Source organism: Adhaeretor mobilis, assembly GCF_007741515.1.
GTDB lineage: Bacteria > Planctomycetota > Planctomycetia > Pirellulales > Lacipirellulaceae > Adhaeretor > Adhaeretor mobilis.
Window position 1 is genome coordinate 4700386 of sequence record NZ_CP036263.1, and the last position, 115343, is coordinate 4815728.

Annotated in this window: 87 protein-coding genes, 1 tRNA gene and 3 pseudogenes (2 of these 91 only partly in view); 47 read left to right on the forward strand and 44 right to left on the reverse strand. The window is 55.2% G+C overall.

Annotated elements, in window-relative coordinates:
• Positions 1-1552: the 3' portion of a hypothetical protein gene (locus tag HG15A2_RS18590; RefSeq protein ID WP_145062161.1), read on the forward strand. Its footprint begins 383 nt before the window's first position; the window shows 1552 of its 1935 coding nt (coding positions 384-1935); its start codon lies beyond the left edge, outside the window; the stop codon is at positions 1550-1552.
• Between the two features lie 78 nt (positions 1553-1630).
• Here the strand turns inward: HG15A2_RS18590 and HG15A2_RS18595 are convergent, their stop codons facing one another.
• Positions 1631-4927, reverse strand: coding sequence for a beta strand repeat-containing protein (locus tag HG15A2_RS18595; RefSeq protein WP_145062163.1), 3297 nt, complete (start codon positions 4925-4927; stop codon positions 1631-1633).
• 227 nt (positions 4928-5154) lie between these two features.
• On the opposite strand from HG15A2_RS18595, the gene holA reads away from it, so the two are divergent.
• Entirely contained in the window at positions 5155-6222 is a 1068-nt protein-coding gene (holA, locus tag HG15A2_RS18600) for a DNA polymerase III subunit delta (RefSeq protein WP_218932083.1), read from the forward strand.
• Positions 6223-6399: 177 nt separating this feature from the next.
• Positions 6400-7806, forward strand: coding sequence for a hypothetical protein (locus HG15A2_RS18605; RefSeq protein ID WP_145062167.1), 1407 nt, complete (start codon positions 6400-6402; stop codon positions 7804-7806).
• Between the two features lie 83 nt (positions 7807-7889).
• Here HG15A2_RS18605 and HG15A2_RS18610 read toward each other — a convergent pair whose 3' ends face one another.
• A complete protein-coding gene (locus HG15A2_RS18610; protein WP_145062169.1) occupies positions 7890-8780 on the reverse strand; it encodes a PEP-CTERM sorting domain-containing protein in 891 nt (296 codons plus the stop codon).
• 252 nt (positions 8781-9032) lie between these two features.
• Between HG15A2_RS18610 and HG15A2_RS18615 the strand changes: the two genes are divergently transcribed.
• The 6 genes from HG15A2_RS18615 (at position 9033) to HG15A2_RS18640 (ending at position 16996) form a co-directional block, all read left to right on the forward strand.
• Positions 9033-9106 (forward strand) — tRNA-Thr (locus HG15A2_RS18615).
• 62 nt (positions 9107-9168) lie between these two features.
• The gene (locus tag HG15A2_RS18620) at positions 9169-10494 is read left to right on the forward strand and encodes a DNA-directed RNA polymerase subunit alpha C-terminal domain-containing protein (RefSeq protein WP_145062171.1); all 1326 of its coding nucleotides are present in this window, start codon (positions 9169-9171) and stop codon (positions 10492-10494) included.
• A 148-nt stretch (positions 10495-10642) separates the two neighbouring features.
• Positions 10643-11758 (forward strand): tRNA guanosine(34) transglycosylase Tgt, encoded by a 1116-nt coding sequence (tgt, locus tag HG15A2_RS18625; protein WP_145062173.1) that lies wholly within the window; start codon positions 10643-10645, stop codon positions 11756-11758.
• A gap of 255 nt (positions 11759-12013) precedes the next feature.
• Complete coding sequence (gene yajC / locus HG15A2_RS24210) at positions 12014-12415, forward strand: preprotein translocase subunit YajC (protein WP_218932084.1); 402 nt, start codon at positions 12014-12016, stop codon at positions 12413-12415.
• A 121-nt stretch (positions 12416-12536) separates the two neighbouring features.
• Positions 12537-15947: a protein translocase subunit SecD gene (gene secD, locus HG15A2_RS18635; RefSeq protein WP_145062175.1), complete on the forward strand. Its 3411-nt coding sequence runs from the start codon at positions 12537-12539 to the stop codon at positions 15945-15947.
• A gap of 251 nt (positions 15948-16198) precedes the next feature.
• Positions 16199-16996, forward strand: coding sequence for a LysM peptidoglycan-binding domain-containing protein (locus tag HG15A2_RS18640; protein ID WP_145062177.1), 798 nt, complete (start codon positions 16199-16201; stop codon positions 16994-16996).
• A 38-nt stretch (positions 16997-17034) separates the two neighbouring features.
• Here the strand turns inward: HG15A2_RS18640 and HG15A2_RS18645 are convergent.
• A pseudogene (locus tag HG15A2_RS18645) lies at positions 17035-17265 on the reverse strand (transposase); the annotation flags it as partial.
• A gap of 398 nt (positions 17266-17663) precedes the next feature.
• On the opposite strand from HG15A2_RS18645, the gene HG15A2_RS18650 reads away from it, so the two are divergent.
• The gene (locus tag HG15A2_RS18650) at positions 17664-19130 is read left to right on the forward strand and encodes a hypothetical protein (protein WP_145062181.1); all 1467 of its coding nucleotides are present in this window, start codon (positions 17664-17666) and stop codon (positions 19128-19130) included.
• 48 nt (positions 19131-19178) lie between these two features.
• On the opposite strand, the gene HG15A2_RS18655 is transcribed toward HG15A2_RS18650, so the two are convergent.
• On the reverse strand, positions 19179-19985 hold the full coding sequence (locus HG15A2_RS18655) for an IS630 family transposase (RefSeq protein WP_218932085.1): 807 nt from the start codon (positions 19983-19985) through the stop codon (positions 19179-19181).
• A 72-nt stretch (positions 19986-20057) separates the two neighbouring features.
• Here HG15A2_RS18655 and HG15A2_RS24215 point away from each other — a divergent pair, with 72 nt between their 5' ends.
• Positions 20058-20258 (forward strand): hypothetical protein, encoded by a 201-nt coding sequence (locus tag HG15A2_RS24215; RefSeq protein WP_218932086.1) that lies wholly within the window; start codon positions 20058-20060, stop codon positions 20256-20258.
• Positions 20259-20600: 342 nt separating this feature from the next.
• Here the strand turns inward: HG15A2_RS24215 and HG15A2_RS18660 are convergent, their stop codons facing one another.
• From HG15A2_RS18660 to HG15A2_RS18685, 6 genes are all read right to left on the reverse strand, one after another.
• Positions 20601-21392, reverse strand: coding sequence for an ankyrin repeat domain-containing protein (locus HG15A2_RS18660; protein ID WP_145062185.1), 792 nt, complete (start codon positions 21390-21392; stop codon positions 20601-20603).
• 54 nt (positions 21393-21446) lie between these two features.
• The gene (locus tag HG15A2_RS18665; protein ID WP_145062187.1) at positions 21447-22130 is read right to left on the reverse strand and encodes a transposase; all 684 of its coding nucleotides are present in this window, start codon (positions 22128-22130) and stop codon (positions 21447-21449) included.
• A 93-nt stretch (positions 22131-22223) separates the two neighbouring features.
• Positions 22224-22754, reverse strand: coding sequence for a hypothetical protein (locus tag HG15A2_RS18670; protein ID WP_145062189.1), 531 nt, complete (start codon positions 22752-22754; stop codon positions 22224-22226).
• 124 nt (positions 22755-22878) lie between these two features.
• Positions 22879-23193 (reverse strand): DUF5076 domain-containing protein, encoded by a 315-nt coding sequence (locus HG15A2_RS18675; RefSeq protein ID WP_145062190.1) that lies wholly within the window; start codon positions 23191-23193, stop codon positions 22879-22881.
• 39 nt (positions 23194-23232) lie between these two features.
• Positions 23233-24885, reverse strand: a complete 1653-nt coding sequence (locus HG15A2_RS18680) for a Hint domain-containing protein (RefSeq protein ID WP_145062192.1) — start codon at positions 24883-24885, stop codon at positions 23233-23235.
• A 137-nt stretch (positions 24886-25022) separates the two neighbouring features.
• Positions 25023-25292 (reverse strand): DUF202 domain-containing protein, encoded by a 270-nt coding sequence (locus HG15A2_RS18685; RefSeq protein WP_315851206.1) that lies wholly within the window; start codon positions 25290-25292, stop codon positions 25023-25025.
• Positions 25293-25448: 156 nt separating this feature from the next.
• Here HG15A2_RS18685 and HG15A2_RS18690 point away from each other — a divergent pair, with 156 nt between their 5' ends.
• Both HG15A2_RS18690 and HG15A2_RS18695 read left to right on the forward strand, forming a co-directional pair.
• Positions 25449-26087, forward strand: coding sequence for a hypothetical protein (locus HG15A2_RS18690; protein ID WP_145062196.1), 639 nt, complete (start codon positions 25449-25451; stop codon positions 26085-26087).
• A gap of 529 nt (positions 26088-26616) precedes the next feature.
• Entirely contained in the window at positions 26617-26955 is a 339-nt protein-coding gene (locus HG15A2_RS18695; protein ID WP_145062198.1) for a hypothetical protein, read from the forward strand.
• Between the two features lie 21 nt (positions 26956-26976).
• Here HG15A2_RS18695 and HG15A2_RS18700 read toward each other — a convergent pair whose 3' ends face one another.
• A complete protein-coding gene (locus tag HG15A2_RS18700; RefSeq protein ID WP_145062200.1) occupies positions 26977-28305 on the reverse strand; it encodes a hypothetical protein in 1329 nt (442 codons plus the stop codon).
• An 824-nt stretch (positions 28306-29129) separates the two neighbouring features.
• On the opposite strand from HG15A2_RS18700, the gene HG15A2_RS18705 reads away from it, so the two are divergent.
• Complete coding sequence (locus HG15A2_RS18705; RefSeq protein ID WP_145062202.1) at positions 29130-30776, forward strand: alpha/beta hydrolase; 1647 nt, start codon at positions 29130-29132, stop codon at positions 30774-30776.
• Positions 30777-31013: 237 nt separating this feature from the next.
• Here the strand turns inward: HG15A2_RS18705 and HG15A2_RS18710 are convergent, their stop codons facing one another.
• Both HG15A2_RS18710 and HG15A2_RS18715 read right to left on the reverse strand, forming a co-directional pair.
• The gene (locus HG15A2_RS18710) at positions 31014-32579 is read right to left on the reverse strand and encodes a flagellar basal body rod protein FlgC (RefSeq protein ID WP_145062204.1); all 1566 of its coding nucleotides are present in this window, start codon (positions 32577-32579) and stop codon (positions 31014-31016) included.
• 65 nt (positions 32580-32644) lie between these two features.
• Positions 32645-33322, reverse strand: coding sequence for a hypothetical protein (locus HG15A2_RS18715; protein WP_145062206.1), 678 nt, complete (start codon positions 33320-33322; stop codon positions 32645-32647).
• Positions 33323-34266: 944 nt separating this feature from the next.
• Between HG15A2_RS18715 and HG15A2_RS18720 the strand changes: the two genes are divergently transcribed.
• The 4 genes from HG15A2_RS18720 to HG15A2_RS18735 all read left to right on the forward strand — a co-directional run bounded on the left by HG15A2_RS18720 (position 34267) and on the right by HG15A2_RS18735 (position 40820).
• Complete coding sequence (locus tag HG15A2_RS18720; RefSeq protein WP_218932087.1) at positions 34267-37254, forward strand: sulfatase-like hydrolase/transferase; 2988 nt, start codon at positions 34267-34269, stop codon at positions 37252-37254.
• Between the two features lie 167 nt (positions 37255-37421).
• A complete protein-coding gene (locus HG15A2_RS18725) occupies positions 37422-38069 on the forward strand; it encodes a 3-keto-disaccharide hydrolase (protein ID WP_145062210.1) in 648 nt (215 codons plus the stop codon).
• 309 nt (positions 38070-38378) lie between these two features.
• Positions 38379-39860 (forward strand): sulfatase-like hydrolase/transferase, encoded by a 1482-nt coding sequence (locus HG15A2_RS18730; RefSeq protein WP_246117786.1) that lies wholly within the window; start codon positions 38379-38381, stop codon positions 39858-39860.
• A gap of 102 nt (positions 39861-39962) precedes the next feature.
• Entirely contained in the window at positions 39963-40820 is an 858-nt protein-coding gene (locus tag HG15A2_RS18735; protein WP_145062214.1) for an NAD(P)H-binding protein, read from the forward strand.
• A gap of 159 nt (positions 40821-40979) precedes the next feature.
• Here HG15A2_RS18735 and HG15A2_RS18740 read toward each other — a convergent pair whose 3' ends face one another.
• A complete protein-coding gene (locus tag HG15A2_RS18740; RefSeq protein ID WP_246117980.1) occupies positions 40980-41378 on the reverse strand; it encodes a TetR family transcriptional regulator C-terminal domain-containing protein in 399 nt (132 codons plus the stop codon).
• 27 nt (positions 41379-41405) lie between these two features.
• On the opposite strand from HG15A2_RS18740, the gene HG15A2_RS24220 reads away from it, so the two are divergent.
• The 5 genes from HG15A2_RS24220 to HG15A2_RS18765 all read left to right on the forward strand — a co-directional run bounded on the left by HG15A2_RS24220 (position 41406) and on the right by HG15A2_RS18765 (position 46202).
• Positions 41406-42179: an SDR family NAD(P)-dependent oxidoreductase gene (locus tag HG15A2_RS24220; protein WP_261342173.1), complete on the forward strand. Its 774-nt coding sequence runs from the start codon at positions 41406-41408 to the stop codon at positions 42177-42179.
• 153 nt (positions 42180-42332) lie between these two features.
• Positions 42333-42692, forward strand: coding sequence for a SpoIIAA family protein (locus tag HG15A2_RS18750; RefSeq protein WP_145062218.1), 360 nt, complete (start codon positions 42333-42335; stop codon positions 42690-42692).
• A gap of 466 nt (positions 42693-43158) precedes the next feature.
• A complete protein-coding gene (locus HG15A2_RS18755) occupies positions 43159-43815 on the forward strand; it encodes a DUF3124 domain-containing protein (RefSeq protein WP_246117787.1) in 657 nt (218 codons plus the stop codon).
• Positions 43816-43888: 73 nt separating this feature from the next.
• Positions 43889-45685 carry a translation elongation factor 4 gene (lepA, locus tag HG15A2_RS18760; protein ID WP_145062220.1) on the forward strand — a complete coding sequence of 599 codons (1797 nt, stop codon included), beginning with the start codon at positions 43889-43891 and terminating at the stop codon, positions 45683-45685.
• Between the two features lie 178 nt (positions 45686-45863).
• A complete protein-coding gene (locus tag HG15A2_RS18765) occupies positions 45864-46202 on the forward strand; it encodes a hypothetical protein (RefSeq protein WP_145062222.1) in 339 nt (112 codons plus the stop codon).
• A gap of 237 nt (positions 46203-46439) precedes the next feature.
• Here HG15A2_RS18765 and HG15A2_RS18770 read toward each other — a convergent pair whose 3' ends face one another.
• Entirely contained in the window at positions 46440-49895 is a 3456-nt protein-coding gene (locus tag HG15A2_RS18770) for a serine hydrolase domain-containing protein (RefSeq protein WP_218932089.1), read from the reverse strand.
• A 289-nt stretch (positions 49896-50184) separates the two neighbouring features.
• Between HG15A2_RS18770 and HG15A2_RS18775 the strand changes: the two genes are divergently transcribed.
• From HG15A2_RS18775 to HG15A2_RS18815, 10 genes and pseudogenes are all read left to right on the forward strand, one after another.
• The gene (locus HG15A2_RS18775) at positions 50185-51138 is read left to right on the forward strand and encodes a DMT family transporter (RefSeq protein WP_145062226.1); all 954 of its coding nucleotides are present in this window, start codon (positions 50185-50187) and stop codon (positions 51136-51138) included.
• 23 nt (positions 51139-51161) lie between these two features.
• Complete coding sequence (locus HG15A2_RS25185; protein ID WP_218932090.1) at positions 51162-51815, forward strand: RHS repeat-associated core domain-containing protein; 654 nt, start codon at positions 51162-51164, stop codon at positions 51813-51815.
• A 658-nt stretch (positions 51816-52473) separates the two neighbouring features.
• Entirely contained in the window at positions 52474-53187 is a 714-nt protein-coding gene (locus tag HG15A2_RS25190) for an RHS repeat-associated core domain-containing protein (RefSeq protein ID WP_218932575.1), read from the forward strand.
• A gap of 519 nt (positions 53188-53706) precedes the next feature.
• Complete coding sequence (locus HG15A2_RS25195) at positions 53707-54504, forward strand: RHS repeat domain-containing protein (protein ID WP_391483902.1); 798 nt, start codon at positions 53707-53709, stop codon at positions 54502-54504.
• A 159-nt stretch (positions 54505-54663) separates the two neighbouring features.
• On the forward strand, positions 54664-55524 hold the full coding sequence (locus HG15A2_RS18795; RefSeq protein ID WP_145062230.1) for a hypothetical protein: 861 nt from the start codon (positions 54664-54666) through the stop codon (positions 55522-55524).
• A gap of 121 nt (positions 55525-55645) precedes the next feature.
• A pseudogene (locus tag HG15A2_RS25200) lies at positions 55646-55867 on the forward strand (RHS repeat-associated core domain-containing protein); the annotation flags it as partial.
• A gap of 196 nt (positions 55868-56063) precedes the next feature.
• Positions 56064-56429, forward strand: coding sequence for a hypothetical protein (locus HG15A2_RS24670; protein ID WP_246117788.1), 366 nt, complete (start codon positions 56064-56066; stop codon positions 56427-56429).
• Positions 56430-56705: 276 nt separating this feature from the next.
• A pseudogene (locus HG15A2_RS25205) lies at positions 56706-57449 on the forward strand (RHS repeat-associated core domain-containing protein); the annotation flags it as partial.
• Positions 57450-57880: 431 nt separating this feature from the next.
• Positions 57881-58666 carry an RHS repeat-associated core domain-containing protein gene (locus HG15A2_RS18810; RefSeq protein ID WP_218932092.1) on the forward strand — a complete coding sequence of 262 codons (786 nt, stop codon included), beginning with the start codon at positions 57881-57883 and terminating at the stop codon, positions 58664-58666.
• Positions 58667-58668: 2 nt separating this feature from the next.
• Positions 58669-59331, forward strand: coding sequence for a hypothetical protein (locus HG15A2_RS18815; protein ID WP_145062236.1), 663 nt, complete (start codon positions 58669-58671; stop codon positions 59329-59331).
• Positions 59332-59684: 353 nt separating this feature from the next.
• Here the strand turns inward: HG15A2_RS18815 and HG15A2_RS18820 are convergent, their stop codons facing one another.
• Together HG15A2_RS18820 and HG15A2_RS18825 are read right to left on the reverse strand one after the other, a co-directional pair.
• A complete protein-coding gene (locus HG15A2_RS18820; protein WP_145062238.1) occupies positions 59685-60953 on the reverse strand; it encodes an endonuclease/exonuclease/phosphatase family protein in 1269 nt (422 codons plus the stop codon).
• Positions 60954-61293: 340 nt separating this feature from the next.
• Positions 61294-61512, reverse strand: a complete 219-nt coding sequence (locus tag HG15A2_RS18825; protein ID WP_145062239.1) for a hypothetical protein — start codon at positions 61510-61512, stop codon at positions 61294-61296.
• A gap of 186 nt (positions 61513-61698) precedes the next feature.
• Between HG15A2_RS18825 and HG15A2_RS18830 the strand changes: the two genes are divergently transcribed.
• Entirely contained in the window at positions 61699-64275 is a 2577-nt protein-coding gene (locus HG15A2_RS18830) for a multiheme c-type cytochrome (RefSeq protein WP_145062240.1), read from the forward strand.
• A 43-nt stretch (positions 64276-64318) separates the two neighbouring features.
• Complete coding sequence (locus tag HG15A2_RS18835) at positions 64319-66214, forward strand: hypothetical protein (protein ID WP_145062241.1); 1896 nt, start codon at positions 64319-64321, stop codon at positions 66212-66214.
• Positions 66215-66323: 109 nt separating this feature from the next.
• Here the strand turns inward: HG15A2_RS18835 and HG15A2_RS18840 are convergent, their stop codons facing one another.
• From HG15A2_RS18840 to HG15A2_RS18885, 10 genes are all read right to left on the reverse strand, one after another.
• A complete protein-coding gene (locus tag HG15A2_RS18840; protein WP_145062242.1) occupies positions 66324-67061 on the reverse strand; it encodes a DUF4252 domain-containing protein in 738 nt (245 codons plus the stop codon).
• A gap of 104 nt (positions 67062-67165) precedes the next feature.
• Complete coding sequence (locus tag HG15A2_RS18845; protein WP_145062243.1) at positions 67166-69163, reverse strand: cytochrome c3 family protein; 1998 nt, start codon at positions 69161-69163, stop codon at positions 67166-67168.
• The gene (locus HG15A2_RS18850) at positions 69160-69984 is read right to left on the reverse strand and encodes a hypothetical protein (protein ID WP_145062244.1); all 825 of its coding nucleotides are present in this window, start codon (positions 69982-69984) and stop codon (positions 69160-69162) included. The genes HG15A2_RS18845 and HG15A2_RS18850 overlap by 4 nt, the downstream gene beginning before the upstream one ends.
• A 138-nt stretch (positions 69985-70122) precedes the next feature.
• Complete coding sequence (locus tag HG15A2_RS18855; RefSeq protein WP_145062245.1) at positions 70123-71898, reverse strand: cyclic nucleotide-binding domain-containing protein; 1776 nt, start codon at positions 71896-71898, stop codon at positions 70123-70125.
• Between the two features lie 118 nt (positions 71899-72016).
• Positions 72017-73039 carry a cytochrome c family protein gene (locus HG15A2_RS18860; protein ID WP_145062246.1) on the reverse strand — a complete coding sequence of 341 codons (1023 nt, stop codon included), beginning with the start codon at positions 73037-73039 and terminating at the stop codon, positions 72017-72019.
• Positions 73040-73154: 115 nt separating this feature from the next.
• Positions 73155-74399 carry a 2Fe-2S iron-sulfur cluster-binding protein gene (locus HG15A2_RS18865; RefSeq protein ID WP_145062247.1) on the reverse strand — a complete coding sequence of 415 codons (1245 nt, stop codon included), beginning with the start codon at positions 74397-74399 and terminating at the stop codon, positions 73155-73157.
• Positions 74400-74467: 68 nt separating this feature from the next.
• Complete coding sequence (locus tag HG15A2_RS18870) at positions 74468-75790, reverse strand: hypothetical protein (protein WP_145062248.1); 1323 nt, start codon at positions 75788-75790, stop codon at positions 74468-74470.
• Positions 75791-75900: 110 nt separating this feature from the next.
• Positions 75901-76374 (reverse strand): hypothetical protein, encoded by a 474-nt coding sequence (locus tag HG15A2_RS18875; protein WP_145062249.1) that lies wholly within the window; start codon positions 76372-76374, stop codon positions 75901-75903.
• A 100-nt stretch (positions 76375-76474) separates the two neighbouring features.
• A complete protein-coding gene (gene aroC, locus HG15A2_RS18880) occupies positions 76475-77614 on the reverse strand; it encodes a chorismate synthase (protein ID WP_145062250.1) in 1140 nt (379 codons plus the stop codon).
• Between the two features lie 857 nt (positions 77615-78471).
• Complete coding sequence (locus tag HG15A2_RS18885) at positions 78472-79377, reverse strand: phosphoribosylaminoimidazolesuccinocarboxamide synthase (protein ID WP_145062251.1); 906 nt, start codon at positions 79375-79377, stop codon at positions 78472-78474.
• A 271-nt stretch (positions 79378-79648) separates the two neighbouring features.
• Between HG15A2_RS18885 and HG15A2_RS18890 the strand changes: the two genes are divergently transcribed.
• Positions 79649-81130 carry an endo-1,4-beta-xylanase gene (locus HG15A2_RS18890; RefSeq protein WP_145062253.1) on the forward strand — a complete coding sequence of 494 codons (1482 nt, stop codon included), beginning with the start codon at positions 79649-79651 and terminating at the stop codon, positions 81128-81130.
• Between the two features lie 92 nt (positions 81131-81222).
• The gene (locus tag HG15A2_RS18895) at positions 81223-81768 is read left to right on the forward strand and encodes a pyridoxamine 5'-phosphate oxidase family protein (protein ID WP_145062254.1); all 546 of its coding nucleotides are present in this window, start codon (positions 81223-81225) and stop codon (positions 81766-81768) included.
• A gap of 660 nt (positions 81769-82428) precedes the next feature.
• On the opposite strand, the gene HG15A2_RS18905 is transcribed toward HG15A2_RS18895, so the two are convergent.
• The 7 genes from HG15A2_RS18905 to HG15A2_RS18935 form a co-directional block, all read right to left on the reverse strand.
• Complete coding sequence (locus HG15A2_RS18905; RefSeq protein ID WP_145062258.1) at positions 82429-82629, reverse strand: hypothetical protein; 201 nt, start codon at positions 82627-82629, stop codon at positions 82429-82431.
• The gene (locus tag HG15A2_RS18910) at positions 82604-83071 is read right to left on the reverse strand and encodes a type II toxin-antitoxin system VapC family toxin (protein ID WP_145062260.1); all 468 of its coding nucleotides are present in this window, start codon (positions 83069-83071) and stop codon (positions 82604-82606) included. The genes HG15A2_RS18905 and HG15A2_RS18910 overlap by 26 nt, the downstream gene beginning before the upstream one ends.
• Before the next feature lie 193 nt (positions 83072-83264).
• On the reverse strand, positions 83265-83648 hold the full coding sequence (locus HG15A2_RS18915; RefSeq protein ID WP_145062262.1) for an STAS domain-containing protein: 384 nt from the start codon (positions 83646-83648) through the stop codon (positions 83265-83267).
• A gap of 364 nt (positions 83649-84012) precedes the next feature.
• The gene (alaS, locus tag HG15A2_RS18920) at positions 84013-86874 is read right to left on the reverse strand and encodes an alanine--tRNA ligase (RefSeq protein WP_145062264.1); all 2862 of its coding nucleotides are present in this window, start codon (positions 86872-86874) and stop codon (positions 84013-84015) included.
• A gap of 160 nt (positions 86875-87034) precedes the next feature.
• The gene (locus tag HG15A2_RS18925) at positions 87035-88966 is read right to left on the reverse strand and encodes a sensor histidine kinase (protein WP_145062265.1); all 1932 of its coding nucleotides are present in this window, start codon (positions 88964-88966) and stop codon (positions 87035-87037) included.
• Between the two features lie 87 nt (positions 88967-89053).
• Positions 89054-89725, reverse strand: coding sequence for a response regulator transcription factor (locus HG15A2_RS18930; RefSeq protein ID WP_246117789.1), 672 nt, complete (start codon positions 89723-89725; stop codon positions 89054-89056).
• Positions 89726-89891: 166 nt separating this feature from the next.
• Positions 89892-91409, reverse strand: coding sequence for a thioredoxin domain-containing protein (locus HG15A2_RS18935; RefSeq protein ID WP_145062269.1), 1518 nt, complete (start codon positions 91407-91409; stop codon positions 89892-89894).
• 279 nt (positions 91410-91688) lie between these two features.
• On the opposite strand from HG15A2_RS18935, the gene HG15A2_RS18940 reads away from it, so the two are divergent.
• From HG15A2_RS18940 to HG15A2_RS18955, 4 genes are all read left to right on the forward strand, one after another.
• Positions 91689-92450 (forward strand): NAD(P)H-hydrate epimerase, encoded by a 762-nt coding sequence (locus tag HG15A2_RS18940; RefSeq protein WP_145062271.1) that lies wholly within the window; start codon positions 91689-91691, stop codon positions 92448-92450.
• Positions 92451-92698: 248 nt separating this feature from the next.
• Positions 92699-93691, forward strand: coding sequence for an HD-GYP domain-containing protein (locus HG15A2_RS18945; protein WP_145062273.1), 993 nt, complete (start codon positions 92699-92701; stop codon positions 93689-93691).
• Positions 93661-94098, forward strand: coding sequence for a PilZ domain-containing protein (locus tag HG15A2_RS18950; protein WP_145062274.1), 438 nt, complete (start codon positions 93661-93663; stop codon positions 94096-94098). Before HG15A2_RS18945 ends, HG15A2_RS18950 begins: the two co-directional genes overlap by 31 nt.
• A 311-nt stretch (positions 94099-94409) precedes the next feature.
• Entirely contained in the window at positions 94410-94688 is a 279-nt protein-coding gene (locus tag HG15A2_RS18955; protein ID WP_145062276.1) for a DUF4404 family protein, read from the forward strand.
• Positions 94689-94707: 19 nt separating this feature from the next.
• On the opposite strand, the gene pdxH is transcribed toward HG15A2_RS18955, so the two are convergent.
• Positions 94708-95412: a pyridoxamine 5'-phosphate oxidase gene (pdxH, locus tag HG15A2_RS18960; protein ID WP_145062278.1), complete on the reverse strand. Its 705-nt coding sequence runs from the start codon at positions 95410-95412 to the stop codon at positions 94708-94710.
• A 326-nt stretch (positions 95413-95738) separates the two neighbouring features.
• Here pdxH and HG15A2_RS18965 point away from each other — a divergent pair, with 326 nt between their 5' ends.
• Both HG15A2_RS18965 and HG15A2_RS18970 read left to right on the forward strand, forming a co-directional pair.
• The gene (locus HG15A2_RS18965; protein WP_145062280.1) at positions 95739-96053 is read left to right on the forward strand and encodes a hypothetical protein; all 315 of its coding nucleotides are present in this window, start codon (positions 95739-95741) and stop codon (positions 96051-96053) included.
• Positions 96054-96142: 89 nt separating this feature from the next.
• Positions 96143-98839, forward strand: a complete 2697-nt coding sequence (locus tag HG15A2_RS18970; protein ID WP_145062282.1) for a protein kinase domain-containing protein — start codon at positions 96143-96145, stop codon at positions 98837-98839.
• A 92-nt stretch (positions 98840-98931) separates the two neighbouring features.
• Here HG15A2_RS18970 and HG15A2_RS18975 read toward each other — a convergent pair whose 3' ends face one another.
• The gene (locus HG15A2_RS18975) at positions 98932-100095 is read right to left on the reverse strand and encodes a bile acid:sodium symporter family protein (protein ID WP_218932093.1); all 1164 of its coding nucleotides are present in this window, start codon (positions 100093-100095) and stop codon (positions 98932-98934) included.
• Between the two features lie 258 nt (positions 100096-100353).
• Between HG15A2_RS18975 and HG15A2_RS18980 the strand changes: the two genes are divergently transcribed.
• A complete protein-coding gene (locus HG15A2_RS18980; RefSeq protein ID WP_218932094.1) occupies positions 100354-101754 on the forward strand; it encodes an MFS transporter in 1401 nt (466 codons plus the stop codon).
• A 50-nt stretch (positions 101755-101804) separates the two neighbouring features.
• Here the strand turns inward: HG15A2_RS18980 and HG15A2_RS18985 are convergent, their stop codons facing one another.
• From HG15A2_RS18985 to HG15A2_RS19000, 4 genes are all read right to left on the reverse strand, one after another.
• On the reverse strand, positions 101805-103205 hold the full coding sequence (locus tag HG15A2_RS18985; RefSeq protein ID WP_145064160.1) for a sigma-54-dependent transcriptional regulator: 1401 nt from the start codon (positions 103203-103205) through the stop codon (positions 101805-101807).
• A 19-nt stretch (positions 103206-103224) separates the two neighbouring features.
• Positions 103225-104919, reverse strand: a complete 1695-nt coding sequence (locus HG15A2_RS18990) for a sensor histidine kinase (protein ID WP_218932095.1) — start codon at positions 104917-104919, stop codon at positions 103225-103227.
• 274 nt (positions 104920-105193) lie between these two features.
• Positions 105194-106378 carry an LptF/LptG family permease gene (locus HG15A2_RS18995; RefSeq protein WP_145062290.1) on the reverse strand — a complete coding sequence of 395 codons (1185 nt, stop codon included), beginning with the start codon at positions 106376-106378 and terminating at the stop codon, positions 105194-105196.
• 236 nt (positions 106379-106614) lie between these two features.
• Entirely contained in the window at positions 106615-107940 is a 1326-nt protein-coding gene (locus HG15A2_RS19000; RefSeq protein ID WP_218932096.1) for a PP2C family protein-serine/threonine phosphatase, read from the reverse strand.
• Positions 107941-108134: 194 nt separating this feature from the next.
• On the opposite strand from HG15A2_RS19000, the gene HG15A2_RS19005 reads away from it, so the two are divergent.
• The gene (locus tag HG15A2_RS19005) at positions 108135-108839 is read left to right on the forward strand and encodes a PEGA domain-containing protein (RefSeq protein ID WP_246117791.1); all 705 of its coding nucleotides are present in this window, start codon (positions 108135-108137) and stop codon (positions 108837-108839) included.
• A 51-nt stretch (positions 108840-108890) separates the two neighbouring features.
• On the opposite strand, the gene HG15A2_RS19010 is transcribed toward HG15A2_RS19005, so the two are convergent.
• The 4 genes from HG15A2_RS19010 to HG15A2_RS19025 all read right to left on the reverse strand — a co-directional run bounded on the left by HG15A2_RS19010 (position 108891) and on the right by HG15A2_RS19025 (position 113346).
• The gene (locus HG15A2_RS19010; RefSeq protein ID WP_145062294.1) at positions 108891-110066 is read right to left on the reverse strand and encodes an MlaD family protein; all 1176 of its coding nucleotides are present in this window, start codon (positions 110064-110066) and stop codon (positions 108891-108893) included.
• Entirely contained in the window at positions 110063-110908 is an 846-nt protein-coding gene (locus HG15A2_RS19015) for an ABC transporter ATP-binding protein (protein WP_145062297.1), read from the reverse strand. Before HG15A2_RS19015 ends, HG15A2_RS19010 begins: the two co-directional genes overlap by 4 nt.
• 6 nt (positions 110909-110914) lie before the next feature.
• The gene (locus tag HG15A2_RS19020) at positions 110915-111805 is read right to left on the reverse strand and encodes an MlaE family ABC transporter permease (protein WP_145062299.1); all 891 of its coding nucleotides are present in this window, start codon (positions 111803-111805) and stop codon (positions 110915-110917) included.
• Between the two features lie 311 nt (positions 111806-112116).
• Positions 112117-113346, reverse strand: coding sequence for a cell surface protein (locus tag HG15A2_RS19025; RefSeq protein ID WP_145062301.1), 1230 nt, complete (start codon positions 113344-113346; stop codon positions 112117-112119).
• A gap of 229 nt (positions 113347-113575) precedes the next feature.
• Here HG15A2_RS19025 and HG15A2_RS19030 point away from each other — a divergent pair, with 229 nt between their 5' ends.
• Together HG15A2_RS19030 and HG15A2_RS19035 are read left to right on the forward strand one after the other, a co-directional pair.
• Positions 113576-114607 carry a DUF6384 family protein gene (locus HG15A2_RS19030; protein ID WP_145062303.1) on the forward strand — a complete coding sequence of 344 codons (1032 nt, stop codon included), beginning with the start codon at positions 113576-113578 and terminating at the stop codon, positions 114605-114607.
• A 10-nt stretch (positions 114608-114617) separates the two neighbouring features.
• Positions 114618-115343 carry the beginning of a coiled-coil domain-containing protein gene (locus HG15A2_RS19035; RefSeq protein ID WP_145062305.1) on the forward strand. Its footprint extends 786 nt past the window's final position, so only the first 726 of its 1512 coding nucleotides appear in the window; its start codon is at positions 114618-114620; its stop codon lies beyond the right edge, outside the window.

Genomic DNA, 115343 nt, shown 5'->3' on the forward strand with positions numbered 1-115343 from the left:
GCAGATACGGCTTGTCGTGGATACCGAGAATCCGCAATTAAAACTCGCAGTAGCTTCCGACGGACAGAACGCGACGATTCGATACGCTGCCCGCGATAAGAATCTGAAAAGCGAAACCTTGCGAGTTGAAGTTCGTGCCGATAATGGCGTGTGGCGCCCCGTGCGTTTGCCGGACGCCGATGTAACGCAGGACGATCGGCTCATGGGTCGGGCTCGATTTGCAATCGAGTCACGCGACATTCAAGTTCGCGCTAGCATTGCCGATCACGCTGGGAACACAGTACAGTCACGAGCAGGCGATTCGGCGCGAGCGGGTGATCCTTTTGGGTTTCAACCGTCGGATGAAGATGTCGATAATGGCCCTTCGCTGGGGGAAGCACAATCGGGTGACACGATCGCTCGGGGCAGCGGTGCTCGCGTTGACGATCTTGAATGGCCGGCACTCAACGCTGCCCGCCGTCATCGTCCGCTGCCTACGGTGCGTGTTCCTGCCGACCAGCGTGAGGTTGATAAACTGACCGGTGTTCCGCCCTACAAAAACACCTACACCGAAAATTCCGTCACGGGCCGATCCTATCCTGAAAACAGCAACTCCCAAGGCTTCGGGAAGGACTTAGTGCAACAAAACCCGTTTGTCGCCAACGAGCGAACAGATTCGCCAACGCGATTTGTAAACGATCGTTTCAATCGCGACACAATCAACTCTAAGGACTATGACGCCAGCGAGCTGACCCCCGCGCCGTACCGAGCGCCCACAGAATCCACCGAAACGGACAGCCGCTGGAGATCGGCTGCCGATCCTAGCGGCCTACCGGCAATGCTCGTGAGCAGTCGTACGTTTGATGTGGAGTACGACCTAGAAACGGTGGGACGCTGGGGGGTTGCTCGCGTAGAAATTTGGGGCACGCAAGATGGCGGCCAGACGTGGGCCAGCTATGCTGTGGACACGGATAATCGTAGCCCAATTCGCGTGACCGTGCCGGGCTCAGGGACGTTTGGTTTGAAGATACTCGTCGATGGCGCCAACGGCGCGGCTGCACCGACCCCCCAAGCAGGCGACCAGCCGGAGATGACCGTGCGAGTTGACTTGCACGCACCGACCGCAGAGCTAATTTCCGCAGAGATTGGTAGGGGGCCTCTAGCCGATAACTTACTCATCCAATGGGCGGCTGCGGATACGAATCTGGAAGAACGCCCCATCGGTTTGTTTTACAGTTCCCACGAAAACGGCCCCTGGTCAACCGTCGCAACGGACTTAGAGAACACGGGGCAATACGCCTGGCGGATTGAACGACACGTGCCGGACCGCTTCTATCTAAAAGTGGAAGCGCGAGATACGGCCGGCAATGTGACGGCAGCGCAGACGCCGTCGCCCGTGGTGCTTAGTCGCCCAAAACCGGCCGGTCGGTTGCGCGGCGTGAGACCCATCTCGAACTCGAACGCCAAGCAACGCGTGCCAGTGGTACGACCGTTGCCACCGCGAGATCGCCGCTCGCCAGACCACCATTCGCCGGATCAAACGGCAATGGAACACGAGCGCGGGCAACGGTAGGGCTCTAGGCTTGAGGGCGGATTTAGTAGATTACTATGCGCTAGTCGCAGGGCAATGAGTACACCTGCTTCGTTCGCTCTAGAGGGGCGAGCATTTCTTCCGTGAGGCTAAGCCTAGAGTCAAAAGACCTAGTGCGAGTACTAAGGTTGAAGGCTCGGGTACGGTCACGTTGGCCGCTGTACTTGGCGTGCTGCCCGTGTGGAAGCGTTGCCACAGGATGAAGTCGAAGCCGTCGACATCGGTGTCTTTATCGGCATCGCCATCGGAGAAATCTGCGCCGGTTTGCGTGCCATAGTTGCTGTTCCACGTGGCCAGATCATCCCCATCGACATCCGCATCGAAATCGAAGTCGGCTGGGAAGGTGCGCGCGATGGTGCCGCCGCTAAAGGCTGCGACGTTACTGCCCACGGAGAACAGTGAATTCAAGTGAGTCATCACCCCATTGACCAGCGCATAAGCATTGATGTCGCCCAGCACGAGCATCGAGCCGTCAATCAGTTCCAACCCGTCCGGTCCACCAAATCCTGGCAAGTAGAGTGCTTCCTTGCCGGAGGTGCGATTGCCGTTATCGATCAGGTCGGTCAGGAATGTCATGGTGGGCGTGCCCGTTTCGCCAACAATCAACCGGCCGATGCCAAAGTTGTTGGTCGCCGTACCGCCAACGCCGAGATCGTCACCGCCCGCTTCCAGGAAGGTAGCTTGCACGCTGATAACTTCCACAATACCTGCGTCGAGATTCACTTGGGCTTCATTCGTCGTGGCGTAGAGTAGATCTTTACCGACTTCGAGTTTGGCTCCGTCGGTGAGAGTGAGTGAGCTTTGCGGCGAGAGGTTTATGTTGCCAGAAACGGCCAGCGTGGACTGCGGACCGTCGGCTGAGATGGAGACTACGCCCGCAGTGTTGAGATTGGCTAAGTCGATGCGACCCCCTGACTCAACTTGGATCCCGATGCCTCCACTAGCAGTCTTGGTGATGGTCCCGACGTTGGAGAGATCGATCACTCCGTTGTTGCTGGCAATGATCGAGCGCGTGCCGTTGGAGTTTCTGGAATCGGCATACGATTGCAGAGACGACAGGTCGAGCAGCGTGCCGGTACCATCAGCAGAGAATTGCGTTGTGTTGCCGGTGAAGTATTCGTTGTTGAATGTCGTGGCCGTGATTTGCGTTGCGCCGTATTGCTTCCCGCCACGCAGCAGGAAGCGAGACCCGTTGATCGTGGTCAGTCCGCCAGCTGCAACGTTCAGGTTTTGTCCCGCGGTCATGCTGGCCGTGCTATTGGTAAAGTTGGTGAGCGATGTCGCGGTGAAGGTACCTGCGTCATCACCTTCAAAGGTGACGGCACCTTCGGTGTAATCCAGCGCGTCGTTAGCGGTGAACGAGCTACCGTTGGCTAGATCGACAGTCAGTCCACTCGCCGTGGTCAGACTGGGGAGTGCGTAGGTCGGGTTATCAACATCAATACGGGTCGCTCCGGTGACGGTTGTCAGTCCGTCGAGATTCACGTTCCCGCCGCTGGCAACTTGAATACCGATGACTCCACTAGCAGTCTTGGTGATGGTCCCGACGTTGGAGAGATCGATCACTCCGTTGTTGCTGGCACTGATCGATCGTGTGCCGTTGGAGTTTCTGGAATCGGCATACGATTGCAGAGACGACAGGTCGAGCAGCGTGCCGGTACCATCAGCAGAGAATTGTGTCGTGTTGCCGGTGAAGTATTCGTTGTTGAATGTCGTGGCCGTGATTTGCGTTGCGCCGTATTGCTTCCCGCCACGCAGCAGGAAGCGAGAGCCGTTGATCGTGGTCAGTCCGCCAGCTGCAACGTTCAGGTCTTGTCCCGCGGTCATGCTGGCCGTGCTATTGGTAAAGTTGGTGAGCGATGTCGCGGTGAAGGTACCTGCGTCATCACCTTCAAAGGTGACGGCACCTTCGGTGTAATCCAGCGCGTCGTTAGCGGTGAACGAGCTACCGTTGGCTAGATCGACAGTCAGTCCACTCGCCGTGGTCAGACTGGGGAGTGCGTAGGTCGGGTTATCAACATCAATACGGGTCGCTCCGGTGACGGTTGTCAGTCCGTCGAGATTCACGTTCCCGCCGCTGGCAACTTGAATACCGATGACTCCACTAGCAGTCTTGGTGATGGTCCCGACGTTGGAGAGATCGATCACTCCGTTGTTGCTGGCACTGATCGATCGTGTGCCGTTGGAGTTTCTGGAATCGGCATACGATTGCAGAGACGACAGGTCGAGCAGCGTGCCGGTACCATCAGCAGAGAATTGTGTCGTGTTGCCGGTGAAGTATTCGTTGTTGAATGTCGTGGCCGTGATTTGCGTTGCGCCGTATTGCTTCCCGCCACGCAGCAGGAAGCGAGAGCCGTTGATCGTGGTCAGTCCGCCAGCTGCAACGTTCAGGTCTTGTCCCGCGGTCATGCTGGCCGTGCTATTGGTAAAGTTGGTGAGCGATGTCGCGGTGAAGGTACCTGCGTCATCACCTTCAAAGGTGACGGCACCTTCGGTGTAATCCAGCGCGTCGTTAGCGGTGAACGAGCTACCGTTGGCTAGATCGACAGTCAGTCCACTCGCCGTGGTCAGACTGGGGAGTGCGTAGGTCGGGTTATCAACATCAATACGGGTCGCTCCGGTGACGGTTGTCAGTCCGTCGAGATTCACGTTCCCGCCGCTGGCAACTTGAATACCGATGACTCCACTTCCGGTCTTAGCAATCGTCCCCAGATTGGAGAGATCAATCACACCGTTGTTGCTGGCACTGATCGATCGTGTGCCGTTGGAGTTTCTGGAATCGGCGTAGCTAAGCAACGACGTGAGGTCCAGTAGAGAGCCGGCACCACTTGAAGAGAACTGAGTAGCGTTGCCGCTAAGGGCAGTATTGGTAAACATCGTTGCGGCAACACGGACGGTTCCACCATTGGTTGCGAACAGTTGAGCCCCTTCCGGAGCGAATGCTGCTCCTGCTCCCGTTGCTTGAAACAATGCCGTAGTCGAGTCGGCGGTGATCCCTCCACCTATGAGCGCATCGTCTAGCACGGTCAGGCTGTGACCACCTGGGACTGTTAGAGTTGAACCGCTTGCTAGTGTGAAGTCGTTGATCTGCGAAGCGGGGTCGACATCGAACAGCACGCCATGGCCCGTGGGGATTTCGACGTTGAACTGGTCTGTCACATTGTTCAGCGGCGCTTGGTTGATATCCCAATTGCCCGCAGCCTTGTAACTGGATGGATCACCTAGTTCGTCACCCTCATAGACTGCTGTGAGTTCCGCTGATTGAGCATTGCCAAGCAGGCAAGACAAAACTAGGCAAACCGCCAAAGACAGAGCGACAGAAACGCGAATACCTGCGGACCATGCTAGAGATTTCATGATTGTTCTCCGAAGCCGAATCATTTAAGGCAACTGAAATGAGATGAGCAAGACGAGACTGGTAGGACCAGGCCGCTGGCAAGAGCCCGTGGCAAACCGCAGGTGCATCTTATCGTCCGCTGCGAGAAGATGCGAAGAAAAATGCACCTTCCCTGAGAATAGGCGAATTATCACCTGAACTCTGGCCCTAAACGCTTGGTCAGGCTGGCGTTACAATGGCACGCAGCATGGCCAAGAAAAACTCAAACACGCTTTCCGCACTCCAACTGTTCGTTGATCAAGAGCCGGCGGTCAAGGCGCCGGTGTGTGTACTGGCTGGGGACGACGGCTTCTTGCAGCACGAGGCGAAGTTGGCGTTGTTGCGAGCGCTCGAGGCGGAGGATTCCGTCGAGACGTTCAACGGACGGCATTGCGAGTTGCGTGATGTGCTTGACGCGTTACGTGAGAAGTCGCTGTTCGGTGGTGATCAACGAGTCGTGGTTGTTGAAGATGCCGACCAGTTTGTGAAACAGTACCGTGGTGAACTTGAAGACTACGTGGCCAAGCCGAGCGATTCCGCGGTGCTAATTCTGGAATGTACGAGCTGGCCTGGAAACACACGGCTTGCCAAAGCGGTAGCCGACTCAGGCCTGGCGGTGCGTTGCCAAACACCCGACAAGGGGCGGGAGCTTGCTGAGTTCACTTCGCAGCTAAAAACTTGGCTGGAATATTGTGCGAAGCAGCAGTTCGATTGCACATTGGAGCGTGGCGGATCCGATGCGTTACTCGAGCAGTTGGAGCCTACCGCGGGAGTGCTCTATCAGGAAGTCGCTCGACTGTCTCTCTTGGCAGGCGCTGGGGGTGTGATCGATGGGAAACTCGTGCGCGAGCATGTGGGCGGTTGGCGAACTCGCAAGACGTGGGACATGATCGACGCGGCTGCCGACGGTAATGCGTCCAGTGCTCTGCAGCAACTCGACCGATTACTCGCCGCGGGCGAGGAACCGCATGCGCTGCTTCCCCAAATGGCCTCGACGCTGCGGCGCTTTGCTATGGCGGTGCGAATTTTTGAGCAGGCTGAGCAGCAAGGTAAACGGGGTTCCTTGCGTAGCGCCCTCGAACGGGCGGGCGCTCCGAAGTTCAAACTTAATGATATGGAACGCCAGATGCGCCAGATCGGTCGCGATCGTGCGCGCCTAATTTACGACTGGCTGCTAGCAGCGGACCTTGGCCTTAAGGGCTATAACTCGACCAAAGATCGAGCCCGGCGAGTGATCGAGACGCTTATTGTGCGTTTGGCGCAGAAGCGTAACTAGCCTATTTCGCTGCCCAGCTTGCGCCGTGGCTAAATGTATGCAGTTCGAATGCTAGCATCAACGCTGCTTCCGTCCCCAGTGAACTTGCTGGCACGCCAAGTTTGAACTACTCTTCGCGGCCCTAAGGTTGCGCCTGTTCTCGGGCTGCCCTGCCCTATCCTGTTGTCAGCGACGTTCATGCACCGCAAAATTTCTGCCACAACTTGTTTGCTTGCTGCAGCGTGCCTATGCGCTGTTGGCTGTGCAACGCCGTGGTCGAAGGCGGACAAGATTGATGATATTTCCTATTCGCACCCGGCAGAGCGAATGGGGACTTCACAACCATCTACAACAGCTACCGAATTTGATGACAAAGGAGAGCTTTCCAACGAGGAAGCCCTCGCTGGTGTGTTGGACGAGCTTCAAGAAATCGGCGGCATCGACCCGGAAGCACAGCAGCAATTGATGGCCGACTTGCGTGAGACCAAGCCGGAACATTATGCACTGGTGGTCGATCAATTCCGCACGGCTCTCGCCTATCGTCAGCAACTGGAAAAACGCGACGAACTCGCTGAGCAAGAACGCGAGTTGGCGATGCAATCCAACTCAGGTAATGGTTCATCGCGTGCTGCCAAGCAAACAGCTGAACAAGTGGTGCGCGACCAAATACAAGCCGTTGCGTCAAGTGAGCCCTTGCAGGTGACAACGCACTCTCTGCATGCGATTCGATCGTTGCCAGTCCCCCCAAAATCCCATTCTCAATCGATGCCGCAAGCGAAAAGCTTGGCGCCTATTGTCAGTGATCAGCAGACGACCGAATTAACCAACAAGGGGCTGCCGCCCGTCAATGCACAGGTGCAGTCGGCTTCCTACACGGCGTTGGGTTCGCCACCAACGGCGAACGCACACGGCTGGGAAGCACAGTTAAAGAGTGCGATCGCGCAACTCGAGAGCGAAGTATCGCCAGAACCCCGCTCGGTGGAGGAAGTTCACGAGCATCTTCGCCTGCGTACGCTGCAACTGCTTGCAGGCGATCAGGAAGCGGCGCTGCAGTCGATTCCAGGAGCAAGCCCAGCTCAGCAGGACTATTGGGCAAAGCAGTTATTCGCGATATCGACATTCCTCGATCAAGAAACGCACAAGGATGGCAAGGCACGAGCCGCCGCGGCGCTCGTCCACTTGGATGCAGCTCGCGGGCAACTGGCCGAACTGGCCACTTTGCAGGTGCGCAACATGACGTTTGCCGAGCGGGTTGATGGTTTCGGCGAATACAAGACGGCTGAGAGCACGCTCTTCAAGCCGGGCGGATCGGTCACGCTCTATGCAGAGGTAGCCAACTATCGTAGCGATTCGACCGAGGAAGGTTATCGCACGGTCCTCACCACGAGCTACCAAGTCGTGGACAAAGCGGGCCAACGCGTTGACGGCGGGCAATTCCCCGACGTCGAGGACATTTGCCAGAATCGCCGGCGCGACTTCCACATGCAATACACGATCCCTCTACCCATGCGTATCTACGCGGGTCACTACGAAATGCAGCTGATCATCACAGATGGACTGAGCAACAAAATCGGGCAAGCGAGCATACCGTTTGAGATCGAGTAGTTTTGGACCGGATTATGAGACGGGATTTACAGGATCTACAGGATGAAATTCCATTCCTATCCTGTACATCCTGTTGATCCTGTCTAGTTTTCTTTACGACTTCGACCGAACCCTGCGGCGAAACCGGCAAGCGAGAGGAGAACCGCGCTGGCCGGTTCTGGCACGGCTTGAGCGCCTATGATGAGCGGGGCGAAATTCTGTTGCCAGATCAAGTAATCCGCGCCGTTGGATTCGGTGTCGTCGTTGGCATCGGCATCGTCGTTCATGCCGTAGGCGGTTTGCCAGACGCCTAGGTCTGCACCATCAACGAATGTGTCTTCATTGAAGTCTGCCGGATCGAAGGCGGTGATGCCGAGGGCTAGGATGTTGTCGAAGCCAGCAGTCGCTGAAACCGGTTGGCCAACCCAAGCTGGATTAGGATTGTGCAGCAAGCGAATTTCGCTAACGCCGGCAAGCGTAGCAGTGATGTCCATCCCCATCGATCCCGAGTTGCCGGAGACAGGAGTAAAGTTCGACGAATCGAACGAGAGACTTCCGCTCTGCCATTGACTGCTCGACGCAATGGTAGCGCTGCTCGTGGTTGAAAATAGACCGCCTGGGCCGTTGATAGCAAATCTGATGTCGAGTGTCGCGCCAGAGTTGTTCAAGATGTCGAATTCCAACTGAGTGATGCCAGCCGCAGTGTAGTCTCCTGTCCACTCGCTACTCGTATTGAAGGCAACTAGCCGCCCCAGCGAACCGCCACCTCCGCCGGCTTGGATCGAGAGAAAATCGTCCGTCGGGCCGTCTTGTCCACCCGAAAGAACTGGCCACGGGCCTAATCCATTACGCCAGCCATCGTCGCCAGATTCAAAATCAGCAAGTTGGCCGACGGCGATTGCGTGTGCGGTGCTGGTGACTACGGCAAAGATGCAAGCGAGCGCAATCGCGGCAAGGTGCTGCACGTAGTCGTACCGATAGCGTCGAAAATTCATCAGGGCCTCTGGTTGAGGGGTCTAGCTCTGGTTCCAAACTCCGGCCGCCGGTGCCTAGCTGGCGGTCGTCGATGTTCAACCTAGTATAGTCAGCCGGGAACATGCCTGTCATGCGTTTGGCAAGTGGACTTCCCCTTAGCCGCGGCTTTTTGAGAGAGCTTGGGGGGGCGTCGCGATTCCTCCCAGGCATTGTCGGGGAAAGACCGATGGGCTAAGCTGTGGGATTCGCCTGTTTCGCGTGGGCGTACCCTAGCCAGCGTAGCTTCAATTGGCAGAGCACCGCATTCGTAATGCGGGGGTTGCGAGTTCGATTCTCGCCGCTGGCTCTCGATACATTGTAGGTCATACGCAATCCATTGATTCCCTGCCAGGAGCGTTGAGTTCGATCATGTCGCAAGTTCTCGAAACAGATATCAAGCAAATCGTCGTTTCCCCCAGCACGTTCGGCCCGAACGAGATTAAAGACATTTCAGCTGCCATTTCGGCCGACTATGCAAATTTCCGCACGCTCCGCGAAGCGACTGCCGAGTTACGCGACCAGGAAAGCCGCACGCCAGCTGCCTCGGCTCGCCTGGGTGTTTGCCAGTATCTGGTTGGCAAGTACAGCGCCGCCATCGAAACGCTAACCACTGCCGATGGAGGTGCCTTGACGCACTTCTTCCTGGGTCGGGCGAACTTGGCGCTCGATAATTACGACGAAGCGCTCACGGCCTACGAGTCTGCCGAGCGAGCTGGTTACAACAAAGACGAGGTCTCCCTGGCCAAGGCGGAAGCATTGCGTTACATCGGCAGGCCCGAAGAGGCGCTAGCCATTTTGAATGAACTTTCTGGTGCCGTCGAGCAAACCGCAGAGTACCTCTATCAACGTTCGGCTACCGTTTCCGCATTGGGTGGTAACCCTTCGGAATCGATCGCTCTTTTAGAGCGTGCCGTCGAGAGCGACGATAGCCACGCAGGCGCCCTGTTCGGACTCGCGCTAGTCAACGATCGCCATGGCAACGATGAGTATGCCTTGCAGCTTTACGAGAAAGCCTCCGGCCAGTTCCCCACACACATTGGCACGCTGCTCAATCTTGGCTTGCTCTACGAAGACAACGGCCACTTCGAGCGTGCGAAACAATGTTACCAACGCATCCTCGAAGTGTATCCAGCCCACGAACGTGCTCGCCTCTTCTTCAAGGACTCCGATGCTTCGCGTGACATGTTTTACGACGAGGAGGCTCGTCGCCGACAAGATCGATTGGCGCAGATACTGAGCGTTCCCGTGACGGACTTCGAACTTTCAGTGCGAAGTCGCAATTGCTTGGAGAAGATGGGTGTCATGACGCTCGGCGATCTCACCGAGACGAGCGAGCAGGACCTGCTTTCCAGCAAGAACTTCGGCGAGACTTCGCTGGTAGAAATCCGCGAAATGCTCCTCTCCAAAGGCCTCGAACTGGGCCAATTTGCTGCGACCAAGTGGCAAGAAGAGCCTGTCTACCAAAACGACGCCCTTAGCGACGACGAACGAGCACTGCTCGATCGGCCGATCGCGGAGTTAAACCTTTCCGTACGTGCCCGCAAGTGCATGGTGCGTCTGGGGCTCACCACGATTGGCGAGTTGGTACGTCGCACAGGCGATGACTTGTTGGAATGTAAGAACTTCGGCGTGACGAGCCTGAACGAAGTGCGCGAGAAGCTTACCATCGCCAACTTGAAGCTGCGGGGCGAGTGAGCTCCGAGTTTTGGTTCATTCGAAGCGGTTAGCCGTCATCGTCACGATGTCGCTTCTCCTTTCGTTTCTCGCATCGGATTCTCAACACTGACGACGCCGGGACGGCGTGGGCTAACTTCGCTTGCGGGAAGAGGCGTGCGCCAAATCAATGAGCAACATGCCGTTCCACTTCGACTTGCTGCACAGTGACCGCGACGCGCGCCGGGGCTGTTTGCACACACCGCATGGCACCGTGGAGACCCCGGCTTTCATGCCGGTCGGTACGCAGGGCACGATTAAGGGCGTGGACATTGGCCGCGTTGCGGAGACGGGCGCGCAGATGGTGCTCGCCAACACGTACCACTTGCATCTGCGTCCTGGCGATGAAGTCGTCGCTCAGTTGGGCGATCTGCACGGATTCATGAATTGGTCGAAGCCGATTCTCACCGATAGCGGCGGCTTTCAGGTATTTAGCTTGGCTGATCGCTCAAAGGTTGACGAGCAAGGCGTAAAGTTTCGCTCGCACATCGATGGCTCACTCGTGGATCTTACGCCCGAGCGATCAATGGCGATCCAGGAGAATTTGGGCGCGGACCTCATTATGGCGTTCGACCATGTGATCGCGCTGCCCAATACGCCTGAGGCCGTGGCCGATGCGACTTGGCGAAGCGTGCGCTGGGCGGAGCGCTGCCAGAAGGCACACTCGCGCAGCGATCAATTGCTTTTGGGTATCGTGCAGGGGGGGCTTGATCATGCCCTTCGCCGTGAGTGTGCCGACGCGATGGTCGCGATGGACTTCGGAGCGTATGCCGTGGGCGGTCTGAGTGTAGGGGAACCGCCAGAGGAGATGTATGCCGCGATCGAAGCGACGACACCGCATCTTCCCAATGAGCGCCTGCGCTACCTGATGGGCGTGGGTAAGCCAGAGGACTTGCTAGAGGCGGTGCGGCGGGGGATCGACCTGTTCGATTGCGTGATGCCCACCCGCAATGGGCGAAACGCATTGGTGTTTACCGACGACGGCCCGCGACGATTGAAGAACGCTCAGTACACTCTGCAAAGTGAACCGCTGGAGGCCGACTGCCCTTGCCCCGCTTGCCAGCATAGCCGGGGTTACCTGCGGCATTTGTTCCAAGCCAAGGAGATGCTCGGGCCCGTGCTCGCCTCGATCCACAATCTCACCTATTACCAGCGTCTACTGGCTGAGGCTCGCGAGGCAATCGAGGCGGACGCGTTCGAGGAGTTCCATGCGAGAAAACAGGCAGGCTGGGACCAAGGCCGCTAGTTGCTTGTCGCGAGTCTCCCCCTAGCCTCAGAGCTATGCCACTCCCCAGGAATCCCCCATGGCACGGATCCTCCAAGACAACTGCGAAGCTATCCTCAAACGCCCTTGTTGCTTACGTCGCTTCGATTTATGATGACCCGCTTGTTTCCAGTCAAGTGATAGCAATCCCTGCGTAGCACGCCCACGTGGCGGCCCCGCTGGGTACTCTCCTGGATTTTGACGACATCTCTCGATAGCGAATAGCAAGAATCATCAGTGGCCAACATTGCCCTCCTTACCAGCGACCTCTTCACGAGTGGTCTGCTGCTTGCCCAAGAGACAATCAAGAAAACGCCAGAAGGTGACACAGGTGGAAGTGGCCTATTCGGCGGATTGCCGATCACCGCCCTGCTCCCGGTCATCTTGCTGCTGTTCTACTTCATGGTACTACGGCCTCAACAGAAGGCCCAGAATGAAACACGCGACCAGTTAGAAACACTCAAGGCGAAAGACCGAGTGATCACCATCGGCGGCATTCACGGCACGGTGACCAATATCCAGAAGGAACAGGGCATCGTAACCCTGCAAATCGACGACTCCACTGGCGCAAAACTGCGCGTGGGTACCTCGGCGATCAAGGAAGTTGTGACTGACGAGAGTAAACCAGACAAGAAGTAACTTCTCGCGTAGCACATCTCGGACACTTCATCTGACAGAAACCGAATCTAAGACAAATCGTCAATATTTCATTGGCATCAAAAAAACGTTGTAGGCCAACACAATATAGGTAAGCGAAGCAATGCTAAGAAACGGACATTCCCTACTGACACTTTTTGTTCTCGGCTTGGCGCTGTTTGGCGCCCTCAGCTGCGTGACTCCGACGATTGCCCAGGAAACGGGTGACCAGGAAGCGGTTAGTGAGACCCAAGCAGACGACGAAGTTGCTGTCACCACCATTCCTGAGACCGGAGTGAACCCAGAAGGAAGCGCCGCGGGCCCCACTGGAGCAATTGAAACCAATCCGACTGACGTTGCCGAGGAGTTAACCGATCCGAGTTCTCTCTCCGGCTTCGTCTTGCTCGCCATCGTGATCGCACTTTTCGTGATTCCCACCTTCATTGGCGGCTGGCTTGCGAAGCGTTGGAAAATGGCCGATCACGGCTGGAAGATATCCCTGGCGCTCGGAACGATCGCGGCTGCCTTGGTTGTGATTTCCACCGGCGAAGTGAAGCTGGGTCCAGACCTGAGCGGTGGCATCACGCTGATCTACGAGCTGGCTGACGGCGCCCAAGAGAGCGAAGACGGAGACGCAGATCGCGGAGACGACTCCAAAATCGACATGGACGGCATGATTAAGGCGTTGGTCGAACGTGTTGACCCGAGCGGCACCAAGGAAGTGACGATTCGTAAGTACGGCGAAGGCCAAATCGAAATCATTATCCCCAAGGCGAGCCCACAGGAGCTGGAGCTAATTCAACGGCAAATCACCACTGCCGGTAAGCTGGAGTTCAGGATCACCGCCTCAGAGAAGTTTCGCAAGCATCAGACAATAATTAAGAACGCTCGATCACTGAAGCCAGGGAAGAACGAAGTCAGAATCGATGACAAGCTGGTCGCGAAGTGGGTGAAGTTCCGTGAAGGCAGCCCCATCGATAATGACAACGGTGGTACCTACGTGAAACGAACCGTTGGCGATACCAAGCAAGCCCTCGTACTGTTCAACGATGGTTTAGATGTCACGGGCGACGACCTGAAGGCTGCTCGTGTGGGTGTGGATCAAACGAATCAGCCAGCGGTCAAGTTCACCATGAAGCCTAACGGTGCTTGGCGATTTGGCCAGCTCACAGGCAATCATTTAGAGAATGCCTCCGGGGCGAAGTACCAGCTTGGTATTTTGATCGACCAAGAACTCAAATCGGCCCCGTCGATTAACGGACGGATCTCAAGCGATGGTGAAATCTCTGGCCTTGGCACCCAAGAGGAATCGGAATTCCTCGTGGGAATCCTGAAGGCAGGTAGTTTGCCGGCTAACTTGAACAAGATACCCATCAGCCAGGAACAAATCAGCCCGACACTTGGTGCGGAAACCATCGAGAAGGGCAAGCTGGCCATTGGCATTTCGCTGGCAGCGGTCGTCGTGTTTATGTTGTTCTACTATCGGTTTGCGGGCGTCGTCGCCTGTGTAGCATTGGCTGTGAATCTGATTTTGATTCTCGGTTCGATGATGCTCATCAGCGGTGCGTTCACATTGCCTGGCTTGGCCGGTTTGGTGCTGACTGTGGGTATGTCGGTGGATGCAAACGTGTTAATCTTTGAACGCATCCGCGAAGAACTCAATCGAGGTGCCGCTCTGCGGATGGCTGTGCGAAATGGGTTTGCTCGTGCGACACAAACTATTGTCGATGCGAATATTACGACGCTCATTACGGCAATCGTGATTTACAAGATTGCTCCTGATAGTGTGAAAGGCTTCGGCGTGACGCTCATCTTGGGTATTCTCATGAGTATGTACACGGCGATCTTCCTATCGCGATTGGTGTTCGACATCGCAGAGAAGCTCAAGTTCCTCAAGGGCCTGAGCATGGGCCGCATCCTTGGCGAAACATCCATTGATTTCCTCGGCAAGCGAGGCATTGCTGCTACGCTGTCGGCCATCGTTATCGCCATTGGCATTTTCGGCATCAGCGGACGCGGTGCCGACTTGCTGAACATCGACTTTACCGGCGGTAGCTCTGTGACGATGGTGCTCAACAAAGAGAACGCGATGGATTTCTCCGACGTGAAAGCTGTGCTAGACGGAAGTTCACTGAAGGATAAGAATCTTTCGCTGGTAGAAGTGGGCGAGGACAATACCCACTATCGTGTGACAAGCGTGGAAGAAGATGTTGAAGCAGTGCAAGAGATGCTCGAAGAACTCTTCGGCGAGAAGCTGCAGACTTACAAAGTCAACTACGACAAGGTAAAGCCGCTAGGTGACGATCAGGCTTCTGCTGGCGTTCCTCAATCGGAGAATCGTCTACGTGAACTCGACCTGCTGGGCATGGTGCCGACCCCTTCGACGATAGCTTGGTCATCCACAATGGTTTTACAAGTCGCACAGGCTGAGCCGAGAGAAGCTGCCGCGGAAGAAACTGCTGAGCAACCTGCTGTAGAAATTGAGGAGCAGGCCGAAGGCGAATCTGAAGACACTTCCGGCGAAGACGCAATCGAGGAAGTCGTAGCGGAGGAAGGCTCCGAGGCTGAGAAAGAGGCTGACGATGCAACTGTTACTAGTAGCTTCAGTAGCGAGTCCGATCAGTTTGCCAATGGTACTTCCACGCATCTTACCTTTAGCGGTAGCGAGGGACTCAGCGGGCTGACCTACGACGCCCTTGTACAAGCGCTCGCCGATGCTTTGAAAGCGACCGGTAACGAAGGCGTTGCAGTGGAAATCAGTAACGACGAGTACTTGGCCTCTGGTGGAACGGCACGCGCGTTTGCCGACTGGGACGTGAAACTCGCCCTGCCCGAGGCAGCTGCCACCGAAGTGCTTGCAGCCCTGCAGAAGAAAACCAACGCCCAGGCGGTGTTCCCGCTGGCGAATAAAATCGGCGGTCGCGTGGCCGGCAACATGAAAAAAGATGCGATTGCGGCGGTTGTTATCTGCTTGGTGGGCATCATCGGCTACATTTGGTTCCGATTTCAACGTGTCATGTACGGCCTAGCCGCTGTGCTGGCCTTAGTTCACGATGTTGCCGTCACCCTCGGCGTAATTGCCTTGAGCGGTTACTTGGTCAGCAGCGTCCCCGAGCTTGCCGGTTCGCTGATGATCGAGAAATTCCAGCTTAGCCTGCCAATTGTGGCCGCTCTGCTGACGATCATCGGTTATTCGCTCAACGATACAATTGTGGTGTTCGACCGCATCCGCGAAGTGAAGGGCAAGAGTCCTACGCTCACCAGAGAAATGATTAACGAAAGCATCAACCAAACGCTTTCGCGAACATTGCTCACTTCGTTGACCACCCTGATCACCGTGTTGATCTTGTACGTATTCGGCGGCGACGGCATCCACGGCTTCGCATTTGCTTTGGTGATTGGCGTGATTGTGGGTACGTACAGTTCGATCTTTATCGCTTCACCAGCGCTCTTGTGGATGAGCCAACGTGCTGAAGCCGCGGCTAGCAAAGGTCAGGTTGGCGGCAGTTCGAACTTGGCTGGCAAGTCGCGTTAAAGTTTGCCCCAGCGGCACAGTCGATCTTGTTTCTGGACATTCGGTCCGCAGCTACGCAGCTACGGTGATTTCGTATCCCCCTGGGAGACGATCTTCAGCTGTGATGCGCCCCTATTCTGTACTGTGGAACGACACTTGTTTGCTTGCGACTAGATTGTTTACTAGGCCTGCTCTGCAACTCAGTGAGATCACGGTGCAATTACCGCGGCGAAATGTGAGATGCCCGTACTCTACGAATCCCAAAACGCTCTATGATCACGCGTCGAAGAAAAATCACAACTGCTGCCGTTGTGCTGGCGATAGGCATAGCGCTGGCGTGGCCGTTTCGCAAGGGAGATGAAGTCGCTCAGCCTACGCTGGCACCGGTGGCTGCGTTACCAACGCAGGCTCACACGGTGCCATCTGAAACAGTGCCGTCCCAAAACATCGCAACCTTGAAACCAGAGCGACTTGCCGGGCCGGTTGATCTTTCGAATCACCCCACGCTTTTGCCGCCTATGCCTCAGAAGAGCCAGGCGACGGGAACCGTTGCCCAGATGACGGGGCTCGGTAGCGACATCGTGCCGACGCCCGCTTCGGAGCCTGTCGCACGCCAGTCCGTCGCTCCTTCATTGTCTGGCCCTGTGCCGGATTTACCGCAACCATTGTCTCCCTTTGTAGCTAGCTCGTCACACGGCGTTTCCGGTCCCTCGACTAGTTCAACGGCTCAACATCCTGTTGTTTCGCTTGACCCAAGTGCACCACGTCCGGTGTATTCGATTGCTGCTAGACCGCCGCGACACGCCGCGACTCAATCGGAAGCAGACGCCGACAAAGACATCGACGAGGAAGGTTCAGACAATCTCGACGACCTGCGAATCCATGTGGTGCACAATGGTGACACGTTGCAGCGCTTAGCGAAGCGTTACCTAGATGACGAGCGGCGGGCGCTGGAAATCTTCGACCTAAATCGCGAGACGCTTAGCAACCCTCACTTGCTGCCGATCGGGACGGAGATCGTGATCCCGCCAAAAGTGATTTCGCCGATTGACGCGTTGCAAGTCAAGTAGCGAGGGGAACGCGGTCTAGCAAGAAGCGGGGCGAACTTCTTATCGAGCGTTAGGTCTGCTACCAGTTGCTTGAGCTTCTTGTTCTCCTCTTCCAAGCTCTTCAACTTGCATACCTCAGCAAGGCCCATGACCGCAAACTTCTTCTTCCAGCGGTAGAAGGTCTGTTCGCTGATTCCCAACTTCCGGACGATCTCGACGATCGCCGTTCCGGATTCGTGTTGGCGGATCACGAACCCGATCTGCTCCTCAGTGAAACGCTGTCGAGCCATGATTCCTGGTCTCCTTTCGAAGGGCAAACGCCTAAGACTCTCACACTTCGCATGGCCCAAGAAACAGGGGAAAGGTCACATACCCCAAGCAACCTCGAATATGGCCCTCCTCCTTTGGAAAGACACTCCTGTTGGCCGCGCCCCCGAACCTGCCTTGGTCCGTACCATCGGGTTCGCGGAGGTGTTTTCACCGCTATCCGTTTGATGTCCATTGAAACCGCTTCGATACGATGACTCAGCTCGCACTGCTATCACGTTAAGGATTGCTGTGATAGCACTCGTTTTAAACTGTAGGGAATGAAGAGACTTTTCCGATAGAACGGAATGTGATTCCCTGCGCGCTCAGTGGGCACTTCACTACTTTTCATCCACCATTGTTGCTATTCAACTTGCCAATAATGAATCCATTTCAGGATCACAGGCGATCGAGGAATGCGCTACTGTTGGCGATATTGGGACTTTGCTTCCTCAATGGCGCGAGGTCCATCGCCCGCGGGGGAGAGTCAGAAGTCAAGTACTCGTTGACAGCGGCTTTGGATTCCGAGGCTTTTCAAGACTTGCCTCTAGAGTCCCCCCCTTTGCTGGATGAGCAATCTCTAGTCAACGATACGGCAGTCTCACTTGCTTCCTACACCAATTATATGGGGAACGGCGGGCATCAGAGTGGGGCAGTCCGTGTCGGGTACGACGGCGGTTTTGTGATTGCCGACTCGAGGCAATCAAGTCTCAACGCCAATGACTCGCCGTACCTTTTGAGAATAAATGGGTGGGGCCAATTACGGCACGCCGCTCTCGATTCCCAAGGACCCAACCGAGATACGAATCAGTTTCAACTTGTGCGAGGTCGAATAATATTCTCGGGCCATACCTTTACGTCTGATTTCGCTTACTACGTCCAACTAGACGGTCGCAGCAGCAGTGGCGACGATGTGCGATTGCTGGATTACTTCTTAACCTACGATGTTGGGCACCACATTTGGGAGTGGGATAAGGGAACCCTGGTGTATAAAACGGGCAAATACAAGATGCCCTTTACGATGGCGCGCTACCTGACAGGGCGAGAATTTGAGTTCACCGATCGTTCGATGGCGAGCACGTTTTTCGATGTGAACCGTAGCTTGGCCTGGGGCCTGGGCGGAGCCCAAGAAGATGGGAATGTACCTTGGGACTGGGAAGTGGCGATTTTTAACGGATTGGTTACTGGTGGTGCCGAGACCGGTAGCAGTGGAGGGCTAGACGATAACTTTGCGTACTCCGGTCGTATCTTTTTTTATCCCTTCGGAGAGTGGGGCCCGGGTGAACTGGCCGATTTTGAATGTCATAAGGAAATGGCGGTCCGCACAGGAATGGCATTTGCTAATTCTACTATCGACGCCAGCGGCACGACTGAATTCAGCAGCCTGCGAGTGGTCGATTCGGGAGCAACTCTTGCCTCGCTCTTGCCGGGATCCGTTACTCAATACACCGTGGATCTTTACTCGGTCGATACCTCACTCAAGTGGCGAGGCTGGTCCACGACGTTTGAGTACTACTTCCGATATGTCGATCAATTTAACAACCCAGCAGTCGACAATCTGTATGATCATGGATTCTGGTTTCAATTGGGTAAGTTTGTCGTGCCGCGAAAACTACAATTGCTTACGCGTTGGTCAAGGGTCGTGGGCGACTCGGGCACGCTAGGACTGAATAATCAGAGCTCCGAAGAAATTGCGGGGGGCATGGCTTGGTACTTTCGCGATCAGAATTCCAAGTGGACTGTCGACATCACTTACCTCGATGGATCCCCCATCAATTCGTCAGCTCTAGACATCTCCCCTGGCGATGCTGGCTGGCTATTCCGGTCGCAAGTTCAATTCGCATTTTGAATGAAGTTGACCAAAGTCTCAGTGCCCCAATTAGAGCAACATACTTTTTTACGTAACGGTATTTCCGCAGTGCCCGAAGGTGGCTTCTAGATTGTCGAGAGTAATTTGTGGAAGTACTTGCTGCACCGCCTCGACAATTTTCTTGAGACTGCGTGGTCGCAAGCCGCGTATCAATTGCTTGACCTTCGAGAAGACATTCTCGATCGGATTCAGGTCCGGTGAGTAGGGAGGCAAGTAAACCACCTCCGCACCCACCGCTTCAATCGCCGCTACAGCCAAAGCCGATTTGTGGCTGGAAAGGTTATCCATCACCACCAAGTCGCCCGCATGCAAGGCGGGAGCTAATAACCACTGACAGAAGCCCGTGAAACAGATTCCGTTCATCGGGCCGTCCAGCACCATCGCGGCACGCGTGCCATCCAACGCCACCGCCTGCACCAAGGTATTGGTTTTCCACTTACCGCTGGGAATCGCTTCGAGCAGTCGATCTCCCCCTTCGGCCCAACCACGGATTCGAGTCAGATCGGTCTTCAAGCAGGTTTCGTCCAGAAAGACAAGACGCTCCGCATCAACCGTTTCTTGAGTCGCGTGCCAGTCTTGACGCGCTACGACGACATCGCTGCGGTCCTGCTCTGCGGCACGCGAGGACTTCTTTTGTATCGTCAGCCCGGCACCGTTCTCATCGACATCGCTGAAGTGAACCTGATCGATCGTCTCACGCGTGTTCTGGTCCTCCTTGTCGAACGTACCGCGACGCGTGGTGGCGCCGTTGCTGCTCGAATAGTCGTAATCCTCCTGACGCGTACTCGTGCTGGTGGTTTTGGTGAGCGAGAAGTTCGCCGCACCCGCCTTCAAATACCGCTGACCAGGGGGGAGGTAGCAATCCGGGTCATCAGGATCGTTGGGACCACAATCGGGATGATTCTCGTGATCCGGGCGAAAAACTCGTCGGGTGGTGACGTCGTGATCGTCGGTCGGCGTTTCAATGAAGCCCGCATGACCGCCGAAGCTGGTGCTGCGGTTGGTGATGCGCTCGTTACGGCTGATCGTGCCGTTGGACGTAAGTCAATTGCTGGGAGTTTTGCTCTGTCAGCGAAAACACGCTTTCACTGTGCAAAACTCGGGTGAAGCTCCTTTCCAGGATGGGCTGTAAGTTGTTTGAGGGCTTAGGCTTGTGGTGTTGATGGGCTTGCAGGTGTGCGGGAGTATTGCTTGCAAAAGGGGGTTTTGCTCGAGACTGGGCAAGTGGACTTACGTCAAACGCGATGGTGTGTTGGTGAAGCGTCGCAGGGGACGTGTCGCTGGAGAATAGTCTCAGGGCACAACTGAGCCCCTACATTTTATCGAATCGGGGGTTCAAAAGCGCGGGAGAAGTTTGGCCGGGGTTGGTGATGGTGAGAAGGTTTGGAGTGTGCTCTGGGACGCACTGTTTCCACTTTCGGCAGTCGTACCCGGCGAGAGACCTGCTGCTCACTCGTTTGCGGGATCAAGTGAAACGCCAGTATCTACACCCTCTGATTCTAGAAACTCTACCACTTTGAAGTACCACTTTTTTTCTTCCTCGGGCATGACGCGAACAGTTCGTCCCTTGATGAATAATCCATTTACAGTGCTGCCATGCATATTCTTAATGTTATTGTCCGCTCCGGCGTTGAGTAATTCGAGTACTGTTTCAAAGTCCGCAGTAGCTGCCGCGGTATACATGGGGGTCCTTTCGTAAATATCTTGATGATTTACGTTTGCCCCTGCCTTGATCAACAGCTTGACATTTTTTACTTGCTCCTTGGAAATCGCATAGTAGATGGGAGTCTGGCCGGTGAAAGATTCAAAGGGTATTCCGGTGTTTTCCAGATCGGGATCAGCACCATGCTCAAGTAGGGCTTTCAGCCAATACTCTTCTGAGAGCTCGGCGGCGAGATTGAGAGCTGATTCCCCACGTATCGTCAAAATATTCGGATCGGCCCCATGTTCCAGTAGCGACATGAACCCCTCCTTATTTCGACTCAAAAGTGCACGAATCAGGGGTGTAATGTTTCCTTTACCACACGAGTTCACATCCACTCCTTTTGCAACCAACCTATCAATAGCCTTCGTGTCCCCCCGCTCAGCGGACTCGACCAACGCCAGCACGCCATCGTCGCTGAACCAATCAACAGCTGGTGTTTGATTTCTTGTCAAACTCAAGGGAAGCTCTCCGCAACCTAGTAGCAAGAAAAGAAGAAGCAATGTAGTAACAAGCCAATATCTGACGGTTTGGAACATGGGCAACAGCTTTCAACAAGAGTGAAATACCAATCAACAGGGTGAGAAAAGGTGTCAGGAACCTTTTTCTTGCTGGCGAGGCCTCCCTCGAGGACGTAGAGTGCTTTCGAGGCCCAGCTCGCCAACCATTCGATCACGCCAAGTAGGCTCGCCGTAAGGGATGCCCCGCTGTACGCTTTGGCCTAAGGGCTGCAGTTCGGCTTCGCTCTGAGGCTGATTGACGAAATCAACCCAACCAGGACGGCGACGCAGAGGCCAAGCCGAGAGTAAGGCCCTTTCTTGAGTGCTCCCTTGGTGCCAGCGGTAGAGACTCCCCCAACGCCAGTCTTCGGCACGTTGGACTAGATTGGAGCGCAACGCATTCCGTTCTAAATAACGGCACAGCAGATAATAATGCTCATCGTCTTGTGTGGGGAACGACTTGAACCGCCCTTGATAAACATGTCCGGTACCCGTCGTGTGGCGGTGCGCGTGCCAACGTTGGGTATGCGTGAGCGTGAGCCAGCCGGTGAAGCGTGATAAGTCCTCATCCTGTTCGGGCCACACTACCAGATGCCAGTGATTGGGCATCACGCAGTAGGCGAGCAGTCGCATGTTGGTCCGTTCGACCGCTTCTTCAAGGACTTTCTCGAAGGCTTGATAATCTTCGTCTTTCTCGAACAGCGGCATCCGCGCATTGGCGCGATTCAGAACGTGGTAAACAAGTCCCCCCTGCGCGGCTCGATGTGGTCTTCCCATACCGGCAAACTAAGCAGAACAAGCGGCTGTGTCAAGAAAAAGGTTCCTGACACCTTTTCTCTCCCATGATTAAGATGGCAGACATGATTGGACTCACTCTGAGGCACCTATTCCAATAGTGAAAATGAGGGCATCGTCTTCCATGCTGTCTGCCCAGTCAGGACAGTACGCTTTCTCGACTCCAGATAGCTTCGTTTCACTCTCTGAATATACATGAAGCTGATAAGTGTCACCAACAAGCTGGAGCGTCCCGATCCATTTAGTCCCACACAGGGGCAGTCTATCACGTAGAGCTGCCTTCAGGTTTTCGTCGACTTCCTCATTAGTGGATACCTCCACTTCTCCTGAAAACGCCCATCGTGCTCTTGGATTCGTAGTAAGAAGGCTCGGCAAAGGAGATATCGACTTGCCCACAAATTCAAAGACCTGGCCTTTTCCAGAAACGTGCTTGGGTATTATCTCTCCTTGCGGTCGAGAATGCCCTAATTCATTGACAAGCCAGAAACCATCTCTTCGTTGAGTAGCTCCTTGATAAAAGTCAACGCCATCGAGCAAGTAAGAAGCGCTGTCACCTTCTCGCAACAGGTTGAACACCACAAAGTATCGGTGGCTCTCAATATCCATCGCGAGTCCCCCTCAGTTTCAGTTTCTTTATCTGCTTTTGCAAGAGTTGTTGAGTAGCCTCGTCGAGGTTTCTGCTCAATAGCAACTGCTGCTTCACATAGATTTCTTCGGGTGAGAAAAGGTGTCAGGAACCTTTTTCTTGCTCTATGCCACCTTCAGGATTGTCTGTCGCAGAATTCCATTCAGCGTCAAAGCCCGCCTTTATGCGAGCAAGCGACTGTGCTTGATCAAGGTTATCTGTTTGTTCATATGCTCTTGCTAAATGCTTAGCCAAATCTACAAGCATAATTCCCCAATTCGCTGGGTCCTTCCATAGACCAGTTGCGAGAGCAACATGTTGCTTGCCACCGCCAGCCCAGACCCTCAGCAATTCTCTTGCTTTGGCATCAGCTTCAACGGGGTTAGGAATTGGAAGTTGATTGTTATGTGTTGTAATCATATGGAATCATTTTCCTCACGGTAATGGTGATGACGCGGACTAATCAGTCGGGTCCGGCAAGCCAAGTTTCGGACGCCGACCGGGACCAATTGGGTCGCGTAGATTTGAAACAACATCTGAAGTTTTCGCTCGCTGGCCATTGGTTAAAGATTGAATTCGATTATGTTCTGCAAGTTCCCTGGCAGTTTTGCCTCCAAGAACTTCAGTTGTTGTTTCTGTACCAGGAGTCATCCTGCCGTCTAACTCGTGACGTCGCAAGCGCCCAGGAATATCTCCCGATTGTCCGACATAGGGCTTATTGGAATTGAGGTTGTCTGGAAACTCATATATACCTTCAACGTCACACTTCGCAGTATTGTGCACCAGCAGTGCATCCGCCCCGACCGCAAACGTGTGATCTTCCGAGATCGTTAGGTTATGCACCAAAAAGGCTTGGACAAACTCTTGCTCAATCTTGAGCACCGCTTGGCGGCTGCCGTCCTGTCCGATCAGTATATCGCCGCAGCGGAGTTCGTGCGAATTGACCCAACGGCCTTGCAGTGAAAGCCCTTCGTCTTCGTGGTCCGAAAGCTCGCGTGGAGCACTGCGTTCTTCGAGGTCGCGGCCGCTGAGAACCCAGAACGGATGGTAGATCGTGGTTCTTACCGGCCCTTGCTCGGTATGGATGGTCAGTAGCGGGCCTTCGTAGATGTTCTCGTGGAACTTCTCGACATGGCGCTCTCGCCAGGTGCCCGACTCATGATCATAGGCCAAGACCGTGTCGCCCTTGCGAATGTCCTTGATTTCACGCGGGCCATCGGGCGTGGCGACCAGTGTTTCGGGAGCGAAGCATTGATCCTGGAGGACATTGATCTGCTTGTTCGCATCAGCGATATTGACATCAACATCCACCTTCTTCGGCTTCGCCATCTTCCCCGCTTTTCTGAGCTTATCCGCCTTGAAGGCGGCGACTAGGGAACTCACCACATCGAAGGCCAACTCGCCTCGGCCTTCGCTGTTGCTCGCTTTTTCGACGACGTCGGCCCAAAGCGCCTGTGCTGTGTCGATGGGGTTCAAGATCGCATTGCCAATACCTTTGGCCGTTTCGATGGGGCTGGTCACAACGTCCCAAACGCCAGTAATCGCATTCTTGGGGCCGGTGTAGAAGAACCCTTTGGCAGTGTCCAGCACCTCATCGCCGTACAAATCGGCAGTTCGATACTGCGCATCCGCCTTCTGCTGATTCTGCGGCAGGTTCCGCGAGGCCGCTGAGAGCGCGGCTACGGCTTCGTCCGAAAGAGTCTCGTTGGTGTACTGCTCCCAGCCCTCGGGAGAGAACCCTTGGATGAAGGCATTCAACTCCGCAGGTGAGGCCGTGTTGAAGAACAGAATGGCTTGCTGGTTGGCGTCCTCCTCCATCGCCCGCACGGCCTCTGCCGCCGCGGCCGCGCCGGGGCTTTCTTCGGTGCTGGGCGCCTCGTAAGTTTCGCTGCCTTCAACGTCAATCCCTTGCACGGTATCGATGAATCTCTCGTAGATCGTCCCCGAGCCATCGGCTTCTTGGGTCTGCTTGTAGTTCTTATTGAAGAGGGTTTCGCTGCTACCACTTGAGGTGATCGTCTTACCACGGGCTTTGTAATCTTCACGGAGGGTAAGTGAATCTTCGATGACTTTGTCGCCCGGATTCTTCCCTCCGTAGCTGCCTTCGACCACGCCTCAGCCAACTCCTCCGCTCCAGCAGGGCGGAGAGACACCCCAACCCGTACTCTCATAACCTGTGGTACAGGTTTTGGGGGCAGGTCACTTGAAAAGACGGCTCAACTTACAAAACCGACTTATCCCTACGTCGATCACAAAGGCTCTAGCGACCAATAATGTCCAGCCGACGATACGGTAGACCGGCCGCTCTCCGTACAGAGTAATAAGGTCGCACCCGTTGCGCTTAACATGATTGAGGTGCGGGTGTAGGCCAGCAGTGTACGTTCATTAGCTCGCTTCGTGCGTTCTAAAGCCAACCGATTTCGTTCTGACCGATGGCTTTCGTCTGCGGAGTGGTTTTGCATAACAAGTCTCATTGTGAATTTACTGAAGCAGGCAGGTGTTAAGAATCGCTTTACCATGCTGGCCTAGAACCATCTAGCCGCTCGTCAGGTGGCGTATTCTTTAGCTTTTCCTAAGCGATTAGAAGCTTGAATCGCGAGATCGGACGTATTAGCCTAAAGTATCCGGCGAGTTCAGCGCTGAAACAAGTTTCTGCAATCTGGAGACCACTGAGAATGACCAGACTAACCCTTTCTCGCGTTGTGTGCCTTTTCCTCGGGCAGCTCGTCTTCCACTGCTTATCCGCAGAAGTATCCCTAGCAGCAGAGAGTTCAGCGACCGCTTCGGTCCGCAGGTACAACCCTATCAACAGGGCGTTCGTCGCTGTTGAATCTGAGGAAATCAAGCCCGGCAAGATCTACAATCATTTTAGTCAGAGTCGGGGTCGATATGTCTGGGCATTCGCAAAACGTGGCGGAGGGTTTTCCTATCCCTTAGGGACCGGCTCGACGGAACTCCCCAGCAGGTTTGATTTGGTGACGACAACACAAGAAACCAATGAACTGTTGGGGCGAAATGCAGGGAGTTGGTTGGAAGAAAGTCGCCGCGAGGGGGTAAAGATATATGTACGGCTGGATGAGAATGGGGATTGGCAAATTGTGCGCGGGCGAACTATCCGTTCCCACTTCGACCTCGATAGCGGAAGGCGTTGGGAGTGGCACGGTTCGCGTCGTGTTGCAGTAATGCACATTGGTGGCTATCAATGGACCACCAATGGCGATCGCTACGTGGCCTCCGATCCTTGGCATGGTTCAATGCCTCAGTATGACGGTTCCTGCAACTGCAATCCGATCGCAACGATGCATCAGCGCTGATCCCCCCACCATCGAGATCAGAGAATTGAGACCTACAGATCGAATCTTGAGCTATTCGAGCAAGCGGCTCATCTAAAGTCTTAAACCGTCGTTGTTATCCACAGTCGGATAAGTAAAAAGCGTTGCTCATTCCCTTAGGTATGTAAGCATGGCTAGACACGCCAATCCACACTTGCTACTTGCTTGTTGCCTCGCATTCTAAGCTCACTACTCATCAGCAAGCGTCCAGGTAGAACAGATTGCAACACGAGTGCCTAGCTCTGCGAATGCATTGATTGTTATTAATGCCAAAGTGGCCCACTGGCTCAAGCTCAGAACTGGAATCAACGTGGCGACGAGGCGATTCGTGGTGGCATGATTGATCTGCCCGCACGCGCTGAACAAATTCTCATGGCGGCAGAGTTTGACTACGAGTTCATGCATTCGCTTTGGGAAGTCGCGGTGGCCGCGTCCGCCCGCAAGGGCATACCCTAACAATGAATGTGCGCAGGTTGACGGACACTACCTTTGGATTCAGCGATTCGCCCGCTTGATCGAAGACCTAGACAGCAACCAGGTCGATCCCGAGCTTGCTGGTTTTGGGCAGCACGTCGTTGACTCGCTCCACAGAATTGTCAGCGTGCTAGATCGTGCTCAGAAGCGCAGCGACCTGCGTGAGTCGACTTCGTATGCAGGGCGACGACGGTATGGCCGGTATGGAACTTACGGATACTTCGAACAACAGGACTCCCTGCGAGATCGACAGGCGATTCAAGCTGAGGAAGCAAGTCGGGGCCTGGAATCAGCGCATACGATCGTCGAGGAATTGCGAAGTCTGTCTGCCCAAACTCGTCAAACGATGACCGAACGTTACAACCTATCTTTTTAGCTCGTTTAAGAGCATCACCAATTATTGCGCCGAACTGAATTTGATCGCTGGCAAATCTACGCTGCCGATCTTTGCGGCAGCTACGGACAATGAGAAAGCTTTGCCGCCGTCGATGACTTCGTAAACCAGAGGGCTTCCGTCGTAGGGACTCAGCGGGGCTTCTCCACCAAACTCGTCCACAATGGCGTTTAAGTCGGCCGGATAACCGTTTTCCGATTTGGCTGCTGCAATAGCCAAAGTGGTACGCAACACGGTAAATTCTGCATCGTGTACGGCGAACAGGGACGCTATCTTTGCTGGATCCCAGTTGCCGGTATTCTGTGTGTTCATCAACTTGTCTTGGTACTTTCTATTGACTTTCTCACCACAACGGATCGCATCAGCGGCGGATTGTGTTAGGCACTGGGCGGACTCATTAGCCATGGCAAAGTGGAGAGCAGCCATCCGATTCAAATGCTGGAGAAAAGAGGCTTCGCTATCGAATGCCGATTGCGGAATACCATGCTTAATTGCTGCGGCTTGAGCCGCTTTCTGCATCGCCTCAGGTCCAGCCGCAGGGAATTCTGCCCCTAATGCCTCCAGGACGATCTCCGCCCAGGGGCCATCCGGGTACGAGTGGCGTAAAGCGTCCATTCTCATCTTTAGAATGTTCGCTTCCGATTGCATCGTCTTGGCTGGCTGGACTAGATCGAAAGCTACAACGGTCAACAGGTCAAACGCCTCTTTCACCAATGCTTGGTCAGGGCAATTGACGGCCCACCGACCTAGGGAAAAGTAAGCGGTTTCTAGTATTTCGGCACCCGCAAAAGCCTCGGCGAGGGTTGTTTGGTGCGTCATATGCCGTCCCATCCGGAGACAAGCGAAGTAGGCATCCGCGGCCTCCTGCCAGTGTCCTTCCGACTCGCGATGGATGCCCACCAAGGCCATCAGGCGAGATAAATCGACCATCGAGTGCGTATGGGGCAATAACGAGGAAACCATGTATTGCTGGATATCAAGCCCGAAGTCAGCACTCGCTTGATTCGATCCGACTCGTGCTGAACGGATTGCGTGACGTGACTCGATCAGTAGCTCATCAAGCTTGGCTATTTCAGCATCCGTCGTCGCGGGGGTAACGATCTCCCAGATCGGCTTTTGCAGTATCTCACGCTTAACCGGGTCAACTGACGTCAAGAAGAGAATGGCACGTTGGTAGTGAAGTGCGCCGTTGTGCGCGGTTTGTGGCGACGGCTCACTTAGTTTTTCGCGAGCATCAGCAGATTGCCTAGCACCGCCAACAAGTAGTAGCAGTGCGAATGCGGTTGCCACAACTGGCCATTGAATTGAGTTAGGTTTGCCTACAGATTGCATGAGATGTTCCTTGGTACTCTTGTGAGTAATGTAATTGAAGTAATGTTAAGCAGCTTTCTCATCAATATCGCCACAAACCTCTGGCAACGTCGATCCGCGCAGCCTCCATGGAAGTTATCAATGGCCGTGGCTGATGAACATTTGAAAAAGGCTTTGTGGGAGCGTGATAGCCCAAGGAGCCACCGGCACTTCCCCTCCCATAGTAGGAGTGAACGTTGCCGCCAATAGGCAGTCCTGCGGGGGCCACTGGACTGGTTCGGTAAGGGTTCCCTGTAAACCCTCCTACATTCATAGCCGAGTAAGACTTTGGCGGTTGTGCGGGTTGCGAGCGAGAATAAGGGGAACCACTCCGATACTGTGCTGAAGCAGTGGCCAGCCCTAAAAGGACAAGGGCCACCAGGCCAGCCAATGCAGAGCAACGCGAGCCGTTCCTCGGGAACATGTTCTTTGCAGTCATATTCGACGCCTTCTTAGTGATGTAAGTCGCATATATTTTTGGAGTCACCGCTGTTCAGCTGTGCTTAAACCGAACAAAAGCGGGACCAGAAGAGTACCTATACTATACTCTAATGCTAAGCCACTGCATTGTTCATCGTCAAGCAAATTCGGTGCATTGAGTGAGCAGCTCGTAGGACAGTTCTAAGTATCACCACTCGCAGAACAGTTCCAAGTATCTTCACTGGTAGAACAGCTCTAAGTATCATCAACAGGCCGCGGATCCAGCCCTGGTACTCCAGGGATTCCAATGTCCCTAGGTCACTACTAAAATCGGACTCCATAGTTATTTCTTCGACCTAAGATTTCCTGGCAAGCGAGAGTGTGCTGTGAATTTGCGAGTTTGGTTTACTCAATACCGCACGACATTCTCCTATGTTGGGCTAGTATTCGCCACACTCTTCTTTGCTGCCTCTCTTTCCCCTTCGCTCTTGCCGCGAAACCATATTGTCCAAGGTCTACTATCGGGAATCGAGTTGGCCGTGGGGTACGGTGTGGGTTGGCTCTTCGTTGGGCTATGGACTTACTTGGAACTCCCGGTTCCAAGCGGCCGCGCCAAATCAAGCGGCCAGTGGCTGGTCACTATTTTCGCCACGGTAACAGCTGGCATTTCTTTGTGGCGTGCAACGGTCTGGCAAAACTCAATTCGTACGTTGATGGAGATGGAGCCTCTGCAAAGCGCCTACCCACTTCGCGTCTTGCTGATTGCAATTATTCTTGGAGGACTGCTCGTTGCCGCGACACGTTTTTTCTGGAAAAGTTGCTCGTACATCGCAAGAAAGAATAATCGCATTTTCCCACGGCGCATTTCGAATGCTTTAGGTTTCGTAATTGCCACAGCCCTCGTGATCTTGCTCGTCAATGGTGTCCTAGCAAAATCTGCGTTAAGCCTAGCCGATACAATCTTCTCTCGTATTGATGCCCAAACCGACGAGGGGATCGAACAACCGACCAGCGAACTAGCATCGGGCAGCGAAACATCTCTTATCCCCTGGCATACGATTGGACGTCAAGGCAAAGACTTCATTGCAAGCGGCCCCACGAAGGAGCAGTTGAGCAAATTCTCCGGAGAACCAGCACAGCAACCACTCCGTGTTTATGTGGGCCTGCGATCGGGAGAAACGACGCAGGAACGCGCCAAACTTGCCTTGAAAGAACTAATACGCGTAGGTGGTTTCAGTCGATCTGTTCTCGTTGTCGCAACGCCAACCGGAACTGGCTGGCTGGATCCTGGTGCTACTGACACCCTTGAATACTTGCATGCGGGCGATACCGCAATTGTCAGTATGCAGTACTCCTATCTCCCGAGTTGGATCACAATTTTGGTCGACCCCAATAAATCGAGGGTCGCGGCTCGGGCCCTGTTCGAGGAAGTCTATCAACACTGGAAGAAGCTCCCCAGATCTAGTCGTCCCAAACTCTACTTGCATGGTTTGAGCCTGGGCTCGCTAGGTTCAGAAACCTCGGCAGATCTCTTGAACACTTTTGAAGATCCGATTCAAGGCACACTCTGGAGCGGCCCGCCATTCCCGAGTCGCGTATGGTCGCGACTTACCCGAGCTAGACAGCCCAGTTCCCCTGCATGGTTGCCCGTATTTCGAGATGGAAGGGTCGTGCGTTTCATGGGTCAGCATACGGCGATCGACACTCCTAACCAACCGTGGAGCTCAATGCGCTGCCTGTATGTCCAACACGCCAGTGACCCGATGGTTTTCTTCTCACCAAGTCTGCTCTACCAAAAACCAAAATGGCTCGATGGAGAACGCGGCCCTGATGTTTCTCCCTATTTGGATTGGTACCCCATTATAACTTTTCTGCAAATCGCCTGTGACTTGCCGATGGCAACCAGTGTGCCGACTGGTTACGGACACAACTATGCTCCAGCCAATTACATCGAGGCTTGGATCGCTGTCACGGAACCAACGGGGTGGAGCGAGGAAGAGGTCTTACGACTCAAGCAAGCCTTTGCCAACTAGCCCCCGCAATGAGCAATGTGCGACGCTCTCGCCTTGGTCACTCTCACAGGAAACTCTTTCCTAAAGAGCTGGCTCTTGGTTTTGGGAAGTTCAATCGCAAAGTAGACGCTGCCGGTTGCGCTCGCCGTGCAAGGTCTCTTGCATGTGAACGTAGTGTCTTGCCGATGGCGTTAAAACGACGTCTTGTTTTGGTGGTTAGTCGGAGGTTTGAAAGATGCGAAGCGCCATTCCCTACTTTCAAGCTCGACAACGACCGGCACTAAGCGAACACATCACGACAAGGGCTAGAATTAGGCTGGTAGGCTCAGGCACCCGCGTAATTAGCACGGCAAACACCTCGCCACTCGCAGATGATAGCCCCGTGGGGTTACCAAACACATGCGGCGCATTCGCGATCAGTCCGCCGTAGATGTAGCCCACCTGCGTGGTGCCCGTCAGTGCATCGAGATCGATCACACCATTGTCGAATGTGTCGATGCCGTTGGCGAGGAAGAACTCCGCATTCGAGCCGAAGCGCAAGCGACTATTGTCGTCGGCAAACAGCTCAGGGTACTCACCCAGGAAGTGCTGCTCGTACTTGCCATTCTCGTCACGAACAACTGAGCTGATTTGATTCGTATTCGGCAATTGCTGGTCGGTCACAAAACCGTTCGCATCAGCGGCCGGGTTCGTGGGGTCGTACTCTTGCATCGTAATGCCACCGAATAGCAACTGGTGCATGTCACCAGAACCTTCGGAGAACAACCCCAGCTTGGCGGAGTGATATATATTCATCCCCTGTTTGAACACGGCGGTTGAGTTGTCCAGCACGCCGCCGGCATTCAACGGATCGAGCCCACCATCGGCCTGTACCGGATTGCCCGCCCCGTCGACTTCCACCGGCACGGTCCACGCCCCGTTGGTCTCAGTAAACACGCCGGCCAGCACTGTCAGTGCCTCACTCAAGCTGCCATCGCCGTTTTTGGTGAGCGTGGGGTAAACGTTCAAGTCTCGACGCCGAAAGCGATCTTCAGGTGTCGAATTCTGCACCGTCGTGAAGCCCAACGTGGTGCCATCGTCTTGGATCGTGAAGGTGCGAACTTGATTGGAATACTCGCCGTTGAGACTACCGCGATAGCGTCCCTCGTAATCTTGCCCGAACACCAACTGCATCTGGCCATCGACTTCATACATATCGCCGCCAGTTATTTTGAAGGTCTCGCCAGTTGGATCGTCGATCTGGCGAATATGCTGAGACGCCGTACCCGTTCCACCTTTCGCCCAATCTACCAAGCCGGGCAGATCGAACGCGGTTAAGTTATTGAATGTGCCGCGCTGAGTATCGTCGAGTGGATCCGTGTCGCCATAGCCGCCAGTCATGTAGAGACGCGAGCCAATTTGCTCGAACTGCGAATTAGCCGTCGTGAGCGACAGCACTTGAGCTTCGGTAAGTCCGCTGCCCAGGTCGCTCGGATCGAGTGTGCGATGCCAGGAAGTCTTCGCCACAGGGTCGATGACCCACACGTCGCGATTCTGCTTGCTGTCGGGAAGAGTGCTTTGATTGAGATCGAAGCCATGCAAGCCGTTGGTCAGCCCAGCAATCACGACCCATTGCCCGTCGTGTTCAGCCGCAGCGAAGGAATGCAGCGAAGGCACCTCGGCAGTTGCCATGTCGTAGCGCTGCAAACTCACGCGGTAGGGCAAATCGCCCCCAACGATCACCGGCGTCGTAGTCGCAGTTTGGTTGGCGGCAAAAGCTGAGGGGGCTACCAGGAAAATTAAACTAGCCAGCAGCGACGGAAACAGAATTTGGAACTTCATCATAGGAATAGACTTCGCAACGAATAATAAGTTTTGGGGTACGTTAGTAGCTCAAGTTAGTCAGCGACTCACCCACGACGGCGACGCCCGCAGGAAACGCTAAGCAGCCCAACCATTGCGAGCAAGGCACTTGTAGGCTCAGGCACACCGAGCGCGGTGATGTTATCAAGTTGCAAACCACCGACGCTGCCCACGCCCACGAAACTGGATGTGGGGTTATGGGTGATTCTTAATTGCGAAACATTTGTTAGGGCATCAGCAATATCGCTACCGCCGACATCCGTCCAGCTAGTCGCATCCACATTGAATACAACCTGATGCCATTGGTCGTCCGAGGGCACCGTTTGGCTTGCAGCGCTGACATAGTTGTCTCCGCTGCCAAACGATAGTGGCCCTTGAACGATACCTAGCCAGAGAGTGAGATCGGTGGGATTGTTGCTAGGCGATTTCACGTCGAATGCAATCTGCTGAAAGCCTTGAGCCGTCCAATCGCCTGACCACTGGGCATTGTTGAGTACGACCGACAGGTTGTTGAAGGCAACGTCGATCGCGTTGTCGCCCGCACCATCCGGCCCGGCGTTGGCGATATTGGTTGCTGTCGTACTACCGTTTGGTGAGCCCCAGCCACCATTGGTGCCATCTTGGAAGTCGTCTTGCAAGAGAATGGTCTGAGCCTGAGCATTTTGAGTGGTCAGCTGGAAGAGTAGCAGCATGGCGAAAGCAAGTTGGAAGAGTGAACGTTTCATAAATATGTCCTGCTAAGCGAATAAAGTGGTGAAATGGGAACTAAACAGTGGGTTTGTGATTGGCCCGCGAGCTACGTCTCGCGCGGACAGGGTATAAGTGAGTGGTCGCTTGCCGACTTAGCGGACGAATACTGGTCTCGCGACGAAGCCGAATCAAACACCGGAGAGAGGTTCCGGAGAAGAGAATTAGGGCAGACGACTAAATAGATACGCTGCCAGCCTGGCGAAATTTCGATCGCGATATCCTCCGAGCCCCGCAAGGGCTCGGGTCGCTGACCGTCAGGCTGGTAATTAACTCATGAGCGTAGAAAGAATGTCTGCGAGAGGAATGGTAGGGGCAACGAGATCGCCCCCTCGTTCCACAGTAGACAGGTGCTGGGGGAACCGTCAAGAGAAAGCGATCGGAAAACCAGGAGATCTTCTATGAAAGCTCGCCTTCTTGGCTTCGCACTGGGTCGTCATGGTCGACTACGAAGCGCCGGACGGCTGGAAGGCAAAGTTCCCCGGGTAGAGCAGCTCTCTTGAGCTGGACTCCAATGGGGACGACCCAGGAGCTAGGCATCGCGTCGCTTAGGGCACGACGCTCGACATGAGGCTAGGCCAGCTCGATTTGCCACGCGTACAAACTAGCGGTTGCTTCTTTGTTCCTATTCCAGCAGCTAATTTGACTTCATTGGGCGTGCTGCTAGACTGAAGCACTTGTGGAGGCCTTTTGGGGGGTATGGGAGAGCTCAGCAACTATCTCGTTTGGGTCCCCAAGTGCTGCCGGCGGGTGTCCGGAAAGCTGCCCTGCTACGCATTCACACTCCCGTATTCTATTCCGTTCTGGATGATTAGTTTTGCTCACCAAGGATGAATGTCCTTGTATAGAGTTAGGAGATGTGAATTACATGGGTTTTCTGGCCGAATATCGAATTAGACTACTGTGTGTTGTGCTAGCTGTGGTGCCTTTCCATAACACGCTCGCTCAGGGCAACTCACCCAATATTTTGCTGGTCCTTACCGACGACCAAAGTTGGAACGGTACCTCCGTGTTGATGGACCCCAGCATCGCGGGGTCGAAGAGCGACTTCTATCAGACACCAAGGCTGGAAGAGCTGGCTGCTCAGGGGATGCGTTTTACCAACGGGTATTCCTCTGCCTCTGTCTGCGCGCCCACACGCGCGGCAATCCTCACAGGAATGAGCCCGGCCCAGCTGCAAATGACCGACCTGAAGGATGCAAGACCGGGCACAGGCCGATGGACAGGGCTTTACAGCCGCTTGCCACTCACCGGACCCGCTCCCCAACCTCTTGATCCTTCGTTGACTTCGATTCCGCAAATCTTAAGGCAAGTTGATCCTAATTATGCTGCAGCCCATTATGGAAAGTGGCACCTCAATCTCGAAGGACAACCCGCGCCACCGGTCTTCGGCTACGACGACTCACTTGACCCTAAGGCACCGGGCCCCGAAGACCCGAAGGGAGTAGGCCAGCTTGCCACTCTTTCCAGTAATTTCATTGAACAACAAGTCAACCAGGGCAAACCTTTTTTTGTGCAGATGTCTACGCGTGCAGTCCACGACCCTGTAAGTGCACCGCAGGAATTGATAGACAAGTACAGCAACCTTCCCGCAGGCACGATCCACAAGAGTGTCGACTATGCGGCCATGACTGAAGATCTCGACAATGCTCTCGGCACGGTGATGGACAAGTTGGTCGAGCTGGGCGTTGAGGACAACACCTATGTGATTTTCACCTCCGACAATGGTGCCCCGACGACTCTGAGTTCGAGCACCCCCCTGAAACGCGGCAAGGCCACCTTGCATGAGGGCGGTATACGTGTGCCGTTTGTGGTAAGTGGACCAGGCATTCAGCAGAATAGCGTTAGCGATGTTCCTATCACGACTACTGATCTTTTCTCGACCATCGCCGGTCTTGCAGGCAATACCGCTACGCTCCCTGAGAATGTCGAAGGGGCCGACTTTTCTAGTGTGTTGCACAACGCGGGAGATCTGCCCACCGGCGTGGACCATCTAGCACGAAACTTCCATGAGGGGGGCGAGATCTACTGGCATTCGCCCCACAACTACGGGATTGGGCCAAATTACCGGATCGCACCGTCCTCGGCCATTCGAGACGGTGACTATAAGCTGCACGTTCATTACGGCGAACATGGCGGACCCGATCAACTCTCACTCTTTAATCTGTCTACAGACACGGGTGAAACGTTCAACCTAGCCGCCTCACAGCCAGCGCTTGCCGCCCAGCTAAAAAGCAAGCTTGATCGCTATCTGGAACGCGTCGATGCGTCCTTCGCGTTCGACGTGAAGGACAATATCACGTTGGAGTGGTCGGCAGATACCGCAGGCACCGAGAGCGATGCGTGGCGATCGCAAATTCGAGTGAAAAACAAAATCCGCGAAACCTTCGCACTGAGTGAAGGGTCCGAAAGTCCCACCCCTCTTGTGGCCAATAGCTACCAGCGTCAATTGGAGAATCAGGCATTTCATTTCGACGGGAATGACGCCATGCGTCGTATGTTTTTCCAAGTGGGTGATTTGACCGACATGCGCAAGAATACCCCCAACGCTGGCACGCCAGACTTAAATCGCTCGGCGTCGATGGAGTTTTGGGTGCGTCTGGACTCGCTCAGTGGCGAGCACATTTTATTCGAATCGGGCGACGCCACGAATGGACTCTCCGTGACCCTAGGAGACGCAGATGCCGACGGTAAGAGCAACGACGTCCGCTTTCGCGTCCTCGCGGACACGCAGTCGAATAGTTCGCAGGATTTAACCGTCACCGCGAAGCTCGATCGGTTTCTCGATCCTACGCAAGACTTCTTTCACGTCACCACCGTATTCAACGACGATCCGAATGATCGCTACAGTGAAGTCTATATCAATGGAGCTCTGGCAGGACGCGTTGCGGGCGTACTCGGCGAAGGGGAAAGCCTTCGCTGGGACGCGTACGACGGGGCTGCCCTGGGCGGGATTAGCAACAACGATATCAACTCAGGGCCAGGCCAATTAGGCGGTAGTGGCGGCACAGGCGATCTGCCGTTTGCAGGTGGTGGTTTTCGCGGAGAACTGGCCAACTTCCGATTCTACAACCATGCCATTGGTGCGAGCGACGTACAGTCTCAATACAATTCGGCGCTAGCCCCCACTAATCAAGGCATTGCCTCTTTTTCGGGTGACGCCCTTTCCCCTGCAGTTCGTCCAGTTAACATCAGCCATGGAGCGTTTGAATCAAGCTCCCTGATAGTGATTCAAGAACGCACCGATGAGCTAGCCGTGCAATTGGTTGCAGACGCCCTGATCGCGTCGGGCCAGACGCTGGAGGACAGTTCGCTAGGCACGATGGGAACCCTACCAGCAGGAACTGATTTCGTGAGTTACCTAATGCAGTTTGATCCTGTAGGTGATTCGCCAGGAATGCTGGAAACGGTCAGCGGTTCGATTCAGTTTAAGGACGAGATCATCGGCATTCTCTTCGATTCGGGATCGCTTGTAGCCAGCGATAATCTTCTCAACTCCGTCGGTGAGTACGGTGAGGATTTAGACCGCGGACTTACCCTCTCCGGAAACGACTTCCTAACCATTTCCGAGGATCTGCTCACTTTGGACTTCTCCTTAAGCGTAGATAGCGACGCAATGTTACAGTTTCGTGTACTTACGGACATCACGTTGGATGGCGATATCAACATCGATGGCTACGTCGACGGGGCCGACTTCCTCGAGTTCCAACGGGGATTCGGGACCGACTACGATGCCAACGATCTTGCAAACATTCAAGATAAATACGGTTCTTCTGCACCTGGACTAGCGACCGCCTCCGCCGGCCAAGTCCCTGAACCCACGGCACTCGTGCTGGCGCTCTTCGCATCCTCGGCATTAATTTTTCGACGCCGCCTTGCATTACATCGCGGTGCCCCCGCCGCGCTGTAATTGATATGCCGTGACAACTCTGAGAAGTTGCTGCCGCAATTTTCTCGAGCAAGCACAAGCAGCCAACGGTAGAAAACGCTGCTGTCTTCAGGATAAGATCAGGGTCGCCCAGCCCAGTTCATTAGCTCAGCCGTGCCCTGCCCTTCCCTCCACAAGGATCCCTTCCAATGAAGACACTTGCACTCGTTCACTTGGCGATTTCCTGCTTTGTCACGCTCCCCCTGAACGCCAAAGAGCCCGCCGCCGAAGACAAGGCTACGCAGAATTGGATCACCATGTTCGACGGCAAAACTTTTGACGGTTGGAAAGCCAACGAGATGGCCGACGGGTGGAAGATCGAGGACGGCACTATTCGCACGGCACCCGGGCGGAGTCACTTGTTCTATACCGCGAGTGACTTCACGGACTTCGAATTCAAAGCGGAAGTCAAAACCACCCCCGGTAGTAACTCGGGTATCTACTTTCACACGAAGTGGCAAGACAAGGGTTGGCCCAAACACGGGCACGAGTCCCAAGTCAACCAAACCCACACCGACCCGGTAAAATCAGGTAGCCTCTACAACGTCGTCAAGCTCTATGAGTCGCCCGCCAAAGATGGCCAGTGGTACGAACATCGCATCGTCGTCAAAGGCAATAACATTCGTGTGCATATTAACGGCAAGCTCGCACATGATTACACCGAGCCCAATGGTGTCACCGACGAGCGGCGTTTGTCCAAGGGTACGATCGCTTTACAGTCTCACGACCCCAAGAGCGTGGTCTACTATCGCAATCTGCGAATCCGTCCGCTGGGCGATGAAGAAGCTTCGCAATAGAGCAACCCCGCCGGCGAAAAAGAAACCTTACGGTTCTTTGACGTTCGTGCAGCACAGAACCCAGAAGAATTTCGACGCATTGCTTGCACCATGCTGTGATAGAGCTGCAAGTGATTCGTTGCAGTGACTCCGAGAATGCCCAATTGGTTGTTTAGCCAGCGGGGTCTTTTCGTAGAAATTCACTTACACCCTGCCTAGAAGCACCCCGCAAGCAAACGCTCAGCGGAGTTGCTATATTGGGTTCCGTTTACCCCCTCAGGCGACCTCCCCTCACGACATTCCTTTATGCGCAATCGCAAGAGCCCCCGAATGAAAATACTTCCTGCGCTGTTCGGCATCATCTGCGTGCTGTTCACCTCGGCCGCCAAGGCTGAAGAACGCCCGAACATCCTGTTCATCCTCACCGATGATCAAGCGGCACACACGCTCGACGCTTACGGCGACCAAGTTTGTGACACGCCCAACATCGATTCTCTTGCTGAGGGTGGCATGCATCTGACAGATGCCCATCACATGGGCGCTTGGACCGGAGCGGTTTGTACTGCCTCACGCACCATGATCATGACCGGGCGAACCGTTTGGCATTTGCCGAATTTCGACTTGGCCAAAGCTCGCCCTCTAAAAAAACTCGATTCGCCAGAAGTCGCAGAGGCCACCCAGCAGAGCATGCCTGCGCTGTTCAATGCGGCCGGTTACGATACGTTCCGCACGTGCAAGAAGGGCAACTCGTTCAACCCAGCCAACCAATTGTTCCAAGTGCGCCGCGACAAGACTTGCCGGGGCGGTGCCCAACCGGGCAGCGATTGGCATGGCGATCAGGCAATTAACTACCTTGAAACACGCCAAGCCACCAACGACAACGATCCATTTCTCATGTTCCTCGGGTTCTCGCATCCCCACGATCCGCGCAACGGCCCCAAAGAACTGGTCGCCAAGTACGGAGCGGTCAACACAAAGCAACCACCCACGACGGTCAACCCAAAGGCCCCGAAGCTCCCCATCAACTATCTTCCCGAGCATCCTTTCCATCACGGCCATCCGAAACTGCGTGATGAAGTGGCCGTCCAGGGAGTCTTGAAAGATCGCAGCGAAGCAACAGTGCGTAACGAGATAGGACGCGAGTTCGCCTGCATTGAGGCTGTCGACATCCAAATTGGTCGTGTGCTCGAAAAACTAAAAGCGATGAGCGAGTTAAAAAATACTTACGTCATCTTCACGAGTGACCATGGGATGTCCGTGGGACGGCACGGGTTGATGGGCAAGCAGAACCTCTACGAACACACCTGGCGCGTGCCCCTGCTCGTCCAAGGCCCCGGCATCAAGCCCGGCAGTCAGGCCTCCGGCTACACCTACTTACTCGATGTGTTGCCAACGATTTGCGACTTCGCAGGCATCGAAGTGCCGGCGAGCGTTGAAGGTAAAAGCTTTCGCCCCGTGCTTGAAGGCAAGACAGAGCGCGTGCGCGACATACTCTACGGCACCTACTCCGGTGGTACCAAGCCCGGGATACGTGCCGTGAAAACCGACGGTTGGAAGCTCATCAAGTACGATGTACTTGATGGCAAGGTCTGCGAAACGCAACTCTTCAACCTCCACGAAAACCCCCGGGAACTTCTCGCCCAACACCACACGCACGAAGTGGTTGCACTGACAGGTAATAAGCCCAGCCCGCAACAAGTCGACCTTGCCGAAGACCCGGCGCACGCCGAGAAGTTGCAAGAACTAGAAGCACTGCTGCTAGCGGAGCAAAAGCGTCTGGACGATCCCTATCGGCTTTGGGATCAAGAATAGCTGTTCTTCCAAACACTGTGCGAGCGGGGATGTAAAATCGCGAGGAGACGACTCGTAGCCTAGTCCACGACCGCCAACCCGAATGAAACGACGAGAACTTCCATGACGAAACTCGCGGTGACCGCAGCCAGTGGTGCGCTCGGTTCGGAAGTTGTAAAAGCCGCCGTTGAGGTCGTCGGCAAGGAGAACGTCGTTGGCCTTGCCCGCACTCCCAGCAAAGCCGAGTCGCTTGGTGTCGAAGTTCGCCCTGGTGACTACGGGTTGCCCGCTGTATTGAGAGAATCACTCCGAGGGATCGATGCTGTGCTGCTGGTATCCGGCATGGATGCTCCTGACAAACGTATCGAGCAGCACCGCAACGTCATTGAAGCGGCCAAGGACGCAGGAGTGAGCAAGATCGTCTACACCAGCATCCAAGGTGCGGAGGAAGGCACGGCGTTCTCGCCGATTGTACAGAGCAACCGTCAGACAGAGTCAGATATTCGCGATTCCGGTCTGCTGTGGGCGATCGGTCGAAACGGCATCTACATCGAGCCAGATGTCGAGTACATCGATAACTACAAAGAGCGCGGCGAAATCGCGAACTGTGCAGGTGACGAAAAGTGCGGCTATACGACTCGTCCGGAACTAGCTTGCGCATACGTACCTATGTTGACGGATTCAGTACACGACGGCCAAACCTACAACCTGCACGGAGAAGCGATCACCCAGCAGCAGTTGGCTGACTACCTGAACGATACCTTTGACACCCAACTGAAGTACCATTCAATGACGGTCGAGGAATACCGGGAGGAACGCATCACAGAACTTGGCGGTTTTCTGGGCGGCGTGATTGCCGGAATCTATGAAGGCATTCGCAATGGCGAGGCGAACAACAAAAGTCACTTCGCACTTGCGGCCGGTCGCGAACATCTCAGCTGGCAAGACTATTTCGATGGGCTGAGAACAACGGTCGAGTGACTTTGTATCAACCTCACTCACTGCTCATAACCTAGTCGTTAAACGCGTGCTAGAACCCTTCATTCACACTTCCACCAGAAGAACCCAGAGGAAACGACTGTATTTCCTGGCGATTGCCTGCTCGAGTCGGCTCCGCTAGTCGCACAAAACAACGCAGCATCAGGAATCGTCGTGAACCTGTGCTTCCAGGATTTGAATCAGTGTGCGAGCAAATTGCCGCAGAGGTTTCGCATCTGGTGCCATACGAAAACGGGTCGCAAGGCCCTGAACGGAGATCGTGACGAACTTGGCCAGCGCGTCGATCTCTTTCTTGCCCAGATGCTTCTGAGCTTTGTTTTCGTTGGTGATCGCCGTGCGAATTCCATCCTCTTGCCTCTTGAAGTGCTCCTCAAGCAGCTTCCTTGTCTCGGTGTCGTCGGGTTCAAGTTGCGCTAAAGTATTGGGCACGAGGCATCCGTTGCTGGGGCAGTCGGATTTCTCGAAAGCCGAAATGATTGTTTCTAAGTACTGCCCAATCGCTGCGATTCCCGCGCCCTCGGCTTCAACTGCCGCAAACATCGGGGTCACGACGGTTTCCTGATAGCGCTGCAGACATGGGCTAAGGACGAGGCGATGCTTCAGCTGAACGTCACTACGCTGACTGAACTAACTCGACGGTTTCTCCCGGACATGGTCGCTCGAGAGCGCGGACGCATTCTCAACACTGCCTCAACGGCTGCATTTTCACCTGGGCCGCTTCAGGCGGTTTACTACGCGACCAAGGCGTTCGTTGTTTCGTTTTCGCAGGCGATTGCGGAAGAACTTTGCGATGACAACGTCACCGTTACCGCTCTCTGCCCAGGAGCGGTCGCCACAGAGTTTGTTGCATCGGGTGATTTGGAAGGCGTTGATCTTTGGAAAAATGCAAAGTCGCCTGAGAGTGTCGCCAGCGTCGGCTACGAAGCAATGACCGATGGCAAGCTAGTAGCGATCAACGAATGGAAGTTGAAAGTGATGCTCGAATGGCTCGTGCCCTTTCCGCCACGTCGAATGGTCCTGAAAATGTCGAGGCAAACTATGGAAAATCGAGCCACTAATCTCGGTCTCGCTCTACTTGCTAATCTGATGCTGAAGCAGCAGCCTGTCCTACGACTATGCTTTCCACGCTCGTCATCGTCATTGCCATCGCTGCCTTTGCGATGCTTTCCTATATCCCTGCGATACGAAGCAGCGAAGGATGGAGGGCGACCGTTACGCCTTTGCGTCCATCATGGGCAGTGGCTTTCTAGTCTGCGCTCCCTTGTTGGCTTCTGTGGTGGGAAATTATGCGCCGCTGGTCATGGCCGTCTTGTTAAGCCTGTCTTGGTTGATCGGGGCTGAATGCCTAGCGTACCGAGCATGCCACCAAGCGTCTTGTGCGATGTTTGGTCTATGGCTTGCTGGCGACCCTAGGTGTTCTCATACTAGTATTTGGACCCTCGGCCGAAGCCGGGGCGATTTTGCTTGCACCAAAAACATTGGGAGAGAAAAGTCATGTCATTTCAAATCGACGAATGCGAAGACGGCAAGGTCATCGAAGTCCGAGTGACTGGTAAACTGACTGCTGAAGCTTACGAAACGTTCGTGCCGTTTGTCGAGCAACGAATTCAGCAGCACGGCAAGATTCGGTTCTTAGTCGTGATGCACGACTTCCATGGCTGGGACGCTGGAGCATTATGGGAAGATATCAAATTCGATCTCAAACACTTTAGCGACATTGATCGGCTGGCGATTGTCGGCGAAAGCAAGTGGGAGCAGGGAATGGCCGTTTTCTGCAGACCCTTCACGACCGCGAAAATCAAATACTTCGACGTTTCCAAGCTTGATGCAGCCCGCGAATGGATCAACGCCTAACACGGCTTCCAGCCTGTGGTTCGGGCACCTATTCAGCACAAACAGGCAAGGTAAGCTGCATGCCTTCGAAGGAGAACTATGATGAAAGCCGTCGCCTACAAGACTCCCGGTTCCATCGACCGTGATGACGGATTGCAAGACACAACGCTAGAAAAGCCCAAAGCGATAGTGTTGTAGTGGGACTGTTGAAGCAGAAAGCCATCTCGCCACACTGGGAGTTCATGTTCGCGCGGTCGCGGTTCGATACGTCTGAGCTCGATAACTTCGCTCAGGGAATAGTCGCGGAGTCGCCTTCACCGGCAAAAAGTCGAACCCCAACCAAGTCGACCTCGGTGTAGATTCCGCATACGCCGACAAGCTCAAAGAGCTGTGAATGTTATAACTCGCCGAGTAGAAGCGGCTGGACGATCCGTACCGACTGTGGGATCATTAATCTCTGATTGTTAACCTACCGGACGAGATTCACATGGCCAAAGATCGAGAAACTGAGTTCGACGCGTTCATGCGACGCTTTTGGTGGTTCGTCATGGGCGGGTTTCTCGCCCTCATCGTGCCGCTTTCCATCTACGGCTACTTCCTGAACCGGCGTCTCGATTCGTTCGCCGATGCCCTGCACTTTCGGGAACCCGATCCCGGCGACGACGCTGCCGTAGAGTTAGAGCTCGGCCAGCTGCTGACCCACCCAGTTCGTGGGCAAACGGTTTACGTTCCTGCGTACTCGCACGTGTATCACGAAGATGGCAAGCCGCACCTGCTCACAATCACACTCAGCGTGCGCAACACGAGTCTCGAACATGGCATCGTCGTCACCTCCGTTCGCTATTACGACACCAGCGGTAAGCTCACTAAGAAGCACCTCGACAAGCCACTCCGCTTAGGTCCGCTGGCCTCGACCGAATTCCTGGTCGAGCGGGAAGACACCTCCGGCGGCAGCGGCGCTAACTTTCTCGTCCAGTGGGTTGCCGACCAAGTGGTGAGCGAGCCCGTCATCGAGGCGGTCATGATCGACACGAGCTCCCAGCAAGGCATCTCGTTCGCCAGAAGCGGAACGGTCATCAAGGAGCAGGCGACTGAATCACAAAGCGACGCCGGCGACATGCCTCGTGTGCCGGCCCACGATTGAGTGCCCAGATAGTTGCCGCGGGAACTGAAATTAGCTGCCTGCCCTACTCCCAGCCCTCCTGCTAAACTGGGGCATGCAACACATTCGAAACTTCTGTATTATCGCCCATATCGACCACGGCAAGTCGACCCTCGCGGACCGGCTCATCCAAACTTGCGGTGGAATTGCGCAGCGAGATCTGCATGAGCAGATGCTCGATTCGATGGATATCGAGCGCGAACGGGGCATCACCATCAAGAGCAACACCATCACGCTCGACTATCGCGCTCCCGATGGCAAAGACTATCTGCTGAACCTCATCGACACGCCTGGCCATGTCGATTTTTCGCACGAAGTTCGGCGTTCTCTCATGGCGTGTGAAGGCGCGCTCATCATTGTCGATGCGTCCCAGGGAGTCGAAGCGCAGACTGTGGCCAATCTATACATGGCCATGGAACACGACCTGGAACTGCTGCCGATTATCAACAAAATCGATTTGCCGTCCGCAGATATCGAGCGCGCTCAAGAAGCCATCGATGCGGAATTGGGACTCGATCCGTTTGCTGCGATTTCCATTTCCGCGAAGAACGGTATCAACATTGAAGAAGTGCTAGTGGGCATCGTCGAAAAGCTGCCTCCCCCTCAGGGAGATCCCAACGCGCCGCTCAAGGCGCTCGTGTTTGATGCTCACTTCGATAAGTTTCGCGGCGTGATTCTGCAGTGTCGCATTATGGAGGGCACGCTCAAGCCGCGTGATACGATTCACTTCATGCACTCCGATCGTGACTTCAAGGTAGACGAAATCGGCTACAACCAGTTCCAACTCAATCCCCGCAAGCAGCTCAGTGCAGGTGAGGTGGGCTACATTGTGGCTGGTGTGAAGAGCGTGCAGGACATTGAAATCGGCGATACGATCACACTGCTCGATCGCCAAGCCGAAGAGCCCATCCCCGGCTATCAGAAGGCGCGGCAAGTCGTGTTCTCCTCCATCTACCCGATGGACACTGGCGAATATCAAGAGCTCACCAAGGCGCTCGACAAGCTGGCGATCAACGACGCGGCGCTCACGTTCGAGAAAGACAGCTCCGCAGCGCTCGGTTTCGGATTCCGCTGCGGGTTTCTTGGCCTGTTGCATCTGGATGTCATACAGGAACGCCTACAGCGGGAGTTCGATATCGGTCTAGTGATCTCCGCTCCGTCGGTGAAGTACATACTAAAACTGCGAGACGGCTCGGAGCTGGAAGTCGATAACCCCAGCTACTGGCCCGATCCCACGTCAATCGAGAGTGCCAGCGAGCCGTACATTAAGGCTTCGATCATCACTCCCGAAGAGTATGTCGGCGGAGTCATGGAACTGTGCCGCGAGCATCGCTCGGAGAGTCAAACCATGGACTATCTCTCTGCCAAGCGACTGGAGGTGACCAGCATCATGCCACTGGGAGAAGTGCTGTTCGACTTTTACGGCAAGCTAAAAATGCTCACTCGCGGCTACGGCTCGTTTGATTACGAACCGATCGAGTATCGCACAACCGATGTCGTGAAAGTCGACATCCTCGTCAACAAAGAACCTGTCGATACGCTTTCCTATCTCGTGCACCGCGACAAGGCGCGCAAACGCGCGTTGCACTACTGCGAAAAGCTGGCCAAGGAAATTCCCCGTCATCAGTTCAAAATCCCCATCCAAGGTGCCATCGGCGGCGAAATTATCGCGAGAACCACCGTCGCGCCCTACCGGAAGGATGTTACCGAGAAACTCTACGGCGGCGACGTAACACGCAAGAAAAAGCTATTAGAGAAGCAGAAGAAAGGCAAAGCCAAGATGAAGCAATTCGGCAGCGTGAACATCCCACAGAAAGCATTCGTATCCGTACTGCGCGCGGATGATGACTAGCATTGCGGCGCTGGGTGTTGGCCACGGATTGCAACGTTATTTACGTAATATTGATTTGCACCTAACAATGCAATCAGCAACCTCCCACAGAGTCAGCGTTCCAATGAATTCACCGCAGGAATTACGCCGACCGATAACACAGCTTGCGACATTCCATATCCTCAATAGTTGAATTCCAATGCAACCCAATCCTGCCAACTCCGATCCCAACAACCCAACGCCACTCGACATCGCCGGTGCCGCCAAGCCCAGCGTGCCGGTGTTTGCTTGCCTCGTTTACGTTCACACCAACGAAGACGGGATCGTCACTGGCAGAATTGCGAACCTCGCCAGCGATGATGCCTCCGCCATCACCGCCAGCGCCAGTTCGGAGCGCGAAGTCTTGGGCAAACTAACACGCGAGTTCAAGTCGCGAGTTGGCCAGCTATTGGAAGCATCCCAAGAGATACCTTGGATCGAGCCTCCACCAGCCCCTGCGGAAAACGAGCAGATGCGCTCGATTCCGTTGCACCTTTAGGCGTCTTCCGGCAGCAAAAAGTGCACGATGATCCAGGTTTGCATGCGATGCAATTCGAGTGCGGGTACAAAGTCGATTACGTTTATTGCCAGGAAATCATGGATGAGAAGTCTGGCATACGATTCTAAGAACCTGGCGAAGAGGCCAGAGAATCACACTGCGTCAGGAGTACTGCAGGACGGAAGGCGACTTGATGGTCGGTAGCATTGGACCCAAGTTGAAACTGACTAAGAATCACTAAACAACTCCCTCTAGCGCCCAATCAGCAAACGCTTCATCACTAGCCTCTTGCCAGTTGCCGCCCGTCGCTTCTTGCTTTCCGACAAGACTAGTGGCTTCAGCATCTTCTCTGACGGCAAACGACGCATCCACCGCCGCAGCCTTACGCGTGACAACTGCGTTGTCCTCAGCTACTGGCCAACCCCAAACTACTTCTTCTGACTCTTCCTCACTCTCGCCACTCTGCGCGTTACTGGCCAAGCCGAGCGGCGACAGATCGCCTCCCAGCGGCTCGTCTGCCACCACCAGCGAAACTGTTCGAGTCAGCTCGGTTCGTGGCAGTGTGTTTCCGTAGTTCTGTTGCCATGTGAGGAAATTGAAACCGTCCAGTGCATTCTCGGCGACTTCGTCGCCGAATCGCTCGTGCCAGCCCTTGCTCGCATGAGTCAAGTCAACGCCGTCGACGTCGCCATCTTCATCAAAATCGCCAGGCTTGCCATAGAGCTGTTCCTGCAAGTCCATCGTCTCGATACCAGAGTAGCTGACCGTCGAGGATTCAATGGTCACGGCACCGGAACCAACGACGTACAGCCCCGGTACAACGGTCGTCTCGTACAATGCATCTTCATTCACGTGAAGTTGATCGCCCGGTGCAAAAATCGGGAAATCGCCAGCAATATTGATCTGCTCGAACGCCGGGCCGACCACGTAGAATTCGTCGGCGCCACCATTGCCATCCAGTGAAAGCGTGCCAACGCCTGCTGTTCCGTCGACAGTGAACTCATCACCCTGGTTACCGCTGGCGAGTGTCACCGTCTCAATATCGCCGTACTGCACATCAATGGGGATGGCAACGTTGTCGAAGAGAACGTGCTCTTCGTAGCGACCTATCTCCTCAGGCGTAATCGTGTATTTGCCGCCGCCCGGCAACTCATAGGGGTTGTTCTGATCGAACACATTGAATGTGTCGGCACCCGATCCACCATCAACCTCCAGCCCGTCGACTAGCTCCATGTTCCTGTCCATGGGGCTAGCATTCACGACATCGTCGCCGTCGCCGGTCTTAATCAGTGCCCGCGTCCAAGGCGTGCTCTCCACATCGACTGTGTCGCCTTGCGAGCCGGTGCTCAGCGTGAGATCTTCGACGCTCGAGTAATCGACATTGATGTTGGCCGGCGTACCGATGAGATAGATATCTGCCTTGCCACGGATCACGCGAGAAGCAGAAACGTCGTAATCATCACTAAGCCCAAAGCCATAGGGGTTGTTCTGATCGCTGATGAACAGCTTGTCGATGCCGGCATCGCCATTGAACGTAAGATCGTCGACCAATTCCATGTTCTGGTCGTCCGGACTTGCGTAAAGTCGATCATTGCCGGCACCGCCATTGATCGTCGTCAGCCCTTCGGTCGTGGCATGCACACGGATGCTGTCGACAAAGTCGGTTGTCGTGAGCTCAAGATTCTCAGCGTTTGAGAAGTTGACATCGTAGGTCGTCGGACCGCCGGGGGTTACAAAACCAAAAGTGGTCGTGTACCGAGACACGCTGTGGTCGTCGATATCGTAATGAGCGGTCGAGAGCTCGCTGCCGCTTTCGTTGTGGTCGAATATGCGAACTGTGTCGCCTCCCGTGCCGCCGTCGATGTACGTGTTGTCAAACTCTTCCAGGTTGCCCAGCGAAGCGCCAACCGTGATCAGGTCGTTGCCCGCCATGGTTCTCACATTCATTACGCCAGAGAGGGCACTCGCCACGTTGACGATATCTGCTTGTCCGCCCGTCCGAATATCGGCACTCTCCACGCCGGAGTAAGCGATCGAAACCGGCAGGAATAAGCCCGGATTTGCCGGTTGGAATGGGTGTGCACGGAATCGCGATACGCCGCTGTCGGAGATCGTATACATGCGACTCAGACTGACGTTGCTATAGGGATTCGACTGGTCGTTGATCGTGATCGTATCCGTATTGAAGCCGCCATTGAATGTCAGGCCGCTGACCATCTCGATATTTTTGACGCCAGGCAACACACTGACCGAGTCGTTTCCCCAGCCGCCGTTGATGTCCAGATCGATCGCGGAGTTCCAACCTTCGATCGTAAAGGTGTCGCTGCCGAAGCCACCGTTGATCGTCACGGAGTCGAGCGTGCTGACCCAATGCGTGAATTCGACGTTGCCGTTGAGCACGACCTCGACCGACGGTTTCAGACCGGTGTTGTCCAGTCGGAGCACGAAGTTGTCGTCGCCGCTGGTTCCACCAACAGTCAAATCGGTCCAACCATTCAGGTAGGCGGTCTTCATCATCTGTCCGGTCGAACCGCCTGGCAGGTTCGTTGATTCGGAGTTCATCAAGTAAGACGCTTGGATGTCACCCGGGAAGGAAGCGATCTGCGAGCGGAAATTCCCGGCGCTGCCACCGGTGGCGCCGTTGTGAGAGTAGGTGGTTCCGAAGTTATCGCTAGAAGCGAACCAACCAAGTTCCTGTTGGTCTCGCATGTTGCGGGTCGATGACCAGAGGATACTGTTGTCGTGCTCAATGGCGTCGAGAAACGTAGCTAACTCGCGCGCCTTGAGCTTCCAGCCAAACGCTCCACCCGTGTTAGTCAGGTCCGACTGGTTGAGTCCCGCATTGGCGTTGGCGGTGGCCAGATTGTAGCCAACCGCAGGATTCGCCAAGTTGGTCTTCATATCTGCACCCGTGATGCCCATCGGATCGAAGATATTGTCCTTTACGTAGTTTTTGTAGATGATACCGCTGATTAAGTCTGGCCCGAAGAGAGTATTGGCCGTTAGATTCGACGCTGGGTTGATCAACTTCGGCAGTACGACTTTCGCCAACAACGAGAAGTTCGCGTTATTGTAACTAGGGTTCCACCTTGGCGTGTCGTAGACACTATCCGCTGCGATGGTCGGCGCGGGCAGTCCTGCTTCCACCAGGGCTTCCAGGTTGGCAAAGTTGTTGTTGCCATAGCTATTAAAATCTACGCCGATCGAATTACCGACCTCAAGAAAGCCACTGCTATGCGTCAGTAGGTGGCGTAGACTCACATTCTGTACGTTGCTGCCTGGATTCCAATCACTCGGCAGGTAGTCGACGAGCCTCGTGTTGAGCTGCGCATCGAGCCCACCGGGCATCGACTGCAATTTATGGAGGATGGCGGTGGCAGTGATTGTCTTGGAAACGCTGGAGACTTCCATCTCGGTAAGCGAGTTGAAGTTCGTGATCGGCATGTTGGCCGCCGTGCGTGCCAGCCCGTCGCCGCCGGTAGCTGCATTGACCGTGCCACCGGCGTTGATTGCGTAGCCATATCCGACTGCGGCACCGTTGGAGAGAAACTCGAAATTGTCGCCCATCACGCCAGCATCAAAGGTCGAAGACCCGAGCAGCACCGCCATTACCCGCCGGTCTTCCAGATGCTCGAACCCACGGCGGTAACGGTTGCATTGGCTTGGTTGGCGATTACGTGTGCGGTTATTCATACGGCTTTTCTTAACAGTGCCCATCGCGATATTCCTTGAACGAGGAGTTTCCATTGCTGGGGGTTCAGAAGTGACGAGTGGCGGGGCAGGCGTTGTTGCGGCGCCGCCGACTCGCTAGCTCGTACACAGGATTAATCAACAACCCGAGCCAACCCCGGACAGGAGTGCGAGAAAAAAGCAGGAAACTCCCGATAAAGACTTATTTTGCAGGGACTCCTGAGACATGGAGGCAATCGACGCCAGCGAACCTCCCCTTCCCTTGGGTGTCCGCTTGGTTATGAATACGTCGATGGAACGCAACGATCTCAACAGCCCACTTTCCAGAACGGCCTCGCGGCAAGTGGTATCCGCACCTTCCAACCAATTTGCATCAGGCGTAACCCTCGCCATCGTTGGCACGTTTCTGTTCGCTCTCAAGTCGATCTTCATCAAGCTCGCTTTCGCCGCCGGCGCAAGCCCCACGCTTGTTCTCACACTACGACTATTCTTCGCGTTACCCTTGTACGCCATCGTCCTTTGGCGGCTGCGCGCTGGCGGAAAATGCGAGCCGCTCACTCGCAAACAGGTACTACGAGCGCTCGGCCTGGGGTTTCTCGGCTACTACTTGGCTTCCTATCTCGACCTCACCGGGTTGTCGATGATCTCTGCGCAATTAGAACGTCTTACGCTCTTCACCTACCCGGCCATCGTTGCACTGTTAGCTTGGTTGTTCTTGGGCGAGGAGCTTGGCCCGCGCGTCATCTTCGCAATTCTCTTGAGCTATGCCGGCGTGCTGCTAATGTACGGCGGAGAGCGGGCTTTTACGCAGAGCGAACATCTTGGTTTAGGCGTATTGCTCGTGATGGGTTCCGCGCTTAGCTACTCGCTCTACATTCTGTTCGCCAAGCCAGCGATGCAGCGAATCGGCAGCGCGCAGTTCACAAGCCTCGCGATGATCGGCTCTACCTGCTTCGTGGGCGTCCACTTCTTGCTGACGCAGCCTTGGTCCGATTTGATCGACGCTCAGCCAGTGGTGTACCTGTACGGGTTGATCTTGGCTTTCGTGTGCACGGTGTTGCCAAGCTACATGATCAACGAAGCGATCGTACGCATCGGCGCAACGCGCACCACGGTCATCGGCTCGGTCGGCCCAACACTCACCATGCTCCTAGCGATCGTCGTGCTGGACGAGCCTTCCTCGCTGCAACACTTCGCCGGCATGGCGGTGGCAATTGCTGGGGTGAGTTTGGTGGCGAGGAAGTGAGCAGTGGGACCCCAAGTGCCACTGTGGCGAAAGTACCAAATGCAAATGATAGAAAATCGAGTTTTTCGCGAAAAAACGCTAGTTTCTTGGTAACCGATAACGAGTATCTGTATACTGGACGTAGGCTCGATGGGAGCACCGGCTTGCAGCTGAATCGGAACCGGTTCTATGCTTCGCATTTGGGGCGGTGGGTGAATCGTGATCCGATTGGGTATGATGGTGGGACGTTAAATCTCTATGAGTATGTGGGTGGGATGCCTTTAATGATGCTCGATCCAAATGGGACTGTATTTACGCCTATTTTTGAGCCGTTGGGCCCTCGGTGTTTGATATGCTCGTGTGAGGCTCGCAATGGTCGAAGAACGTGGAAGGTTAGAGCAAAGTGTGATCGTAATAGACGCTTGCAAGAATGTTGCAAAGATGCCTGTTGGCAACCTAACATTGGCTTTGGTGATACAACAGACATTGAACTTTGCGACGCGAAGCCTAGCGACGTTTGCACCATTTGGGATGTTTGTTCTAAAAGCAGTTGCGTTGATAAATGCGAGACGGCGTCCATTGCTTGCTTCTCTGGGTGCGCTCTGTTTAGTGGAGGAAATGCAGCCGCATGCGGTCTGCTTTGTGGTGCAGCGTACAAAGCGTGTAAAGCAAAATGTCAAAAATGTAAATTAGATTAGGTGTTGGTACATGCGACAGATAACTGGCCGTCTTGACCGGCAACAAAGCGTGCATACCTCATGAAAGTCCCTTCTTTTATGTCAACTGGCCCGGGCAAATCCATTTCATATGCCCTACTCATTGCTCTTGTCGTATTTCTTGGAGTGATTTACGAATATGGAATGGATTGGAATGACGCTAGAGTATTGCTTTTAGGCATAGCTGCCTTCCTTATGACCAGTTTTCTGATAAAGCTGTTCACACACTAGACATCCTGTCCCTCCAGAAAATCCAGCAACCAACGAGCCCAAACAACCATGAATCCCAAGTCCTGAGCATCTTAGGGAGAAAAGCCCCTGTCCCTCCCGAAAACTTCATCCGTGCAAAATGAAGCAAGTAAGAGTCAACTAAAGGAATCGACGCGTGCCAATTTGCCGATCAAAATTGAGTCCCTGATGAAAAAGGCCGAAGTGACCAAGTCATAAAAATAGCCCCGATGGTTTCGCACCGGGGCTGCTCGATCATGCCGACGTTGCGTACTTACCAAGCACTTCGTTAGCGGGCTGAGTGTTTCCGTTTTTCAATTCAGCCTGAGCCTTTTCTAATTCGTCCCAAGCCTCATAGGAGCAAGCTCTTCGCATGAACTAATAATCAAGGAAAAGTAACCCACAGCATCGACTGCAAGTCGCTCGACGTGCATTTCCTAACGAGTATCTGTACACTGGACGTAGGCTCGATCCGGCGACCGGGTTGCAGCTGAATCGGAATCGGTTCTATGCGGCTCACTTGGGGCGGTGGGTGAATCGCGACATCCTTGTCTATGTGGACGGGATGAACATGTATGGCTATGTGCTGAGAAATCCAAGCTACTGGCTGGACCCCAGCGGAAGGGAAGCCGCTCTTGCTGCTGGTGGCTTCTGGGCCTGGGTTTGGGGGACGGGAGGTACAACAGCAGCCGGAAGTGCCGCTGTCGCGGCTGCTCCTGTAGTAATAGCCGCAGGTGCCGCAGTTGCTGCGCCAATAGCCGGATACCATGTAGGTGATCGATGGGAACAAACTTATGGATGGGGAGAAGCGGTTGGAAACTGGTGGAGTCCGGCCCCTCTCGCACCTAGTCCTAGTCCGACGCCTCCGACTATCCCTAATACCTTCCCTCGCACGAGACCCCAATCAATACCCAATCCCCAGCCTGAGCCAGATCCTGAAACGGAGCCAAATAGACCGTACGTGCCAGAACTGGGGGAGGAGATTGCTATTGCATGTGCAACATGTCTAACGGCTCAAATGCCGAACCGATTGGCAGAATGTCTAGAAAAAGTTGTAAAGACCTGCCGAATTGTGATGGGCAGTACAAATTCTGCTATTGCAAAGGCGATCCTTGAGTGTCGCTAATTGATTCAATACATGTTTGTTTTAGAGCCGCCGTATTTGAACAATATAACATGGATAAACAAATTACTAGTTTGTGCAGTCAACTTGGGTGGGGTAAGCCTCATTCACATTACCAGATACAATCTGACATCGGAACATCGACGGGACTCTTTTGGTATGAGGCTGGAGATATCGGTGATCCTAGAACGGATTGTTTCTTGCAGGTCAATGAGTTGGAATGCAGAGACCAGGCAAGAATCGTCAAAGCAGCCGTATATGCTCCCAGATACAGGTTATGCACTGGTTGGCACGTCATTAGATTTATGATGTCTACTGAAGAATCTGTTCTCAATGAAGCAGTGCGACTGAGGCAATGGCTTCACCGAGATAACTTCACAAATCTTGAGTCTCGCCGAAAATTTCGATCTAATCACCCGGAAACTACTGGGTATAGTTGGCGTGTGCTACGTAAGTACGGCCCTCCCTTTTACGTTACAGTAGACAACACTAAGGGTATTGCAAATGTAGAAACACATCAAAGTGAAAAGTGTAAGCAAGCGATTTCCAACAGCGACTCCCCCGAATAACTGTCCCTCCCGAAAAGTCAAAGCCAGAAAAGGTTCCAGGAACCTAATAGACGATCAACAACGCACATTGGGGTCCGTTTTCAAACACATTTCTCGGCACGAAACCCGTCGTGCATTTCCTAACGAGTATCTGTATACTGGACGTAGGCTCGATCCGGGGACTGGGTTGCAGATCAATCGCCATCGGTTTTATGCTTCGCATTTGGGCAGGTGGGTGAATCGCGATCCGATTGGGTATTTGGGGAGCGAGTGGAATCTTTATGAGTACGCAAGCAGTGCAATCGCAATTTATAGGGACCCGTATGGACTGGAACCTAGGACTTGCGAACAACTAAATATCCATAACGCCTGGGAGAACAAGAAATGCCGTAAACGATGCTTTCTAGCGCCTCATGACACTGGGTATCTGAGTGGTCGAAGAGGTGTGTATTGGCTTTGCAGAGATAAGGGTCGTCCTTCTGAAGAATGCCACGAGCTTGCGAGGAAAGACATTAGGGAGTGCAAGGCGGGATGCGACGAGCACTTCCCACAACAAGATTGCAATCCGGCGTATTGCGATCCTGAAGATACAATAAAGGAAGTAATTAGGGATTGCGGCGCTCTGGGCTTAAATGCCTTTAGGTTGGGATTGCAGTGCACCGCGGAATTGAGCGTGGGTAGTCCAAAAGCAGTTTTTACTTGCGCAAAATACGCGACAGCACAAGAGAAATACATGATTTGCGCGGGAAACGTTGCTGGGAACGGTAGGTAATTTGTGATTGGCTTTCTTACAGTATGCTGCCATCGCCCACGATCCGTTTAGCAACGAAAATAGAAGCCTGCACCTTACTTGTAGATGTTTGAACAAGCAACTTGTCGCGGTCTCTTTTCGACTGTGGGTCCCATTTGTTCATTGGAGCTGCCGAAAAGTATGAATCTGACAACTTCAGTTACTCGACTTGCCCTGACTGTTCTATCAACTGGAGCGTTTACTCTCGCTGCTCTCCCTTTGTGCATCAGCGCAGAGCTAAGTGCAGACAAACCAGTCGGTGTCAAAAAACCAGGAATTTCAGCCAACGCTATTTTAGCTCGCTCTGCCGAAACGTACCGCGTAGCCGAGACTTACGTGGACAATGGAATTTCGATAACAACCATTCAACGTGCTAACGGCGCCAAGTTGCAACTCGTATTTGAATTCCACACAGCTTTCGAGAGAGCGAAAGCATTTCGGTTTGCATTTCGTAAGAACGCATTCAATCTTGGGTTCGAAGCACCATATGTTGTCTGGCATGAAGGGAAGCAAACCATGACCAACACTGGGCAGAAAAGAGGTTTTGTACCGGTGAAGTCGATCGGCACCGCGATTGCAATGTTGACTGGTGTATCTTCAGGTACTTCACACAACATCCCATCTCTGTTGATGCCAGGAGAAATTGGTGGCAAACGTATACTTAGCTTAGCAAAGATGAGTCCAATAAAGAAAAAGGTGCTTAACAATAGAGATTGCTACGTGTTGGAGGGCATTTCTGGCACCCGCCAAACAACACTTTGGATCGACAAAGAGTCCCAATTGATTCTAAGAATCGATGAGGCGTACACCCTTGACGGTGAGTTTAGAAACAAGACTACTAGCTATGACCCTGCTATCAACAGGGATGTCCCGAATGTCAGTTTCGCTAAGAAGCTTCCGAACGAGTGGAAGCACACGAAGAACACTAACCGTCCAGACAACCCTGAGAATCTTACAGATGAGAATACTGGTCGTGTCGCTCCCGCTGTCCCTGCAGATTAGTCCATCCGCCTGAGAATGGGCAAGCTGGAATACACAATCAGGATCAGAACGAGCACCGAGCCAAAAAAGGTTCCAGGAACCGAATCGACAGGCCTCTGACTGATTAGAGACTTGTTGGAGAATCCTAACCACGGAGAGTGCGAGTCGCGCACCCAATCGTGCATTCTCCAACGAGTATCTGTATACTGGCAGAAGACTCGACCCGGCGACCGGCTTGCAGTTGAATCGGAACAGGTTCTACCACTCAGGATTGGGGCGGTGGGTGAATCGGGATCCGATTGGGTATTGGGGTGGCCCCAATTTGTATGGATACGTGCGTAGTCGCCCTACATACTACGAAGATCCATTAGGTTTGCAGGAGGCTCCTCCTTGGGAGTGGGAGATTCCCCAGCCATATGATGCACCTGCGGATTTCGATATTAACGATTATCCCCCGTGGTCGCCGCCAGGCCCTGTCATAGGACCCGATCCTTCGAAACCTCCGAAGCCTCCTTGTAAAAAGGGGTGCAGTACTGCGGCATGCCAGCAAGAATGTGCCGATGCGTTGGCGATCTGCGGTGCTGGGTGCACTGTTTTATGCATACCCACAGGGCCTGGATACTTGGCTTGCGTGGGAGAATGCGGGGCTGTTTGCGCTGCAGGCTGGAGTTTTTGTCATCTTGGCTGTAAGCTTTGTCCAAACCCATAGGTTGGGATACGTAATGCGTTATAGTTTTCTCCTTGGGACAGCACTATTCATATCAGCTTGGATTTTCGTCAAAACTGTAGGTCTGCCATTTCATATACCGCTTGGGGTGTCAGTAGCTTTGTTTCTGGTGATAATGGTTACTATTGGCATTTTTAGGAATCTTCGTTTAGAGAATACAAGAGAAGCAACACCCAAAGACGAGCAAGAAGTCGAGTAACCACGGACCTGTCACTACCGAGTAATGCGGCGGGTGGCACTGGCGAAATCGGGTGCCACTGCTGGTTTATCACGGTCTGCCTAGCGAACCGCCTGACCTCATATGTCACGTGACGTCAGCACGCCAGCTAGCCCCGAGCCAGCAGTGAGCATCGGCGGCCGATTTGCCACATCTCACACTTCCAACATTTCCGGAAAGGAGCCCATCTTCAACTGAAAACTTCAAACCAACCAAGCCCACTAGCACTGGTCGCACGTCCCTGAGAGTGACTTTGCCAACGAGTATCTGTACACTGGACATAGGCTCGATCCGACGACCGGATTGCAGCTCAATCGGAACCGGTTCTATGCGGCTCACTTGGGGCGGTGGGTGAATCGCGACATCCTTGTCTATGTGGACGGGATGAACATGTATGGCTATGTGCTGAGTAATCCAAGCTACTGGCTGGACCCCAGCGGAAGGGAAGCCGCTCTTGCTGCTGGTGGCTTCTGGGCCTGGGTTTGGGGGACGGGAGGTACAACAGCAGCCGGAAGTTCCGCTGTCGCGGCTGCTCCTGTAGTAATAGCCGCAGGTGCCGCAGTTGCTGCGCCAATAGCCGGATACCATGTAGGTGATCGATGGGAACAAACTTATGGATGGGGAGAAGCGGTTGGAAACTGGTGGAGTCCGGCCCCTCTCGCACCTAGTCCTAGTCCGACACCTCCTACTATCCCTAATACCTTCCCTCGCACGAGACCCCAATCAATCCCTAATCCCCAGCCTGAGCCTGAGCCTGAACCCTATAGACCCTATTTCCCCGACTGTCCTGAAGAAACAGACGGAAAGGATCGCTGGCGTTGCACTATTAAAGCCAGGAATTGGTCAGTCGGTACACCATGCTATGGAGAGATCTTTTCTGGTGCCGGTTCGACCGAAGCGGAAGCAGCCGCAATCGCTACGCAAGCATGTCATGATGCTGGATGCCATAAGCCAGGCAGTGGGGGTGATTGCGGGCATGTCACCTGTAGGAAGCTCCCATAGGCATTGGAGGTTAGATGAGTATTACTTGGCGGGACCTAAAGATTGGCGATAGAATTCAAATGATTGAATGGCCACCAGAGCTAGACAAAGAAACGCTTCATGGAGACACAATCGGTTTTTACGAATGGGCTATTGAGTCTGGAAGCCAACTTACAGTTGTCAACATTGACGAGTGGGGTATCCCTTGGGGTAAGATAATTCGCACATTAGACGGCATAGAGACTACGGAAAGTATTGGCCTTAATCATAGTGGATATGTTGTTAGTGCGCCCTAAGCAGTAGGAGATGCAGCTTCCAATTGCAACTGGCCTTGTCGAACGACTCTTGCCTTTGTTGCGTAGAACCGACCTGAACGGACTTTTCTACCCTCGCGACGGAGCGACTGAATCAGAAAAGGTTCCAGGAACCGAATAGACGATCAACAACGCACATTGGGGTCCGTTTTCCAACCCATTTCCCGGCACGCAACCCACCGTGCATTTCCCAACGAGTATCTCTATACTGGACGAAGGCTCGACCCGGCGACCGAATTGCAGTTGAATCGGAATCGGTTCTATGTCTCGCATCTCGGGCGGTGGGTGAATCGCGATCCAGTACGTTACCTTGCAGGTTCCAACAATCTATACGAATACGTAGGGGGAACGCCTACAGATTATTCTGACCCTCTAGGACTAATTGAGGAGGGCGGTTGCTGTACGCCGCCTGCACCTGGGTTCCCCAACGTCTACTTTCCTACGCCTACCGGCATTCTGCATGGAACCGGTGGTAGCAACCCGACTGCTGTTGACAACCTCTTTCAAGGCATCGACGACATTCAAATACTATTGGATATCATCGACATCGTTAACATTGGAGGTGCCGGTGTGAAGCCCGGCAAGGGTAGTCCGCTTTGGAAAATAATTCAGGAACTCATCATTGTCGAGGGTATGCAAGAACAAGTTAGTCCCAACGATAGTCTCATAGATATATCTCAGGAATTACTGGATCACCTAGGAGGCGAGCTTCAACGCAATAATGGGTTTACATTATGGGTTGAAGTCGAGTTCTATTCATGCGTTAACAACCGCTGGGAAAAAGCTACAGATCAAGTTATGTATGATAGTGGTAACGCTGGTGTTTTTGGTGGGGCCTTGTTTCCAACTCCCACTTTTGATGATATTCGAAGAGCTATCGAGAACGCGCTTCGAGAGATTGACTTAGAGAATAGGGGGCGCTAGCTATGAAATCGAATCTGCGGGGCTTTGTGGTTTTCGTATTCACGTGCATGCTGATTGGCTGCGAAGACGCTAGACCTAGACAAGCGTATGAATTTGCCGTTACCGGACTGGAATCGCGTATTCTGCGAACTACACGTCAATTGGAAGACGATTCCTTGGACAAGACAGATGCAGGGGTTCGAGTCCGACAAGAGTTTGTGCTGCCTAGCGACCGGATAGCCTTGCAACAATTGATAACTAGCGGATCGAATGCACTTCATCGGCCTCTGGTACTATGGGGGATAGTTCGGCCAGTTCTGGGCAATCGTACAGACGCGGACTACGGCCTTCAATTGGAGTGGCTTGAAAAAGGACTAGAGACAACGGGCTTCTTCTTGCAAATGCGGAATGAGAAGATACTCAAGTTTGGGAATACGATTGATAGTAACAACAAAGAGTTTGTTAATCTCGCATTGGATAACAATCCAAGCAGGTATGACCAAATTGTATTTGTGCAAAGTGGTTCAGCAGGCCCGCAAACCGCGTTATTGACCAAAGAGCAGTATCAAGAAATCATCGTGCAAAGGCAGGCAGATCGAGTTGGCTTGATTCTTAAGGATGGCACTTTGACTAGTACCGGTCCAATTGCTTATCAAGAAGACTTTAACTCGGAAACACCCGAGTGATCTGTATTGCTCCTCCTGTCCCTACCGAATAATCTATTCGCTTGAGTATCGGGAGGCTGGAATACACAATCAGGATCAGAACGAGCACCGATTCAACTATCGCTGTGGCACAATGGGCTACGACGAGCTGAAAGCAACTCATGCAAAGCCCGTAGAGTTTGGAGGTTCGCACACCTGACAAAAAAAATGAACAACACGTCCTCGCATTGACGCTACGCACAAAATCGCGACATCGCCAACGAGTATCTCTATACTGGACGGAGGCTCGATCCGGAGACCGACTTGCAGCTCAATCGCAATCGGTTCTATGCCTTGCAATCCAGCAAAGGTTCCAGGAAGGAATTAAGAATGGCTCACCTTTTCTGGCTTCGATACGCCAGCAGTGAAAAGGCCAATAGCGCCAAAGCCAAACTCGTCGGCTCTGGCACACCCACCACTGAACTCGCCGTCCCCGAGTACTCCCGCTGGATGGCCAACAGATCGAGCCCATCCACTGTGCCGTTGGCATCGCTATCGCCGTCGCTGAACAGGGTCCCCAGGCCGAAGCCAATTCTCCACGTCTCCAAGTCTTGCCCGTCGACCGTGCGGCTAAAGTCGAAATCGCTGTCAGCGAATGCGAACACGCGGAAATCGACCACCACTGGCAAGTGATCGTAGGTCTCGCCGTCGTTGTCCATCGTGATGTCGAATTCTAGCAAGCCTGTCGCGGCCCGCTCGGCGGGTGTCATGGCGACGGTGTTCAGCACGAATTGATTGCCCACGTCTAGAGCTGAGTCGGAGTAGATCACATAGTCCAACACGCCAGGAGCAAAGGGCGAGTTGTCGTTGCGCCAAGTGTATTCGTCAGTACCTGCCCCGTTGTGCAGAGGGCGTGCGTCGGTCAGAGGAGTACCGTCCCAGTCAGGGACAGAGTCCGGCCCGTAGTTGAATTCATCCTGAATGTTGCCATCGATGAGTGTATCCAACGGCTGGAGGCCGCCGACTAGGTTCAAGTCGCCCACGATGGCCAGCGGCGTACCCGGTGGAAGATCGACAAATCCTCCAGGCGTGCGCGCGTCGCGCAGCCAATTCACAATCGAGTCGGACTCCTGTTGCCGCAGCTCGTCTTCAAAACCGCCTTCGTTGCCACAGCACTTGTAGTGATTGTTGAGGAAATAGAAGTCTGAGGCAAACTGAGCGTCGGGAAGATCAACCAGGGCGATCGCTTGACTGCGGTTGCCGCCGGGGGTTGTATCGTACTGCTGCATCGAGAGCGGGTACTTGCTAGCAATCACATTGCTCCCCCCCTTGTACACCTGCCAACCTGCGCCACCCAGTGGCATCAGGGTATTCAAGAGCACACGCACATCGGTACTGTTCTTAGGTGTGCAACTCTCACAGAAGGGATCCCCAATTTCCTGCAAGTTCAACACATCAGGATCTAGTGCGTCGAGCACCCGGGCGAACTTGTCGGCTTGTGCCGGGTTGTTGTCCGCAAAGATCGAATCCCAGTTGATGTTGTAGCTTACTGTTCGCAAGTCGGTCGATTGCTGACGATCAACAAAGGTACCGGTTTGCGCCTGCGCTGCTTGAATGCAGCAAAGTATCGTTACCAGCAAGAGATATCTAAGAGTGGGTAGCATGGACGACCAAGCGCAGGAGAATGGCGGGAAGAAATATAGTTCCAGTCTACGAGTGGGCCACCCTTTGTGCAATGATTTTCACACGATCGACAGGAGGACGGATGCATGTCAGGGTTTCCGATGGTCCCAAGATACGGCTCAAGATATGTAAGAGGTATGAGTGTTTGTCCGTCATATTGTGTTGCATGGATTTGACTTAGGAACCCTTGGGAGAAATCGCATGGAAGCGAAGTGAGCTGCTTTGGAGAACCGAGAAAGGTTCCAGGAACGAGTTTGAGGCAGCACCGACTAACCGCTTACTTTTCGATTGGCCTAGCCATGGAGGATAAGTGCCGCGTGCCTAAACCCAATGCTTGGCAAGGCGCTCTACCGGAACTCCCACTTCGCTGAGCAGCGTGCGATGCAACTTGGCGAGCAACGTTGGTTGCTTGTTGGCAATGTGGTGTCCAGCGCGCGGGTTGCCCACTGCGCCACCGGCTAGCAAGACTAGCAGATCGGTATGGTCGTGCGGCGCGACAAGCTTCGTTTCAATCCGATCATGAACAGGCCTTAGGCTCACCCTTTATCGAGACTCAAAGAACTTGTGTCATTCTAGCCGTCTGAAGTGCTAGCGTGTGTGAAACTATGACGATTGCGCGCAGATTTATCAATTCTCCTATGGCAACGGTTCGATGCCTGAGGAAGTCCGGTACACACCTCGCATCGTGCTAGCAGTGTCGGCGTACTCTTCTGTTTGTGCCTAATCATGAAGTCTCGTCACTCTCATCCCACCATTGAATCGCTCCTTCCACGCGCCGCACTGCTGGTCGTGACCTGCGGCCTATTGGGCTACTGGTTCAGTGGGAACGAATGGGTGAAACCAGGGGAGAGCGATCCTCTTGTTAGGGATACGATTTCCGTGGCAACAAGCGCAACTCAAGAGCACCCCGAATGTAATGCCAACGAGCCTTCTGCCTTGAATTTACAGGTGCAAGAAATGCTCGCGCAAGGCGGCTGCCCCGGTTGGATTTCGCTGGCGAGCGAACCGCAGTTATTGCAAGAGTTGCCTCCACTCGATGCACAACAACCCTCGCCGCACACTCAGCATGATGGACAAGTTCGCGCTACCGCCTATACCGATCAAGAACCCACCGACGACGATTTGCTTGGCGAACAGGACGACTTGCTCGAACTGTCTCCTCTCCCTTCCACCCATAAGAGGCCGTCGTCCAACGAGACACCGCCCAAACTTTCTACCGAAGCTGAGCAAAACAAAGAGCAAGCCGAAGACCTACTTGAAGATCGTAACGACTTGTTGGAAGTGCCTCGCGAAGGACTATCGATGCCAAAGAATGGCATCACAGAAGAATCAGAAGAGGACTTGCTCAACGATCGCGACGATCTGTTAATGCCTGATTTGCAGGACACAACAGATAGAGCGTTCCCGAACGACCAGAGCGCTACAAACAACAATAGAACCCCCAGCGGTGTAATCGCCCCCAGCGGTGGCCGTGCTCCGAACAGTTCACCACGTGAAAACTCACATTCAACAGGGCAAGCGACGCAACCGCAACAGGGAGGGCTCTTCGCGCCGCCAGCGCTCGATGCACCGAATCCTCACGCGGGTGCCAGCACTGGTAAGACAGATTCCGGCAAGAAGACGAGCACAAAAACACAACAGCAACTGCAACAAGAACGCTGCCAATTCGTAGCAGACTCGATGTATCCCGATGCCACTTCTTGCCGCACATGCCATGAAAAGATTTACGACGAGTGGAGCGTTTCGTCCCACGCGTACGCGGCTGTATCGCCCATGTACCAGAAGTTCGAGCAAACGATCCACAACCTCACGCACGGCACGATTGGCTACTTTTGCTTTCGATGCCACTCGCCTGTAGGCACGGCCCTGGGCTACCAGCGCACCACCGCCTTGTGGGACATGCCCCAAGCTGCACGCGAGGGTGTCACCTGTGTGGCGTGCCATCGCGTGAACGAAATGTACAGCAAGACCAACGGTGAACGGCGTATTGTGCCGGGAGATATTCACGCGCCGGTTTATGGCACCATTGGTGGCGACGGAGTTGCCGAAGTGATCGCTAAACGCGGTGATTACAAAGTGAAGATCGATCCGAATGACAAGAAACCGGGGCAGCCTATTCATCAAGCTGGGTTGTGCTTCCCTCAACTTTCCAAAAGCGAATTCTGTACGAGCTGCCACCAAGTGGCCGTGCACCCAGGCATCAAGTTGGAAGTCGTATGGGAGCAATACCGCGCTTCACCCGCGTGCAAGAAAGGCGTGAGTTGTCAGGATTGCCACATGGGTCGCATCCCCGGTGTGGCGAGTGGCTACGAGGTGGGAGCGGCTGCGATCGTCAATAAGAAGAAGGTGAACGAGAATCGCAAGCACGCCAATCACACCTTCTATGGCCCTGGCTACTCTATCGCACATCCGGGCGTGTTCCCGTGGCATCCCAAGGCCAAACGTTGGACCATGCAAGAGTGGTTGATGTTTGATTGGCGAGCGGGTTGGGGAACCAAGGGTTTCGAGGATGCGGTCGATAATGGCATCATTGAAATGAAGTTCCCGAAGGTGTGGGACGACGTCGACGATCGTATGGATGCACGCGAGATCATCGAAGACAACCAAAAGAAACTCGCGAAGAAGAACAAGCTGCGTCATGCCGTACTAGAAAACGGCTCGCACGTTGACGGCCCGTTCTTCAAACGTCAGCCGCGTGTCGGACAAGACTTGCGATTTACCTACAACGTAATCAACACCAATGATGGTCACAACTTGCCAACCGCTTCACTGGGTGCCCAGCCCCAACTGTGGGCGAATGTCGTGCTCATCGGACCCACTGGCGAGCGTCTATGGGAAACAGGTTACCTGGATTGCAATGGCGATCTTGCAGACATCCACTCCGTGGAAGTTCGCAACAAGCGAATGCCGTTTGATTGGCAACTATTCAACTTGCAAACCATGTTCTTGATCACCGGTGCGAAGGGAACCGATCGCGAGTTTCCACTACCGGTGAATGTGAGCATCGACCAGTTGCCGTTTATTCGCCCCGGGGCACAACCGATCTCCACGATCAATCACCCGCCTTTCATTCGCATGGAAAGTCGTTCCTTACCGGCGCTCGGTTCGCGCAAGGTTCCCTATAAAGTGCCTGGCAAACTAGTCTGCCAGCCGGGGCGATACCGCTTGTCATTCCGCATGCGTAGCCGTGCCGAACCGCCGTACTTCATGCGATTCTGCAATAGCACACCCGAGATGGTGCGCAGCATGACTGAAGGGATTATGGATTTTCATCAGGCGAGTTTCGAGTTTGAGGTTAGATAGAAACGGCTATTGGCTCTTAGCTATTGGCTACTGAAACTGAATTATGCTCACTACGCACATCACAAACTGGCTTCAACTCGTTCGACCGATTGGTCGAACTGTGTCCTGTTGCGCGGTGCTGTTTGTTGGTTTGCAAGGTTCGGTGTTGGCAGCGCAGCCTCTGTTCGATGCGCCAGGGCAGACAGCAGTTGAGACCATCGCTGCGCCGATGCAGCAGCCAACCCCACCGCAACCTGCCCCACCTCAATCTGCCCCACCTCAATCTGCTCCACCGCAAACAGCACCAGCGCTCATTGCGCCACTGCAAACTGCCGCGTTGCCAACCTCTTGTTTTGCACCGCCGGAGCTGCCTGTCTCGACCTCACCAGTCGAAGTCGCTTGCCGACCATCGCCCGGCTACATGCGCGGACCGCTGCGACATGGCATTGCGGCACCCGTGAACCCAGCAGTAGTATCAGCCCACGCACCGCCATGGGAACAGATTGCTGCTGGCCAGGACCCTAAGGCAAAAGAACAACCGCTAGCGATGCGCTTCGTGCCGCACTTACACGATTGCCAAACTTGCGAAGCCGATTACTCCTCGAATGACTTCTCGCCCGATCCGATCAGTCCGCAAATGGGTTTCGATTCGTTTGGCGAGTTACAGGTGTATGGTTGCAAGAATGAGATCTGTGCGCAACGCCCGTTGTGCGAACGCCCGCTACCGCTTTACCCAACCGGCCCCTGGCCACCTTCCTATACGTTTTTGGGTAGTACGAATCTCGTGCAGCCCAAGTTTTTTGTGTACGGCGACTTCCGTACCGCCATTGCTCAGAACAGAAACAATGGCAATACGGAAACGCCATGGAACAGTCGCTTGAATCTTGAACTGGATTTCTGGATCACTAGCACCGAGCGCATTCATGCATTCTGGGGACCTTTGGACGAAGGCCAACAGTTCACTGGGATTCTCTTCGATGACGGTGATGCCGATTACCAAGAGCATTACGACGGCTTCGACCAGAACACCGATGCATTGTATTTTGAAGGTGACATGGGGCAGATACTCGGAGGTTTCCGCGGCATCGAAGCACCTTTCGACGCACCGTTCGCTGTCGGTTTGATTCCTTTGCTATTCCAGAACGGCGTATGGCTGGAAGACTCCTTCGTTGGTGCCGCGGCCACAATACCTGCGCGCAACTCGCCCGGTTTAGATTGGTCGAACTTCGATACGACTTTCTTTGTAGGCTGGGATGAACTCACGACGCGCGCCTTCGACGGACCTGCCGCAGATCAAGCAGACTTCGTAGGTGCAACGACGTTTATCGAACGCCGCGGTGGCTATCTCGAAGCGGGCTGGGCCTATGTCAACGACGTCACTGACGAGAGTCGCAGTTATCACAACTTTGCGTTCAGCTACACGCGTCGTTATGCGAACCTAGTTTCCAACTCCGCACGTTTGATCATCAATCAAGGGCAAGAAGGCCCGCGTGATCTGCGTACAGCCGACGGCTACTTGCTCCTGCTAGAGAACAGTTTTCTTACACGTAATCCGTATCATGTTGTGCCCTATGCGAACCTCTTCGCCGGCTTTGGTCGCCCTCAGCCGTTGGGCCGCTTACAGGGGGTGCTCAAAAATACGGGCATTAATTTCGAGAGCGACTTGCTCACGGGTTACCCAATTCTCGATGACACGGCAAATAACACCTATGGCGCGGCGCTTGGTGTCGACCTGTTGGGCAACTGTCTTGAGCAGCAATTACTGTTGGAGTTCGCGACCGTGCAGGGATTTGATTCAGAAGCGAATCGTAACGCTGCCGGCGACCAGTACGCCTTTGGCATGCGTTACCAAAAGCCCTTGAATCAATCGCTCATCTTGCGAACCGATGCCATGTACGGCTGGTTAGAAAACGAGCAAGACATCAGTGGCATGCGAGTTGAACTAAGGCGGAAGTTCTGAGTGGACTACATGAACGCAACCCTAAAGAACACAAAGGGCACGAAGTCCTTCGTGTCCCTTAGTGCTCTTCGTGGTTCACTTTCCGTGCTTTGCCATTCCATTCTGTTCGTTAGTGCAACTCTCGTTGGATTTCTTGCATCGCTTTCTCAAGCTCTTTCTTGAGACCAAACTTCATGCCGAGCTCGGCAAGTTGCTTTGTGACAGTCTTCACCTTTTCAGGCGAAAGGTCGCACACGACATTGACAAGAATGAGATTATTTCCTTCCGAGCCCATGACAAACAGGCCGCGGATGGCCCCCTCTTCTCGTAGCACAGACACCACAGCGCTAGCGCCATGATCTTTCACGCGCAGAAGATCGTCCCAATCGGAGTTACGGATTCTCTGTTGATAATGGGCGATGAGCGCTGTGCGAGCAGGCTCGTCTTCATCGGTGAGGCGATCGAAACCACGAACACGCACCTCACTCACCGCGCTGCCGAGTACGGCAACGATCTGCTGGACCGAATTCACATAGTCAGCCGTCTGGGCAACCGCCTGCGACTGATCGCCTTGCTCACTATCAAGCAAACCTTCCACCAAGCCGGCCAGCGCCGCTTCGATGAGTCCACTCACATCGGTGAGCATCCCTTTGCCAAGATCGACTTCAAGAACTGCTTCGGGGCCATCTTGGTAGTCGAATTCAATACGACCTAGTTCTGCGCCTGCCGCCGCATCTGTGCTTTGCGCAAATCCTACTGCGCTGCCGCAAGCTACAACTGCCAGTGCTGCAAGCGCGGATAAAGTGAAACTAGCCCGTGGCTTGCGCCTGCCGGTTCTAGAATCGAAAACTCTTGAACGCACCACCATGATCAAATCCCTCGCGTCGCGAATGGGTGAACTATGGGCCCGCACCGTGCGGGCCCCTAGCAGGTACTTCGCGACAGGATCTGATTTCTTGTCTAAGCAGGTCGCTATTTTTCAAAAAAATTGGCGGTCACCTGGGGCGATACTAAGCCATTCCCGCCGGCTGTCACATGATAATGGTGGCATTGCGTACAGCTTTCTCCCGCGGCTCGACTCGTGTGGCAGGTAGCGCAGGAATCTTTCTCCATCGCAGCAAATCCGGAGTAGTGGAAGTTTTGCTTCGCTGCTGCTGCTGCTGCGATCTCATTCGGCTCAATTCGGTGACAACTCGAGCAGTCGCGCAGCTGTTGCTGTGTGAGATGGGGAGTATGCGAGAAGTGTGTGAAACTGCGTTGCTTGGTATGCGGTTGTTTCGCTTGCCAATGGATCTTCACGATCTTGCCGTCGCGCCGTTCGGCCGTGTGGCAAGTGCTGCAAAGACCCGGCGCGGTTGGTGCGAACATTTCGTTGACCTGTTGGCTAGCAATGTTTGCTTGCTCCCCCTTGCTCGATTCGACAGTTAGATCAAGCCACTGTCGCAGCCAAGGATCGGCGTGACCGGCAGGCCGATAACGCAATGCAAAGCTGCCGTCATCGCGGTGCCACACGCCTGATTGTTTATGGGACGAACTCGGCTGTTCGATCGATGCGTCTTTGCGTTGGCCAAACCAACGGTTGCGATAGTCGACAATTGCGCTCGGTGAAAGGTTGGCCAGGAGACCCATCTGTTCTTCTAAAGTGAGAGGTCTTCCTACAAGCTTAGCGGCACGCGTAACAATCTCTTCCGAACCGTTCGAGTCGAGCTTCTCAATGAGGTCCTTCAATTGCAACACCACATCACCAGCAGCTTTCAACTGCTGCGGGTCTTCAATGTCCACATCGAAGAAACTAAAATTGGAACCAAGAACGGACATTGCTTTTGACGCTCCAGGCTCGGAGGCCAAGAGTAGTCGAGTGACAGGTGAGAGCCGTCCATCAAAATCAAAATTAGCTGCCTGTGGCCAAGCGCCAATGTTGACACCATTCTCTGCGAGTAAATCTACATCGAGTGTCGGTAACGATACTAGCGAGATCCCTTCAGCAAGGCTCGTGTTAATCTCCGCATCGTGACAACTTGCGCAAGACACTTCGTAGCCCAAGGTGCGCTGTCCGCCACTCTCGCCTTCTACGTGACATGCGGAACAGGCAAATTCTTGCTTCTCTTTTGCAAAGTGCTTCCCGCTATGTGTCGCGTGATCGAAGGCAATCTTCGTGGAACTGCGATAGGGCCAATCGTTGAACTCGGGGTGGTCTGTGGCAAAGTGGTCGATTGTTTGCTTGTGGCACGCTTGGCACGACTCGTTCGACATGGCGGTGAGCGAATGCTCCAAACCACGATGTTCACGATGGCAAGCCGAACAGGCGATTGGGTCGGCTGGATCGATGCGTCCCTCGCTGGTGCGCTGAGCTTCTTCTCCCCAGGTCGTTTTGCCTTGCAATTCGTCCAAAGGAACATTGTGTGCGGAGAGCGCGAACTTCCGACTGAAAGTCTCCTTATGGCAATTCATGCAAAGCGCGGCTTGGGTGGGATCCAACTCTGCGGATCCGGTTGTATGTTGCAACCACTCGGTGAAAGTCGCACCGCCCGCTGCGTGGCAACTTGCGCACCGTGCTTCCTTCGCATCGCCTACTATTAGCGTTGCGTGTGAACGAGAAAGGGGGCCTGGCACGATGAATTCGTTCCGCCAGCCACTACTAAGTAGCATTAGCAGACAGCCCACGGTTGCAAGAAAGATGCCAACCACCCACCGCCCACGCCTCGATCGTTGCGAGCCAACGGGCGTACAACGGAACTGGATACAGCACTTGCCGTCGGGCGTAGGTCCATCTCCACAAGTGCCGCCGCGCAGGTCGGAGCGATTGCAGAGCCAGCGATCGCCTTGTTGCAGCGGATGACAGCCGGAGCCATGCGTACACTGCCCACCAGCAGTTGGACCCAGCGGACAGGGCGAATCGGCGCCGCATTGCCAGGGCTGATTCGGACGGGGGTAATCGCTTTTCCCCTGTGGATCGAGCGGCCCTCTCATGACAAACCTCCTGCGAAGAGGTGTGCCAACCAGCCATGTGCTAGCGCCAACAACAGCAGTGGATAGGTGAGCGCCACATGAACAAACAGCCAAGTCTTCAAACGCCACTGAAGCGCGTCGTGATAATCAAGATCGTCGCGCCGACGAACCAATGAGAACAACTGCTCTGCCGATTTCCTTTCGGTGTCAGAGAAATAACGAGTCGCTTCAGTAAGATCGGCCATCAATGCTTTACGAACATCGCTACTCGGACGAAGTCGATAACGCCAGCCGCGTGGCCTTGCAAAGTAGCTTCGCAGTCGTTGCTCGTAGTATTCCCCCAGGGTCGCTTCGCCAGAAGTCCGCACCGTAGCGAGAACCATGTTTTGTGCACGGTCGCGGAGAATCACGCGCAAGCGAGGAATCTCTTCGTAGAGAACTTCTTCACCAACTTTTGCGAGCTTCTTGGGGATAGTACGCGTCCAATAGAGACCAACAAGTCCGCTGATGATTGTCGCCGCGAAGACACAGGCGAGTATTGATTCGAGAATGCCATTGGGCCATCGGAATTGGATGTGTAGGAGAAAGATACCAACCGAGGCGAAGGCGATGTAGAGATGCGCTTGCAACCAGATAGCGGACCGGCCTAATGGCAGGACAGGCAATCGTTTCCGCAATGAATAACTTGCCAACGCCACGAGCATCGCTAGTAACAACCATCCTGTGTGATAGGCCGAGCGACCGAGCGAAGATTCAACAAAGCGTACCCAGAGAGCGACCAGCGCGACGAGTGCCACGGAAATCGTTGCATTGATCCAGCGGCGGCGGGCGAAGTGGTGCATCAACGGTCGTAGGGCCCGCTATGCGGACCACTGGTGCTCGTAAATTGGGGAGTGGCAACGATGAAAGACATGGTCCGCACAGCGGACCCTACAGGGTACTTGTTTCGAGCGAACAATCGAAGCGGAGAGACTTCGCGTTTAACGATCTAACCAGCCGGAAAGTTCACCCAGATTGCCCAGGTCTATCCGCACCAACGCATCGTGAGGGCAAGCTGCCAAGCAGGCTGGTCCTGTTGGGAGATCAAGGCACATATCGCACTTGGTTGCTTTCTCAATCGGCTGGCGCGTGGACTGGTCAATCATTACGGAGCCACGGCGGTCACGAATCTCAACCATGCGAATATTGTCGTACGGGCAGCTGTTGGCGCAAGTGGCACACCCGATGCAAGTCTGATCGTTGATTCGCACAACACCGGTTGCCGCGTCGCGACCGATTGCGCCCGTCGGGCAGCCGATCATGCAGACCGGATCGACACAGTGCATGCAAGCTTGAGTGATTTGAATCGGCCCACTGCGAGGGCCTTGCCGAACGAATCGCGGATTGTTGTCGTGCGTCGCGGCACAGGCTCGCACGCAATCGTCGCAGCGTGTGCAGCGATCTAAATCAATCGCCATCGCTTTCTGGCCATTGATCAAGCGTCGCTCGACGAGAAACTCTAACGTTCCTTGCTTCAGTGTATCATTGGTCTTACTCTCACACGGCGATTCCGGCAACTTCGAATCGCACTTGCAGTGGCCAAACTTATAAAGCCTATCCGCCTCCCAGCGGTCAATCTCTTGCTGGGAAAGATGAGGAAATACGAGCGTTTCCAATGCTTCCTGAGGAATACGTAACAGGTCGACGTAACCGAGTGCTCGAAGTGAGAGCTCTTGATTGACAACCTGCTGGGAACGATAGCTTTCGACAGATTCTGCAACACCAAATGCCCGCCCCTTGCCCAGGTAGGCGATTGTCCGATGCCCACCTCCGAAGCGTTGGCTCACGCGAACAAATCCCGAACGCACGAGTAGCACACCGTCACTCGGCTGGCCTTCTTCAACAATTAAAGGTTCGCGACCAACCGCATCGCCCCGGCGACCTTTGATGGCCTGCTCGTACTCATCTTGCCAATCGAATTCACCGTGCGATTCAAACAGTGTCGCCTCGGCCACGGCGTCCAGTTGCTTACTCGTTAGTGAAGCTAATAGTGGTGTTTCTCGTAAGTGGACTCGCAAACTATTCTGCCGATACAACTCTTCGATGTGCTCTCGCAGTGCTGGCGTGCGTCGCATAAGATCGCGCAAGCCTTGCCAGCGGATTTCAACCAATACAGCGTCCGACTCGGCGAGCACCGTCGCAGGGCGCTGGCTGCGTGTGAGTGCTGCGTACTCGCCGAACAATTGACCGGGACCGAGCGTGTCGTTCTCCGTGCCTTCAATCAGTAGCGGTACGTCTTGCACGAAAACGCGTGGACCCTCCAGCGTATTGCGAACCGCAGTGAGGCAATCTTCCTCCTCGGATTGCTGCCCGACGTCGAGAGAAACGACTGCGGGCGATTTGTCGCGTCGCACTTCTGGTAACCGTGGGTTGCGGGCGAGTTGCCAAAGCGCATTCCACCAGCTACTTTGCTGGCGAGGTTCGCGCCCAAGCGATTCCGACGAAAGCCCGGCAAGCACGACACGCACTTGGCCGGAGAGAATGAGAAAGGCACTACTGCCGTAATCTCCTTCGCGAACTACCAAATCACCCGGTCGATACTCGATGATGCGCGTATCGTTGCGCAACAAGTCGCGCAAGGATTGGCCCGCAGGGAAGAGTTTAGCGTCGATCTGCGAGAACGGATCCATCCGCAACAGGTGGTCGACATCCACCTCGCGCATTTCAGGACTGAACGGCTGATCCCATCGTTGGGGACGTTTGACGGCGACTTCCATGTCTATCGGGTGGGCAGTGGGCAGTGGGCAGTGGGCAGTAAAGAGTCTTGAGCTTCAATTGTTGTTATGAAATAGAATCCTCATCAGTAATTTCTACTTCGCGCCGGGCTTGCGTCGACTACTTGTACTGATTCACCGCAGGCAACAACTTATCGATTGCTTGCAATTTTCTACCGTCAGCGCTCGCAGCGAATTGAAAGGCTGCTTGGCCGATTTCTTTGGAGGCAGCAAGCAATGCTTCACGGTTATTCAGTTTCAATTTGGTTGCGAGTGCCACATCCATCGCTTGTGCGACGTGCTCATTATCGACGAGTTGGCGTATTTCGTACAGCCGCTTTTTCTGTGCCAGGGATCGCTTGGCTGCGGTGACGCCATAAGTGGCTTTCTCCGTGGCAATCGCTGTGGCACGGAAGCTGGCCTCCAGATCGGCCATGACACCCACGATGTACATGACGCGAAGTTGTTCTGGCGTGGAAGGCACATTCGTTTGGCCTCCGCCACGCAGGAAGTTATGGCGCACGATGCCTTGCGACCAGCTGACCAGTTCAAACTCCGCACTGCCAGCGACGTGACCGCCAACATTCACCAGCTTCTCATCAGGCGAAGTGTGGCAGGCGAGGCATTGCCGCGCGACCAAGTACAGGTTCGTCGGGTTGTTCATGCCTGCGGCCATGCTTGCTTTGATTCGCTGCTCGCGATGCTCAGGCGACTCCAGAGCGCGGGTGACATTCGATCCACCGTAGTCGGAATGTAAATCAATCCAGTCCTTTGCCGCGCCGTGGCACGATTCGCAGGAAACGCCTGCGACCACTCGTTCGCGGCCATCGACTTCTTGACACGTGTAGTGGCACTTGGTGCAGGTCTCGTTGCGTTTTACACTCCGCAGGCCTAAACGCTTGGCTATTTCTTTGGCTTCGGGTTTGCGATGCAGCGTTTCAAAGGTTGCGTAGTGCGGTGTGTTCTTCCACTGTTCAATTTCAGGGCCGTGGCACTTTACGCACGACTCGACGCCCAACACGTTGGCTGGATCGCACTTGGCAAACTCTGGCGCAACGCTGGGCGAGGCTACGCTATCGCTCGCAACGAGCAGGGCAAAGATCGCAAGTGGGGTAGTAACATTTGGTCGGATTATGTGTCGCATTCGTTGACTCGCTTGAGAGAGAACCTTTTGCAAGTCTAGGTTAAAAAAGTGACTGAGGAGTCGGGTAAGCCGAGTTGAGCGAGGCAATGTCTTACGGAACCCCGATCGGTTCAGCTCACTCCAGAACAACATCTCCCTCGGGAACGGCGATGCAGGCCAAGCACTCCCCGTCGGTCAGTTCGACACCAGGCTGCTTGAGGTGAGCGACTCGCCCGGCCACGACGTTTAGTCGGCACTGCCCGCAATTCCCGGCTAGGCAGCCAGTGGAAACTTCGACGCCTGCCGCAGTGGCAGCGGCGAGCAGAGTGTCGTGCTCGCCGTCCCAGCGAACGGTTTTCTCCGCTCGGCTGAAGAATACATCGCAAGGATCGCACTCCGGCATGTCGATACCGCGGATGGTCGCGGGTCCGAACGCTTCAAAGTGAACGTGCTCGCGGGGAACCCCCCACGCCCACAGCGCGGGTACCAACGACTGCATCATCGTAGGCGGACCACAGACGTAAAAACGGTAGTTGTTGGTTTGCAATTCACGCTGCAAGTAGTTGATGTCGATGTAACCGTGGTGATCGTAGCCTGAGTGGCTCGGATCTTGTGGTTGCGAGTAGGCCGTGCGAATTTGCAAGCGGGGGAGCCGCTGGGAGTGTTTCGTCAACTCGCGATGGAACGTATGCTCGTTACGATTGCGAAACCCTTGGAACAGCCACGCTTGGCGTTGGTCGTTTCGAGATGCGAGCGCGGCGATCATGCTCATCATCGGGGTCACGCCGATCCCGCCAGCAATGAAAACCACGGGCAGTGAATCGGCGGCATCAAAGAAAAAACTTCCCTGGGGTGCCTCGGAATACACGTTGCTACCGACGACGACATGCTGATGGAAAAAACTACTCCCTAGGCCAGGTGCAATGCCTGGCTGATCTGCCGGCGGAAGCGCATGCTTGATCGTGACTCGATAGCGGTCTTCACGCCAGTGATCGGAGAGCGAGTAGCAACGCACTAGCGGTGCAGCCGTGTCTGGAGTTGGCAAGTGAAACGTGAGGTACTGCCCAGGTGCATAGCGAGGCAAGGGCTTGCCATCGGTGGGCTCGAGGTAGTACGAACGGCAATGTGCTGCTTCGTCTATGACGGCGGTCACCGTGAACTGTCGAGTGCCATGCCACGCTTTGAGCGCTGGCTGAGAAGCGCGTGCCCACTCCAGCGCAGCCGCGAGTTGGGAGTTAAACTGCTGTTGTTCGTTGGAATGCTTTTGTGTCTTGCGCCGTTGCCGCTGCTTCTCAGTCCGGGCCGCCAGGCCAGCGCGCACCCCTGCCGCGCCTAGAAGGGCGGCGCCAGACAGCAGGCCAAGGGCGGGGGCGTCGAGCATGAAGAAGTGCTTGGAGAGAAAGGAGTTAGGGAAAGAGGGATTCGGGGCAAGGCTTGGAGCAGCTTGTTTTACTTCTTCTCCCCAGCGTCCGCCGGTAGTGGTAATCTTTGTGCAAGTTCAAACGCCTTGCGACTTGCCGGCATGGCGCTGGGCGCGTCACCTGCGGCGAACTGAATCCAATAGGCGGCTGGGAGGTCCGACCACTCTGGCTGCAGCAGCAACGGCTTGGCATCGCGAGCCATGAGTTTCGCATACTTGCGAACAACGGGCCGCCCCTCTTCCATGTAGCTGTCTTCTGGAAAGTTGCCCCAAATATTGAGCCCTTTATTGGTGAAAACGATGCGAGCAGCAAGTTTGTCAAAAGGAATCACTTGTTGTGGTGTAACGCCGGGCGTTGCGAGGTGTTCTATAACAGGTCGGCAAAAGAGCTTGCTTTCTAGATTCTTGAAGAGGTCTGCTGCGACTTCTCCGTGATCGACATTCAGAACACCTGAGAGTTTTTCGATTCTCTCTCCTGTGAATTTCAATTCTTCGATCTCCACACTTGCTTGCCCCGCAGCTTGACTTGCGAATCGGCCTGGTAGCAAGGCTCCGAACTGGCAACCGCCGATTCGGCCCCGCAGCGTGCCCGAGATTCTTGTTCTGTTACTGTGCCATTGGGCCAACCCTGAAAAACGGCCTTCGTGCAAACCATCCAGCACCGGCAGTACGACAGACGCTAACTGCATAGGCAGTTCGATCTGTCCGGTGTCTAGTTTCGCTTTCCAGGTGCCGTCAGTTTGCTGCTCGACAATCACGTTTAATTCTGCGTCGTGAAGTTCCGCAATTTCATTGGACGTGCTGGCTTGATTTGCTCTCAGCCTGACACGCTTCAGGTCGCTGGCGTCTTGGTGGTCGAATCGCAATCGAACGTTGGTGAAATCACTTGGTACTTCTGACTCGTTTGCAGCCGCTATGGTGAGTCGGTTGATGTTCACCAAGACGGGCCCGGCACTCGGCGATTGTATTTCTCGCTGAGCGACTTGCAACAACGTGGCAAGCGAATCGCACGTGAGCATTACACTCTTGATGCTTATAACTTTCGCTCCCGATGTGGTTCGCACCTCAATCTCTTCTAGTTCCGTAGTTGCTTCATTTGACGCGAAGGCGGCAAGCGTGGCGATCGAGTATCTCGTGAGACCCGGCTTGGGGGTTAGTTGTGGGGCCAGACTTGCTTGTACGCGCAGGCGTTCGCTCAGGTGCAGTTCAATCTCCTGCTGGCGGCGCTGCTGAAACGCGGGTACGTGCCGCGTGAAAACCACAGCGCCCATGGCCAAAGTTGGCGCAAAGCAGAGCGCAAAGAATGCCGTGCGGCAGATTCGCTTTCGAGTTGTCTCGTGAAGTGACGGCATCCTTGCCTTCAACTAATAAAATTGATAACGGACTTTAGCTGCTTTTTTGAACCACAGCGGACACGGAGATCACGGAGTTGACTGAGCTGTTTGCTTTTTGCGAATGGTCTTTACCTAAGAAGGTCTTCTTGCGTTAAGGCTTCAAGTTTCTTCCCACTCTCAATATGAATTTTAACTGCCTCTAACTGATCGGCTCTGATCTTCAAACTTCCTACCTGCCGACCTTTCCCGCCCTCTAGAGTTATCAATTCGCAATTCAGATTGTCTCGCCAATGAGGATTCCTTTGATTTAGCACTTCTTCAAAGCTCTGTGGAAACTCTACTGTCCAGGGTAGTGATTGATCGTACCGTTTGTGGACCAACAAAGCTTCCAGAATAGATTTCCGAGCATCCCAACGGTGGGTCGCAACGGCACATGAAATCAAAACTTTGTCGCCTCCGACCGTCCAAACTGTCGTCATGCCCAAATCTGTCTTGTTGTAGTAAAAATCTCTGCTTTTCCTCAACCAAAACCAACAAGCGACTGCTACAAGTGTGGTACCGAGCAACACCTGTTTGAGCGTAAATCGAGGCTTCAACTTCATAGCTAGCACCAGCGTCGAGAAATCTTGGACGACGTCTCTCTCCGTGTCCTCCGTGTCCTCCGTGCCCTCCGTGGTTCGAAACATTGTGGCATCCAATCCTTTAACGCTCGGCAGCCATTTTGAGGAACAACTCGTGCCGGGCTTTGATCTCTTCGAGGCTGTCGCCACCAAATTTCTCGACCACGGCGGTGGCCATTTCGAAGGCGACTACGTTTTCGACGATTACGCTAGCAGCAGAAATCGCGCAGACATCGCTGCGTTCGTAGCTGGCGCTTTCTTCCTCTTTGGTTTCCATATTGATCGACGCCAACGGCTTGGCGAGCGTGCTGATGGGCTTCTTCGCAGCGCGAATCACCAGCGGCTGGCCGTTGGTCATGCCGGCTTCCAAGCCGCCGGCATTGTTGGTGGGGCGCTCGTAGCCAAGGGTTGGAGTGTTCTTCTTTGACTCGTCGTAGTGGATCGGGTCGTGAACCTGCGATCCGGGACGGCGAGCCGCTTCGAAGCCGAGGCCGATTTCTACACCCTTGATCGCTTGCACGGCCATGACCGCTTGAGCGAGGCGGCCGTCGAGTTTGCGATCCCACTGGGCGTGGGTTCCCAGTCCGAACGGCAGGCCATCGACGCGCACCTCGATAATGCCGCCAAGGGTATCGCCCTCTTTGCCGGTCTGGTCGATGTATTGCTTCATCGCTTCGTCGCGGGCCAGATCGAGGCCATAGACGACGCTTTCATCCCGAATCTTGCGAAGCTCGTCGAGTGACGCATCGACCGGTTTGATCTTCTCTTTGCCGATTTCTGTGACGTAGCCGAACACGGTGATGTCCAGCGCAGCAAGCAACTGCTTTGCCAATGCACCTGCGGCAACACGGACGGCCGTCTCGCGGGCTGATGCACGTTCCAGTACGCCACGGATGCTGCCTAGATATTTAACGGCACCAGTGAGATCGCCGTGACCGGGGCGGGGGCGCTCGAGGTCTTCCATGCGTTCGAGCTTGTAGTCGCGATTGACGACTTCGAGCGCAATCGGGCTACCGAGGGTCACTCCGTGCCAAACGCCGGTACGCACGTCGACCTTGTCGGTCTCAATACGTTGCCGTCCTCCGCGACCGTAGCCACCCTGGCGGCGTTTGAGTTCGAAGTTGATGGGTTCTTCGTCGATGGTGACGCCCGCGGGAAAGCCATCGACCAACGCAAGAAGCGTCTTGCCGTGCGATTCGCCAGCGGTGAAATAACGGAGCATTGGAATGGGGTGTTAGGTATTAGGGGGGATAGGTATTAGGGAAACCGCTGTTTGGGCATTTGCGAGCCTGGCAGCTTAAGCTCTCAAGTCGCACTCACTCTACGCAATCTTAGCGCAGCTCTTCGCGTTGGGAGAGTAGTTCTCCGATGGGTGGGCCGCAAGGCGAGCGATAGCTGGCACATGCCAATTCTACCCATTCTAACTGCCAGCACCGGGTTTTGGGGAGGGCTGGTAATTTGGGCGATAGTTATTGGTCGCCAGGCGCTGGTCTTAGGTTCGATTCCCCAAACTAACGCATGGCGCCCAATAACCAGCGTCCCAAAAAACAGGATGGACGTCCATCATTCGAGAGGGGGCGGTCGATCCTTCGGTCCCGCTCCCGTCGTCGGCTTCGACAAACCGCGTTCTGCGATCACCGTTAATCAGCTGAGCACTCAGTTCCCGGGAAGCACGCCGGCGATCGATCGCTGGGTGCCTTTTTCAAACTGAGTGCGCTGTCCTTTCCCGGTCCGCCGCTGTCGTGTGCGAATCCGCCGTCGAACGTGTGCCATTTTAGGGAAATGGGCGGGAAATTCAGCAACTATTTTTGACCACTCGAAATTGGTACTACTAACTCCACTTCTTTTTTGAACCACGGAGAACACGGAGAGCACGGAGGTGTTGGGTTTAGCTCTCGCAAAGGCGCTAAGGCGCAAAGAGTTCTTATATCATCCATCGACAATTACTAGGTGGATAACTCCCTCGACAATCAATTTCAAACTATTCTACTATCGATATTCTTTGCGACCTGGCGTCTTTGCGAGAGACTGATCTTCTTAAGCTCCGTGAACCTCCGTGTCCTCTGTGGTTCAAAAGCATCACCAAGCAAACGTCGCACCCGTAATCAATTCAAACGCCTCGACATATTTCGCGCGCGTTTTGGCGACCACCTCCTCAGGCAATTCAGGCGGCTCGCTATTTTTGTCCCAGCCGGATTGGGTGAGCCAGTCGCGCACGAATTGTTTGTCGTAGGAAGGTTGCCCGCTCCCAGGTTCATACTGGTCGGCAGGCCAGAAGCGGCTGCTATCGGGGGTCATCGCTTCGTCGATGAGGATCAACTTTCCGTCCTGCTGGCCAAACTCGAATTTCGTGTCGGCGAGGATAATGCCGACCGAGCGTGCATGTTCGGCACCGCGCTGGTAGATGTCGATACTCTTCTCTCGCAGTTCTTCGCTCAGTTCTTGCCCCACAATGTTGCACATCTGTTGGAAGGTGATGTTTTCGTCGTGGTCGCCCTGCTCTGCTTTAGTGGCGGGAGTGAAGATGGGCTCGGGGAGTTGGTCGCTTTCAACCAAGCCAGGGGGAAGTTCGACACCGCACACCGTTTGACTCTCTTGGTACTCTTGCCAACCGCTGCCGGAGAGATACCCACGCACGACGCACTCCACGGGCACGACTTGTGTTTTGCGAACCAAGATCGTGCGGCCAGCGAGCGGCTCGATATCAATTCCCGCGGGCAAGTCCATCTTGGTGACGTCGGTTTCGAGCAGGTGATTGGCGATCCCGAGCTGTGAGTCTGCCAGCAATGCGAACCAGAAATTGCTCATTTCGGTGAGAACACGCCCCTTATCTGGCACGCCGTTGGGCATGACCCAGTCGTAAGCGCTGATGCGATCGGAACTGACCAGCAGGAGCGTATCGCCCAGGTCGTACACGTCGCGGACTTTTCCTCGTCGGCAGAGAATTCCTGGGAGCGAGGATTCCAGGAGGGGCGATTGGGTCATAGTAATGTCGGGTGCTTTTCAGAATGCGAGTGGGAAGTCACCAATATATCGCAAAGAGAAGATTGACCAATGAGTAAGTTTCGATACCCAATGCTCGGATCGTTAGCCGCCGACTTTGGTCGCCGCGCCTGCTATCGAACCGCGCGACGAGCAAGCTTGTCGGCTAACGACGATCTTTCCCGCGCTTGTGAGCAGCCACTTCGAGGGATAGAATGGGAGATTGCGGCCACTTTGCCGCTACTCCACCGGTATTCACCCTAGACGTGCTAACATGGGCCAACTGCGGTTTCGCGTTCATGAACGAGACCGCCTCGGGGAGGACGGGCTGGGACGCATCTATGTAGCTGGCATGGAGGATATCCCCTGGGCGACGAAAGCTCACTGGGACAACGATATTCTCGTCGTGCGACGCTCCGTTAGCGACTCAGGCAACATCTTCGTGCCGTGGAATGTCGAAGGTCACGGGCGGCAGATGCTGGCCAGCACAACGCTTATGGAGCGAGAGCGGCCGTACACCCTGGAAGTGGAATTGGCTCGCGGGCTCATTCAACGCTTACGAGCACGGCTGTTCATTTGGGAATGGCTAGGGCTGGAAGCCCCAAGCGAGCTTTCCGATCAGCTGCAAGACGCCACGCAGCAATTTTCACGGGCGGCCACCAACCAGCACGACCTAGCCCGGGCAGCGAATGCCGCCAGCGATGCCATCCGCTTAGGACTAGATGTTTCCAACCTTTTGGTGGAATGCTACACAAAACAAGCGATGGCGAAACGTCAGCACCAGACACCAAGTTCAACTCTGCTGGGTGTGAATCTTGGTCCCATGATTCCAACCGTCGAATTACGACGGCAGTTGGTTGATGCCACCAACATTATGCAACTGCCCATCGGTTGGAGAGCAATCGAGAGCGAAGAGGGTCGTCGCAATTTCACCGCAACCGACGAACAACTCGGCTGGTGCCAGAAGGCAGGCCTTAAAGTGGCCGCCGGGCCTTTGCTACGACTGGACGACTCGGGAATTCCCCTTTGGATGTATGTGTGGGAAGGTGAGGACTACGAGCAACTTTCTCGCATGATGCTAGAACACGTACGGGCCGTAGTCACCCGCTACGCCGGCCGCGTGCATTTGTGGCATGTGGCATCGCGCGTGAACACTGGTCGGCTGCTGGCACTCGATGAGGAACAGCGATTAAACTTGGTGGCTCAGGCAATTCAAACCGTCAAACAGATTGATCCGCGTACGCCAACGGTCGTATCGTTCGACCAGCCGTGGGGCGAATACATGGCAGGGCAGAACGAAGACCTTGCGCCGCTGCACTTTGCAGACGCGCTGCTACGTGCCGATTTGGGCGTTTCGGGGTTCGGGCTGGAAATCAACTCGGGCTACTGGCCGCACGGTAGTGTGCGACGGCCAAGTTTCGAGTTAGGCCGGCTAATCGATCAATGGAGTTTGCTGGGCGTACCACTGATGGCTCTGCTTTCCACGGCTAGTAAATCTGACGAGGATGGGATGGCGACTGCAAAGACTCACGTGGAGCCGGCAGCCGCTACGCAACAGGCAGATACGCAGCTGGCCTGGGCACAGCAAGTGGTGCCTTTGCTGCTGGCGCGGCCAACGATTCAGGTCATTCTCTGGAACCAATTGAGCGACGCCCTGCCCCACGAATTTCCTCACGGCGGACTGTTCGACGCCCAGGAGAACGCGAAGCCTACGTTGGCGTACTTGCGGGACTTGCGAAAGAGTTGTTTGGTTTAGAAAGCACAACTCTTGAATCACAGAGGGCGTAGAGGTTCACAGAGAGATAGGACGCGGATTGGCGCGGATGATTCCTGCTAGGGCAAATATTCATGGGTAAAATCTTTGAGACCATTGACGAGCAGCTGCAAGCGTTTATTGAATCGCAGCAGATTTTCTTTGTGGCAACGGCTCCGCTTTCGGACGCGGGGCACGTGAATCTTTCGCCGCGCGGGTTGGACTCGCTGCGCGTTCTTGGCCCGCAGACCGTGGCGTTTGTAGACATGACCGGTAGCGGGGTGGAGACGATTGCTCACTTGAAAGAAAACGGGCGGATAACGCTGATGTTCTGCGCGTTCAGCGGTCCGCCGAAGATACTCCGGCTGCAAGGGATTGGCGAAGCAATCACCTTGGACGATGCTCGCTTCGAGGAAGTACAACAAGACTTGCCCGTGCTGCCCGGTGTGCGGGCTATCATCCATATTCAGCTCGACCGCATCAGCGACTCCTGCGGGTATGGTGTGCCGCAGTATGAATACCTGGGCGACCGCACGCAGCTGACTGACTACACCGAACGCAAAGGGCCCGTCGGGATTGTTGAGTACCAGCGGAAAAAGAACCGGGTGAGTATTGACGGGCTGCCGGGGTTGGATGTTTGAGCTGGGGTGTGGCAACTTGCGTCGCGTCCGTTAGCCGTCGAGCTTGCTCGCCATGTCGTATGTTATCTGCGCACGAATGCAAGCCATCTCAGACTGTCAATGTCATCTTCTTGAATCGATGAAGTATATTCCATGAATCGCTTGACATTTGCTGGTGGCAGCAGATAGTCCTTATCTCGAAATCTCACTGCAAATACCCTGTCAAAGGCCACCGGATTGTATTGGATGATTGGTAGATCAAATCTCAATTCAGATTTTGCGAAGATGCCTTCGCGCTGAAAGTCACAACGCCAAAGACACCCTCCGGTGTCGCATTTAACTTCGTAACTACCTCCACCTGGTTTGATAGTCAGAGATGTGCTGCCGATACCTGTAAACCACTCGCCAACCACATTCATGTTCGGTGCGAGAAGACCATCTTCGGGCCGGGCGAGGTCTGCGGCAGTAGGTTCCCAGTTTCTAGCTCGCCGATTGAGCGACCACCGGATTGGCAGGGAGGATGAAAGGAATAGTCCGATTGCTGTCCCCAAGAGCACCGACATTCCTATTACGACAAGCCAGGAGGTACTAAGCCTATACTTACCCACCAGTTTCTGACTTTGTTTACGAATCGTGCTGAGATCAACCATAGTGACGGGATAGTTGGCAGTTTGAAGTGAGCTACTCTGATATCTGCGGAGTCTGTTCGCGCTTTGGTAGCGTAATGTACTCACACCCCGACTCACGCTGGTGTCTTTGGATATCCTCGAAGATTCGATCAACGTCAAAGTCCATTTTCTTTCCCAGCTCGTACTTAATCCGCATCATCTCCGCGATGGGGTCAGGGACGTTTGAATCATCTCTTGTTTCTTTTGATGACATTGTAGGCCTTCAATAGTTGTTCTGGCGTGCAGATCACTGGCAAGTCAAAGCCTGCATCCTTGCACACGGACTCGATGAGGTGACGAACGGTAGGGTTGAGGATGTGCTTGAAATTCCAAGTCGTGATGAATTGCATGTTATTCACCGCGGCAACAGCGATATGGAATGCGTCGCGCGGCTGCGACTCAGGAACCGCCTTATTAGCAAGCAGTGATTTCGTTACTTCTTTGACTGTTTCAGATGCATCCAGCTGGGCAAGTCCTTGAATAATTTCAAGCCGTTCCTGCGCTGCCGATGGGTCGCCATCGCTGGACTCACCTAACACCACATCGGAAATCCATAGTTCGTACCTTGCCTTGGCAGTTGACCACCATTGCCTTGTGATCTCTTGCTTGTAAGCAATCGCCGGATCAGGATGTATTCGCCCAGCGATGCACCCCACGACCGTCGTTTCAACATAAACCGTGTCCGTCGCTTTATTATAGCACGGCGGATATTGGCAAGCCAACGCGCGTGGACAACCCCACGGCGAGCAAGCTCGTCGGCTAACGGGCGGTTACTAAGTACGACAGCCTGCGTGCGACGCTTCAACGGCAACAAGTTGCCCGTGCCCCCCGTGTTCACGTGGGTAGACCTTACCTCGGATGGGCGAAGAACGAGTCGCCCAGTACGGCGTCTTCGCGGTTGGTGAAGCAGGGGAGTGCTTGATCGAGTCGGCAGAAGTGGAGAGCCTGCTGACACTCTTCGCTCAGGCCGCAAATGCGCAAAAAACCTTCGTGCTGAAGCACGCGCTTTTGCAGCATGACCAATTGGCCCATAAGCAGGCTTGGAAGAAACGCAACGTCTTCCATCTCAAGAACCAATCGGTAGGTGAAATGACGTTCCGCGAGCGACCAGAGTTGGGCTGCTACGTCGGACGGTTCTCCGTGGCCTGGATGCAGTCGCACGTAGAGCCAGTCGGGTCCGCGATCGACATCCAGACTCCATCCTCCACTCACACCTTCTTTGATGCTAACCATCGCTTTGCGCTCCTTTGCGACAAGTCAATCCGTTCCTACCCGCCGTAGACTCGTCGCCGTGAAAGAAAAACGGCCTGTTCCAAAAAGAGAAGTCTCAAGGCTGAGTATTTAATCTACGCCTGTGAGAGGAAAACGACAAGCGAAGTTTTTCTTTCCGCAAAACTGAACGTTTTAAAAAGTACCACCCTGAGGAAAGCTGCTAGCGATTCGGTGCGCGATTGGGGGATTTGGGTAGGGTCCGCTGTGAGGACCAATTCGATCGCGCAACGAGCCGCAATACCGTCCGCAACCTTGCAAGATTAACATAGGTGCACGCAAGGCCATTGAACCGCAGTAGTCCGATGTGCGGTCCGATGTGCGGACCCTACCCCAGCATTTCGGTGATGGTCGCTCGAGCGACTTCCATCGCTTCGGGGAGTTTTTTGGGATTCTTACCGCCCGCTTGGGCCATGTCCGGGCGACCGCCACCGCCGCCGCCGAGCACCTTCGCCACGGGGCCGATCCACTTACCAGCGCTGATGCCGCGATCTTGCAGGTCTTTGGAAATGCCCGCAATGAGTGTGACTTTGTCGTCACCCGCAGCGCTGGCAAGCAGCACAGCCGAGGGGGAAGTCTTCTGGCGAATTTGATCGATCAGCTGACGCATCAAATTCTGCTCGATACCCGGCAGGTCGGCCACAACCAGCGTGGTACCGCCGACGGTTTCGCCCTGTTCGAGCAAACTTTCCGCGGTAAGCGGGCCGCTCTGCTGGCGCTGGTCCAGGCGTTTGTCGAGGGCAGTGACTTCCGTCTGCAGTGCCTCGATGCGATCTGCCACTGCCATGGGTGCAACCGAAAGCAAGCGGGCAGTTTCCGTGAGCGCCTGCTTCATTTCCGTGTCGGTCGTCGCTGCCTCTCTGGAACCCGGAGTTGATCCCGGGGCTGCCGGTGCAGGGGCTGCTGGCTTCTCGGCTTCCCCGCCGGTATCCAAAGCTTTCTTCAGCTGGCGGCGGCGATCCGAGAGTGCTTGCGCGGCAGCTGGTACATCGGTGGGGCCGACGCGCAGTTTTTCTGCGGCGGCGGTGAGCGCTAGTCCTATTTGTTCGCGATATTCTTTCGCCTTCTCGCCGGTGAGCGCGACAATTCGTCGTGTGCCTGCCGACACCCCTTCTTCGGAGAGGATCTCAAACGAGTCGACTTGGTTGGTGTTGGTGAGATGCGTCCCGCCACACAGTTCGCGACTCACAATGCCGCCAGCCAGTGGTCCCATCGAAACCATGCGCACCGGGTCGGGGTATTTCTCGCCAAAAAGCATCATGGCACCCTGCTCGCGCGCTTCAGCCAGCGGGAGCGTTTCCCACTTTACGGTCGCGCCGCTCTCGACATGCTCGCGCACATCGCTGGCAATTCTGGCAAGTTGCTCCTGCGCGACGGGTGAGAGATTAGTGAAGTCGAAGCGCAGCCAATCGTTATCGACCTTTGAACCTTGCTGCTGAGCATGGGAGCCAAGATGCTTTTGCAAGGCGAGGTGCAACAGGTGGGTGGCCGAGTGAGCGCGGGCGATGGCATCGCGACGAGTTTCATCGACGGAGGCTTCCGCCGACGCGCCGGTGGTCACGCAACCTTCGATGACGTGCCCGTGATGGATCACCAACGAGCCGTCTTTCTGAACATCTTCCACTTTGAACACAAATCCGGGGTCAGATGCGCTGAGAATCTGCCCCTGATCGCCCACTTGGCCGCCGCTCTCTCCATAGAACGGCGTGCGGTCGAGTACTAATTGGACCGGGATATTTGCCGCATCGGCTGCGACCTCCTCGACGAGTTTCGCATCGTCCCCTTCGCCGGCAATAATGCCAAGCACGGTTGCTTCGGGCAAACTGGTCGCCTCGTAGCCGAGAAACTCAGTAGCGCCGAGAGCCTGCTTGAGTGAATCGAGCGGACCCTTTGCCCCCATGACGGTGTGCTGCACCTTGCCAGACGCCTCGCCATGCTCGGCCATCGCTTGGGCGTAGCCGTCCCAATCGAAGGCGAGTTTTTGATCGGCGGCGAGTGCTTCGAAGAGCTCGGGCGGCACTCCGTAGGTTTGATAGAGCTCGGCTGCGACCGAGCCTTCCACCTTCATGCGATTAGCTGATTTCATCTCGTCGAAAACGCGGTCAATTCGATTGAGCCCCGCATCGATGGTGCCAAAGAAGTTCGCCTCTTCGCTCTTGATAACGCTGGCGACGCGATCGACCGTTTCAGTGAGTTCTGGGTACCCGGCCTTCATTTGCTCAACCACAGCTGGGACGAGTTGATGCAGGAACGGTTCGCTGAGTCCCATTTGATGGCCGTCGAGTACTGCGCGTCGGAGCAATCGCTTCACGACATACTTTTCTTTATTCGCGCCAGGGTAGACGTTTTCGTGGACGGCAAACGTGCAAGCGCGCACGTGATCGGTAATCCTTCGGCAGCGCCGGCCTGCGTCGGAATCGAGTTCGTACTTCACGCCGCAGACTTCAGCCGCGGCTTCGACGATGGGCATGAGAATGTCGATATGGTAATTGGTCGGCACGCCTTGCAGGGTGGCGGCGGTGCGCTCGAGCCCCATGCCAGTGTCAATGTTCTTTGACGGTAGCGGGCGTAAGTTGTCTGGTGGATCGCCGACGCGATTGAACTGGGTGAACACGAGATTCCAGATCTCAACTTCCTTGCCGTCGTTGTCCGTGTAGTAGATTTCGCTGCAAGGGCCGCATACGCCATCGGGGCCCAGGCTGGGCGCGCTGGCGGGCCAAAAGTTTTCGTCCTCTTCCATGCGGGTGATCTTGCTGGTGGGTAGACCCAGCTTCTCATGCCAGATGTCGGCCGCTTCGTCGTCGTCCTTGTAAACAGTCACACTCAAGCGTGCGGGGTCGAGGCCAAGCCATTTCTTGTCGGTCAAGAATTCCCACGCCCAATGGATGGCTTCGCTCTTGAAGTAATCGCCAAAACTGAAGTTGCCGAGCATCTCGAAGAACGTGTGGTGATACGCCGTGCGGCCCACGTTATCGATGTCGCCGGTGCGCAGGCATTTCTGGCATGTGGTGGCGCGGGTATAGTCGAGCTTTACCTTGCCGAGGAAATGATCCTTGAACTGGTTCATGCCCGCAGGTGTGAACAAGACGCTAGGATCCCAGGTAGGCACAAGCACGTCGCTGGCGACACGAGTGTGCTGCTTAGTTTCGTAGAAGGCAAGGTACTTTTCACGAAGTTCGTCGGTTTGCATCGATAATAGTCGGCAGGGGGCAGTCGGCAGGGGGCAGTGCGAGCCGGGGCGTCCCCGCCCCCGATGCACCGCTTATCGGTAAACCACCCATCATATCGCGGCGGGGAGATTTGGACTACCGAGGGTAAGAGAGCAAGCAAAGCGCGGCGTGAAGGGTCGGCTAAGCCGCAAGCGGTAGTGTGAGGGTGGCTACGGCACCACCTTCAGGGTGATTCGCCGCTTCCAGGTATCCGCCGCCAAGTTGCTTCGCGAGACGGCGACACAGCGCCAAGCCCAGCCCCACGCCAGGGGCGGTTTCGGCGGCTTTCTGGGCACTCTTGCTGAAGGCGGGAGCACGGGATGCAGAACGCTCAGACTCGTACCCGGGGCCATGGTCGCGGACGGCGAACGCGACGCTCCGGCGACCAGGTTTGGTCGCGGCTATTTTCCCCTGTAAGTGGATACGTTTGTCTTCGGCGCTGCGGGCATACTTCGCCGCATTGTCGACTAGATTGAAGAGTATCTGCTCGACGACGCCGAGATCTGTCTGTATTGGCACATCGGCTACGGCGGGATCGACCTCGACAACCAACTCCATGTCTGCGAGTTTCGCGCGGTCGGCTAGGCGTTTTTCGAAGCGCTCGATCAACTCGCCAGGCGTGGTGCGATCGTCAAGCGACGGTCCCCTACCCCGTTCGAGCCGTGCGTAGCTGAGCACGTTTTCAACGAGGTGCGAAAGGCGTTCTGATTCGACACGCAATGTTTCCAGGTACTTCTGGCGTCGTTCGGCTTGAGGAACCATGCCACCGGCGAGCATCTCGGAATACATGCGAAAAGTGGTAAGCGGCGTGCGCAGCTCGTGCGTGACGGAAGATACGAACGCAGCTCGGCGTTCACTCAAAGCGAGCACGCCCCACAACAACCCGGCGACCGCCCCCAAGGCCAGCAGCACGGCAGCGGAGCTGAGCAACAGCATGCTAATCATGGCGTCGTTGGGTTGGTAGACATTCTTAAAAAGCGGAAGCTGCAGCTGCACAGGCAGGCCGGCCAACATGCGAGTCGGATCGCCCGCTTCGGGATCGCTCAGGGGAACAAGGTCGGCCTGCGGGAACAGGTCTTCCACCTCGTCGAGCAACTCCTTCTTGAGGTTCGCCCAATCGAGCCAACTGCCTTGCACGAGCATCTGGCCGTTGCGCCGAATTCGACGTGCGAGCAGCAACTGGTCGTTCATCCACAGCGGTCGACTCATACTCTCGACAACGCTCGCGCTGCCGTCGGTCGCAGGAATCGCTGCGGGGGCATTGATCGCGCTCCCATAGCCACGTTGCTTACTGAACTCTTGACGCGCTTGTTGCTGGTACCGTTGCTCCCGCTGCGCGTAATCCCCTCCTTTGCCTTTGCTTGCGACTTTTGGCAACGCGATCTGCTGGGGAATGTCCTCTTCTTCGTTCTTGTCCCCACTTTCGTCTGCAAACGGATTGTCGCTGTAGCCACCGCCGTTGCTGTAGTTCCCTCCGTACTCTCGGCCAAAACCGTCTCTGGACTGGTTTGTCGACGGGACAGATGGCGGGGGAAGGTTCGGTGTTGGCATCACCGCTACATAGTTCCCCTGTTCGGGTAATTCGCCAATCAGTTCCGGCAAGTCGATCTTCGCAGCCAACTGATCAAGTCGTTTGCGATTGTCTTGAAGTTGCTCTAGCGAGGGGCCCGGTGCCTGTAGCGCCTGCTTCTGGTTTGCCTGTCGCCGGTTTGCCTGCTCGGGGGACTGCTCAATCGGGACTTGTGGCGAACGCCAGTTGCCAGCTGGGTCGGCCTCGAAATTGAGGAACACGTTGTACGCAGGGTTCACGAGAGTCGATTGAAGTGGTGATGCCTGATAGACACTGGGCTGGTAAGCGTAGCTCGGGCGGGCCGTTTCTTCTGCGATCAGCGGGGCGAGCTTGGTATCCATGCGCCAGAGAGCAAGCCGCACGTTTTGGTCGCGCTGGGAAAGCATCTCTGCCTGCCAGCGCAAGCGGTCGGCATCGTAGGCGCGCATGATGACCCAGGCCAGCGTCGCGAGAACGACGAGCGAGCAGAGTGCGTAGATGAGCCAAACGTTGCGGGGACGCATATTTCGTTGGGTCCGCTGTGTGGGCCGTTGACTGATGGTTGATAATAGGAGAATCGATTTAGGGTATCGTGGTCCGCACAGCGGACCCTACGGACCTCCTATCATATACCCTCGCCCGCGCACCGTAGCGATTGCTTCTGGCCCTAACTTCTCTCGTAACCTTGCGACATGCATATCGACCGTACGGGTGCTAATGCCACGGGCGTCGATTTGCCAGACGTTTTCTAGCAGCTCTTCGCGGGGCACGGCGCGTCCCTGGTGACGGGCTAGGTAGCGCAGTAGATCGCATTCTTTTTCGGACAGCTCGGTGCGGGTATCCTCGGTGATAGCTTCGCTGCGAGCAAAGTCGATACGAGTGCCGCTCAGGTCTAGTTGCTGGACATCGGTCGGGCGACTTGGCGAGCGCCGCAAAACGGCTTCCACACGGGCGAGCAGTTCAGTGACACTGAATGGTTTCACCACGTAGTCGTCGGCCCCCAGCTTCAGTCCGCTTACGCGATCGTTCTCCTCGCCACGCGCGCTGAGGATAATCACCGGTAAAGTGGGTTTCGCATTGCGAACGGCAGCGAGGATTTCAAGGCCCGTTTTGCCAGGCAACACCATGTCGAGTAGTAGCAAGTCGAATTGCCGGCGCAGTGCTGTGTCGCAACCCTTGGTGCCGTCGCCTTCTTCAAGGACCTCGTGCCCGGCGTAGGTGAGCGCATCGACGACTCCGCGTCGGATGGCGCTGTCGTCTTCGATGGTGAGGATCGTGGGCAAGGCGGTGTGGGATGAGGGGATAGTGATTAGGGAATCATAAGTTTGCAGGGCTCGTCGAGTGGAGCGAGGCGTACCAAGACCCTTATTTGTGGTACGCCTCGCGGAGCTCAGCATGCACTACGGCCTACTTGCCGAACTCGCCGCCATACTCCCCGAGGCGGCTTCGTTAGTCGTTCCATTTCGCCGACTTCACTACTTTAGAGGATTTCAGTTTCAAAGCCACTTCAGATCTATTCAGCCTAGAAGGCTGAGCGACTTTGCCAGCTCCTTCCAGCGCGGTGTACACGTCTGCTGGGGCGAGGCCCAACCAGGGGTCGCTTGACGGGGTGAGGAATAACTCCGCATAGACCTTTTCGTTGAGCTGGTCGAAGTCCTGGGGTACGGTACCCTCGGCGAACCAGCGGTGGATCTGGCGGTGTAGTTGGTATTCGTTCTTAACGGTGTCGAGAGCGATGTCTGTCTCAAACTTTTGCACGAGAGCGAGAATTGGGTCTTCGATGAATCGCTTGCTCAGGGCGCGTCGCATGGCTTGTTCGGCATTTTCGTGCTCTTTGCGAATGATCGCAACGCTCGACTTGTCGAGCTTGGTTTCTTCACGATGTAGTGCAGCGATTTCCTGCCAATGGGGGTCAGCAGTACGTTGTTCAAGCCGTTGAGCCAAGGGGGCAAGTCGTTGAAGCATGGGGACCTCCGCTCTTCCTTTTGCCAGGGCACGATCAGCAGCGGCCAGTGCTGGTGGTGGCGTAGAGGATTTGCCAGGTGCCGCGTGTTGGTTGGCAACTACTTTAAGCAGTGGCGCTTCGACGGCAAATTTGCCGCGCGCCACAGGTGCTGCTTGTGCAGCTGTTGGAAGGGAGTTTGCCTGCCGAGGATTCGGCTGCATGCTAAAGCCAGTGGCCGGACTGCCTGAATTGAGTTTGGACAAGTCTTGTTGCCACGCTGTCAGAATTGCTTGCTCGCGCTGTTGGTGATAGGCGGCCAGAGTTCGTTCAGGCTCGGGTCGGCGCATGTTTGGATAGTTGTAGCTTAGTTCTTCCACACGATCCAACCACTCGACGAACGCCTTGGGGCTGTAGAGACCGGGAAGCACGTCCAGCGGCTTGCCCGCGGGAGTCAACACGTAGTGCGCACTGTTGCCGGTGATGGTACGCTCTAGCTTTCGTCCATCGCCAAAATCGATCGTGACTTTCGGCACGGGGCGGACGGTTTTCCAGTGCAGTATGAAACGCTCGCGCAAGACGGTGCTGATTGCTTCGTTGGAGTAGAGCGTCGTGCGGAAGAAGCGGCTGTTCGCGCAGCTGTACTCGTCGGTGAGTTTGCCTAGCATGCGTAGGCTGAGGATCGGTTTACCGGACTCTTTGGCGGCGGTTTGCGCAGCTTCGAGATCGGTGTACCAGTAAAGCTTGCTGACAGCGGCACCGCGTTGGGCGGCGATACGATCCAATGCGGCGTGCCAACGCTCGACTGCTTGTTCAGAGCGACCCTTTTGGCCGCGGCAGGCATGCTGGAACTGTTTGAGCGCCTTTTCCAATCCGGCAGAACCTTGCTCGCGATGCGCGGTGATGTACGCCTCCGCTTGCTCGACGGATTCGGGGGCGTCATCGTTGAAAACGTTGTAACCGCCACAAGCATGAGCTTGGGTCGCAATGAGTGCTAGAGCGAGTGTGAGCAAGATTCGCGACATAGTGGGTCTCCTTGGTAGGGTCCGCTGTGCGGACCAAGTGAAGGGGTGACAAGTTAGGTCGTAGGGTATCGCCGAGTGGAGCGAGGCGTACCATGAACAAGGTTTCGGTATGCCTCGCTCCACTCGGCAGTACCCTACAAATTTTTGGTCCGCACGGCGGACCCCACCTCTGTATCATACGGTCGAATTGGGGTTTGCTTTGTAACGGGTGTGTAACTGACTTCCGGCGTTGCTCTTTATGGACCACGAATTATGCGAAGAACACGCTAGAATAATCCCATGAACGAACCACCCGCATTCACCCGCGAGCAATCGCGGCGTGTTGATGAAATCGCGATCAACGAGTACGGCTTCTCGGGACTAGTGCTTATGGAAAACGCTGGACGAGGGGCGTGTGAGACGTTGTTGGAGTTTGATGCCTCTCTTAGGAAAACATTATTGACAGACATGACCGGCTCGGAGACGAGCCGGCTCGCGCCTGAATTGGATGCTCAGGTTGTGATTTTGTGCGGAAAAGGGAATAACGCGGGAGATGGGTTTGTGCTGGCTCGTCACTTGTCAATTCGTGGCATCGCAACAAAGGTCCTACTCCTAGCCCCGCCTCATGAACTGCGGGGCGATGCTTTGACGAACTATGCGATTCTCAAGCACAGTAGCCTAAAGCACGCCGGCCCTGCTGTGATTGATCTATCTCAAGGTGATGACTTTGCAAAGGCACTCGACCAGCACACAGGCAGCGCGAAGTGGTTGGTCGATGCCTTGCTGGGAACAGGAGCAACAGGCGCACCGCGTGCGCCCTACGACAAAGCGATTCGCTGGATGAACGCGCAGGAGGCGAAGCGATTGGCCCTCGACCTGCCGACTGGTTTGGATTGCGACTCTGGTATTCCCGCTGATCCAACCGTACGGGCCGATCTCACTTGCACTTTTGCTACTAGCAAGGTTGGCTTTCAAAAGCGGCAAGCGACGGAGTTTCTGGGAGAGGTATGCGTCGTTTCGATCGGAGTACCACAAGGGCTGATCGAGGCGATATCGACGTGACAAGACCACACTAGAGAGAGGCATTGAATCCTACAGCTTGCGCTGGGGGCTCAGGGGTACTCAATGAACAGCATAATAGCCCTGTAAGCTTCATTGTGGTTCGCAAGCTCTACGATTCGCCCTTACAATCGTTACAAAGCGGTTTTCGGCTCGTCACTACATCACTGCAGAAAGCCGTAAGCTAGAGTTCTAGGTTAGCCCTTTCATACAAAGTCTCGGTAGTTGAAAGGCACTCACAGGACCACACGATGCCCATCGCCCTCAAAACCCAAGCTGACGCTGCGCAAGACGCTTCGGACGATTACGTACCGATCGCGCTTGACGCGTATCGCCTGACCCAGCGGCAAAATGTGGATGTGTACTGTCGTCTGACGGGGCAAAACGCTTACAAGCTGTACGCCGGCAGGACAAGAAGAATTAAAGAGCATGACTTCGCCGAACTACAGAAGCGTGGGCACAGTACGCTGTATTTTGACCAGCACGCATTTGATGCCGTTTCCGAAGAACTCTTAGGCCGATTAGAAACGATTCTTGCGGACGAGAATGTCGCCACCGAACAACGATTTGCCGTGCTGCAAACAGCAGTAGCGGCAGAAGTAGATTCGGCATTCCGGCTGACCAACTGCGACAAGTTCGTCGGGCTTGCCAACAAAATGGGCACACAAGTTGCGAGCTTGCTACGTGGTGGAAATACTGTGCCTAGCGAGTTGTTTCAGATTGGCCAGCACGATGCTTACACATTCATGCACGTAACTAATGTAGCTGGCTATGCAGTTGTACTTGCCGAACACATGGGCATTTCCGATCCAGCAGAACTGGAGCAAATCGCCACGGGGGCGATACTGCATGATGTGGGTAAACGGCGCGTCCCGGCTGAGATATTGAAGACCAAAGGTCGGCTCACCACGGAGCAACGCGCCGTGATTGAAGATCACCCTCGCTTTGGCTATGAAGAACTTTGTGCAAGAGACGACCTGTCGCTCGCACAACTCATGATGGTCTACCAACATCATGAGAAGATTGACGGTACCGGCTATCCGGTACGAGTGGGCGGCGATGAAATACACCAGTGGGCGAAGCTGATTGCAGTGGTCGATGTGTTCGACGCGCTCACCAGCAAACGCCCTTACCGACGACCGGCAGCACTGGCGGACGTTCTTGGTTTTCTGGAGGAAGGCTCCGGAACACACTTTGACTCGGAGATGGTCCGATGTTGGATCGATGCATTTCAACAGAGCTGATGCCGACGCTGTGGCGGTCGCTTCCTTCCCAGGCCATGCTGCCGTTGGGGGGCGCGGAATTCTATGGGGCTGATCGACTGCAGCCCGCTTTACCGGATTCACGTCGGCAATACGCGCGCCTGAACAACCGCGTACCAGCCATTCTGAAGCTGAATGACTCGCACCACGCAATCTACATCCGCGACGCCTCAAGATTAGGCATGGGCCTCTACTCGCCGGTTCAGCTGTTCCCGCTCTCGGAAGTTCGCATTTGGCTGCCAGACCAAGAGCCGCTGAAAATGCGAGTACGTCGCTGCTTAAAACAGCAGCGCAACTGCTACCAAGTGGGTGTGCAGTTCACCGAAGGGCCGCTAGCAGCAGGCTTGTTCCGTAAGTTGTTTATGTCGACGGTTGGACGGAAAAACTGAGGCAAGCAAGCTCTCAAGTTTGCCCTTCCTCACGCTTTTACCTGCCTGCACTTGCATTCGGGTCGGGGGTTGTCGAGTCTTCGCTCCGCGAGTCTTGCTGCCCTACCTCTCGATTTGAGCGTACTTCGCAACTGCGGTCCTTTATTGTAAGGCTTCCCTGCAAGATTCGCGGAGCGAAGGCTCGTCATACTCGACGCGGAGCGGATCGACAAACGGTTTTTCATTGACCGAATCTGCTGGAGCACTCAGAATACAGGGGGTTATCAATTATCCAACAAATCTCAGTCAACCAAACGTCGGAACAACATACTATGGACAGCCGTGAACTTCGTGAGACGCTGGAGTCGCTCAAGCGCGAGCTTGCCAATTCCGAGAAACTCGACACGCCCACGCGAGAATCACTGGAAGAGCTATCGGCAGAAATCCACCGACGGCTCGATGGCACTTCAGACGCAGGCGACTCGCCGACAGGGGAGGCTTCGCTCACCGATCAATTGCAAGATTACCTGCTGGAGATTGAAGCCGAGCATCCGAGACTCACCCGCGTAGTGAATCAAGTGGCAGCGGCGCTAGCGAATTTGGGTATCTAGCAACCATTTCGCAATGAGACTACGGGGCAAGTCGCTCCAGCACCCACGCTTTTCCTTCCTTGCGGTAGCGAATGCGATCGTGCAGCCGGTTGGGGCGGCCTTGCCAGAATTCGATTTCGGTGGGCACGACGCGATAGCCGCCCCAGTGCTCGGGCACGGGAATCTCTTTTCCTTCGTGCTGGGTTTCAAGTTGCTGCATCGCGGTTTCTAACGCTGCGCGGTTGGGCACAAGGGAGGATTGCTGGGAGACGATTGCGCCGAGTTGGCTGGCGCGGGGACGAGCGTGGAAGTACTCCTCGCTTTGTTCGCGCGAAGTCTTCTCAACGAATCCCACAATGCGCACTTGGCGTTCGAGAGGGCCCCAGTAAAAGGTGAGCGACGCGTGCGGGTTGGCGGCCAGTTCGGTGCCCTTCTGCGAATCGTAGTTCGTGAAGAACACAAAGCCGCGCTCGTCGAACGCTTTGAGCAATACGATCCGGGCGCTGACGCTGCCGGCTGGGGTGGCTGTTGAGAGCGTCATCGCATTGACCTCAAACCAGTCGCCCGGCGAGGCCGCCTTAGAGGCCTCGAACCACGCAGTAAACTGCTCGAACGGCGAATCGGGGCAATCGGCCTTGGAAAGCCCGGCGCGCTGATAATTCCGTCGCATGTCTGCCAAAGACGAGTTGTCGCAGGGAGAGTTCTCTGAGGAAGAGATCTCCGGGGACTGAGGTTGGCCACTCATATTAAGACTCGGCAAGTTGCGCTCGGGAATTTCTTACGCTTGGTAGATTGGCTGTGAAGTGTCAATTGTAGCGGAGAATCTTTGTCACGTGTATTGGACCCCTGAACCAATCTCTCCCGAGCCGACAGGCGTCAGCCGTCGGGTGGTACTTTCTCACGCTGCTACCCGGCGTCTCAGGCCTGTCGGCTCGAGAAACGTTGTGCCTCTCGACTCGGGGCTCGGTAGGTTGCTTTGCACAGTTCGGCGTGAGATACTGATATGCTACGGTTTGCCGCCGCTCAAGATCGCGATTTTTGTTCCCCCTACCTGATACGAGGCCCTCTGCGATGAAGACTATCCTTTCCGTGCTCGCACTCGCCGCTGCTTGTTGCGTGACAACGACTGCCCAGGCCCAAGTTGTGACTTACTACCGTCCCACGATTAGCCCCGTCATGGCACCACGTGCGGTGTATTACGCACCAGCTCCTGCGCCAGTTCGCACGGTGAGCTACTACGCCCCAGTGGTAGAGCCGGTGGTCGCCCCTGTGGTCTACGAACCAGCCGTACGCGTGCGTCAGCGATATCGTCCCATTCTCGGTGGAACCGTCACGCGAGTTCGTCATGGCTATGTACCCTCGGTTTATCCGATCGTGCGTTATTAATTGCGGGAGATTGTAGACCGGATCGAGTGGAGCGAATTCCGGCCACCCTTTGCCTCTAGACTCTTGACACTAGACTCTCATCGTTCTTCATGGCTGAACTCAAGACCTTTCTGTTTACGGACATCTGTGGTTCGGTGCGTCTCAAGAACGAGATGGCCGGCAGCAGTGTGACGGAGCGCGATCTTGCGTTTATCCAAACGGTGCTCACGCCCCATCGGCAGCGGATTGAGGGTCGGCTCATCGAAATGGGTGGCCGAGTGGTTTCTACCGCCGGCGATGGGCACTTCCTGGTGTTCGATAACACGATCCAAGCGGCGCAGTGGGCTGTCGCAGTACAGGAAAGCCACCGCGACGAGCCCATCATGCTGCCAAGTGGCGACCACGTTGAAGTGCGCATGAGCGTACATGTGGGTGTGCCGCAGACCGACCCGGGCGATGTGGATAACTTCGTCGGCAAGAGCGTGGACTACGCCGCGCGGCTGAACGACTACGCTACCGGTGGGCAGATTCTGGTAAGCCGCAGTGTGATGGCGATTCTAGACGACGTAGGGCTCGACGGGATTCGGCTTTACCTACAAGGGCGACGAGAGCTCAAGGGTATTGGCCTAGTCGAAGTTCACGAACTGCTCTACGACGATGTCGGCCCTCGTACGATGCGCAACGAGCCGAAGAGTCACTCCAACCGGCAATGGACCGTGATCCCCACGATGGGTTTCGGCGAAGATGAGGGGGATGGCGGCGTAGCTGTTGTTGGTTCGGCGATTAAACAGGTGGGCAATTACGTGCTGGAAGGCCAAATTGGCGCCGGTGGCATGGGCGATGTGTACAAGGCTCGCCATAAGCAGTTTGATCGCGTGCGGGCGGTGAAGGTCATCAAGCCACAATTCGTAGGCCGCGGCCACGGGGAGGTGATCAGCCGGTTCTATAACGAGATCAAGGCTGTCGGGAAGTTGGAGCACAAGAACATTGTCGTAGCAATCGACAGCTCTGCGCCGACCGACCGAGTTCACTACCTGGTGATGGAGTACCTGGACGGCGTAGGACTGGATGACTTGGTGGCGCAAGTGGGCCCCCTGGCGACGGCTGACGCGTGCGAGATTATTCGCCAAGCGGCACAAGGCCTAGAGTACATCCACAAGCACGACATGGTACATCGCGACATCAAGCCGTCGAATTTGATGCTGACGCTTGTGGATGCGGACCAACTGCACAGCGATTTATCCAAGCCTGAGAACAACGGCGACGGACTGGGTGTGGTGAAAATCCTGGATCTCGGGCTCGCACTATTGGCCGACCAGGGTAACGAACGGCTTACGCGCTATGACAACAAGGCAATGGGCACCGGCATGTATATGCCGCCGGAACAATGGCGCACGACGAGCGTAGATATCCGGGCGGACATTTACAGCCTGGGTTGTACGTTGTATCACTTGCTGGCGGGCCACCCGCCGTACGTTGACTCTGACTTGCGTCCTGAGAAAGCCCACGAGAAAGAACCCCTGCCGACGATTCGCAACGCGAACATTCCTCGAAAGTTGTGGGATGTTCTTAAAAAGATGACCGCAAAGCGGCTGAGCGATCGCTATGCGACGCCCACTGAAGTGGTGACGGCGTTGGCACCTTTTCTGGAGGGGCACGACTTGGCAGGCTTGCGTCACCGGTACGATGCGACGCTGGGCGAAACGGTTGCCAACGGTCAATCCCATACACCGACTCATGGCAGAGCTCCTTCGCGGCAAGACACGTTGTGGTCGAAGGTGCGCAGCGGTTCGGGGAGTATTTACCCGACACGTCGCTGGATGCTCAGCACGGCGTTTCCGCTTCTGGCGATGGCAGTCATGTTGGGCGGTGCTGTTTTGCTGCAGCAGCGAAACGCAGGGCGGGCAGCTGAAGAAGCGGAGAGAAACGCGCGCGATGGCCTTGCGATTGTGGCACGCAACGCGGCGCGGGTAAATCTTGCCCCCCAATTGGGAGAACGCTTTGAGATCCTCGCCGCAGCGGCACGCGACCCCGCTTTGCGAGAGGCATTACTTAGGATCAACGAGGATCCAGACGACGCCTCGTTGCGCGCGGCGCTACAAGATTGGATCACGAAACAGTATAGCAACTCTAGCGAAGAAGCTCCGGCGGAAAGTTGGTTTGTGAATTGTTCCAACGGCATCCAGGTGGCTCGCTTCCCCTCAAAAGATAGCATCGGCAAGAACTTCGCCTATCGCAATTACTTTCACGGCGGCTCCGTTGATCTTAGCGAAGAGGAAGCAAAGCGTGCCAAGCCACTTATTGATCCCAAGCTCTCAGCAGTTTATGAGAGCAGCACTAGCCACAAGTTAAAAGTTGCGTTCTCGATGCCGATCTGGAACGCTCCCGCCAGTGGAGAGAAGCGTGACGTTCTCGGCGTGCTGGCCATGTCCGTTGATTTAGGTTCCTTCGAAGGCCTGGAGGCGTCGCTGCGAGGAATTAACCAAGTCGTGCTGGTGGATACGCGACCCGATGCGGTCGCCGGGAAAGCAGGCGAGGGGCTGATCCTCGACCACCCTTTCTACAGCCACAAGGCAGATCCCGAGAATCCACCACGTGTGAGCGACGAAGTGCTTGCAAAATTGAAAACCGCAACCACTAACGGCGATGGCCAATTCCTGAATGGCTACACCGATCCACTTGCCGAGAAGAAAGAACAACTTTTCTGGGGTGCCTACGAACCGGTGGAGGTTACGCTAAAAAGCGAAGAGGACCGTAAGCTATCTACCGGCTGGGTAGTGCTCGCTCAGGCTGAGGTGTTTGAATAACGCGAGTAGCTGAGCCGAGACGCACGCACTTTCGGGCTGGACTCTGACACGCTGCTACCTGAGTGCTTATGCATCTCGGACTGGGACGTTTACTAGGTTTCTACGTGCGCGGAACCCCCACTCCGCTGCAGCCGCCAATCAATGGCAGCGGCCACCAAGTGCTGCAACAACGTAGCAAGCACAATCGCCAGGATCACTCGCGGGTGATCTTCCGCGAGGACTTCCCCAGCGAGCACCAGAGCCAGCCCTGTGTGTTTCATGCTGAGTGCGAATAGCATCGTGGTGCGTGATGCGCGTGGCAGGCCGCACAAACGTGCGAGGCCGAGCGCGATGACGATGCCAACTGCGCCGAGCAAGATTGCCAGGACGGCTGGTAGGGCAGCGGTAGCAAGGGTTTCTTCTTGTACGAGTTTGGGCATCGCCAGTGCCGCGTTGGCGTAGTTGAGTACCAACAAATCGAAGAGAGTGATCAGACGAATCCACGGTTTGAGTCGGGCAATACGATTCTCGCCAGCTGCCCAAGCGAATAAAGCACCGGCCAGCGAAGGCAGCACGACCCAAAGGATGAACTCCAGGCCGGAAAACCTCGCGACGAGTTGTTCGATCTTTTCCGTATCCGCTTCGGATAGCGCAAAGCCCATGAGCTTGAGCATCTGCGGCGCGGCCAGTGGGCTGAGAACAATCGATAGGACGATCAGCCCCAAGGAGAGTGCGATATTGCCTCCGGCGTTTTGGCTCCAGCCTGCTGAGGAGTTTGCCACCGGCATGGCGGCAACCAGCGCGAGCCCGACGACAATTCCGGCCGTACTTTCCACGCTAAACACTTTCGGCAGCACGGGGCCTATGATTGCTACGAATAGCGCCGGACCAAACCATGCTGCCAACAATCCCAGCAACAGCACGGAGGGGCGTTCGAGCAAGTCGCGGATTTCCGACCAACGGATTACTGCCGCGGCGCAAAAGAGCAACATCGCTAGCAATAACATGGGTGCGTGAACTTCACCACCGGTGGGCTGAGCAAACGTTATATTACGTATTGCCCTGCCCGGGCCCGGCAGGAAGGCCGCCAAGGCATAAACTCCCACCAAGAATCCCAAGAAGTAGCGATGCAAGATACCGCCAAGCCAAGTTTGCGTTGGCATGGGCTCCTGCGGCTTTTGCAAGGCGTCAGAACTAGATTCAGAAGCCGCCATAGACGAGAGCTTGAGTTTTTGTGCCAGGTAGTTGGGATGGATCGATGTTTCTAGACTCGACATCGCTAGATTCGACCTTCCTAGAATAGCAGAACCACCGCTAGCTTTCATGGGCAATCGTCGGGGGGTACCTAACGTCTGGTGCCTGTCGGCCGGTGGAAATCACTGAACCGGCAAGCGTAAGCCGTCTGGTAGCCGCTCTCGTGGTGAACTTTGCTCTGCTGGGCGTGTCCTCTGAAATGCCTGTGCGTTACAATGCACATCCCACCGCAAGTCGCGTCGCGACTTCCCCCCTCCCTAGCTCCGCCCTCCCCCTCAGAAATGCCCACCGCCACAGCCGAAAGAGCCGCCGAAGAGACCGACGAGCTGTGCAGTACTTCGCTGGGTGAACCGGCGCAGGAGGGACGCCTCGAAAAAGCAACTGCTGCCCATGCCGTGACTTCGACAAGATTCTACGGCTGGACGATGCTGCCGTTGGCCATGTTGATCCTGGTGGCTAGCAGTCCGGGGCAGACGTTTGGATTTGCGTTTTTCAATCCCCACTTCCAAGAAGCACTCTCCCTTTCGACAACTCAACTTTCGAGTGTGTACTTGATCGCCACACTGCTAGCAGCCGTGCCGTTGAGTTACCTGGGCGCGCTGACCGATCGGTTTGGCATGCGGAATTCGATTTTGGCAACGGTGGTGGCTTCGAGCGCTGGCTGTTTGCTGCTGGCCTCGGCCAATCATGTGGCAGTGCTGTGCGTGTGCTTCTTTGTAATGCGATTACTCGGGCCCGGCATGATGGTCCTGCTGGCAAATAATACACTGGCCGCGTGGTTCGATCGACGCTTGGGCAAAGCGACCGGCGCGATGCAGCTAAGCATGGCTGGGGCCGTGGCGATTGTGCCGGCGGGCATGCTGCGGCTGATTCACCTCTATGGCTGGCGGCAAGCCTACGTAATCATCGGCTGTAGTGTTGCAGCACTGTTGTTGCCGGTTGTGTGGTTTTTCTATCGTGAGAGCCCGGCTGAAATGGGGCAACGCCCCGATGGTTCCGCTGCCGACTCCGACCCCGGTCCGCAAGTGCTGCCGGGAGTGCCCGCGGGTAAGGTTGCTCCATCGATTTCTTATTCCTCGGCCGAACTGACGCTTCGTGAAGCAAGCCGCACGGCCGGGTATTGGGTTCTCATTGGCGCGACAGCCACTTGGGCCATGATTGGCACGGGGTTGGTATTTCACATGGAAGCCCTGTTCGCGGAACGGGGCATCCATGCGACAACCATGCAACTTGCCCCAACAATGCTCGCGCTAGGCATGGCAGTCATGCAACTACTGGGCGGCGCGCTCGCAGATGGCGTGGCAATTCGCTGGCTCCTGATGTTCGCTTTGAGTGGCATCGGTGCGAGCTGCCTAGCCGTGATGGTTTCCTCAAGCGGCTCTGGGTTGCTGGCAGCGTTCACTCTATACGGATTTTCCCAAGGCTTAATGAGCGTGATTGCCGGCACAGCCTGGGCGCGTTTCTTTGGACGTGCGCATCTGGGTAAGATTCGCGGAACGGCGATTACCTCAGCCGTAGCGGCAAGCAGCGTGGGACCGCTGGTATTGGGAGTGTCCGCCGACTACGCGGGTGGATTCAACGCCGGGCTCATTGTGTTCATCGCAGCGGCCGGGTGCCTGTCGGTCGCGGGGTTTTGGGCGAGGCAACCTGTAATTCGAGCATCCAGGCTCGAGTCCAAATAGTTTCCTAAGCCTAGCGGCTCAGCCCTGGAGGGCCGAGCTACTGGAGGTCACTAAGCCGACTTCTCTAAATTATTCGCCTGATTCAGCTTGTTATAGAGCGTCTTGAGGCTAACGCCTAGCTGCTCGGCGGCTTTGGGTTTGCTGCCATCGTTGCGTTCGAGTGCTTCGTGGATGGCTTGCATTTCGAGCTCGCGGAGCGAGATGGCGCCAGGGCTGTTTCTAGCTGCGCCGATGAGTTGGCGACTGTCGAAGCGCTGGGGGAGGTGCTCTGCGCGAATGGGGCCCGAGTCGCATAGGATGGTTGCGTGCTCGATTACATTGGCCAACTCGCGCACATTGCCGGGCCAAACGTGTCCCATGAGCGATTGCAGAGCGTCTTCTGCGATGTCCTCCTCACTGGATTGCACTGCACCGCCCTGCCCTGCTCCGCTTTGACCGGGTTTACTCTGGGTGGGTCGCCTGTGACGACTCAGCAAGTGTTTGGCGAGTGAGCGCACATCTTCCATGCGTTCACGCAGCGGTGCCAGTTTGATTTCGAAAGAGTTGATGCGATACATCAGGTCTTCGCGGAACTCGCCTTCGACAACCATCTCAGGAAGATTACGATGCGTTGCGCAGACCACGCGCACATCAATGGTGATTGGTTTGTTCTCACCAACCCGGCGAATTTCTTTGCTTTCGAGCACACGCAACAGCTTCGCTTGCATGCTCTTGGGCAGCTCGCCGATTTCGTCGAGGAAGATCGTTCCGCCGGCGGCCACTTCGAACAGGCCTGTGCGATGATCGTCGGCACCGGTGAATGCGCCTTTGCGATGACCGAATAGTTCGCTTTCGATAAGGGTCTCTGGCAAAGCGCCGCAGTTGATTGCCACGAATGGGGCGTCGGCGCGGTTGCTTTGATTGTGGATAGCGCGAGCGACTAACTCTTTACCGGTACCCGTTTCGCCCAGCACTAGGACGGTAGCTTCGCTGGGTGCGACCTTTTCGATGAGGATTTGCACCTTTTGCATGGCCAGTGATTTGCCGATGAGCTCGGGCGAGCCTTCCAGTCGCTTGACTTCGTGCTGCAGTGCACGGCACTTCTTGTCGAGGCGCAGCTTGTCGCTCACTCGATCCAAGAGTGCTTTGATTTCCACAAGGCGGCATGGCTTGGTGAGATAATCGAACGCTCCGTGACGCAAAGCAGCGATGGCGCTTTCGAGCGTGCTCTTGCCTGTGAGGATCACCGCTTCGGTCTCGGGAGAATTTTCTTTGCACTTGGCGATTACACCAATGCCATCGAGCCCCGGCATGTCGAGATCGACGATAATGCAGTCGTAGGTATTCTTTTCGAGCGCAGCGACGGCGGTCGCTCCGTCCGGGCAAACGGTCACTGTATGGCCGAGTCGGGGCAGCTCGAGGCTCATCAATTCTTGCAGCGACTGTTCGTCGTCTGCAAAGAGCAGTTTCAATCCTTGTCCGGTCTTCTCGCTAGGCTGCTTTGCGGCCATGGCCATTCTCCTTGCTCAGTTGGTGAGCTGGTAAGTTAACTACAAACTTCGACCCGCGATCGGGTCCGTCGCTGGCAGCTTCGATGGTGCCGCCATGCTCTTCGACAATTCGGTAGGTAATGGAAAGCCCGAGGCCGGTGCCCTGCCCAGTTCGTCGGCGCGTGAAGAACGGTTCGAACAAGTGCTTGCGGACTTCCTCGCTCATGCCACAGCCGTTGTCTTCGACAACAATCTGAGCATTGGGTCCGGATCGCTCTACCGTCACGCGGACTGTTCCACCCGAATCGACGCTTTCCAGTGCATTGGTAATTAGGTTCAAAGCAACTTGCTTGATCTCTTGGGCGTTAATTTCTGCAATGACGGGCGGGCCCTCGACGAGCTCGAGGTTTTTGTCCTGATACTTTCCGAGATGTTGGACCATTTCGATGACGCTGGCGGCGAGATCTCGGAGATCGGCACCATGATATTGCGAGTCGCCCATGCGAGCGAAATCGAGTAATTTTTCGGTGATCTGTTTGCAGCGGAATGCTTCGCGTTGAATCATCTGCAAGTAATTTCGCGCGACTTGTACGTCCTCAGAGTGCGAATCATCGACGCTTTTCAACAAGTCATCGAGTCGGCCTTCGAGCGATTCGCTACACAAGGCAATCGAGGCGAGCGGGTTGTTGATTTCGTGCGACACGCCTGCTGCAAGGAAACCGACGCTGGCGAGTTGTTCACTGCGAACGACTTGGTTGGTACGCTGACGGACTTGCTGATCGAGGTCGTCCTTGATCTCGCTGAATCGCGAAGTCATTTGATTCATTGAAGCGGCCAGCTCGCCCATTTCGTCTTCAGTGTCGAGTTGAATGCGATGCTCGAACTCGCCCGAAGCCACACGACGCGAACCACTCACCAGTTGCCCGAATGGTTTGGCAAACGATTGATAGAACACGCGGAAAAACAAACCCAACAGACCCACTGCGAGCGCTGCGTTCACCCAAGCGATGATGATGGCCGTGCGATAGCGGGCCCGCACGACGCTCACTAGCTCGGCAAATCGGGTATGCAAATGGCTGGGTAGTTCCACAACGAGCGTGGCAAGTTGATCGACCTCGCTACGTAGTTTGCCGATCTGCAATTCGTCGAGCAACCAGTCTTCCTTGAGTTCGCCTTCGAGCTCACCTCCTGAGAGGCCAGCGACAACCGAATCAATCTTGGCCAAGGTTTCACGCTCGCGCCGGTCGTCGCCCAATCGCGAACCGGCAAGACCGCTGTTCTGGTCCAACTGACGTCGATAGCGAGCGATGGATTCAGTGAGTAATTCAAACTGAGTGCGATACTGTTCGCGCAACCACTGCGCATCCCAGGGACAATCGATGGCGTCTTTGATTTGCTCGGCTATTCCCTCGGTGCCATCGTCGCGAGGTAGCGAGTACTCGTCGAGTAGGGTTGACACGCCGTCGGGCAGCTCGAGACGTTCTTTGGCTTGGCTGAGCGTAATACGCAAGTCGCCCACGTGCTGACGCACCTGGCTAGCGAGCGGCAGTTCAGCAGAGCGCGCACGAATATTGCGCACGAGTCCCCGGTACGAATAGAGTCCGTAGTACGCACTGCCGAATAGGGACAGTACCGTCACGAGCAGTAGCGCGAGACCGATTTTCAGTTTGGTACGAATGGGCCAATGAGAGGGCACCGGCGACCTCCTGTCGCGGTAGTATTGCGAGACGCACATGTCAGCGTCAAATTACGGGGCCGCGGAGTGTAGCAAGCAGGCGGAAGCGGCGGCAAGGACAATTCCACTAAGGCATTTTGAACCGCAAAGAGCACAAAGGACGCAAAGACGTTAAACTGGAGGCAACAGGGGAATAGGGGTCCTGATCGGTTCCTGCTTGATCCGCTAGCGCAGTGCCATCCTGGGAACCGAACAGAAAACCAAAATCTTCTTGGCGTTCTTTGCGGTTCATAATTTAGAACCGAATCACGCGACGCATGAGCCAGACGCCCCAGAGTGCTAGCACTAGGTTGCCCAGCCAGACGGCTTGGGGAGGGAGTGCGCCATCTTTGGCTTGGTCGACGCAGCCGACAAGCATGGGGTAGTAGACGAGTAGAATTGGCAGGAAGCACGCGAAGAAGCTGCCCCAGAATTCTCCCTGGCGACGGCGGATAGCCATGGGGGCGCCGATCAAGGCGAAGCACAAACAGCTGAAGCCGTTCGCCCAGCGACGGTATGGCTCGGTCTGCAAGCGGTTCAATCGATTGCGTGCATCTTGCACACGCCGCTCGTTGGATTTCGATTGTTTCTCGCCGAGGTTTTCAAAGCTGCCGGTGAGGAGCGAGTAACTCGTGACGGCTGAGAACTCGTCCTGATATTGGCCAATGCGAACAAGTTGCTGCTCTTTCGCAGGCCCGACTTCGCTCAGGGCATGATCTGAGGGACTCTTTTCGCGGCTATCGAAACCGAGAAACTGGCTTAAGGGCAGGCCGAGAGAGTTTTCTCCGGGGAGATCGACCTTCCAGTTTTGGCTACCTTCTCCCTCGATGTTCCACCCGCTCAGATAAACCATGTCTTCGGCGATATTAACGCTAAAATGCCCCTCATCGGCCATGATAGTCTTGGTAGGGCCATCTGACTGATGGATAAAGATGTACGGGCTGATCAGGCGTTTGCCGTCGACTTGGCGGACCAAGATTTCGAAATTATTATTACGAAACTGGCGCGTCGTGTTGAGGCGGCCGTAGACGATTTCTTCAAACGACTCGATCGCGATTCGGTTTACGCCTTCACGCCCCCAGGAGACGGCCAAGTCGATGGTCTTTACCGCGCCTAAGCTCGCAACGGCTGCCATCAGAAAGGCGGGCCAGAGGAATTTCATGGGCGAGATGCCCAGTGACTTAGCTGCGATGAGCTCGTTGGACGCTGCGACGCGACCATAAACGCTGGTGGCCGCCATGAGCATGGAACCAGGCACGGCATACTGCATGGCTTGCGGCAGCATGTAGGGCAAAATTCTTAAGATGGGCGCCAGACCGAGCCCCTTCTTAACCGCTTCGCCGACGATCAGAACCAGGAATACGAAAACCGTCATGCTCACGAGAGTGACCGTGAACACTTTTAGTAATTCGATCAGCAGGTAGCGCGTAATTAGCCGCATAAGCGGCGGACTGTAGCATCCGGGCACGGAGAGCAAAAGAACGGTTTTGTCTTGCCGATCCACCGCGGCATTCTGACCGAGCGAGAACCACGATCCGGCCGATCTAAATTAGGAGCTCTACTCTGGGTTCAATCCGGATTATTCCGCCGCACTCTATTTCCAGTAGCGAGGGCGGCTATCGGAATGGCAGTGCAGCATAGCGGCCCACGGGGCTGCTCAGGTCCCTGCAGAGCAGCTCAATCGACGCCCAGATTGATGCTTGAATCGCTGGGGGGCTCCGGAGTGCTATCACGCACTGCTTGCATGAGTATTCGCACCGCCCGTGAATAGGCCACGATTGCTCCGCGGAAGTCTTTCTTGGCAATTGCATTGCGAGCGGACTCGCGTTCTGCGTGAATCTCGTTCCAGTCGAATTGCCAGTCGCGTTGCCCTTCCAGATCCTCCAGCTGGCGGACGATCTCTACGAGCGGTTTGATACTCTCCGGGCCGGGAGCCGTTTCGTAGCGACGGTAAGGGGCTTTTCCTTGGGGACTGGGGAGGCTAGCTCCGGTAACTGAAGGCTTGTTTCGTGCATACATGAGCAGTCCGGCTGCGAGACCTGTGACAACTGCAAGTGCGCCTGCCGCGACCCTATGTTCAACTCCCCATAGTAGCGGACAACCTACAACGCCAATCAGGCCAACACCTAAGGCAGACAGTAGTGGCAGTTGATCTGCTGACGAGTTCGCGGGTGGTGGATCGCATTCCGGGTTGCTAGCATCGTGTTGGCCCAATTCGCGGGTGTCGTAGACTTCAGCCACGATGACCGTAATGTTGTCAGGCCCCCCCAGGAGATTCGCCAGGTCAACCAATGTCTGCGTAGCATCGTCGGTGGGGAGTGCGCCAACGATGAGGCCGATGAGCTGCGAGCTAAGCGGGCCGGTTAACCCGTCGCTACACAACAGAAAGCGATCGCCGGTCTGCAGCGCAAAGGGGCCTTCGAGATCGACCTTCACTACACCGTTGGGTCCCAACGAACGGGTGATCACATTCTTGGGGACGTAGGCGGGGACATCTTCTTCGTTGGCTTGTCCAGCGACGGCCATCTCCCAGACGAGACTGTGATCGAACGTAATTTGCTCAAACGCATCGCCGCGCAGGCGATACACGCGACTATCGCCAACGTGAGCAGCGACTGCACCGCCAGGAAGTAAGGCGAGGCAACTGCACGTGGTGCCCATGCCGTGGAAGTCGACGCTGTTTTGGCCCTTGGTATTGATGCGTGCGTTCGCATCGTGAACGGCTGCCAACAGTGCTTCACAGGGCGCGAGATCGCGCCGCTTGTGGTAGGTGTGCGGAATGCAGTCTGCGGCAATCTGGCTGGCCAGTTCACCTGCTGCGTGTGCGCCCATGCCGTCGGCGACGACGAATAAGTGTCCGCGGCTCGACCAGAGGGCTTCTTCTTCGGCGATGGCAACTGCTAGCGAGTCTTGATTATTCGCCCGCCGCATGCCGACATCGCTCACCGCAGCACAGCGAAGCCCACCGACCGCTTTCGATAGCTTCACCGATTCTTGAGACACACGCGGGCCTTGGTCATGGCGGGAGTTGAGGCTGTTTTGGGGACACCCCATCTTAACGTGCAAGCACGCGTTGTCGAAGGGGGACCGGGCAAAGGAGAATGCCGAAAGTGGAAGTGTGTGCTAGAAGGCGATCTGGCGGCAAGGCACTGTACTTTCTACACTCCGCGACGATTCTCTCCAAATTGTGCCGTCCCATGCCTAGCTCTCAACTCAAAAACCGCTTGCCGCGACTGCTCGCCGTATTCGCCCTGCTCTGCTTGGTACTCATGCCGGGCTGCGTGCGGCGGCGTTTGTTGGTGCGCAGCAATCCGCCGGGCGCTACGGTTTACGTTGACAATCAGCAGATTGGGACAACGCCTTGCGCTACGAACTTTGTCTATTACGGCACCCGAGAAATTCGCCTGGTCAAGCCGGGCTACGAGACGCTGACGATTAACCAACCTATCCCTGCGCCATGGTACGAGCTGCCGCCGCTGGACTTTATCAGCGAGAACTTAATTCCGCGCGAAATCCAAGACTACCGTACGCTTTCCTACAACTTGCAGCCGCAAGTGTTGGTGCCAACGGATCAGTTATTGGGTCGTGCCGAGCAACTGCGTGCAAGTTCGCAACAGAATGCTGTGGTACCGGCTGGGGCGATGGTTCCCGCTTCAAATCTACCGGGCCCAATATCTTTTGAAACGCAACCGCACTCGGGCTCGCCAATGCTCTTGCCTCCGCAGGGGTCGCCGGCCTTAATTCCTCCGGCTGTCGGTACCCCTGTGCCAGTGGGGCCAACGACACTTGTGCCTCAACCGTTGCCTCCGTACGAACCAGCCTCGCTGCGTTCTGGCGAGCAATCCTTCGAGCCGCTGCCTGCACGGCAGCAACCGGTAGAAGTGTTGCCCCAAGCTCGCTAGCCGCCATCACGCTAGTCGGAATTGCTGGTGGAGCAAGCGGATGCCCCTGGCTCAACGGTGAAAGAGATTCGCTGGTCTGGTGCCAATTGGTGTCTCTCGGTCGATGATACCCCGCACGGCACGTGCCGGATCATTGGCAAGCTTGTGGGTGAGCACGTGTACTTCATTAACGATTTGCCGAATCCGAATGTTCAGCTCGCGGTCGTTAATTAATTTTCGCACGTCGGTTACCGCTCCATTACCATTGGTGATAGTACTGTCCACGTTTTGAATGACACGGCGCAGGTCTTTGATGGCTTCCTCTGCCTCGTCCGAGATTGTGCGATCTTTCAGCAATCGACCCAGCGTGCCTTCGCTGTTGTTGATATTGCTGACCAGCTCCGCGGCGTTGGAGAGCAGATCCTCGAAGTTGACTGCCGAACCTTCGAGAATGCCGACGATCTTCTCGCCCCGTTCGCCCAAGGGTTTGGTAAGTCCTTGCAGATTGTCGAGATTCTCCTCAGCACTTGTGGCCACGCCCTCGAGAGCACCAAGAATCGCTCGCGCATCTTCCACTATGGCCGGGAGTTGGGCGATGCCCTTACGGATGTCTTCTTTGACTTGCTCGTCGCCAATTACGTCGTCCACGTCATTCATCACGCGACCGAAGCGGTCCATTGCCAGCTCCATCGATTCGACAAGTCGCGTAATGCGCTGCATGTCGTTGCCACCCATGACATTGTTGAGACGCTCAGCAAGCATCGCGACTTCGTCCCCTGCCTTGCCGAGCGACTTGACGGTCTCGCGCAAATCGCCCTGCATGGTGGACAGCATATCCATTGGGTTAGAGTTGAACGTGCCCTGGACGACCGAGCCTGGCACGATCTGCTGCGCGCCCTTGGGAGAGCGCACGGGCACAAACTCGATGATCGCATCGCCCATGATGGACGTTTGAATCCGCGGCACTTCGTTAGTTTTCACTACCTTGCCTTCGTCGATGTCCATGGTAATGAGCGCCCCTTCGTCGGTCGCTTGCACATCACCAACGCGGCCGATGAGTAGTCCGCGACGTCGCACCGGTGTTTGCGGTGCAACACCGGGCGCTTGGTCGACCAGCATCTGCAGTTGGTAACGGCTACTGAAAGGCAGGGATGAGAAATCGCTGTTCCAGAGGATGAGGATGCTGGCCACGAAAAACGTGGCGATCCCCAGTACACCGAGTTGGAAGGCGCGTTTACGATCGTTCATGAGCGTTCATCTCCAAAAAAATCATCCCCGCCGACAGTTGCCGCTTGTAACTCTTCCAGCCGGTCCCCTGCTTCGCCTCTCACGAACTGGCTTACGCGTCGATCTGACGAGTCGTCCACTTCCTCAGACGATCCGTCGTAAAGGATTTGCGACTCACCGCGATCCAGTCGCGCAAGCGGATAGAGCATGACGATGCGGTCAGCCACTTTGCGAGCCGAGGTCATGTCGTGCGTGACGATAATACTTGTCACGTTGTAAGCTTCGCTACAGCGGAGCATCAGCTCGTTGATCACGTCGCTCATGATGGGGTCGAGCCCAGTAGTTGGCTCGTCGTACAGCAGCACCTCAGGGCGCATCACGAGCGCCCGGGCGAGGCCAACCCGCTTGCGCATACCCCCAGAGAGCTCTGCAGGGTATTTGTGGAGCACATTCACCGGCAAGCCCACCTCGCCGATCAACTGATGCATGACATCGCGCCCGCTACCTCCGTTGGCGCGCACTTCCTTAGGGCGATGCTGTTTGAGCGGAAAGAGAATGTTGTCTGCAACGGTCATGCTGTCGAAGAGTGCCGCATTCTGGAATACGAAGCCGAAGCGGGTGCGCTGACGAGCCAGCTCGCGATCATCCAGCTCAACGAGCGATTGGTTATCGAAGGTGACACGACCGGCTGTGGGGGCGATGAGTCCGATGATGGTTTTCAAGAGCACTGTCTTGCCGCAACCGCTCTCTCCGATGATCGCTAACGTCTGGCCGCGGGGGACTTCCAGCGACACGTCGCGCAGTACCATCTGCCGCCCGAAACGGACGGTAAGGTGGTCGATGTTGATAAGCGGTTCAGACATGGAGTGTTAAGCCCCAAACAGCGAAGGAGCCGCAGGCCAAATGGCTAGGTAGATTTGATCGAGCACGATACTCACTAACAAATCGAGCACGATAATCACCATGAAGGAATAGACGAAAGCCGTGGTGGCGGCGCGACCGACACCCTCAGCACCCGGTTGGCAGTGGAAGCCACGGTAGCAGCTGATGATGCCGATGGTTGCGCCGAAGAACATGCTCTTCACGAGGCCGTAGAACAGGTCCCAGTTCTCGACAAACTTCTTAGCGTTGGCAGAGTAGTGGTGATAGTCGATGCCCAAGAACGAAATGCAATACACGGCCCCGCCGACTACGCCCATGAAGATGGCCATGATTGTGAGCGAAGGAATCAATAACAGACAACTCAAGAACCGGGGCACCACCAGGTAATGCACGGGGTTGGCGCCCATGCTACTGAGCGCGTCGATTTGTTCGGTCACGCGCATGGTGCCTAGTTCGGCGGCCATGGAGCTTCCAACACGACCGGCGAGCATGACGGCGGCGAGCACGGGGCCCAATTCGCGGAACATGCTCTTGTTAATGACGCTACCAAGTTGCGTTTCCAAACCGAAGGTGCGGAATTGTGTGTACGACTGCACGGCCAGTACCATGCCAGTGAACCCACCGATCATGGCTACCACGGGCAAGCTTTGTACACCAATGCGGTACATGTTTTCGAACATGGCATCACGTCGCGGCATGCGTGTGAACAGCCAGGCAAGCGTTCGCCATGTGAAAAGCAGCAAGTCGCCTACCGCTTCGATGATTCCCACGCCGGTCGCGCCGATGTCCGCCACAGACTCTGCCAGCCCAGCGATGAAGCCGTCGCGAGGATCGCCACCTGATGCAGTACCGTCGTAGGTAGGGTTGTCGGTCGACATAGCTGGCAGACGAGTTTGCGAAGAGAGAAAGACGTAGCGCGGGCGCAAACCCGTACCTCTCCTCTAATCGACAAACTCTGCCAACGGCTTGAGATTAAGAAGGTGCTAGCAGTTGTGTAGTGGCGCAGAAATCAGAGCAAACACCCGTTAGCCGACGAGCTTGCTCGCCGTGAGGATTGTTGGTCGGCCGAGGTCCGCAGCACGACGGTGCGCTAAACTGACCGGAAGATAGGCAGATAGCGTGCATAGGATCGCTAGCTCCGCGGCGAGCAAGCTCGTCGGCTAACGTAGCCTAGGGAGAGTCTGGGCGATTACTCCAAATCTTCGCCGCGTGCGAAGCGTGCTAGCGTTTCCTGGTAGCGTTTTTTGCCCTTCTCGACGACGCGGCGGATTTCCTTGGCGTTGGACTCGCTCTCTTTGCGTAGTTCGGCGATCATCTGCAGCGACTCGACTTGGTAGTCGCTAATCGCGCTCACCAACTTTTCCAGCGACTCGGGGCTGACCGTCGAGCCATAGCCGGCCTTGAGGGCGGCTCGCTCTAGGTCGCGTCCCAAATCGGCCACGTCTTCGAGGCTTTTGTTCACGCCTTCTTTCAGTGCTTCGGTGGAAGCGGCTGCTTCGAACAAGCCCTGCTGCGATGTGTAGACCGTGCCGAGAATCGTAAACACATGCTCGTTGGTTGTGAAGAAGGTCACCGCGCGACGATAGACTTGGTCCTTCACATCGTGCGTTTGCTTGAGCTTCGTGACAAGCGTTTCGCCCACGTCGTAGCCGATGGAAAGGTTTTCAGAGATATCCTTGAGCAGCTGGTATGTGCGATCTTCCTCTTGGAAGGCATTGCGCGCTTCGTCGCGGGCTAGCTCGAGGCGGCCGCGATCGCTCTCGTCGCCTTCGAATTTGTCGATGGCTTTCTGCGAAGCAGCGAGGCCCTCTTTCGCTTTGTCCAAGTGCGGCAGTTGCGCTTCGAGCAGTTCGCGGGCAAGGATTTCCGCTTCTTTGAGAGCGAAACGGAAGTCGATGTAGCCGTCCATAATGGTTTGTTCGCGGACAAGCTGGTTCTTTGTTTCGGTGCACACGTCTTGATAGACGTCGACAATTTTTTCAAAGCGAGCCGAAGGCGAGCCGCGGCGGATTTTCATCCACAGGTTGGACATCTTCTCAGTAATGCCAATTTTGCCGTCGTCCAGTTGGCCGATGAGCGCTTTGGAGTCTTCGCGAATCGAATCGAACATCTGGCTGATTTCCAGATAGCGATTGCCCACGTTGATGTTTTCCACATTTTCACGCACCAAAGCATTAAACTTGGCCATGTGCTGGATGGTGTTCGCAATGGCCAGTGCGCGGGCTTCGTCCACATGGCGGACTTCTTCGAGCAGACGGATGAGCTCAACCGGGGCATCGTCCTTGTCCTTGAGGCCGAATTTTTCGAGCACTTCGACCGCCTTGTCCAGGTAGCCGCTCATCTTCTTCTCATGTTTGTCCGCTTCCTTGAGGACAGCCTTCTCGTGTTTCTCTTCGGCTTGTGCACTTGCTTGGGCCATGGTGGGGAGCTCCTGGATAGATGACTTGGTCGTCGGGGCGACTCACCGCTTGGACGGCGGACTGTTGCTTTGGTAAACTTCTAGATCGTGCAGCTTATCACGGCGACGGCGGCGAAAAAAGACTTGACTCGGCGGCTGGGCAATTCCAGCCGTTATAGTCTCCCTAACCGCATCTCCCTAACGGCCATTTTCAGACGCACGGTTCCAGGCATGGTCGCGCCCCACTTGCATGAAAGTTTCCCCGATGGCTCAGCAGCAACAACAAGCCCCACCCCCGGCAATCGATTCTGCGGAAGTTGAATCGGCTAGGGAAGTGATGCGCGAGCAGGGCCAGGACTTTACGCTTGTTGAGATGACGCGAATCATGGACGTGGCCAGCACGCTCCGTAGGGAGCAGGCGCTGGTCGAGCAGCAGCTGAATATTGATCAAGTGAAGGCCAAGCTGCGTGAACGGCTACTCGCCGCGGCAGAGGTGAGTGGCGATTCGATCAGCGCGGAGCAAGTCGATGTTGCTGTCGAACACTATTACGATCGTTTGCACACCTATCAAGACCCGCCGTTCGGCCTGGGGACGGCGCTGGCTCACGTCTACGTCCGCCGCGGCACGATCATGAAGTGGGCAATTGCCATCGGAGCCGTGGTGGCAATTTTTTGGGGACTGCTCGCCGGTGGCTTTTTTCCGGGTGAGCGACGCGACGCCAAGCTGGCGAACCAGGCATATGAGAGATTGGAGGAAACCAACGAAGCCATCCGTCAAGTCACCAATAACTCAAGTATCGAGAAGGAAGCGGCAGCAACCTTGGCAACAGCAAAAGCCCTACGCGAGGAGGGCGACTATCAGGCGTTGGAAGGTTTGATCGCCAAGCAACAACTTCTCGCCCAGACACTCATGCAACAGTATGAGCTCACCATCCCCAGTGTGCCTGGGCAAGAATCGGCATTCCCGATGGATTATACCGATGCGAATTCGCAGACGGTCCGTTCGGGATACTACGTCGTTGTCGAAGCGAAGGCCGCAGATGGCACGCCGGTGAGAGTGCAAGTACGCGATCGGCAAACGGGCAAAATGACAACGACCAGCAAATGGGCCGAGCAAGTACCCGCTGCGGTTTACAATCGCCTCAAGGAAGACAAACAGGCGGACGGTCTGCTGGACGATCGTCTCTTCGGCGTGAAGCAGCGTGGAGAGCGCGATTTAGAAGTTCGCATGCAAGGCGACTCTGGCGTGTTGGATCGCGGAGGTCAGCTCACAGAATGGTAGGCTCCACGCGATGACAACCACGGCATTAGCAGGCAGCCGCGTCGGGAATGAACTCGACCGGTCGATTGGCCGTTTGCGCAAGCAAATCGATCAGCATCTCGCTGGCATGAAACAAATCGACGAACAACTCGCGGAGCTCGTGGGACGACGGACCGCTGCGCTGGCGGACTTGGCAAGACATTACCTGCCTGATATCAGCCCGGAATCTATTCAGGGCACTTTCGCGGAGATCAGGCACGATTTGCTGGAAGTTCTCCAGCGCAAACGCCAACGTGAGGCTGAGTTGAGCAGCACCATCGGCCAGCTTGAGCGGAGCATCGACAGCGACGAGGAGGAGCTCGACCGTGTGACCGAGGCCCTTAACGAAAAAGTAGCTGAGCGCGAACGGCTCGAAGAATTACTCGCCGAACGCCTACACGCTAGCGATGAATTTCGCGAGCTATCGAAGCGGGCACTCGATGCGGAGGTTGAACTCGAACGGAACGAAGTGCGAGTTGCTGAGGCAAAACAAGAATCGAGCGAGAAGCTGCCAGCCTATGAGAAAAGTCGCCTGTTCAAGTATCTGCAAGAACGAGACTACGGTACAGCCGCGTACAAGAAGGAGGGACTCACACGGGTGCTCGATGGCTGGGTCGCCAAGATGATTGGCTTCCGCCGTGCACGCCGCAGCTACGACTTCCTCCGCGTGACGCCGGAACTGATGGCTAAGGAAGTGCAACGTCGGCGTGAGCATTTC

What these genes read in the sequence shown, in the direction of transcription:
- HG15A2_RS18870 (WP_145062248.1), bottom strand. Translation starts at nt 75,790, where the DNA reads ATGCCGTCACTTCACGAGACAACTCGAAAGCGAATCTGCCGCACGGCA.
- HG15A2_RS19005 (WP_246117791.1), top strand. Translation starts at nt 108,135, where the DNA reads ATGCCTAGCTCTCAACTCAAAAACCGCTTGCCGCGACTGCTCGCCGTA.
- HG15A2_RS18620 (WP_145062171.1), top strand. Translation starts at nt 9,169, where the DNA reads ATGTCGCAAGTTCTCGAAACAGATATCAAGCAAATCGTCGTTTCCCCC.
- HG15A2_RS18700 (WP_145062200.1), bottom strand. Translation starts at nt 28,305, where the DNA reads ATGCAATCTGTAGGCAAACCTAACTCAATTCAATGGCCAGTTGTGGCA.
- HG15A2_RS18640 (WP_145062177.1), top strand. Translation starts at nt 16,199, where the DNA reads ATGATCACGCGTCGAAGAAAAATCACAACTGCTGCCGTTGTGCTGGCG.
- HG15A2_RS18915 (WP_145062262.1), bottom strand. Translation starts at nt 83,648, where the DNA reads ATGGTTAGCATCAAAGAAGGTGTGAGTGGAGGATGGAGTCTGGATGTC.
- lepA (WP_145062220.1), top strand. Translation starts at nt 43,889, where the DNA reads ATGCAACACATTCGAAACTTCTGTATTATCGCCCATATCGACCACGGC.
- HG15A2_RS18690 (WP_145062196.1), top strand. Translation starts at nt 25,449, where the DNA reads ATGACCAGACTAACCCTTTCTCGCGTTGTGTGCCTTTTCCTCGGGCAG.
- HG15A2_RS18935 (WP_145062269.1), bottom strand. Translation starts at nt 91,409, where the DNA reads ATGTCGCGAATCTTGCTCACACTCGCTCTAGCACTCATTGCGACCCAA.
- HG15A2_RS19030 (WP_145062303.1), top strand. Translation starts at nt 113,576, where the DNA reads ATGAAAGTTTCCCCGATGGCTCAGCAGCAACAACAAGCCCCACCCCCG.
- HG15A2_RS18605 (WP_145062167.1), top strand. Translation starts at nt 6,400, where the DNA reads ATGCACCGCAAAATTTCTGCCACAACTTGTTTGCTTGCTGCAGCGTGC.
- HG15A2_RS24670 (WP_246117788.1), top strand. Translation starts at nt 56,064, where the DNA reads ATGCGTTGGCGATCTGCGGTGCTGGGTGCACTGTTTTATGCATACCCA.
- HG15A2_RS18975 (WP_218932093.1), bottom strand. Translation starts at nt 100,095, where the DNA reads ATGTCGAGTCTAGAAACATCGATCCATCCCAACTACCTGGCACAAAAA.
- HG15A2_RS18950 (WP_145062274.1), top strand. Translation starts at nt 93,661, where the DNA reads ATGTTGGATCGATGCATTTCAACAGAGCTGATGCCGACGCTGTGGCGG.
- HG15A2_RS18925 (WP_145062265.1), bottom strand. Translation starts at nt 88,966, where the DNA reads ATGCGTCCCCGCAACGTTTGGCTCATCTACGCACTCTGCTCGCTCGTC.
- HG15A2_RS19015 (WP_145062297.1), bottom strand. Translation starts at nt 110,908, where the DNA reads ATGTCTGAACCGCTTATCAACATCGACCACCTTACCGTCCGTTTCGGG.
- HG15A2_RS18710 (WP_145062204.1), bottom strand. Translation starts at nt 32,579, where the DNA reads ATGATGAAGTTCCAAATTCTGTTTCCGTCGCTGCTGGCTAGTTTAATT.
- HG15A2_RS18735 (WP_145062214.1), top strand. Translation starts at nt 39,963, where the DNA reads ATGACGAAACTCGCGGTGACCGCAGCCAGTGGTGCGCTCGGTTCGGAA.
- HG15A2_RS18965 (WP_145062280.1), top strand. Translation starts at nt 95,739, where the DNA reads ATGAAGACTATCCTTTCCGTGCTCGCACTCGCCGCTGCTTGTTGCGTG.
- HG15A2_RS19010 (WP_145062294.1), bottom strand. Translation starts at nt 110,066, where the DNA reads ATGAACGATCGTAAACGCGCCTTCCAACTCGGTGTACTGGGGATCGCC.
- HG15A2_RS18815 (WP_145062236.1), top strand. Translation starts at nt 58,669, where the DNA reads ATGAAATCGAATCTGCGGGGCTTTGTGGTTTTCGTATTCACGTGCATG.
- HG15A2_RS18665 (WP_145062187.1), bottom strand. Translation starts at nt 22,130, where the DNA reads ATGGGAAGACCACATCGAGCCGCGCAGGGGGGACTTGTTTACCACGTT.
- HG15A2_RS18755 (WP_246117787.1), top strand. Translation starts at nt 43,159, where the DNA reads ATGGCCAAAGATCGAGAAACTGAGTTCGACGCGTTCATGCGACGCTTT.
- HG15A2_RS18750 (WP_145062218.1), top strand. Translation starts at nt 42,333, where the DNA reads ATGTCATTTCAAATCGACGAATGCGAAGACGGCAAGGTCATCGAAGTC.
- holA (WP_218932083.1), top strand. Translation starts at nt 5,155, where the DNA reads ATGGCCAAGAAAAACTCAAACACGCTTTCCGCACTCCAACTGTTCGTT.
- HG15A2_RS18770 (WP_218932089.1), bottom strand. Translation starts at nt 49,895, where the DNA reads ATGAATAACCGCACACGTAATCGCCAACCAAGCCAATGCAACCGTTAC.
- HG15A2_RS18730 (WP_246117786.1), top strand. Translation starts at nt 38,379, where the DNA reads ATGAAAATACTTCCTGCGCTGTTCGGCATCATCTGCGTGCTGTTCACC.
- HG15A2_RS18765 (WP_145062222.1), top strand. Translation starts at nt 45,864, where the DNA reads ATGCAACCCAATCCTGCCAACTCCGATCCCAACAACCCAACGCCACTC.
- HG15A2_RS18835 (WP_145062241.1), top strand. Translation starts at nt 64,319, where the DNA reads ATGCTCACTACGCACATCACAAACTGGCTTCAACTCGTTCGACCGATT.
- alaS (WP_145062264.1), bottom strand. Translation starts at nt 86,874, where the DNA reads ATGCAAACCGACGAACTTCGTGAAAAGTACCTTGCCTTCTACGAAACT.
- HG15A2_RS19020 (WP_145062299.1), bottom strand. Translation starts at nt 111,805, where the DNA reads ATGTCGACCGACAACCCTACCTACGACGGTACTGCATCAGGTGGCGAT.
- HG15A2_RS18660 (WP_145062185.1), bottom strand. Translation starts at nt 21,392, where the DNA reads ATGTTCCAAACCGTCAGATATTGGCTTGTTACTACATTGCTTCTTCTT.
- pdxH (WP_145062278.1), bottom strand. Translation starts at nt 95,412, where the DNA reads ATGAGTGGCCAACCTCAGTCCCCGGAGATCTCTTCCTCAGAGAACTCT.
- HG15A2_RS18955 (WP_145062276.1), top strand. Translation starts at nt 94,410, where the DNA reads ATGGACAGCCGTGAACTTCGTGAGACGCTGGAGTCGCTCAAGCGCGAG.
- HG15A2_RS18610 (WP_145062169.1), bottom strand. Translation starts at nt 8,780, where the DNA reads ATGAATTTTCGACGCTATCGGTACGACTACGTGCAGCACCTTGCCGCG.
- HG15A2_RS18795 (WP_145062230.1), top strand. Translation starts at nt 54,664, where the DNA reads ATGAATCTGACAACTTCAGTTACTCGACTTGCCCTGACTGTTCTATCA.
- HG15A2_RS19025 (WP_145062301.1), bottom strand. Translation starts at nt 113,346, where the DNA reads ATGGCCCAAGCAAGTGCACAAGCCGAAGAGAAACACGAGAAGGCTGTC.
- HG15A2_RS18840 (WP_145062242.1), bottom strand. Translation starts at nt 67,061, where the DNA reads ATGGTGGTGCGTTCAAGAGTTTTCGATTCTAGAACCGGCAGGCGCAAG.
- HG15A2_RS18595 (WP_145062163.1), bottom strand. Translation starts at nt 4,927, where the DNA reads ATGAAATCTCTAGCATGGTCCGCAGGTATTCGCGTTTCTGTCGCTCTG.
- HG15A2_RS18890 (WP_145062253.1), top strand. Translation starts at nt 79,649, where the DNA reads ATGGGCCAACTGCGGTTTCGCGTTCATGAACGAGACCGCCTCGGGGAG.
- HG15A2_RS18970 (WP_145062282.1), top strand. Translation starts at nt 96,143, where the DNA reads ATGGCTGAACTCAAGACCTTTCTGTTTACGGACATCTGTGGTTCGGTG.
- HG15A2_RS18775 (WP_145062226.1), top strand. Translation starts at nt 50,185, where the DNA reads ATGGAACGCAACGATCTCAACAGCCCACTTTCCAGAACGGCCTCGCGG.
- HG15A2_RS18980 (WP_218932094.1), top strand. Translation starts at nt 100,354, where the DNA reads ATGCCCACCGCCACAGCCGAAAGAGCCGCCGAAGAGACCGACGAGCTG.
- HG15A2_RS18865 (WP_145062247.1), bottom strand. Translation starts at nt 74,399, where the DNA reads ATGCTCGACGCCCCCGCCCTTGGCCTGCTGTCTGGCGCCGCCCTTCTA.
- HG15A2_RS18850 (WP_145062244.1), bottom strand. Translation starts at nt 69,984, where the DNA reads ATGCACCACTTCGCCCGCCGCCGCTGGATCAATGCAACGATTTCCGTG.
- HG15A2_RS18995 (WP_145062290.1), bottom strand. Translation starts at nt 106,378, where the DNA reads ATGCGGCTAATTACGCGCTACCTGCTGATCGAATTACTAAAAGTGTTC.
- HG15A2_RS18845 (WP_145062243.1), bottom strand. Translation starts at nt 69,163, where the DNA reads ATGAGAGGGCCGCTCGATCCACAGGGGAAAAGCGATTACCCCCGTCCG.
- HG15A2_RS18940 (WP_145062271.1), top strand. Translation starts at nt 91,689, where the DNA reads ATGAACGAACCACCCGCATTCACCCGCGAGCAATCGCGGCGTGTTGAT.
- HG15A2_RS18740 (WP_246117980.1), bottom strand. Translation starts at nt 41,378, where the DNA reads ATGTTTGCGGCAGTTGAAGCCGAGGGCGCGGGAATCGCAGCGATTGGG.
- secD (WP_145062175.1), top strand. Translation starts at nt 12,537, where the DNA reads ATGCTAAGAAACGGACATTCCCTACTGACACTTTTTGTTCTCGGCTTG.
- HG15A2_RS18725 (WP_145062210.1), top strand. Translation starts at nt 37,422, where the DNA reads ATGAAGACACTTGCACTCGTTCACTTGGCGATTTCCTGCTTTGTCACG.
- HG15A2_RS18830 (WP_145062240.1), top strand. Translation starts at nt 61,699, where the DNA reads ATGAAGTCTCGTCACTCTCATCCCACCATTGAATCGCTCCTTCCACGC.
- HG15A2_RS18860 (WP_145062246.1), bottom strand. Translation starts at nt 73,039, where the DNA reads ATGCGACACATAATCCGACCAAATGTTACTACCCCACTTGCGATCTTT.
- HG15A2_RS18820 (WP_145062238.1), bottom strand. Translation starts at nt 60,953, where the DNA reads ATGCTACCCACTCTTAGATATCTCTTGCTGGTAACGATACTTTGCTGC.
- HG15A2_RS18905 (WP_145062258.1), bottom strand. Translation starts at nt 82,629, where the DNA reads ATGTCATCAAAAGAAACAAGAGATGATTCAAACGTCCCTGACCCCATC.
- tgt (WP_145062173.1), top strand. Translation starts at nt 10,643, where the DNA reads ATGAGCAACATGCCGTTCCACTTCGACTTGCTGCACAGTGACCGCGAC.
- HG15A2_RS18885 (WP_145062251.1), bottom strand. Translation starts at nt 79,377, where the DNA reads ATGACCCAATCGCCCCTCCTGGAATCCTCGCTCCCAGGAATTCTCTGC.
- HG15A2_RS18675 (WP_145062190.1), bottom strand. Translation starts at nt 23,193, where the DNA reads ATGATTACAACACATAACAATCAACTTCCAATTCCTAACCCCGTTGAA.
- HG15A2_RS18855 (WP_145062245.1), bottom strand. Translation starts at nt 71,898, where the DNA reads ATGGAAGTCGCCGTCAAACGTCCCCAACGATGGGATCAGCCGTTCAGT.
- HG15A2_RS18895 (WP_145062254.1), top strand. Translation starts at nt 81,223, where the DNA reads ATGGGTAAAATCTTTGAGACCATTGACGAGCAGCTGCAAGCGTTTATT.
- HG15A2_RS18875 (WP_145062249.1), bottom strand. Translation starts at nt 76,374, where the DNA reads ATGAAGTTGAAGCCTCGATTTACGCTCAAACAGGTGTTGCTCGGTACC.
- HG15A2_RS18670 (WP_145062189.1), bottom strand. Translation starts at nt 22,754, where the DNA reads ATGGATATTGAGAGCCACCGATACTTTGTGGTGTTCAACCTGTTGCGA.
- HG15A2_RS18650 (WP_145062181.1), top strand. Translation starts at nt 17,664, where the DNA reads ATGAATCCATTTCAGGATCACAGGCGATCGAGGAATGCGCTACTGTTG.
- HG15A2_RS18715 (WP_145062206.1), bottom strand. Translation starts at nt 33,322, where the DNA reads ATGAAACGTTCACTCTTCCAACTTGCTTTCGCCATGCTGCTACTCTTC.
- HG15A2_RS18945 (WP_145062273.1), top strand. Translation starts at nt 92,699, where the DNA reads ATGCCCATCGCCCTCAAAACCCAAGCTGACGCTGCGCAAGACGCTTCG.
- aroC (WP_145062250.1), bottom strand. Translation starts at nt 77,614, where the DNA reads ATGCTCCGTTATTTCACCGCTGGCGAATCGCACGGCAAGACGCTTCTT.
- HG15A2_RS18685 (WP_315851206.1), bottom strand. Translation starts at nt 25,292, where the DNA reads ATGGTAAAGCGATTCTTAACACCTGCCTGCTTCAGTAAATTCACAATG.